The sequence below is a fragment of the Kitasatospora sp. SUK 42 genome (assembly GCF_015776785.2).
Taxonomy (GTDB): Bacteria; Actinomycetota; Actinomycetes; order Streptomycetales; family Streptomycetaceae; genus Kitasatospora.
On the sequence record NZ_LFMD02000007.1, the window covers coordinates 169,430 to 281,548 of the forward strand.

88 protein-coding genes and 1 pseudogene (1 of these 89 running past the window's edge) are annotated in these 112,119 nt (G+C 72.4%); 44 read left to right on the forward strand and 45 right to left on the reverse strand.

The window, feature by feature from the left end:
- The 3 genes from RZ50_RS22495 to RZ50_RS22505 all read right to left on the reverse strand — a co-directional run.
- Positions 1-4,519: the 5' end (the start) of a non-ribosomal peptide synthetase/type I polyketide synthase gene (locus RZ50_RS22495; RefSeq protein WP_196952084.1), read on the reverse strand. 4,724 nt of this gene lie to the left of the window's left edge; 4,519 of the gene's 9,243 nt are visible here — the first part of the coding sequence; it begins with the start codon at positions 4,517-4,519; the stop codon falls past the left edge of the window.
- A gap of 64 nt (positions 4,520-4,583) precedes the next feature.
- Positions 4,584-5,438: a sterol desaturase family protein gene (locus tag RZ50_RS22500; protein WP_254803113.1), complete on the reverse strand. Its 855-nt coding sequence runs from the start codon at positions 5,436-5,438 to the stop codon at positions 4,584-4,586.
- 316 nt (positions 5,439-5,754) lie between these two features.
- Positions 5,755-7,182, reverse strand: coding sequence for a helix-turn-helix transcriptional regulator (locus tag RZ50_RS22505; protein ID WP_217680747.1), 1,428 nt, complete (start codon positions 7,180-7,182; stop codon positions 5,755-5,757).
- A 330-nt stretch (positions 7,183-7,512) separates the two neighbouring features.
- On the opposite strand from RZ50_RS22505, the gene RZ50_RS22510 reads away from it, so the two are divergent.
- The 4 genes from RZ50_RS22510 to RZ50_RS22525 all read left to right on the forward strand — a co-directional run bounded on the left by RZ50_RS22510 (position 7,513) and on the right by RZ50_RS22525 (position 13,868).
- Entirely contained in the window at positions 7,513-10,716 is a 3,204-nt protein-coding gene (locus tag RZ50_RS22510) for a M28 family peptidase (RefSeq protein WP_217680748.1), read from the forward strand.
- A gap of 197 nt (positions 10,717-10,913) precedes the next feature.
- A complete protein-coding gene (locus RZ50_RS22515; RefSeq protein ID WP_217680749.1) occupies positions 10,914-11,867 on the forward strand; it encodes an ankyrin repeat domain-containing protein in 954 nt (317 codons plus the stop codon).
- Positions 11,868-11,949: 82 nt separating this feature from the next.
- Positions 11,950-13,188, forward strand: coding sequence for a cytochrome P450 (locus RZ50_RS22520; RefSeq protein ID WP_254803116.1), 1,239 nt, complete (start codon positions 11,950-11,952; stop codon positions 13,186-13,188).
- A gap of 170 nt (positions 13,189-13,358) precedes the next feature.
- A complete protein-coding gene (locus tag RZ50_RS22525) occupies positions 13,359-13,868 on the forward strand; it encodes a hypothetical protein (RefSeq protein ID WP_217680750.1) in 510 nt (169 codons plus the stop codon).
- Between the two features lie 76 nt (positions 13,869-13,944).
- Here the strand turns inward: RZ50_RS22525 and RZ50_RS22530 are convergent, their stop codons facing one another.
- Positions 13,945-14,427: a MerR family transcriptional regulator gene (locus RZ50_RS22530; RefSeq protein ID WP_217680751.1), complete on the reverse strand. Its 483-nt coding sequence runs from the start codon at positions 14,425-14,427 to the stop codon at positions 13,945-13,947.
- Between the two features lie 133 nt (positions 14,428-14,560).
- On the opposite strand from RZ50_RS22530, the gene RZ50_RS22535 reads away from it, so the two are divergent.
- The gene (locus RZ50_RS22535) at positions 14,561-15,790 is read left to right on the forward strand and encodes an MFS transporter (protein ID WP_217680753.1); all 1,230 of its coding nucleotides are present in this window, start codon (positions 14,561-14,563) and stop codon (positions 15,788-15,790) included.
- Between the two features lie 34 nt (positions 15,791-15,824).
- Complete coding sequence (locus tag RZ50_RS22540) at positions 15,825-16,316, forward strand: carboxymuconolactone decarboxylase family protein (protein WP_308272063.1); 492 nt, start codon at positions 15,825-15,827, stop codon at positions 16,314-16,316.
- 49 nt (positions 16,317-16,365) lie between these two features.
- On the opposite strand, the gene RZ50_RS22545 is transcribed toward RZ50_RS22540, so the two are convergent.
- The 6 genes from RZ50_RS22545 to RZ50_RS22570 form a co-directional block, all read right to left on the reverse strand.
- Positions 16,366-17,217: an NAD(P)H-binding protein gene (locus tag RZ50_RS22545; protein ID WP_217680755.1), complete on the reverse strand. Its 852-nt coding sequence runs from the start codon at positions 17,215-17,217 to the stop codon at positions 16,366-16,368.
- A gap of 114 nt (positions 17,218-17,331) precedes the next feature.
- Positions 17,332-17,589 (reverse strand): hypothetical protein, encoded by a 258-nt coding sequence (locus RZ50_RS22550; protein ID WP_217680756.1) that lies wholly within the window; start codon positions 17,587-17,589, stop codon positions 17,332-17,334.
- 272 nt (positions 17,590-17,861) lie between these two features.
- Positions 17,862-18,446 (reverse strand): hypothetical protein, encoded by a 585-nt coding sequence (locus RZ50_RS22555; RefSeq protein ID WP_217680757.1) that lies wholly within the window; start codon positions 18,444-18,446, stop codon positions 17,862-17,864.
- A gap of 119 nt (positions 18,447-18,565) precedes the next feature.
- Positions 18,566-18,739 carry a hypothetical protein gene (locus RZ50_RS22560; protein ID WP_217680758.1) on the reverse strand — a complete coding sequence of 58 codons (174 nt, stop codon included), beginning with the start codon at positions 18,737-18,739 and terminating at the stop codon, positions 18,566-18,568.
- A complete protein-coding gene (locus RZ50_RS22565; RefSeq protein WP_217680759.1) occupies positions 18,736-18,987 on the reverse strand; it encodes a hypothetical protein in 252 nt (83 codons plus the stop codon). Before RZ50_RS22565 ends, RZ50_RS22560 begins: the two co-directional genes overlap by 4 nt.
- Positions 18,984-19,346, reverse strand: coding sequence for an ATP-binding protein (locus RZ50_RS22570; protein WP_217680761.1), 363 nt, complete (start codon positions 19,344-19,346; stop codon positions 18,984-18,986). The genes RZ50_RS22565 and RZ50_RS22570 overlap by 4 nt, the downstream gene beginning before the upstream one ends.
- 295 nt (positions 19,347-19,641) lie before the next feature.
- Between RZ50_RS22570 and RZ50_RS22575 the strand changes: the two genes are divergently transcribed.
- From RZ50_RS22575 to RZ50_RS22590, 4 genes are all read left to right on the forward strand, one after another.
- Positions 19,642-20,505 carry a helix-turn-helix transcriptional regulator gene (locus RZ50_RS22575; RefSeq protein WP_217680763.1) on the forward strand — a complete coding sequence of 288 codons (864 nt, stop codon included), beginning with the start codon at positions 19,642-19,644 and terminating at the stop codon, positions 20,503-20,505.
- Positions 20,498-20,701: a DUF397 domain-containing protein gene (locus tag RZ50_RS22580; RefSeq protein WP_217680764.1), complete on the forward strand. Its 204-nt coding sequence runs from the start codon at positions 20,498-20,500 to the stop codon at positions 20,699-20,701. Before RZ50_RS22575 ends, RZ50_RS22580 begins: the two co-directional genes overlap by 8 nt.
- Positions 20,702-20,757: 56 nt before the next feature.
- Positions 20,758-20,961, forward strand: a complete 204-nt coding sequence (locus tag RZ50_RS22585) for a DUF397 domain-containing protein (RefSeq protein ID WP_217680765.1) — start codon at positions 20,758-20,760, stop codon at positions 20,959-20,961.
- Between the two features lie 204 nt (positions 20,962-21,165).
- Positions 21,166-21,570, forward strand: a complete 405-nt coding sequence (locus RZ50_RS22590; protein ID WP_217680766.1) for a toxin-antitoxin system YwqK family antitoxin — start codon at positions 21,166-21,168, stop codon at positions 21,568-21,570.
- 139 nt (positions 21,571-21,709) lie between these two features.
- Here RZ50_RS22590 and RZ50_RS22595 read toward each other — a convergent pair whose 3' ends face one another.
- From RZ50_RS22595 to RZ50_RS22605, 3 genes are all read right to left on the reverse strand, one after another.
- Positions 21,710-22,060, reverse strand: a complete 351-nt coding sequence (locus RZ50_RS22595) for a calmodulin (protein ID WP_217680767.1) — start codon at positions 22,058-22,060, stop codon at positions 21,710-21,712.
- A 189-nt stretch (positions 22,061-22,249) separates the two neighbouring features.
- Positions 22,250-22,567, reverse strand: coding sequence for a hypothetical protein (locus tag RZ50_RS22600; protein WP_217680768.1), 318 nt, complete (start codon positions 22,565-22,567; stop codon positions 22,250-22,252).
- Between the two features lie 255 nt (positions 22,568-22,822).
- Positions 22,823-23,761, reverse strand: coding sequence for a hypothetical protein (locus RZ50_RS22605; protein WP_217680769.1), 939 nt, complete (start codon positions 23,759-23,761; stop codon positions 22,823-22,825).
- Positions 23,762-24,218: 457 nt separating this feature from the next.
- On the opposite strand from RZ50_RS22605, the gene RZ50_RS29415 reads away from it, so the two are divergent.
- On the forward strand, positions 24,219-24,497 hold the full coding sequence (locus RZ50_RS29415) for an alpha/beta fold hydrolase (protein WP_254803018.1): 279 nt from the start codon (positions 24,219-24,221) through the stop codon (positions 24,495-24,497).
- 105 nt (positions 24,498-24,602) lie between these two features.
- On the opposite strand, the gene RZ50_RS22615 is transcribed toward RZ50_RS29415, so the two are convergent.
- A complete protein-coding gene (locus RZ50_RS22615; protein WP_217680771.1) occupies positions 24,603-25,079 on the reverse strand; it encodes an RICIN domain-containing protein in 477 nt (158 codons plus the stop codon).
- Between the two features lie 436 nt (positions 25,080-25,515).
- A complete protein-coding gene (locus RZ50_RS22620; protein ID WP_217680773.1) occupies positions 25,516-26,331 on the reverse strand; it encodes a pyridoxal-phosphate dependent enzyme in 816 nt (271 codons plus the stop codon).
- Positions 26,332-26,544: 213 nt separating this feature from the next.
- Here RZ50_RS22620 and RZ50_RS22625 point away from each other — a divergent pair, with 213 nt between their 5' ends.
- The 3 genes from RZ50_RS22625 to RZ50_RS22635 all read left to right on the forward strand — a co-directional run bounded on the left by RZ50_RS22625 (position 26,545) and on the right by RZ50_RS22635 (position 29,154).
- A complete protein-coding gene (locus RZ50_RS22625; RefSeq protein WP_217680774.1) occupies positions 26,545-27,234 on the forward strand; it encodes an SDR family NAD(P)-dependent oxidoreductase in 690 nt (229 codons plus the stop codon).
- A gap of 310 nt (positions 27,235-27,544) precedes the next feature.
- Positions 27,545-28,555: a hypothetical protein gene (locus RZ50_RS22630; RefSeq protein WP_217680775.1), complete on the forward strand. Its 1,011-nt coding sequence runs from the start codon at positions 27,545-27,547 to the stop codon at positions 28,553-28,555.
- Positions 28,556-28,626: 71 nt separating this feature from the next.
- Positions 28,627-29,154, forward strand: a complete 528-nt coding sequence (locus tag RZ50_RS22635) for a GNAT family N-acetyltransferase (RefSeq protein ID WP_217680776.1) — start codon at positions 28,627-28,629, stop codon at positions 29,152-29,154.
- A 258-nt stretch (positions 29,155-29,412) separates the two neighbouring features.
- On the opposite strand, the gene RZ50_RS22640 is transcribed toward RZ50_RS22635, so the two are convergent.
- Together RZ50_RS22640 and RZ50_RS22645 are read right to left on the reverse strand one after the other, a co-directional pair.
- Entirely contained in the window at positions 29,413-30,996 is a 1,584-nt protein-coding gene (locus RZ50_RS22640) for a trypsin-like serine protease (protein ID WP_217680777.1), read from the reverse strand.
- A gap of 716 nt (positions 30,997-31,712) precedes the next feature.
- Complete coding sequence (locus tag RZ50_RS22645) at positions 31,713-32,180, reverse strand: hypothetical protein (RefSeq protein WP_254803020.1); 468 nt, start codon at positions 32,178-32,180, stop codon at positions 31,713-31,715.
- Positions 32,181-32,702: 522 nt separating this feature from the next.
- Here RZ50_RS22645 and RZ50_RS22650 point away from each other — a divergent pair.
- Together RZ50_RS22650 and RZ50_RS22655 are read left to right on the forward strand one after the other, a co-directional pair.
- On the forward strand, positions 32,703-36,305 hold the full coding sequence (locus tag RZ50_RS22650) for an ALF repeat-containing protein (RefSeq protein WP_217680778.1): 3,603 nt from the start codon (positions 32,703-32,705) through the stop codon (positions 36,303-36,305).
- Positions 36,306-36,307: 2 nt separating this feature from the next.
- On the forward strand, positions 36,308-36,679 hold the full coding sequence (locus RZ50_RS22655; protein WP_217680779.1) for a hypothetical protein: 372 nt from the start codon (positions 36,308-36,310) through the stop codon (positions 36,677-36,679).
- A 423-nt stretch (positions 36,680-37,102) separates the two neighbouring features.
- Here the strand turns inward: RZ50_RS22655 and RZ50_RS22660 are convergent, their stop codons facing one another.
- On the reverse strand, positions 37,103-38,416 hold the full coding sequence (locus tag RZ50_RS22660; RefSeq protein WP_217680780.1) for a helix-turn-helix transcriptional regulator: 1,314 nt from the start codon (positions 38,414-38,416) through the stop codon (positions 37,103-37,105).
- Positions 38,417-38,619: 203 nt separating this feature from the next.
- Here RZ50_RS22660 and tgmC point away from each other — a divergent pair, with 203 nt between their 5' ends.
- Together tgmC and RZ50_RS22670 are read left to right on the forward strand one after the other, a co-directional pair.
- Positions 38,620-39,762: an ATP-grasp peptide maturase system methyltransferase gene (gene tgmC, locus RZ50_RS22665; protein WP_217680782.1), complete on the forward strand. Its 1,143-nt coding sequence runs from the start codon at positions 38,620-38,622 to the stop codon at positions 39,760-39,762.
- Positions 39,763-40,048: 286 nt separating this feature from the next.
- Entirely contained in the window at positions 40,049-40,453 is a 405-nt protein-coding gene (locus tag RZ50_RS22670; protein ID WP_217680784.1) for a hypothetical protein, read from the forward strand.
- 243 nt (positions 40,454-40,696) lie between these two features.
- On the opposite strand, the gene RZ50_RS22675 is transcribed toward RZ50_RS22670, so the two are convergent.
- From RZ50_RS22675 to RZ50_RS22690, 4 genes are all read right to left on the reverse strand, one after another.
- The gene (locus RZ50_RS22675; protein WP_217680786.1) at positions 40,697-41,392 is read right to left on the reverse strand and encodes a hypothetical protein; all 696 of its coding nucleotides are present in this window, start codon (positions 41,390-41,392) and stop codon (positions 40,697-40,699) included.
- The gene (locus RZ50_RS22680) at positions 41,389-45,570 is read right to left on the reverse strand and encodes an NEW3 domain-containing protein (protein ID WP_217680787.1); all 4,182 of its coding nucleotides are present in this window, start codon (positions 45,568-45,570) and stop codon (positions 41,389-41,391) included. The genes RZ50_RS22675 and RZ50_RS22680 overlap by 4 nt, the downstream gene beginning before the upstream one ends.
- A 32-nt stretch (positions 45,571-45,602) precedes the next feature.
- Positions 45,603-48,038 (reverse strand): discoidin domain-containing protein, encoded by a 2,436-nt coding sequence (locus RZ50_RS22685; protein ID WP_217680788.1) that lies wholly within the window; start codon positions 48,036-48,038, stop codon positions 45,603-45,605.
- A gap of 260 nt (positions 48,039-48,298) precedes the next feature.
- Complete coding sequence (locus RZ50_RS22690) at positions 48,299-49,321, reverse strand: LacI family DNA-binding transcriptional regulator (protein WP_308272070.1); 1,023 nt, start codon at positions 49,319-49,321, stop codon at positions 48,299-48,301.
- Positions 49,322-49,504: 183 nt separating this feature from the next.
- On the opposite strand from RZ50_RS22690, the gene RZ50_RS22695 reads away from it, so the two are divergent.
- The 7 genes from RZ50_RS22695 to manA all read left to right on the forward strand — a co-directional run bounded on the left by RZ50_RS22695 (position 49,505) and on the right by manA (position 59,311).
- Positions 49,505-50,794, forward strand: a complete 1,290-nt coding sequence (locus tag RZ50_RS22695) for an ABC transporter substrate-binding protein (RefSeq protein ID WP_217680790.1) — start codon at positions 49,505-49,507, stop codon at positions 50,792-50,794.
- A gap of 139 nt (positions 50,795-50,933) precedes the next feature.
- Positions 50,934-51,806 carry a carbohydrate ABC transporter permease gene (locus RZ50_RS22700; RefSeq protein WP_217680791.1) on the forward strand — a complete coding sequence of 291 codons (873 nt, stop codon included), beginning with the start codon at positions 50,934-50,936 and terminating at the stop codon, positions 51,804-51,806.
- 4 nt (positions 51,807-51,810) lie between these two features.
- A complete protein-coding gene (locus RZ50_RS22705; protein ID WP_217680792.1) occupies positions 51,811-52,695 on the forward strand; it encodes a carbohydrate ABC transporter permease in 885 nt (294 codons plus the stop codon).
- Positions 52,696-52,754: 59 nt separating this feature from the next.
- Positions 52,755-54,011 (forward strand): glycosyl hydrolase, encoded by a 1,257-nt coding sequence (locus tag RZ50_RS22710; protein ID WP_217680793.1) that lies wholly within the window; start codon positions 52,755-52,757, stop codon positions 54,009-54,011.
- A gap of 31 nt (positions 54,012-54,042) precedes the next feature.
- Positions 54,043-57,084, forward strand: a complete 3,042-nt coding sequence (locus RZ50_RS22715) for a glycoside hydrolase family 38 C-terminal domain-containing protein (protein WP_217680794.1) — start codon at positions 54,043-54,045, stop codon at positions 57,082-57,084.
- Between the two features lie 88 nt (positions 57,085-57,172).
- The gene (locus RZ50_RS22720) at positions 57,173-58,105 is read left to right on the forward strand and encodes an ROK family protein (protein WP_217680795.1); all 933 of its coding nucleotides are present in this window, start codon (positions 57,173-57,175) and stop codon (positions 58,103-58,105) included.
- A gap of 24 nt (positions 58,106-58,129) precedes the next feature.
- Positions 58,130-59,311, forward strand: a complete 1,182-nt coding sequence (gene manA / locus RZ50_RS22725; RefSeq protein WP_196947155.1) for a mannose-6-phosphate isomerase, class I — start codon at positions 58,130-58,132, stop codon at positions 59,309-59,311.
- A 54-nt stretch (positions 59,312-59,365) separates the two neighbouring features.
- Here the strand turns inward: manA and RZ50_RS22730 are convergent, their stop codons facing one another.
- From RZ50_RS22730 to RZ50_RS22765, 8 genes and pseudogenes are all read right to left on the reverse strand, one after another.
- Positions 59,366-59,761 (reverse strand): DUF2267 domain-containing protein, encoded by a 396-nt coding sequence (locus tag RZ50_RS22730; protein WP_196947156.1) that lies wholly within the window; start codon positions 59,759-59,761, stop codon positions 59,366-59,368.
- 179 nt (positions 59,762-59,940) lie between these two features.
- Positions 59,941-60,492, reverse strand: a complete 552-nt coding sequence (locus RZ50_RS22735) for a thioesterase family protein (RefSeq protein ID WP_196947157.1) — start codon at positions 60,490-60,492, stop codon at positions 59,941-59,943.
- On the reverse strand, positions 60,489-60,764 hold the full coding sequence (locus RZ50_RS22740; protein ID WP_196947158.1) for a hypothetical protein: 276 nt from the start codon (positions 60,762-60,764) through the stop codon (positions 60,489-60,491). The genes RZ50_RS22735 and RZ50_RS22740 overlap by 4 nt, the downstream gene beginning before the upstream one ends.
- A gap of 299 nt (positions 60,765-61,063) precedes the next feature.
- A complete protein-coding gene (locus RZ50_RS22745; protein WP_196947159.1) occupies positions 61,064-62,026 on the reverse strand; it encodes a DUF6528 family protein in 963 nt (320 codons plus the stop codon).
- Positions 62,027-62,150: 124 nt separating this feature from the next.
- Positions 62,151-63,542 carry an FAD-binding oxidoreductase gene (locus tag RZ50_RS22750; RefSeq protein WP_196947160.1) on the reverse strand — a complete coding sequence of 464 codons (1,392 nt, stop codon included), beginning with the start codon at positions 63,540-63,542 and terminating at the stop codon, positions 62,151-62,153.
- A gap of 118 nt (positions 63,543-63,660) precedes the next feature.
- Positions 63,661-64,152, reverse strand: a complete 492-nt coding sequence (locus tag RZ50_RS22755) for a flavoprotein (protein WP_196947161.1) — start codon at positions 64,150-64,152, stop codon at positions 63,661-63,663.
- 124 nt (positions 64,153-64,276) lie between these two features.
- Positions 64,277-64,543: pseudogene (locus RZ50_RS30355) on the reverse strand (EamA family transporter); the annotation flags it as partial.
- Positions 64,540-65,025, reverse strand: a complete 486-nt coding sequence (locus RZ50_RS22765; RefSeq protein ID WP_196947162.1) for a cysteine/serine endopeptidase inhibitor — start codon at positions 65,023-65,025, stop codon at positions 64,540-64,542. The pseudogene RZ50_RS30355 and the gene RZ50_RS22765, both read right to left, overlap by 4 nt.
- A gap of 274 nt (positions 65,026-65,299) precedes the next feature.
- Between RZ50_RS22765 and RZ50_RS22770 the strand changes: the two genes are divergently transcribed.
- From RZ50_RS22770 to RZ50_RS22815, 10 genes are all read left to right on the forward strand, one after another.
- A complete protein-coding gene (locus tag RZ50_RS22770) occupies positions 65,300-65,491 on the forward strand; it encodes a hypothetical protein (RefSeq protein ID WP_196947163.1) in 192 nt (63 codons plus the stop codon).
- Positions 65,492-66,099: 608 nt separating this feature from the next.
- Positions 66,100-67,083: a TauD/TfdA family dioxygenase gene (locus RZ50_RS22775; RefSeq protein WP_196947164.1), complete on the forward strand. Its 984-nt coding sequence runs from the start codon at positions 66,100-66,102 to the stop codon at positions 67,081-67,083.
- Between the two features lie 23 nt (positions 67,084-67,106).
- Positions 67,107-68,318, forward strand: a complete 1,212-nt coding sequence (locus tag RZ50_RS22780; protein ID WP_196947165.1) for an ROK family transcriptional regulator — start codon at positions 67,107-67,109, stop codon at positions 68,316-68,318.
- A gap of 24 nt (positions 68,319-68,342) precedes the next feature.
- Positions 68,343-69,932 carry an ABC transporter substrate-binding protein gene (locus tag RZ50_RS22785; protein ID WP_196947166.1) on the forward strand — a complete coding sequence of 530 codons (1,590 nt, stop codon included), beginning with the start codon at positions 68,343-68,345 and terminating at the stop codon, positions 69,930-69,932.
- Positions 69,933-69,956: 24 nt separating this feature from the next.
- Complete coding sequence (locus tag RZ50_RS22790) at positions 69,957-70,901, forward strand: ABC transporter permease (protein ID WP_196947167.1); 945 nt, start codon at positions 69,957-69,959, stop codon at positions 70,899-70,901.
- Positions 70,902-70,905: 4 nt separating this feature from the next.
- Positions 70,906-71,754, forward strand: coding sequence for an ABC transporter permease (locus RZ50_RS22795; protein ID WP_196947168.1), 849 nt, complete (start codon positions 70,906-70,908; stop codon positions 71,752-71,754).
- Positions 71,751-73,376: an ABC transporter ATP-binding protein gene (locus RZ50_RS22800; protein WP_196947169.1), complete on the forward strand. Its 1,626-nt coding sequence runs from the start codon at positions 71,751-71,753 to the stop codon at positions 73,374-73,376. The genes RZ50_RS22795 and RZ50_RS22800 overlap by 4 nt, the downstream gene beginning before the upstream one ends.
- Positions 73,373-75,712, forward strand: coding sequence for an arylsulfatase (locus RZ50_RS22805; RefSeq protein WP_196947170.1), 2,340 nt, complete (start codon positions 73,373-73,375; stop codon positions 75,710-75,712). Before RZ50_RS22800 ends, RZ50_RS22805 begins: the two co-directional genes overlap by 4 nt.
- A 127-nt stretch (positions 75,713-75,839) precedes the next feature.
- Positions 75,840-76,493 (forward strand): 4'-phosphopantetheinyl transferase superfamily protein, encoded by a 654-nt coding sequence (locus RZ50_RS22810; RefSeq protein ID WP_196947171.1) that lies wholly within the window; start codon positions 75,840-75,842, stop codon positions 76,491-76,493.
- 31 nt (positions 76,494-76,524) lie between these two features.
- A complete protein-coding gene (locus RZ50_RS22815; protein ID WP_196947172.1) occupies positions 76,525-76,908 on the forward strand; it encodes a barstar family protein in 384 nt (127 codons plus the stop codon).
- A gap of 115 nt (positions 76,909-77,023) precedes the next feature.
- Here the strand turns inward: RZ50_RS22815 and RZ50_RS22820 are convergent, their stop codons facing one another.
- Positions 77,024-77,992, reverse strand: a complete 969-nt coding sequence (locus tag RZ50_RS22820) for a polysaccharide deacetylase family protein (RefSeq protein WP_308272079.1) — start codon at positions 77,990-77,992, stop codon at positions 77,024-77,026.
- 223 nt (positions 77,993-78,215) lie between these two features.
- Here RZ50_RS22820 and RZ50_RS22825 point away from each other — a divergent pair, with 223 nt between their 5' ends.
- Together RZ50_RS22825 and RZ50_RS22830 are read left to right on the forward strand one after the other, a co-directional pair.
- Positions 78,216-79,865 (forward strand): CehA/McbA family metallohydrolase, encoded by a 1,650-nt coding sequence (locus RZ50_RS22825; RefSeq protein ID WP_217680796.1) that lies wholly within the window; start codon positions 78,216-78,218, stop codon positions 79,863-79,865.
- Between the two features lie 199 nt (positions 79,866-80,064).
- Positions 80,065-80,559, forward strand: a complete 495-nt coding sequence (locus RZ50_RS22830) for an ATP-binding protein (RefSeq protein WP_196947175.1) — start codon at positions 80,065-80,067, stop codon at positions 80,557-80,559.
- Positions 80,560-80,589: 30 nt separating this feature from the next.
- Here RZ50_RS22830 and RZ50_RS22835 read toward each other — a convergent pair whose 3' ends face one another.
- Both RZ50_RS22835 and RZ50_RS22840 read right to left on the reverse strand, forming a co-directional pair.
- Positions 80,590-81,048 (reverse strand): DinB family protein, encoded by a 459-nt coding sequence (locus RZ50_RS22835; protein WP_196947182.1) that lies wholly within the window; start codon positions 81,046-81,048, stop codon positions 80,590-80,592.
- 76 nt (positions 81,049-81,124) lie between these two features.
- The gene (locus tag RZ50_RS22840) at positions 81,125-82,033 is read right to left on the reverse strand and encodes a hypothetical protein (protein ID WP_196947176.1); all 909 of its coding nucleotides are present in this window, start codon (positions 82,031-82,033) and stop codon (positions 81,125-81,127) included.
- A 208-nt stretch (positions 82,034-82,241) separates the two neighbouring features.
- Here RZ50_RS22840 and RZ50_RS22845 point away from each other — a divergent pair, with 208 nt between their 5' ends.
- The gene (locus tag RZ50_RS22845; RefSeq protein ID WP_196947177.1) at positions 82,242-83,054 is read left to right on the forward strand and encodes a class I SAM-dependent methyltransferase; all 813 of its coding nucleotides are present in this window, start codon (positions 82,242-82,244) and stop codon (positions 83,052-83,054) included.
- Between the two features lie 35 nt (positions 83,055-83,089).
- On the opposite strand, the gene RZ50_RS22850 is transcribed toward RZ50_RS22845, so the two are convergent.
- From RZ50_RS22850 to RZ50_RS22860, 3 genes are read right to left on the reverse strand one after another with little or no spacing between them, the layout of a single operon-like run.
- Positions 83,090-83,842 carry an endonuclease/exonuclease/phosphatase family protein gene (locus RZ50_RS22850; RefSeq protein WP_217680797.1) on the reverse strand — a complete coding sequence of 251 codons (753 nt, stop codon included), beginning with the start codon at positions 83,840-83,842 and terminating at the stop codon, positions 83,090-83,092.
- Between the two features lie 58 nt (positions 83,843-83,900).
- Positions 83,901-85,652 (reverse strand): dihydroxy-acid dehydratase, encoded by a 1,752-nt coding sequence (locus tag RZ50_RS22855; protein WP_196947179.1) that lies wholly within the window; start codon positions 85,650-85,652, stop codon positions 83,901-83,903.
- Complete coding sequence (locus tag RZ50_RS22860; protein WP_196947180.1) at positions 85,649-86,569, reverse strand: hypothetical protein; 921 nt, start codon at positions 86,567-86,569, stop codon at positions 85,649-85,651. The genes RZ50_RS22855 and RZ50_RS22860 overlap by 4 nt, the downstream gene beginning before the upstream one ends.
- A 173-nt stretch (positions 86,570-86,742) precedes the next feature.
- Between RZ50_RS22860 and RZ50_RS22865 the strand changes: the two genes are divergently transcribed.
- Positions 86,743-87,717, forward strand: coding sequence for a zinc-binding dehydrogenase (locus RZ50_RS22865; RefSeq protein WP_217680798.1), 975 nt, complete (start codon positions 86,743-86,745; stop codon positions 87,715-87,717).
- 44 nt (positions 87,718-87,761) lie between these two features.
- On the opposite strand, the gene RZ50_RS22870 is transcribed toward RZ50_RS22865, so the two are convergent.
- Complete coding sequence (locus RZ50_RS22870) at positions 87,762-88,532, reverse strand: inositol monophosphatase family protein (RefSeq protein ID WP_308272083.1); 771 nt, start codon at positions 88,530-88,532, stop codon at positions 87,762-87,764.
- 62 nt (positions 88,533-88,594) lie between these two features.
- Here RZ50_RS22870 and RZ50_RS22875 point away from each other — a divergent pair, with 62 nt between their 5' ends.
- Positions 88,595-89,395: an IclR family transcriptional regulator gene (locus RZ50_RS22875; protein ID WP_196947540.1), complete on the forward strand. Its 801-nt coding sequence runs from the start codon at positions 88,595-88,597 to the stop codon at positions 89,393-89,395.
- A 50-nt stretch (positions 89,396-89,445) separates the two neighbouring features.
- On the opposite strand, the gene RZ50_RS22880 is transcribed toward RZ50_RS22875, so the two are convergent.
- The 6 genes from RZ50_RS22880 to RZ50_RS22905 all read right to left on the reverse strand — a co-directional run bounded on the left by RZ50_RS22880 (position 89,446) and on the right by RZ50_RS22905 (position 96,446).
- Positions 89,446-90,225 carry a carbohydrate ABC transporter permease gene (locus tag RZ50_RS22880; RefSeq protein WP_196947541.1) on the reverse strand — a complete coding sequence of 260 codons (780 nt, stop codon included), beginning with the start codon at positions 90,223-90,225 and terminating at the stop codon, positions 89,446-89,448.
- A gap of 9 nt (positions 90,226-90,234) precedes the next feature.
- The gene (locus tag RZ50_RS22885; protein ID WP_196947542.1) at positions 90,235-91,113 is read right to left on the reverse strand and encodes a carbohydrate ABC transporter permease; all 879 of its coding nucleotides are present in this window, start codon (positions 91,111-91,113) and stop codon (positions 90,235-90,237) included.
- Positions 91,110-92,435 carry an ABC transporter substrate-binding protein gene (locus RZ50_RS22890; protein WP_196947543.1) on the reverse strand — a complete coding sequence of 442 codons (1,326 nt, stop codon included), beginning with the start codon at positions 92,433-92,435 and terminating at the stop codon, positions 91,110-91,112. The genes RZ50_RS22885 and RZ50_RS22890 overlap by 4 nt, the downstream gene beginning before the upstream one ends.
- A 95-nt stretch (positions 92,436-92,530) precedes the next feature.
- Entirely contained in the window at positions 92,531-93,655 is a 1,125-nt protein-coding gene (locus RZ50_RS22895; protein ID WP_196947544.1) for an ABC transporter ATP-binding protein, read from the reverse strand.
- Positions 93,656-93,810: 155 nt separating this feature from the next.
- A complete protein-coding gene (locus tag RZ50_RS22900; protein WP_196947545.1) occupies positions 93,811-94,689 on the reverse strand; it encodes a hypothetical protein in 879 nt (292 codons plus the stop codon).
- Between the two features lie 317 nt (positions 94,690-95,006).
- Positions 95,007-96,446, reverse strand: a complete 1,440-nt coding sequence (locus RZ50_RS22905) for a DHA2 family efflux MFS transporter permease subunit (protein WP_196947546.1) — start codon at positions 96,444-96,446, stop codon at positions 95,007-95,009.
- A 139-nt stretch (positions 96,447-96,585) separates the two neighbouring features.
- On the opposite strand from RZ50_RS22905, the gene RZ50_RS22910 reads away from it, so the two are divergent.
- The 4 genes from RZ50_RS22910 to RZ50_RS22930 all read left to right on the forward strand — a co-directional run bounded on the left by RZ50_RS22910 (position 96,586) and on the right by RZ50_RS22930 (position 102,144).
- Positions 96,586-97,236 carry a winged helix-turn-helix transcriptional regulator gene (locus RZ50_RS22910; RefSeq protein WP_308272086.1) on the forward strand — a complete coding sequence of 217 codons (651 nt, stop codon included), beginning with the start codon at positions 96,586-96,588 and terminating at the stop codon, positions 97,234-97,236.
- 188 nt (positions 97,237-97,424) lie between these two features.
- The gene (locus RZ50_RS22915; RefSeq protein ID WP_196947547.1) at positions 97,425-98,492 is read left to right on the forward strand and encodes a substrate-binding domain-containing protein; all 1,068 of its coding nucleotides are present in this window, start codon (positions 97,425-97,427) and stop codon (positions 98,490-98,492) included.
- A 252-nt stretch (positions 98,493-98,744) separates the two neighbouring features.
- Positions 98,745-100,100: an ABC transporter substrate-binding protein gene (locus RZ50_RS22920; protein ID WP_196947548.1), complete on the forward strand. Its 1,356-nt coding sequence runs from the start codon at positions 98,745-98,747 to the stop codon at positions 100,098-100,100.
- 19 nt (positions 100,101-100,119) lie between these two features.
- Positions 100,120-102,144 (forward strand): beta-galactosidase, encoded by a 2,025-nt coding sequence (locus RZ50_RS22930; RefSeq protein WP_308272394.1) that lies wholly within the window; start codon positions 100,120-100,122, stop codon positions 102,142-102,144.
- A 70-nt stretch (positions 102,145-102,214) separates the two neighbouring features.
- On the opposite strand, the gene RZ50_RS22935 is transcribed toward RZ50_RS22930, so the two are convergent.
- Positions 102,215-108,736 carry a type I polyketide synthase gene (locus RZ50_RS22935; protein WP_374199992.1) on the reverse strand — a complete coding sequence of 2,174 codons (6,522 nt, stop codon included), beginning with the start codon at positions 108,734-108,736 and terminating at the stop codon, positions 102,215-102,217.
- On the reverse strand, positions 108,733-112,119 hold a 3,387-nt coding region (locus RZ50_RS22940), incomplete at its 5' end, for a type I polyketide synthase (protein ID WP_217680802.1). The genes RZ50_RS22935 and RZ50_RS22940, both read right to left, overlap by 4 nt.

The following is a 112,119-nucleotide window of genomic DNA, read 5'->3' on the forward strand; positions in this document are numbered from 1 at the left end:
GGATCGGCGGGAGCTGGCGCTGCCGGTAGCCGGCGAGCCAGCGGGCGAGGGCGGCCTCGTCGGTGACGTCCACCGGGGCGAGCAGCGGCTCGGCGCCGAGCGCCTCCAGTTCCCGCAGGAACGCGATCCGCTCCCCGACGGGGCTCGCGGGGTCGACGGCGCGCCATTCGGCGCGCTCGGGCAGGGCGGTGCGGCCGACCAGGATCAGCCGCCGGGCGCCGCGCCGCACCAGGGTGCGGCAGAGCAGCCGGCCGAGGGCGCCGAAGGCCCCGGTGACGAGGTAGCTGCCGTCGGGGCGCAGGACCGGCGGCAGCGGCCGGGTGAGGCCCTCGGCCCGGCGCAGCCGGCTGGTGAGCCGTCGGCCGCCGCGCAGGGCCAGTTCCTGCTCGTCCCCGGCGGCGAGTTCGGCGAGCAGTGCCTCGGCCTGGTCGTGCGGCGCGAGGGCGGGGTCGAGGTCGATCAGGCTGCCGCGGTGGGCGACGAGTTCCTGCTGCCACAGCACCCGGCCGATGCCCCAGGCGGGGGCGCCGAGCGGTTCGACCCGGTCGCCGGGGCCGGCGGCCTGGGTACCCCGGGTGACGATGTGCAGCCGGCCGTCCGGGCGGGCGGCGGGCAGGGCCTGGGCGAGGGTGATCAGCGAGTAGGCGCCGAGGGTGGCGAGGCGGTCGAGCCGCCCTGGTTCGACGGTGTCGAGGGCGGGCAGGTCGAGGTTCCACAGGTGGGCGACGGTGGTGCAGCCGGGGTCGAGGTCGGCGAACAGCCGCCGCAGGTCCTCGGCGGAGTCGGGCCGTACGGTCGCCCGCCCGTCGGTGAAGGAGTACTCCGTGCCGGGCCGGACGAGGTGGCTGCGGGCGCCGCGCTCGGCGGCCAGCGCGGCCAGCCGCTCGGCCAGGCCGCCGGCGTCGGCGAACAGCAGCAGGTCGCCGGTGGGCTGGTCGAGGGGGGCCGTTGGGGCGTCCGTCCAGGCGAGTTCGGTGAGCCAGCCGTCGATGGTGGCCAGGCCCACCGAGGCGGAGGCCTGGGCGACGTCGGCGACCCGGAAGCCGGTGATCCGGCCGAGCGGGGTGCCGTCCTCGGCGTAGAGGGCGAGGTCGCCGACGAGTTCCTCGCCGCTGTCGCGGGTGACGGTGGCGTGCGCCCAGAGCGGCCGGTCGCCGATCTCGTCGAGCCGGACCTCCTCGATGGAGACCGGCAGCCGGACGCTGCCGCCCTCGGGCGTGTGCAGCCGGGTGGCCAGCAGGGTCTGGAAGCAGGCGTCGAGCAGGACCGGGTGGAGGTGGTGGTCGGCGGCGTCGGGGCCGAGCCGCTCGGTGGGCCGGATCCAGGCCAGTGCCTCGCCGGGCCCCGCCCACACCTCGGCGATGGCCTGGAAGGCGGGCCCGTAGTCGTAGCCGCGTTCGGACAGTCTCCGGTAGCAGTCGGGGCCGTCGAGGTGCCGCCCCCGGGCCCGGAGCGCGTCGAGGTCGGGGGCGGGCCGGTGTGCGCGCCGCTGGCCGGTGCGGACCCGGCCGCTCGCGTGCACGGCGGGCTCGCCGCCCGGCGGGGTGGAGGCGATGGTGAAGCGGGCGTCCTCGGGCGCGTAGCCGAGCTGGACGGGGACGGGCTCGGTGTCGGAGAGGAACAGCGCCCGGTTCAGCTCGACCTCGGCCAGCACCACCTCGGTGCCGCCGGTCAGCGCGCGCACGGCCTGGGCCGCCATCTCCAGGTACCCGGCGGCCGGGAAGACGACCTGGCCCTCGATCCGGTGGTCGTCCAGGTACGGCAGCCGCTCGGGGTCGAGCGCGGTGGTCCAGGAGGGCTGGGCGGCGGCGGTACGGCGGCCGAGCAGCGGGTGGTCGACCCTCCCGAGCCGGACCTGCTCGACCGGCTCGGGCTCCACCCAGTAGCGGTCGCGCCGCCACGGGTAGGTCGGCAGCGGCACCGGGCGCCCGGCCGGGTGCAGCACGTCCCAGCTCAACTCGACGCCGAGGGTGTGCAGTTCGGCGAGGGTGCGGGTGAGGCGCTCGGGTTCGTCCTGTTGGCGGCGGATCGACGCCAGGACGTGCGCCTGCTCGGCGCACTCGCGGATCGCGTGCCCGAGCACCGGGTGCGGGCCGAGCTCCAGGAAGAGCCGGTGCCCGTCCTCGGCCATCCGCTCGACGGCGGCCCGGAAGCGCACCGGCCGGCGGACGTTGCGCCACCAGTACTCGCCGTCCAGCTCCGGCCCCTGGGCGAGGCCCTCCTGGGCGGTCAGGTAGAGCGGCAGCTGCGCGTCGCGCGGTTTGATCCCGGCGAGCGAGGCGATCAGCTCGTCCTTGATCGGGTCCATCCGCACGCTGTGGTACGGGACTTCGACGTCCAGGAAGCGGGCGAACACGCCCTGCTGCTGGAGTTCCCCGGCGAGTTCGCGCAGCGCCCCGGTGTCCCCGGCGAGGGTCACCGCGGAGGGGCTGTTGACGGCGGCGAGCGAGAGCCGGGTGCGGTACGGGCGGATCCGGCGCTCCGCCTCCGCCTCCGGCAGGCCGACGGCGAGCATCGCGCCGGTGCCGGCGAGGCGCTGTTGCAGTCCGCTGCGGGCGAGTACCACCCGGACGGCGTCGGCCAGGTCGTAGACCCCGGCCTCGTGGAAGGCGGCGACCTCGCCGGTGCTGTGGCCGACCACCGCGTCGGGGCGCAGTCCGTGGCTGCGCCAGAGTGCCGAGAGGCCCACCTGGAGGGCGAAGTTGGCGGGCTGGGCGAGCCAGGTCTCGGCCATCCGGGAGTCGGCCTCGTCGTGGCCGAGTTCGTCCAGCAGTGACCAGCCGGCCTGCTCGCGGATCTCCCGGTCGACGGCCCGTACGGCCTCGCGGTAGACCGGCTCGCTCTCGTACAGGCCGCGGCCCATCCCCCACCACTGCGGGCCCATGCCGGTGAACACCCAGGCCAGGCGCCGTTGTTGGCGCTCCCGGGCATGGCCCTGGACCACCTGCGGGTGGGCCTCGCCGCGTTCGTGCGCGGCGAGCGCCTCGCCGAGGTCCCGCTCTCCGGAGTAGACCACCGCGAGCCGCTCGGGCAGGTGCTGGCGGCGGTGGGCGAGGGTGTGGCCGAGGTCGGCGAGCGCCGTGCCCGCGGCGAGTTCGCGCCGGATGGCGGCGGCCAGTTCGGGCAGTCCGGCGGCGTCCCTGGCGCTCAGCGGCAGGATGCTGCGGGTCGGCCGGGGCGCCGGTGCGGCGGGGGCGGGGGCGGGCGGTTCCTCCAGCAGGACGTGGGCGTTGGTGCCGCCGAAGCCGAAGGAGTTGACGCCCGCGCGGGCCGGGCCCTGGTGCTCGGGCCAGTCGACGGGGGTGGTTGGGATGACGAAGGGCAGCGCGTCCAGGTCGATGGCCGGGTTGGGCCGTTCCAGGTTGAGGTGCGGCGGGATGCGGCGGTGCTTGAGGGCCAGCACGGTCTTGATCAGTCCGGCGACCCCGGCGGCGGCCTCGGTGTGCCCGATGTTGGTCTTGACCGAGCCGACGTAGCAGCGGTCCCCGGAGCGGCGGCCGACGCCCAGCACCCGGCCGAGCGCGGCGGCCTCGATCGGGTCGCCGACCGGGGTGGAGGTGCCGTGCGCCTCGACGTACTGGAGGCTGCCGGGCGCCACTCCGGCCTCGGCGCAGACCCGTTCGATCAGGGTGACCTGGGCGTCCGCGCTGGGGACGGTGATGCCGTTGGTGCGGCCGTCCTGGTTGACGCCGCTGCCGAGGATGACGGCGTGCACCGGGTCGCCGTCGCGCAGCGCGTCGGAGAGCCGCTTGAGGACGACCACGCCGACGCCCTCGGCGCGGACGTAGCCGTCGGCGGAGGCGTCGAAGGCGCGCGAGCGGCCGTCGGCGGAGAGGAAGCCGCCCTTGGTCTCGGCGATCGTGTACTGCGGCGCCATGTGCAGCAGGGCGCCGCCGGCCAGGGCGAGTTCGGTCTCGCCGCGGAGCAGGCTCTGGCAGGCGAGGTGGACGGCGACCAGCGAGGAGCTGCACGCGGTGTCGATCGAGACGCTGGGGCCGCGGAAGTCGAAGCAGTGCGAGATCCGGTTCGACACCATCGTCATCATGGTGCCGGTGGCGGTGTGCGCGGCGATGGTGCCGAAGTCGAGGTCGGCGAACTGGAGGATCTTCCAGTCCAGGGTGAAGGCGCCCATGTAGACGCCGACGTCCCGGCCGGCCAGTTCGCCGGGGCGCAGCCCGCCGTCCTCCAGCGCCTCCCAGCTGACCTCCAGGAGCTTGCGCTGCTGCGGGTCCATGTGCTCGGCCTCGCGCGGGCTGATGCCGAAGAAGTCCGGGTCGAAGGTGTCGAAGCCGTCGATGTAGCCGCCCCGGCCGCCGATCAGCCTCCCCGGCTTGGCCCGGTCCCGGCTGCCCAGGGTGCCGGTGTCGTACCGGTCGGCGGGCGTGTCGGTGAGACAGTCCCGGCCCTCGATCAGGTTGCGCCAGTAGGTCCGGTGGTCGTTTGCGTGTCCCGGCAGGCGGCAGCCGATGCCGGTGATCGCGATCCGTTCGCAGGGCACGGCGAAGGGCGAGGTGCTCATGGTCCAATCCGAGGTTGGTTGCGGGGCGGCGCGCAGCGGGTGGGGGACGGCTCCGTGGCCGGGGTCAGGCGGACTGCTCGGTGGGCTTCATCCGGCGCCAGGGGTGCAGCAGGCTGGCGCCGAACTCGCCCGTGGTCGGGAACGCGGCCGGGTCGGTCAGGCCGACGACGGCGGGCACCCGCCCCGGCCGCCAGGTGAAGCTCCCGAACACGTGGTCCCACAGCGACAGGTCGGAGGCGTAGTGGCCGGCTTCGGCGAGGTCGGTGCTGTGGTGGAGGCGGTGGAGCTCGGGGCCGGCCAGGACGTGGCCGAGCCAGCCGAGCTGGACGTCGATGTTGGCGTGAACGAAATACCCCTGCGCGAGAATGAATATTCCGACCACGAACACTGAATCCGCCGAGAATCCGATCAGCGCGAGCAGGAGCTGGACCACGGACTGCGCGAAGAAGACGTCCAGGAAATGATTCACACCGTTGTTGGCGACGTTCACCTTGTCGGGAACGTGGTGGACGCCGTGCAGCCGCCAGAGCCACCTGTTGTGGTGGGACCAGCGGTGCACCAGGTAGTCGCCGAGCGAGCCGACCAGCAGGGCGAGCGGGATCTCCAGCGCGAACGGCAGTACCGGGTGGGCCGTCCCGATCAGCTCCACCAGCATCGTCACCAGGCCCTGCGCCAGGGCGCCGCCCATCACGCTGAGCAGGAAGTACGCGCTGTACCAGCCGAGTTCACGCCTGCTCGGGTGCCAGTCGGTCCGGTACGGGATGACTCGCTCCAGCACCGCGAGGTAGCCGAGGATGGCGACCAGCGCGAGCGGCGAGACCCGCTCCGGCGCCCAGTGGAAGTGAAGTGCCGCGACGGCCGTGCAGAGCACCCCCAGGAGCAGAAGCGGATGGGCCAGCCGGCGTGCGATGGCGGACAGGACGCGCCCCCTCTGTTCTTCGCGGACTAACGACTGGAAACGCCAGAGACTCTAGCCGGAGCCGCAAGCCGGTGCAGTCATTCGACGTGTTAACGCCATAAATGACCCGAAGGGCGGAAGATCTGTCCACGAAGTTGACGCCAAACCGGCGTGAAGGGGGCGCATTCCTGTAAAGGGGATCCGCCTGCGGGCGCGCGCCGGGATCGTCCGGGGGTACGGGCGCCCTCGCGCCCCGGCCTCAGGACCCGGCCTCGGGGGACGATTCCAGGCCTCGGCCCCGGTCACCGACGCCGGCGACCGGCTCCAGGGCCCGACTTCACGACCTGGTCAGCTCCGCCAGCCGGCGGGCGGCCTGCGGCTCGTGCGGCGCGAGGCGCTCGCGCAGGCCGCGCAGTTCGTGGCCCACCAGCGCGGGCAGGCCGGCCGCCGGGGCGCACTCCAGCGCGGGCGCGAGCAGTTCCACGGCCGTGCGCGGGTCGTGCGCGCAGGCGTGGCAGTCGGCCGCCCGGACGATGAAGAGCAGTCGGCTCGACGGCAGTCGGGTCGGACCGAGCAGGTCGAGCGCGGTCTCGGTGGCGGCCAGCGCGCGCCGGGCCAGCCGGGGATCGTCCACGGCGGCGGAGAGGTCGCGCAGGGAGGCGGCCGCGGCGGACTCGACCCGCATCCGCATCGAGGCGATGGACAGCCACGGCACGTCCGCCTCGTCCCGGTCGTCCATGTGGTCCAGGTGCGTCCGGGCCAGGCCGATCTGCCGGAGGGTGCCCCGGACGTCCCCGGTCAGGGCGAGGGCCCGGGCCCGGCTGATCCGGCCCATCGCACCGGCCCAGTGCCTCCCGGGGGCGACCCGGTCGATCTCCCGGGCGTAGCCGAGGGCGACGACCGGGTCGCCGTCCAGCCGGGCCAGGATGCTCAGGTCACTGAGCGTGCCCACCAGGGTGGCCTGGTCCCCGGCGAGTTCGGCCCAGGTGAGCGCGCGGTCGAAGCAGGCCATCGCGGTGGCGTTGCGGCCGTCCTGCATCCGCAGGGCCCCGGCGGCGTGGGCGTGTTCGGCGGCCAGCCGGGCGAGCGGGCGGCGCTGGTCGGCGGGGGCGGCGGCGAGCCGGGCGAGCACCGCGTGCAGGGTGCGCTCGGCGGCGGCGGCCAGGCCGGGGCGGCCGCCGAGCTCGGCGGCGCGCAGGTGGGCGGCCAGCAGTCCGGTGAGGGCGTGCGCGGTGGCGTCGTCCAGCGGGGCGGCAGTGGCCGGGTCGGCCGCGCAGAACTCGGCGTGCAGGGCGGCGAGTTCCTCGGGCGGCGGGACGGCGCAGCCCTCGGCGCCGTGCAGCGGGCAGAGCAGCCCGTAGTCCGGCAGCCGCGGCGGGGCGGGCGCGGCGAGGGCGGGCACGGCGGGGCCGACGGGCACCTCGCCGGGCAGCGGCGGGCGCAGCAGCCCGGGGGCGAAGGGGTCGGGCTTCGACCGTTCGGCGGTCTCGGCGCGCAGGCAGGCGGCGATCAGATCCCCGCCCGCTCCGAGCAGTTCGTCGACCCGCTCGGCGATCCTGGGGGTGACCCGGCGGGCACCGTGCTCGATCTTGCTGACGGCGGTGTGGTCGTAGCCGATCCCCGCGCCGAGTTGGGCCTGGGTGAGCCCGGCCCGGCGCCGCCAGTGCCGCAGCCGGGCGCCGAAGTCCCGCCAGGCGTCCGGGTCCTGGGGGTTCGGCGGTGGTGCCGGGAGCCGTACCGCCGAAGCCGAACGGGTCCGGTGCACGGCTGCCTCCCCTGGAGACCGGCCCCGGCACGGGGCCCTGCGACGAGTCCGACGAGGAGGACGGTACTCGATGGCTCCCGTCCCCGTACATGACGTGGTCTCAACCACTGGGGCAAAAGCCCAGCTTGACGCGAAACGGGACGGCCGGCTTGACGGAATTTGCCAACCCTATGCAGAGCCCGCACCAGCCATTGACCAGAGCATGACGTCGTGTGAGGGTTCGGGCACCCGAGCGCGGACGGCCCGCACGGCCGTCCCCCAGACGCGGCCTGCGGAGCGCCACCAGCCATGCCGTCCGCGGTCGAGGACCCCCACACGCGAGGAGCCTCGATGCAACGCAGAGTTTCCCCAGGGCGGCTGCTGACCACCGCAGCCACCCTGACCGTACTGGCCGGCATGATCGCCGCCACCGCCGGTCCGGCCACCGCCGCGCCCGCGCCCTCTCCCGCGCCGCCGACCGCGCTGGCCGCCGCCGTCAACGCCGCCGACGCGGCCGCGTCCGCCGGCCTCGACGCGCTGGCCAAGGGACCGGGCGAGACCTACGAGCGCCGGACCGTCACCCCCTGGCTCGGCGGCCTGTACTCCGTCTCCTACGAGCGCAGCTACCGCGGCCTACCGGTCGTCGGCGGCGACGCGGTGGTGCTCGCGGACGGGCAGGGCAAGGTCCGCGGCCTCCAGTCCGCCGCCACCGGGCCGGTCGGCGGCTCGATAACCCCGCAGGTCAGCGCGGCGCACGCGGAGAAGACCGCGCGCACCAAGCTGGCCGCGGTGGACTCCGTCGCCGAGCGCCGACTGGTCGTCAAGGTCAAGGACGGCGCCGGCCGGCTCGCCTGGGAGACCGTCCTCAAGGGCCGCACCGAGTCCGCGCCGAGCACCCTGCACGTCTTCGTGGACGCCGCCAGCGGCGAGGTGATCGACAGCTACGACGACGTCCGGGCGGGCACCGTCAACAGCAAGTGGAACGGCCCCGGTCCGCTGACCATCAGCACCACCAACTCCGGCGGCTCGTACTCGCTGCGCGACCCGAACCGGCCCGGCCTGAGCTGTTCCGACTACAGCACCGGCCAGGTGTTCAGCAAGTCCTCCGACTCCTGGGGCAACGGCAACCCCTCCAGCAAGGAGACCGGTTGCGGCGACGCCATGTGGGCGGCCCAGAAGGAATGGGACATGCTCCGCGACTGGCTCGGCCGCAACGGGCACGACGGCAACGGCGGCAGCTGGCCGATCAAGGTCGGCCTGAACGACGTCAACGCCTACTGGGACGGCAGCTCCGTCTCCATCGGCCACAGCCAGTCCGGCGAGTGGATCGGCGCGCAGGACGTCGTCGGCCACGAGTTCGGCCACGGCATCGACCAGTACACCCCTGGCGGCGCCAACAACGAGAACGGCCTCGGCGAGGGCACCGGCGACATCTTCGGCGCGCTCACCAAGGAGTACAACAACGAGCCCGCGCCCTACGACTACCCGGACTACCAGGTCGGCCGCATGATCAACCTGGTCGGCCAGGGCCCGATCCGCAACCTGTACCAGCCCTCGCTGGTCAACAACGACCCGAACTGCTACTCGTCCTCCATCCCCAGCACCGAGGTCCACGCGGCCGCCGGCCCGCTGAACCACTGGTTCTACCTGCTGTCCAACGGCTCCAACCCGGGCGGCGGCAAGCCGTCCAGCCCGACCTGCAACAGCTCCTCGGTCACCGGCGTCGGCGTCAAGCAGGCCGGCCAGATCTGGTACGGCGGCATGCTGCTCAAGACCAGCGGCATGACGTACAAGCGGTACCGCACCACCACCCTGACCGCGGCCAAGAACCTCGACCCGACCTGCACCTTCTACAACCGCACCAAGGCCGCCTGGGACGCCGTCAGCGTGCCCGCGCAGAGCGGTGACCCGACCTGCACCCCGTCGGGCAACAACGACTTCTCGCTCTCGCTCGGCCCGGCCTCCGGCTCGGTCCAGCCCGGTTCCTCGACCACCGCGACGGTCTCCACCGCCGTGACCTCGGGCACCGCGCAGACCGTCAACCTGACCGCCACGGGCGCCCCGACCGGGGTCACCGCGACGGTCAGCCCCTCCTCCGTGCAGACGGGTTCGTCCGCGACGCTGACCCTGTCAGCCTCCTCCGGCGCCCCGGCCGGCACCTACGTGATCACCGTCACCGGCACCGCCGGCGCGGCCACCCACACCGCCCAGTACACCCTGACGGTCGGCGGCGGCACCCCCGGCGGGCCCGCCCCTGACATCGACGTGGCGAAGATCCAGGCCGACCTGGCCCAGCTGAACACCATCGCCAATCAGAACGGCGGCAACCGCCTGGCCGGCAGCGGCGGGCACAGCCAGTCCGTGGCGTACATCAAGGCCAAGCTCCAGGCGGCCGGCTTCACCGTCGCCGAGCAGACCTGCACCTCCTGCACCTACCAGTCCAACAACCTGATCGCCGACTGGCCCGGCGGCCCGTCCGACCAGGTCACCATGCTCGGCGCCCACCTGGACAGCGTCTCGGCCGGCCCCGGCATCAACGACAACGGCTCCGGCTCGGCCACCCTGCTGGAGAACGCCCTCGCGCTCGCCCAGCAGAACCCGACCATGAGCCGGCACGTCCGCTTCGCCTGGTGGACCGGCGAGGAGCAGGGCCTCCAGGGCTCGCAGTACTACGTCGGCCAGCTGGGCTCCACCCAGCGCTCGGCGATCAAGGCCTACTACAACTTCGACATGATCGGCTCGCCCAACGCCGGTTACTTCATCAACAACCTCACCTCCGCGGCCTCCGCGCCGATGAAGGCCTACTGGGACTCGCTCAACCTCCAGCCGGAGGAGAACGTCGAGGGCCAGGGCCGCTCGGACGACTACTCCTTCCAGCAGGCCGGCATCCCGACCTCCGGCTACGCGGCCGGCGCCAGCGCCGTCAAGACCTCGGCCCAGGCGGCCAAGTGGGGCGGCACGGCGGGACGTTCGTACGACTCCTGCTACCACCAGTCCTGCGACACCACCTCCAACGTCGACGCCACCGTGCTCAAGCGCAACGCCAACGGCGTGGCCTACACCATCTGGAAGACCTCGGTCGGCGGCACCACCCCCGCCAACGACTTCTCCCTCTCGGTGAACCCGGCCACCGCCACCGTGAACCCCGGTGACAGCGCCACCGCGACCGTCGCCACCGCCACCACCTCCGGCTCGGCCCAGACGGTCAACCTGACCGCCACCGGCGCCCCCGCCGGGGTGACGGTCTCCTTCAGCCCGTCCTCGGTGCAGTCCGGCGGCTCGGCGACGGTCACCATCGCCACCTCCGCCTCCACCGCGGCCGGCACCTACAGCATCACCATCACCGGCGCGGGTTCGGCCACCCACACCACCAACTTCTCGCTGGTCGTGGGCAGCGGCCCGACCAACCCCGGCGGCACCTGGACGCCCGGCACCACGTACCAGGCCGGCGACATCGTGACCTACAACGGCGTCAGCTACCGCTGCCTCCAGGGCCACACCGCCCAGGTCGGCTGGGAGCCGCCGATCGTCCCGGCGCTGTGGCAGCCGGTGTGATCCTCCGGAATCCCCGGGGTCGTGACTGACCCCACCTGAACCGCTGCGCCGCGGTCCGTCGAGGGGGACGGACCGCGGCGCAGCCGTGCGCGGGGGCACCCGCGTCGTGCCCCGTTGTCAGAGCCGTGTGCTTTCGTGTGCGGACGAGTGGGTGTGGACCGGCGCCCGCTCCGGTGACGGCGGGACGGAGGGGCACGATGACGGGCTGGACGGGTGTGACCTGGGACAGTTGGCGGGACGCCGACGAGATCCGCGCGCGGCTCGACGCGGGAGCCGACCCGGAGGACTGGGGGTTCGGTCAGCGGCCCCTGCACCGGGCCACGAAGTACGGTTCCCCCGAGGTCGTGGCCGAACTGGCGCGCCGGGTGACGGACGTGGACGCGCTGGAGGACGGGACGACGGCGCTGTGGGAGGCCGTCGTGTCGGACCGGCCTGGCAACGCCCGCGCCCTGGTGGCCGCCGGAGCCGACCCCTGGCGGCCCCAGCTCGGCGGCTGGTCGCCGGGCCGCCTCGCGCTCGCCGGGCCGGTCCCCGACCTGTTCCCCGTCCCCGACGGAGAACCCGGGCTGACGGCCGCCGAGCAGGCTGCCGCCCGCCAGGCCCGACAACTCGTGGCGGACCTGGGGGACTTCCACTACGACAACACCGGCCTCGCCTGCATTGCCGGTATCGACGCCGCCGAGGCGATCCGCCGTCTGGACGGCACGCCGGTGGACGGGGAGTTCATGGCGGACTTCCTCGACGACCCGTACGAACACGACCTCGACGACCGCCTGCTCCTGGTCGGCGTCACCACCGTGCCCGGCGGCTGCGTCGTCACCCAGCCCTGGGGCTACACCCCGTCCACTCCTGGGGTGATGACCCGGCTGACGGCCGGCACCGTCGGCTACGGCATCTACGCCAACCCCAAGAGCGGCAACCAGGGCCGCATCGTCCGCGACGGCACCGAGGAGGGCTCGGGCCTCCACCCCGGCGGCGGGCCCCTCCCCGGCCACACCCACGAGGAGGTCTTCACCCACTACCTCTACCATCGCCGGGCCATCGCCTACGCCTGCGCCTTCGCGGGCCTCCGCCCCGTCGACGCCCGAGCCGTCACCGGGCCCGCCGACTTCTGGATACGCGTGCCCGACCTCGACTACTGGAAGCGCTGACCCCACCCGACTGACGTAGAGTCAGTCGTCGGGCCGGCCCCCGGCCCTGCCCTGCCTTCGTCGGCCGAGTCGAGGAGACCCCCTGGTGACCACGGACGCCGCCCCCGTACCGGAACTGGCCCCCGAGGCCGTCGAGCAGTGGCGGGCCGAGGAGGCGCGGCTGGTCGACCTGCTCGCCCGGGCGCAGAGCGACATCGGCGGGATCGCCGCGCTCCGGCTCGGCCCGACGCCGACGGTGCTGGTCACCGACCCGGCCGCGGTGCAGCACGTGCTCGGCCGCCACCCGGACCGGTACGTCAAGCGCTCGCACCGGGCCCGGATACTGGTCGGCGACGGGGTGCTCTCCGCCTCCGGCGAGGCCTGGAAGCGCCAACGGCGGCTGCTCCAGTCGCAGTTCACCGGCACCGGGATGCGCCGCTACGAGCAGCGGATCGCGGCGGCGGCGCAGCAGACGGCCGAACGCTGGGCCGGGTACCTGCGCAGCGGGGAGGAGTTCGACGTCGCCGAGGAGATGCGGCGCTTCGCCCTGGACACGGTGTGGCGGGCGCTCACCGGGCTGCCGCTGGACGACCGTACGGACCGCGAACTGCGGTCCGTGGAGCAGGTGGTGGCCGTCATGTCGACCCTGCCCACCGACGCGGCCGACGCCCGGGACGCCGTCGCCGAGGACCTCGCCCGGATCGACGCCGTGGCGCACGCGGCGATCTCGGCGGCCCGTACGGCGGACACCCCCGAGCCGGGCCTGCTCCGGGTGCTTCTGGACGCGGGCGAGCAACACCCCGAGTACACCGACCGGTTGATCCGCGACGAGCTGGTCACCCTGCTGGTCGCCGGGCACGAGACCACGGCCACCACGCTCACCTGGCTCTTCCTGCTCCTCGACCGCCATCCGGAGGCCCGGACGGCCGACCCGCTGACGCTGGTGAACGAGACGCTGCGGCTCTACCCGTCCGTCTGGCTGCTCCCCCGGTACGCCGCCGAGGACGACGTGGTCGCCGGGCACCACGTCCCGGCCGGGACGGACGTGCTGGTCTGCCCGTACCTCACCCATCGCGACCCGGCCCTGTGGCCCGACCCGGAGCGCTTCGACCCCGCCCGGTTCGCCCCCGGCGCCACCCGCCCCGGCCAGGTCGGCGCCTACCTCCCGTTCGGCCTCGGCGCGCGCGCCTGCCTGGGCACCCAGTTCGCCCTGCGGGAGACCACGGCGCTGCTGGAACTGCTGCTCCCGATGGGGCGGTTGGATTTCCGCTCCCGGCCGACGGGCGCGGCGTACGGCATCACCGTCCGTCCGGACGGCCCGACGCCCGCGGTGCTGCGCTGAGCCTCCCCGGGCGGGCGGCCGCCCCGGGTGACGCATGGCCCGTCCCGGTCACCGTCCGGAGCCGTTAGGGGGACACCGCTCCGTTCACCGTGCGGTACGGGCCCTGTGCGGGCATCCGTCTCCCCCGTCGGCCCCTCCGTCCGAGTGGAGGGCGGTTTCGAGGAGACACCATGGATGACGAGCAGGTCGTGCCCGCCCAGGACGCCGCGCTCATCGCGCTGCGGGAGTACGCGACACCCGACACCGCCCCGGCGGTGCACCGGCTGCTGTCCGAGATCGACCAGTCCGACCAACCCCTGACGCTGCCGCTGTCCTTCTACGGGGTGAAGGTGCTCGGCGACGTCATCACCGGGGAGGCGAACGTCAGCCTCCTCCTCGGCAGCGAGGCCGTCGGCTCCTTCTGGGTCCTGTTCTTCGTCCCCGAGGACGACACCGGCACCCTCCTCCCGCCGCCCTACGGCGAGCGGACCGACGGCACGGCGATCCTCTTCCCGGGAGCCACCAGCGTCTTCTCCCCCGCCGCACCGACCGCCGACCACCGCGGCGGCTACAGCATCCAGCCGCCGAAGGTCCTCACCTACCCGGACGGCATGCTCGTCGCCGGCCACTGCGGCCTCGTCGGCGGCGGCACGCTGATGGGCAGTCTCGGCTTCCAGGTGACCCTGGGCCTGCAACCGTAGGAGCGGCCGGCCCCGGACAGTGCCTAGGACGGCCCCACCGGTCTCGGCACCCCCACGACGTCCGGTGCGCCGCTTCTCATGCGGTGGCGCGCACCGTCAGGGCCTCGCGGCCCGGATCGGGTTGGGGTGGCAGGAACCCGTCGACGAGGTCCTCGCCGCTCAGGGCGGCGTCGACCCGGGCGCGGATGTGGGCGCTGGTGGTCGGGCAGTCGAGCGGGCGGTCGCGGCCGCAGTTCAGCATGTGGGTGAGGACGGCGGCGGCGTGCTGGAGGCGGCGGGCACGGGCCAGCATCTCCTCCCGCTGGGCGAGCAGCAGCGCCTGGCGCTCGTCCGCCTGCTCGCTGGCCAGCACGGCGGTGGTCCCGGAGATCGGGATCATTCCGTCCACGTGCCAGAGCTGGACCAGGGCGAGGCGCTCCAGCGCCTCCCGGTCGTAGTAGCGGACCCGGCCCCGACGGGTGGTCGGGGTGACCAGGCCGCACTCCTCGTAGTAGCGCAGGGCGGGCACCGAGAGGCCGAAGGCGGCCGCGACCTCGGTGATCGAGTGGAGCTCTGCCATCGGTGCCCTCTCCTCCGGGTCGCGGGCTTGCGCTCGAACGGGATTGCGCTCAAGCGCGCTTGCGCTCAAGCGCGCTTGAGCGAGAACGCTTAGGCAAGCCTAACTTCCCCTTGGAGCGAAGGGTCCACCGCCCATGCCACCGACCGCCACCACGGTCAGCACCGATGCACCAACCACCCCTGCCGCGGCCCGCACCGCGCGCGCCTCGGGAGCGCTGCTCGTCCTCGGCTTCGTCCTGCTCAGCCTCAACACCCGGGTCGCCTTCGGGCAGATCGGCCCGCTCGCCCCGGTCGCCGGCTGGGGCCCTGGCACCGTCACCGTGCTCGCCCTGATACCCCCGCTCTGCATGGGCCTGTTCGCACCGCTCGGCGCGCTCGCCCGGCGCCGCATCGGCGAGGAGCGCGGCCTGTTCTGGGCGAGCGTGCTGCTGGTGCTCGGAGCGGTGCTGCGCACGGCCGGGCTGCCCGGACTGTACGCGGGCACCGCGCTCGTCGGCGCCGCGGTGGCGGTGGTCAACGTGCTGATCCCGGTCTTCGTCCGGGCCCGGTTCGCGCCCCGGCGGATCGGCACCATGATGGGCGTCTACGCACTCTCCATGGGCGCCGGGTCGGCGGTCGTCGCCGCGCTGGTCGCGCCGGTCGCGGGTGCCTGGTCCTGGCAGGCCGCGATCGCCCTGGCCGTCGTCCCGGCGGTGCTCGCGGCGGCGGGCATGGCCCCGCAACTGCGGGTCGAGCGGAGGGCCGACGTCGCCCCGGGTCCGTCCCCACGCCGACCGGTCGGCCGGACCGCGCTCGCCTGGAGCCTGACCGCCTACTTCGGCATCCAGACCCTGGTCTTCTACGCCACCCTCGCCTGGCTGCCCACCATCCTGGTCGACGCGGGCCTCAGCCGGACCACCGCCGGCACCGACCAGGCCGTGATGATCCTCGGCCTCGCCGTCGGCGGCTTCCTCGCCCCCACCCTCGCCGCCGCCCGCCGCGACCAGCGCCCGCACATCCTCGGCGTGGTGGCGATCTGCGTGCTCGGCCTGCTCGGCGTCCTGCTCGCCCCCGCCTCCGGGGCACCCGTCTGGGCCGGTGTCCTCGGCATCGGCATGGGCGGCGGCCAGGCCCTGGCCGGTGTGCTCTTCACCCGCCGGGGCACCGACCAGGACCACGTGGCCGCCCTGTCCACCATGGCCCAGACCGGCGGCTACCTGATCTCCGCCACCGGCCCGGCCCTGTTCGCCGCCCTCCACACCGGCACCGGTTCCTGGACGGCACCGCTGCTCACCATGGTCGGCCTGCTGCTCGCCGGGTCCGTTCTCAGTCTTCGCGCCGGACACGATGTCACACTCCCGCGCCGCGATCCGTCGGGGAAGTGAAAGCACCACTCGATCCCCGAGAGGAACCACCACCGTGGAAACCCGTACCCAGCTGCGCCCCCGCCTCGCGACGGACCCGACCGAGCTCGTCCCCGAACTCACCGACGTCTCCGCCGCGTTGTTCCGGGCCACCGGCAACCACTCGATCCCCCGCACCACCATCAGCCTGGTCCAGCTGCGGGCGGGGCAGATCGTCGGCAGCACCTACCTGGCCGTCCTGCACACCGGATTCCTGCGCAAGGCCGGCGAGTCCGAGGAGCGCATCACCTCCGTCGCCACCTGGCAGGACTCCCCCTGGTTCACGGCCCCCGAACGCGCCGCCCTCGCCCTGGTCGAGGCCGTCCTCCAGCCCAACCCCGACGGCGAGCGGGTGTCCGACTCTCTCTACGCCGAGGCCACCGAGCACTACGACGACAAGGCGCTCACCACCCTCATGATCGCCATCGGCCAGGTCAACTTCTTCATCCCCGTCGCCCTCATCGCCAAGCCCGTCCCCGGCCGCGCCTTCAACGCCCCCTGGGCCTGAGCACCTCCCTCCGGGCCCGCCGGGCATCGCGCCCGGCGGGCCCGGCGGTTCAGTCCAGGAAGGCGCTCGCGTTGCGTGCGCACCACTCCTCGAAGCTCCGGGGCTTGCGCCCGAGCAGCCGCTCGACGGTGTCGGTGCGCAGCCCGACGGTGTCGGCGCGCACATGGGCGAACGCCTCGGCGATGACGTCGGCGACGGCCTGCGGCAGCCCGTCGGGGAAGCGCAGCCGGATCGCCTCGTCCGGTGTGTCGACCGCGCGGACGGCGATGTCGCGGCCGATCACCCGGGACAGGATCCGGACCTGCTCGACGATGGTGAACGCCTCCTCCCCGGTGAGGACGTACTCCTGGCCCTGGTGCCCGTCCTCGGTGAGGGCGAGCGCCGCGACGGCCGCCACGTCGGCCGGGTCGACCGGCGCGTGCCGCCCCGGGCCGACCGGGTCCAGGACGTACCCCTCCTCCCGGATAGTGGCCGCCCATTCGAGGGCCTCGGTCATGAAGCCGCCGGACCGCAGGACGGTGGCCGGTATCCCGGAGTCGCGGACGAGCTGTTCGCGCTCGTGGTGGTGGCGGCCCATCGCGGGCATGTCGTCGCCGGAGACGAAGCTGGACGACAGCAGCACGACGCGCCCCACCCCGGCCGCCCCGGCGGCGGCGACCGCATGGGCGGTGTGGGTGCTGTCGATGCCCGGTGTGAGCACGAACAGCGCCTCCACCCCGTCGAAGGCGTGCGTCAGCGTCGCGGGCTCGTCCAGGTCGCCGACGACGCGCTCGGCGCTCCAGGGCAGGTCGACGGCGCGGTCGGGGTCGCGTACGAGGGCACGGAACTCCGCGCCCCTCTCGTGCAGTTCCTGGGCGAGTTCACGTCCGATGGTTCCGGTGGCGCCAGTGATCAGGATCATCAATTCCCCCAACACCGTTGGCTGTTCGGCGATTATCCCAGCCGGGGAAGCCGGGCGACAGGCGGCCCCGCCGAATGTCGACACCCGTCGCGGCCACCTGTACGCCCCACCTGATCAGGGTGCCGAGTAGCCCAGGAGCGTCACGATGTTGCTTCCCGGGATGCCCGCGACGCACTGGTACTGGTCGAACTCGCCGGCGTTGAGACCGGCTTTGGCCGCCGCGATACATGCGGACATGGCGTTCGGCCCGTAGAAGGTCTGGCGGTAGGTCGGGGGGTTGAACACGGCCTGAGCGGCCGTGGCGGGAACCATGACGAGACCGGCGGCGATCAGGGTGAGGGCTGCGATACGGCGACGCATCGATGCGGTCATCACTTCGGCCTTCCTGTGACATGGAGCGTGGGTGGTTGATGGAGCCACTCGGAGCGGGGCCGGGCATGGCGGCTTTGCCGATGGGCCGAGCCGTGCGGGGCGCCTCGCTGTCAGGCGTTCCGGGAAGCCGAACGCCCTGGCCGGGCTTGCTGATGTGAATGGTCCTTCGATCGCATTCATCTCAGCTAGCCCGGCTGGCGCACAGCATCTTCCCCGGCGACGAGCCACGTCAAGTAGCGTGCAACACACCGAGTTTGATCCGACTCCAGCAGTCAGAAGGAGTCCGCGATCGCAGGTGCCCCGGCGTTCCGGGTGAGGAAGTGCAGCAGGTTGACGAAGCCGCGCGCGTCGTCGATCGCCTTGTGCGTGTGCTCCACCCCGCCCAGCCAGTGCGGAGGCAGCTTGGTCGCCGAAAGGTCCGCAGCCGGCCGCCCGGTCAGGGCCACCGTGTACGAGCGCAGGCACAGCGCCGGCCCGTGAAAGAGGGGATCCTCCTCGTACGGGCCCTGGTGCAGTCCGTACGGGGTGAACCGACGCAGGTAGTAGTCGATCCATATGCCGTCGAGCGAGAGCGGCGCGGCAGCGAACGCCCGCTGCCCGGGCAGCGAACGGATCCACTCCACGTACCGGCTCATCACGTCGGCGATCGGTTCCGGGTTGGCCGTCGCGGCCTCCCACGTGCCCGGCTCGGAATCGAACCATTCCTTGGTGCGCGGGTTCGGTGCCGACCCGGGAAGGGGTTCGAGGACGGCCTCGAACTCGCCGAACGTCCGCCCGTCCATCGTCGCGGCAACGGATGCGAACGACCTCATCGAATTCGGGCCCGCCCACGGACCATCGACCTCGATGTCGGTCACCACGTATGTCCAGTCGCTCAGTTCAGTCATGCGGGCGACGGTACCGCACGGCCGGTTGAGCCGGATTGCCGTGCCGCCGAGCCGAGTTGGGAGACCCGGCTCGGCCACGCTCGGCGCGGTCAGGCGGGTGTGCGTCGTGTCTGGTCGCGGTTCCGGTCCTCGGCGTCGCGGTGCCGGCCGGTCCCGGGCGTCCGAAGGACCGTGATGACGCCCAGGGCGACGGTGGCGAACGCGAGCGCCAGGAGGACGGCGAAGGCGACGCCGACCAGGAAGGTGAGGGAACCGGGCCTCATCCGCGCGCGCCCCCTTCGAGGTCGATGAGGAGCTGGAGGAGATTGAGGAGAGTGCTGACGGGCGCTTTGCCGAAGTCGACGAGGGTGTGGCCGTCGAGGGTGGTTTCACCGGGGGCGGCGGAGCCCCAGAGGAGCCCGTACGGGAGGGCGCGTCGGTGCAACTCGCCGAGGAGGGCCGTGATCTGGGCCTCGGTGTAGTCGCGCACCCCGGGGTCGGTCGGGACGAACGGCGCGTGGCGGAGGTTCACGCGAGGGCGTCCAGCTCGAACCAGATGCTCTTGCCGAGCTTCTGGGGGTCGACGCCCCAGCGGTGGGTGAGGCCGGCGACGAGCTGGAGCCCCCGGCCGGTCTCGCCGAAGTCGGCGGGCGTGCGCTGCTCGGGGAGGGCGTCGCTCTCGTCGGCGACGGTGACGCGCAGGGTGATGCCGAGGAGGGAGAAGTGGACCACGGGCGAGGCGGTCCTGCCGTGCCGCCAGGCGTTGACGAGGAGCTCGGCGAGGGCGAGCTCGGCGTCGAAGATGACCTCGGGGTCCCACCCGACGCGGGTGAGGACGTCCCGGAGGGCCTGCCGGGAGAGGGCGAGCGAGGGCGTGTTACGGGTGCACACGGGAACCTCCGTGAGGCGGTGGTGTGAGGGGGAGGCGAGCCGACGGGTACGTCGCCGTGAGCCAGGCCGAGGGGTGGCTGCTCTTCGGTGCCCGGGCAGCAGGCGCCTAGTGCCCTTGGAGACAGGCGTTACTGACGATCCATCGAATCGAAGTGAGATTGACCATAACTCAGACCCATGAGAAATTTTCCATGGATCCGCGATATTCCCTCTAACGTGGCATCGCAGGCCCCGGAATGGACCGTCGCCCGATCAGCGCGGCAGACTGAGACCACCCGTGTCGCGGAAGGATCCAATGGCTCGCACCAACCCAACACTCCGCCAGCGCCGCCTGGGCGCAGAGCTTCGAAGGATGCGGGAGCAGGCCGGCTTCGGCGGCAGCCAGCTCGGCCGCGCCGTCGGGATGAACCCGGCCCAGGTGACACAGATGGAGGCCGGGAAGATCGGCATCAGCGTGGAGCGGCTTCATACGATCGCCGCGACGTGCATGTGCGTCAATGAGCCTCTGATCGCCGCGCTCGCCGACATCATCACGAACCGAGGGAAGAGCAGTTGGTGGGAGGAGTACCGGGATGCCCTGGCAACGGACTTCCTTGAGGTTGCAGAACTGGAGAGCGGCGCGGAGCGGCTGACCACGTACTCAACGTCCTTGGTTCCTGGCCTGCTCCAGACCGGCGCCTACGCCAACGCCCTGTTCGCCCAGACCTACCCTCCGCTGCCCCATCATGAGATCGATCTCAGGACAGCCTTCCGCATGCAGCGGCAGCGAGTAGTCCGCTCTGGAGCTACGCCCTACACGGCGTTCGTCCATCAAGCAGCCCTGCATATGCAGTTCGGCGGACCGAGGGTGCTCACCGAACAGCTCAAGGCACTCGACATAGACTCAGAGCACCAGAACATCTCTGTGCGAGTGGTGCCATTCAGCGCAGGAGTCGTCCCGAGTCCCAGCGAGAACTTCACCTACGCGGAAGGGCCCATCACAGAGCTGGACAGCGCAGAGATGGACACCGGCCACGGAATCCGCCTATTCGATGCTCCGGCCCACCTCGCGAGGTTCCGTGCGCTGATCGCGCAGATGGACTCCACGGCTCTGTCCGAGGAGGCTTCACGAGAGATGATCCGATCTGTCAAGAAAGAGATGGAACGAGAGCATGACTAGCTCCACATGGCAGAAGTCCAGCCACTCCGGCGCGACGGACAACTGCGTCGAAGTCCGAACTGCCAACGGACTGGTCGAGCTGCGCGAATCCGACGACAGCGAGGTCATAGTCCGCTCCACCCCCGCCATGTTCGCCGCATTCCTCCGCAGCGCTAAAGCCGGCGAGTTCGACCACCACACTCACCCCACGAACTAAAACCACCGGCCCCTCGCTCCACCGAGCGAGGGGCTGCTACCAACTGGAAAGCAACCGTGGCTAGTTCCGCCTGGCAGAAGTCCACCCAATCCGCAGCGAATGACAACTGCGTCGAGGTCCGCACCGCCAGCGGGCTGGTCGAGCTACGCGAATCCGACGACAGCGGGGCCGTCATCCACACCACCCCCGCCATGTTCGCCGCCTTCCTCCGGGGCGCCAAGGCCGGCGAGTTCGACCACCACACCCACCCCACCAACTAAAACCACCGGCCCCTCGCTCCACCGAGCGAGGGGCCGCTACAGCACGAAGCCGAGAGCCCCGGACCGCCAGGACGACCCTCGCGATTTGGCAGAATCGGATCGGTCGGGATATCACAAGTAACTGTCAACAACCGGAACTTGCAGCCCGGCAGCCGACCGAATACACCCGTCGGATCGGACGGGGAGGACAGCTAGGAGATCTCCATGGAGCGAGTGCCGGCGGACCGCGTCGACTACGAAGACGACGGTCTCCACTACCTGGACGGCACGCCCTTCACCGGAGTCGCGTTCACGGAGAAGGACGGCTCCCTCAGGTCCGAGGCGACCTACCAGGAGGGCCTGCGGTGGGGGCCGACGAAGGAGTGGTACCCGTCGGGGCAGCCCATGGTGGACTCGACGTTCATGCGGGGGGAACTGCACGGCCGGGCTCGGGAGTGGCACAGGAACGGGCAGCTCGCGGAGGACGGCGAGTACGAGTACGGCATCACGCTGTGGGCGAAGCAGTGGGACGAGAACGGTGTCCTCGAAGACGACCACACGCTGACGGAATCCGACTCGGACCATCAGACGCTGCTGCACTTCCGGGCGCTCTACGGCGGAGCGTCGTAACCGTCACGGAACCGCCACCCACCTGTCCGACGAGATGACCACCCCATACCCGCTCGCGGATACCACCGGCCCCTCGCTCCACCGAGCGAGGGGCCGGCGCAACTGGCTCACGTGGGCCGGTGCGGTGTTACGGGTGCGCTCAGCTGTCGAGCTCGCGGGTGATCTTCGAGCGGGCGGGCGCCCAGATGTTGCCCGGCAGGAAGCCCTCCTGGCCGACGTCGTCCAGCTGCATCGCGACGTAGTGCGCCGAGGCGTCGCAGTCGTCGTCCGCCTCGTGGAAGAACGTGATGCTGCCGGGATCCAGGTGGAAGTTCCACTCCGGGTTGTGGTCCGCTTTCTCCGCGACGACCCGGCCCTGGACGTGCACCTTGGAGTCCTCGATCCCCGTCAGGATGTCCCGGGCCTGCCGGATCTTCTCCTCATCGTCGAGCTGGAAGATGAACTCGTCATCGTTCGGGGCTGCTTCGAGGCCGAAACGGGCGGTCGCCATGGTGCGCTCCTGTGCGAGTCCTGGTCACGGGATTCCGTCGGATCCGGACAGTAGTGCAGCATCCGTTCCGAGATCACGGACCAGCCCGAAACACCACCCGAGCGGGGGAACCGGCCAGTTCGACGGCGCCCGCCTCGCGGAACGAGCCCCCTCCTTGGTGGAGGGGGCTCGTTGGTTCTGTTCTTCAGGTCAGGAATTCGTCTCACAGATCGCGTAGGCCTGGATCGTCCCGTTGTGGGCCTTGGCCACCCAGGACTTCTGGTCGGCCTCGGAGGGGGTGTTGGTGTCCACCGTGTCCGCGGGGCTGCCGCCATAGGTGTAGACGGGCTGCCAGTGGTACCCGCCGCCGATCAGGTGGGTGCCGCTCGGACAGGTGGCCCTCGACGGCTGGCCCGGCTGGCTCACGGGCCCGGCAACCACCTGCGTGGTCGTCGCAGCAGCGGTCGTGGCGGTGGCCAGCCCGAACGACGTGGCGGCGAGCAGAGCGCCGGCCACAGCGACTCCCACTCGCAGGCTCTTTCGAATACGCATGGTTCTCCCAACTCGAAGCGCCCAGGATCGAGCGTTGCGCATCGGAAGCTATGGCAGCAGGGACCGGTTCGGGTGCGGAACAGGTCCGTGATCACCCGAAGGAGGGCATGGATTGGGGAGGTTGATCGGATTCGGCCCCTCGCTCCGCCGAGCGAGGGGCCGATGGGCTGCCGGAGCTGGTCCGGCGAGCTGTGCGCTGCGGTGTGCGCACGATCGTGGGGTCGGGACGCTCTAGCCGTGCGTCACGCACTTGTTGGCGCTGTTGGACCACAGGCCCTGGAGGTCGAACGTGCCGGTGCTCAGGGTGACGTAGGCGTCGAGGTTGACGCACTCGTCGCCGATCTCACCGCCGCCGCCGTTCCAGCCGATGCTGGGCCAGAAGTCGGTGACGGTCTCGGCGTACTCGTGGGTCTCCGTGGACTCGATACCGGAGAGCAGCCGCCCGTCGGTGAACGTGGTGCAGGCACCGGCCCCGTTGTCCGGGATGTACGGCAGGTTGGTGTAGGCCAGGGTGCCGTACGCGCTGCTGGTCTTGTCGTGCCAGGCGCAGAAGCCGGAGTTGGGGAACCCGTCCGGGTGGGTGCCCGTGGGCGAGACGACCACGTACTGGGCGTTGAGGTTGGGCGCCTGGGCGGTGTTGCCGAAGTGGGCGGCGGCCTTGCCCGCCTCGGCGGCGATCTGGGCGGCGGTCGCGTTGGCGGGCTCGGCGGCGGAGTTGTCGAACCAGACGCCGGCCAGCGGGGAGGACGCCGGGTGCTGGACGTGGATGCCCTGGGTGCCGCAGGTGGCGGTGCCCTTGGCCACGCCCTCGCAGTACTGGGAGAGGATGGTGCCCCAGGTGTCCTGGCCGCCGTACAGGCCCTTGAACATCTTCTGCATGTCGGTGGCCACCCCGGCAGGGTCGGAGGACCACTGCGAACCCCAGAAGACCAGGTAGACCTTCGGTGTCGGGGACACCACGCCCTGGGTGGCGGCGGAGCCCACCTTCAGCGTGTTGTTCGTGCCGGCCGCCCGCTGTCCTGCGGCGGTGGGGTGGAGCGGCTTGGCCCCGAAGTGGGCGGTTGCCGGGGCGGGTTGCGCCTCGGCTCCGGTCGCCAGCGAGGTGGTGCCGAAAGCGGCCAGGGCCAGCGCGGTCAGGGTGGTGGCGGCGGCCTTCAACGGCTTGCGCATGCGTCTGCTCCCGAGTGTGAGGGTGTGGGAGGGGCGTACGGGCGTTGCTTGGAGCCCCGACACCACACCAGCCCGCCGGTCGGTTCGTCCAGATGCGCGAACACGGGGTCAGGAAGTCTTTGCCATGCCCATACCAGGCCCTTGTACGGTGCGCGGCGACACCGCCGGGGACCGTCGACCGCGCGGGAGCATGGGTGAATGAGTGTCAGCTTCAGTGCCCTGAACCGCGTGACGACGCCCGATCTCGACATCGCGTACGAGCAGGCGGGCGAGCGCACCCCGGAGGCGGGCGTGCCGGTGATCCTGCTGCACTGATTCCCGTACGACGTCCGGGCGTTCGACGAGGTCGCGGCCCGGCTGGCGGCGCGCGGCAGGTTCGTACTGGCGCCCTACCTGAGGGGCCGGCAAGGCCTTCGCCGCGTCGGCGGCCGGCCTGCACAACCCGGACTTCGTCGACGTGGCGGTCCACTCCTACCGGCACCGGTACGGCCTGATGCCGGGCGATCCGCGTCACCAGCCGCTGGAGGACCTGCTCGCCGGCCGGCCGCCGATCACGGTGCCTTCGGTCGTGCTCGTCAGCGAGGACAACGGCGTGATCCCACCCGCCGACCAGCGGAGCACCGACCGCTTCACCGGCCCGTGCGAGCTCAGGCCCCTGCCCGGGGTGGGCCACAACGTCCCGCAGGAGGCGCCGGACGCCTTCGCCGAGGCGGTCCTGAGCCTGCCGCCCCGCTGAAGCGCGACACCCGGCGCGGCCGCTGAGTGCCTACTTCCCAACCTCGGCCACCGAACGGGCCCGGCGAGTGCGCCGGGCCCGTTCACCGTGGGAAGGCTGGTTCCTTTACAGCAGGTGCCACCGCTGGTCGAGGTTGTCGGTCTTGGGCTCCAGGGTGACCACCAGGCCGGCGCCGTGCGCCTCCAGGACCTCGTTCGGGAGGTCCACGCTCTCGATGAGGAGGGCGTGGATCTGCCTGCTTTCCCTCAGATCCCAGGTCTGGCCTTCGGCTCCGGGGCGGCACGCGTCCACCCGCACGGGCTGCCCGTCACCCTCGGCGGTGAGACACGGCGCACCGGGCAGGTTGCTGGAGCGGATCGTGAAGGTACGGGAGGGCGTCTCGCTGAACACCCACTCGTGCGCGTCCCCGACGATCACCGTGCCGTCGGGCGCCGGGCTGAGGTAGCCGTCGTACAGCACCGGCCTCACCTTGTCGGTGAACTCCGTGGGCTGGGCTGAGGCCGTGGGCGCGGTGGCCGTGATGGCGCCGGTGAGGAAGCAGGCCGTGGCGACGGCCAGCGCGATCTTGCCAGTCTTCGGCATGTCGCCTTCCCTTTCGCTGAATTGGTCACAGGTAGTTCCTGAGACGCCCACGAATCATCTTGGGGCCGCCAGTGTCACCGAGCCAGGGGAAGTCGGGACGTCCTACCTTTACGAGTGAAAAGCCACGCCACGGGGTTTGTTTCATGCCCGGCCGAACGAGTGACGTAAGGCGCGGTCCGCTTGCCACAACCAGCCATCATCCCAAGGGTGTTGAGCTCCGGGCGCCAGCCGAGCGGCGACCGCTCCCCCGGCCCCCGCGTTGGTCCGGGGTGCCGGGGGCCGTCCTCCCCGAGACCCGGCGAACCCGCTCCGGGATGCCGGCGAACAGGGGCCGTTCGACAATCGGCCGGAGCAGGAAGTCGGACCCGCCGACTTCCTGCTCCTCCAACTCCTCCGGTCGGCGGCGGGCCGATGCACCGCGCGTCCTCTTCGCCCATCAGCGCGCGGCCGGTTGGCCGACCAGGTCGGACGGGTCGGTGTTGGCGCCGCAGAGCACGACGCAGACCTTCTCCCCGGGAGCGGGGCGGTACCTTCCCGGGAGACCGCTCAGGGCCGCCAACGCAGTTGCGGCGCCGTGTTCGACGACGATGCGGCGGTCGTCCCACAGGGCCTGGCGGGCGCGGACGATCTCGGCGTCCGGCACCAGCACGGAGTGGGCGCCGTCCTGCTGGGCAGCGTGCAGGGCGGAGGCGGAGGCGCGGCGGGCGCCGACCGAGACCACCACGGTGTCCAGGCCCGGGATCCGGCTGCGGATCTCCTCCAGCAGTGTGCGGGCCCCGGCCGCGATCAGCGGATGATCGTAGGCGTGCGCGGCGAGCGCCCCGGTGGCGGCCGTGAACTCCTCGCAGGCGGCCAGGGCTTCGGCGTACTCCGAACCGACCAGCCGCACCTCGGCGCCGTAGCCGCGGAGCCTGGCCACCTTCACCGCCGGGGCGGTGGTGGGCAGGAAGACCGTTGCGCGCACACCCTGTTGGCGGGCCGCCCAAGCGCACGCCAGTCCGGCGTTGCCTCCGGAGGCGATGGTGACCCCCGCGTCGGGGAGAGCGCCGGTCTCCCGATGGGCCTGGAGGAAGTTCTGGGCGCCACGGGCCTTGAACGACCCGGTGTGCTGCATGAATTCGAGCGCCAGCCACAGCTCACCGGGCTGCTCGGGCCACTCGGGCCACTCGCCCGAGGTCAGGGCAACGGGTCGGATGCGTCCGGCGATCCGGTCGGTGGCGGCTTTGACGTCCCCGTAGGCGAGTTGGTGCACTTCATTGCTCCTGCCTGCCGATAGAGCGATCAGGTGATGAGCCTGCCCATGATGGCCAGGCTCAGGAAGGGGGCGGGCTCCCTCGCTCCCGGCCACACCTCCTCCCCGGCGAGCCGCCTTGCTCGGCAGGCCGGTTGGCAGTCGATCATTGGCAGTATCAACCCTGCCGAAAAGCACTGGTGGATCACATCACCCCGGAGAGAGGCTGCGCCCATGACGACAACTCTGATCACCGGAGCCAACAAGGGCCTCGGGTACGAGACCGCCCGCCGCCTGATCGCCGCGGGCCACACCGTCTACGTCGGAGCGCGCAACGTCGAGCGCGGCACGGCGGCCGCAGCCGAGCTCGGCGCCCGCTTCGTACAGCTCGACGTCACCGACGACGCGTCGGTCGCCGCCGCCGTGGCCACCGTCGAGGCCGACGGCGGCCTGGACGTCCTGGTCAACAACGCCGGGATCGAGGTGCGTTCGCCGGAGGGCGGGATCATCGGCGCCGGGGACCTGACCGCCGACGTGATGCGCGAGGTGTTCGAGACCAACGTCTTCGGCCTCGTCCGGGTGACCCACGCCTTCCTGCCGCTGCTGGAGCGCTCCGCCGCGCCGGTCGTGGTCAACGTCAGCAGCGGCCTCGCCTCCCTCGCCCTGGCCGGCAAGGCGTACCCGGGAGCCGCCTACCCGGCCTCCAAGACCACCGTCAACATGCTGACCGTCCAGTTCGCCAGGGCGTTCCCGCAGATGCGGATCAACGCCGTCGAACCCGGCTACACCGCCACCGACCTGAACCGCCACGAGGGCACCCAGACCGTCGAACAGGGCGCTGAGATCATCGTACGGATGGCCCAGTTGGGCCCGGACGGCCCCACCGGCGGCTACGTCGGCGCGCAGGGCCCCCTGCCCTGGTAGGCGCACCCACTTCCATCCTTCGGCTGGTGGGGGCCAAGGCCCACCAGACCGCGGTCATCCGGCGGGCCTACGCTCGTGATCCGGCCTCCCCTGCGCGGGGGAGCCGGATGATCCGTGGGACGGAGGCGGTCGGGACTGGCGACGGAGAGTCTCGAAGCATCGTCAGTCCGGATGCATGGGGGTCACCGTGGTTGTTCCTGCGAACTCGGAGGCAGGCGGCGTTCCCAAGCCGTCGGCCGCGAACCCGAGGCGAACGTCGTGGTGGCGGCGATGGCCCCTGTGGGCCCCGATGGCCGCCGCATCATGGGGCGTGTTGTACGCCGCTTTCGAGGTCACGTGGGCGGCGGCGGGCATCACCGTGCCGTGGAAGGAGCACTCCTCGTACGCGCCGGCGGTCCAGCTCCTCCTGGCAGCCCTCGCCGTCCTGGCCGGCGGGGCCTGCCTGGCCAGCACCCGAACGCTTGCCAGGCCTGGCCGGGCCGTGGTGGCGACGGTGTTGGTCGTGACGATCCCGGTGTTCGTCGTCGGGACGAACGGCCTGCCGATCTACTTCGTGACGCTGGTGACGCTCTCGGGCTTCGAGAGCACCACCGGTCTGACTCAGGTGCTGTTGAACACGGTCGGCGCCGCGCTCCTGCTCCTCGTCGGACTGTCGTACCGCCGACGGCTGCGCGGCGACTGCCCGCGATGCGGGCGCCCGCACGCCGGCACCAGCGACGGCCCACTCGCTCACCCCGCCGTCTCCCCCGCTCCGAAGCGGACCCGCACGGCGGTGTACCTGCTCATGTGCGGGCTTCTGCCGTGGGCAGGAGTAAAGACCATCTGGACGCTGGGCGGCGACGCACTCGGCGTCTCGGCCGACGCTTGGCAGAGGACGACGAGCCTCGGCGCGTCGGGGCCCGCGAAGGCGGCCGCGGCGGCGGGGATCGACGTGACCGTACTGGCCGCGATGGTCGGGGTGTTCCTGCTGCTGGGTCTGCTGTACACGTGGGGCCAGGTCTTCCCCCGCTGGACGCTGGTCCTGTCCGGACGACGGGTCCCGCGCCTGCTGCCGTTGATCCCGGCCTTGCTGACCGGCATCCCCCTGACGATGTACGGGGCCGTCCTCGTCATCATGGCCCCGCTCATCGCCACCGGCGTGCTGCCCCCGATCGAGCCGTCCGCGCCGTTCACCACCAGCTCGGGGATCACCTGGATGGTCGAATTCGGCGGCCTGGCGTTCGCCGGTCTGGGCATCGGCCTCGTCGTGGCCGCCCGCTCCTACGCCGCCCGCACCCACCCCGTCTGTACCGGTGCCACGGCAACGGCGCGGCCCGAGTAGTCGCCACCTACGACGTTGAGATCGAAGAAATCGCGCGAGGCACTCGGCGTGCTTCGTCGAGGATGGTCGCCATGACCCACGTGATCGAATCCCCTCGTGCCGACGACGCCGCCTCCCTGGGCCCGCTGCAGTTGAAGGTCTGGCTACAGACGTATCCCTGCGCGGACGCGGGGATCGACGAGACCTGGATCCGTGAGCACCGCGGCGCCTCCGCCACCGCGGAGGGAATCGCCCAGTGGCGAGAGTTCATCGAGGCGACGAAGACGCAGCCGGACCAGCTGTTCTGCCGCGTCGTCCGCTCCGGGACGGAGATCGTCGGCTTCCTCTGCGGCCGCCGGGACGAGGTGGTCACCCTCGGGCCGATGTACTTGCTGGACGAAGCCCAAGGCCGAGGCGTCGGAGGCCGATTGATGGATGAGTTCCTCACCTGGGCGGGATGCGCGCCTATGCGCCTGTGGGTCACCGACTACAACGAGCGCGCGATCCGCTTCTATCAACGCTACGGATTCAAGGCCACGGGCGAGCGAGAGCTCTGGCGGGGGAAACTGCCGAACATGCGCATGGTCCGCCATGCGACATCGAGCGGCAACCCCGACTGAACCGGCACGGGACCAGATCTCCCGGGGCCGGACAAGACTTTCGTCGAGAAGACCACACTGCCCCGGTGGCCCTTCGCTCCAGGGAGCGAAGGGCCACCGCTCTCTCATCAGCCGGTCACCCCCTGGCCGAGGAGTCGCCGACAGGCCCGCCACCGTGTGGGAGCCCGCCTCCTCGTGGGCGAGGTGCGGGGCGGAATACGGATGCGGCCCGCCCTGCGCGGCGCAGGGCGGGCCGCAGGGCCGGCCGAGGTGAGGCCGTCAGCCGGTGGTCGCACCGGCGATGCTCTGGATGGAGCTGCTGGCGATGCGGTAGAAGGTGGTCCAGTTGCCGTCGGCCTTCTTGTCGGCGGTCCAGATCTCGTCCATGCTTCCGATCACGAACAGGCGTGTGGTGTCGCCGATCGTCGTCGCCGCGACCTGCTTGATGCCGCCGGTGTTCGGGACGGCTCCGAAGGTGGACCAGGGGCCGTTGTCGGTGCTTTCGGTGGTCCAGACCTTCCGGTCCTCGCCGACGGCGAACAGGCGCACGGTGTTCCCGGCGGCGGTGACGGCGATGTGCTGGATGCCACTGCTGGGCACGGCCACGAACGGGGTCCAGGTACCAGCGGTGTAGTCGCCGGTGGTGGTCCAGATCTGGCTGTCGCCACCGATCACGAAGAGGCGCACGGTGTTGCCGACGGTGGTCGCCGCGACCTGCTTGATGGCGCTGGTGGGCAGCGGATCGAACTTGGTCCAGCCGCCGGCGGCGTAGTCGCCGGCCGCGGTGTAGACCCGATCGTCGCCGCCGACCGCGAACAGGCGCACGGTGTTGCCCATCGCGACGGCGGTCACCTGCTTGATGCCGCTGTTGTTCGGGACCACGTCGTAGGGGCTCCAGGTGCCGGTCGCGTAGTCGCCGGTGGTGGTCCAGATCCGCTTGTCGCCGCCGACCACGAACAGGCGCACCTTGTCGCCCATCGTGACGGCGCTGACCTGCTGGATGTCGTTCTTGCCCGGCACCGGGTTGAAGGTACCCCACGCGTTCTCCGTGTAGGCGCCGTCGTTCCCCCAGATCTGGTGGTCGTCGCCGACCGCGAAGAGTCGGCTCGTCAGACGCGACGTCTTCACCTGCTGCATCCAGCCGGCGAGGTCGTCGACGCGGCTGTTGAAGGCGCCGGTCCGGGTCTCGGTGGCCGGAGTGCCCAGGCAACCGCCCTGCCAGGAACGGGACGCCACGGCGACCAGCTCGGCCTTGCCGTTGGTCTCGCGGATCACCGGGGCGCCGGTGTCGCCCTTGCAGATCGCCGCGCCGCCGGTACCGGTGGTGCCGATGCCCGTCGGGCTCACCGTGTCGAGCGAGAACGCGCCGGTGTGGAGCTTGCCCGGCACCCACTCGTCCTTCGTCCGTCCGAACCCAGGCACCCGCAGCGTCTGCCCGGAGGTCGGGGCGGCGGTCGCCAGCGGCAGCGGGGCTATACCGTCGACGCCCGCGGTGAGACGGACCATCACCAGATCGCGGTCGGCGCGCGGCACCAACTCCGCCACCTGAACCGACTTGGCACCGATCGTGACAGTGGACTTCCACTTCGGCGCACCGGCCGCCAGCGCCTGCGGCTGCGCCGGGTCGTCGGAGAAGCAGGACGCGGCGGTGAGCACCCAACGGCGGTCCACCAGCGCGCCGGTGCAGGCGCGCAGGCTGTCACCGATGACGATCCGCGCGGTGTAGGCGTAGGTGTTGTCGGCGGCCGGATCACCGACCACGGCCTGAGCCGAAGGGATCGAAAGGGTGGCCAGCACGCCGGAAGCCGCAGCTGCCACCAGTACACCCGTCCGCCGGGAGCGGTTCTGGGCCTTGCGAGACATGGGAATTCCTCTGAGAAGTATGGATTGGTGACGCCCCGCCGGGCCTGGCCCCGTACGGTGGCCGAGAACAGTGGGACGTCGGTGAGGGCTGGAATCAGCCGATAGTGGCGGTGATGGCCTTGACGTTGGTGGCGCCGCCGGGGACCTCGCCCCACGGGTCCACGTTCCGTCGGCCTTGTTGTCGCATGTGTAGAAGTTGCCGTCGAGCCGGACACGAGGACATGCATGGCGTCGCCGTTGGCAACGCTGTCCACGACGGTCAGTGCACCGCTGGTGAAAAACAACCAACTACCAAGCCAGCGGCCCACCTTTCAGTCGAAGATGAACCGCTCGCTGCCTGAGCCGCCGACCTGCATGTGAAGGCCGGACTTGACCTCCTTCGTGCGATAGCGCAGGTCCTTCCCCCAGTCACCGAGGTCGTCAACACGGGAGCTGCATGCGCCAGCTCGGGCTCCGGAGGCGAGGGCGCCCAGGCAGTCACCCTGCTAGGAACACGGAGCTGCGGCCACCGGCTCGGCTTGCCGTTGACCTCCCGGAGGGCCGGGGCGCCAGTGCCACCTTTGCAGATCACCGCACTATCGCGGCCAAAGACAGCATGCCCGCCTATCGAGGGCGGGAAAGCGTGTTGAAGGGCAGAACGAACGTTCCTCGACCAAAGCGTCTGGAATCCAGAATGCTGCGACCTGAGCGCCACCGACGGAGCCTGCGGCGGATGATTACTTGGACGCGCGCAGTTCGAGGAGCGCGTGGTCACGGCCCTGGGGGTCCGCCGAATCGCCGACGGGGGTCCAAAGGTTCTTCTTCAACGGGAACGACTTGCTCGTCCCGTCCACAGTCATTTCCGCCGTCACGTCATAACTGTTCCCGCGGATCGAGTAGACCCGCGGAATTTCCATGCTAATGAACCCGCCAGAGCCGACGACACTGAAGCAGAAAGTGTTGTCCCGGCCGCGCTGCCAAACCTCGAGCTGATCGGTCCCGGCCTTGCACTCAGCCAAAGTGATGTGGCCGTCACCACGCTTCAGAACAATTCCTGAATCGTGCAGAATCTGATCAGCTGCCGGGTAGGAGAAATCCTCAACGGCAGGAGGCGGACTCTCGATGTCGGCACTGCTGGAAGCAAATACCCCAGCGGACGACGCCACTGCCAAGGCGCCAACAACTGCGACTGCAGCGGTGAGCATGCGATGCCCGTTCCTCATGATCCATCCCCATGGTGTCCGTTGTCGGAACTCGAACCGAATTCCCGACAATTATCCATTAATCCCGAGCGAACAATTCATTTGTCGATTGATCCCCCGGATCAGCACAGCCGACCCTCGACGCCCCAGCTGACGCGGCTTCGGCGACGGGAGGGCAGGCACCGCACATTAATACCACCCGAGCGAGGCTGGGGATACACGCCCAGCCCACCCATCTGGGCGCTTAACTATACTTTATGCACACAAACCGGACAAGGTTCTCCTTTTCTACTTCTTTGCCTGTTCATGGTGATGGCTTCATCGCCGAAACAGGCCGATCCGGATGCCAAGATCCACCCCTGAAGGCGGTGTTCGTGTGCGACGATCTGTCGCGCGCGATGCGCAGACACTTCGACCGTTGACAAACGAGTTGGAACTATGAAAATTTTCCGATCGGGACCTGGATCACCACGACCAGCGCTCCGCCACGCAGCTGCGGGTGCGGTCTCTGCATTGGCTCTGGCTGTGACCATCGCCAGCGCACCCCCAGTAGTGGCCGCAGAACCAGCTGGAGACGCTGGCGCGACATCTGCTGCCGGGCGTGCGAAGGTCCTGGAGGCCTGGCACACGTCGGGCCCAGCCGCAAAGGCAGCCGCTGAAGCTGCACTTGTCGGCGCGGAGGAGGACATCAACCGCTTCCTCCAGGCCGGCCTTCAGGCTGCCCAGGCCGAGGATGACCGTCTGTCGGTCCTCCGAATGATGAACGGCAGCGACAAGGGTGTCCGGCAAGCGGCCTCCGCAGCTCTCGACAAGGGACCTGAGGAGATACGAAAGTTCCTGGAATCAGGCTGGCGGCAGCCAAGTGAAGAAGACCAGAGAGTAGCCGTCCTCCGCGCGATCAATTCCGGCGACCGGGCTGTCCAGGAAGCCGGACAGAAAGCTCTGGATGCCAGGACTCAGGAGGCTCTCGCCGCATTCCTCTCAAGCGGTCTGCAGAAGGCCCAGGAGGAAGATGAGCGGGTACAGGTCCTCCGCCTCATCAGTACCGGGGGTCCACAGGTACAAAAGGCGGCCCAGACTGCGATGGATGGCGGCTCGAAGGCCGTCAAGGAGTTCCTGGCGAACGGTCAGAGCCGCGCTATGGCGCAGGACCTCGAAGCAATGACCGTCGATCAGCTGGTGAACGCCGCCAAGCAGGCCGGTGTTCAGGCGAGGGCCGATACCGAGAAGGCAAAGGAGGCATCGGAACGAGCTAAGGACACCGCGCTTGCGGCCAAGCAGGCCGCTGAACGGGCTTCCGCCGAGGCTGCCCAGGCCAGTGGCTCGGCAGAACTCGCCTCGGGAGCCGCAGGCAGGGCCGCCGAGGCGGCTGAACGGGCCGCAGAAGCAGCTGGAACGGCAATCTCCGCAGCCAACTCGGCCGCCTCGGCGGCGCGGGTCGCCTCCAGGTCCGCGTCGGCTGCGGCCGCGGCAGCGGCTGCGGCCGGCCAGGCAGCCGCACGTGCCTACGAGGCGTCGAGCGCCGCCAAGAAGGACTCGGCGGAAGCCAAGAGGGCTCGGGAAGCGGCGACTGCTGCCCGTGACGCCTCGGCCAACGTCAATATCTCGATCCTCTCACTCACGGCGGCCCTGGCTTCTCTCGGCGACGCAATCCTGGCCACGCGGGCGGCCGCCAGCGCCGCCGCACACACCTCGGAGGCTGCGGCAGCTGCCTCCGAAGCGGCTTCGATGCGGGGGGTCTCGGAAGCGCAGTCCCGCCGCGCCAAGGAAGCGGCGATCAAGGCGCGTCAGGCCGCGGCCAACGCCTCGGCTGCGGCGAAGAGCGCGGAGACGTTCGCGAGCCAGGCTTCGACGGCGGCGCAGCAGGCCCGGGAGGCCGCCACGGCTTCCGCAGCTCATGCCGATGCGGCAGCCAAGGCCGCCGATGACGCAGCCGCCCACGCCGGTGAGAGCGGTGGCTGGGCCGATCAGGCGACCGCTAACGCCAACTCCGCAATCGCCGCGGCCAACAAGGCCTTCGAAGCCGCGCAGAAGGCCGGAACCGTCGAGTCCACCGCGAGGGAGACCGAGCAGGCCGAACTCGAGGCTGACCGCGACGACGCGATCAGGGCCGCTGAGAAGCTGAAGCAGCAGGACGACGCGCAGAAGCTCATTCTCGCCACGGACCGCGCCGAGGCGGTGAGGCAGGACCAGGAGACCAAGCAGCTCCTGGCCGACGCGACCGCTCCAGGTGTCGACCCGGCCAAGCAGTTGGTCAGCGGCCGGAAGGCAGCCGTGCACCTGCTCACAGTCGGCGGTATCTGGACTGCGCGCGCCGCGGAGACCGCCCTTTCAGGTTCTGAGGCGGACGTGCGGCAGTGGCTGGCCACCAACAGGGTGGTCGCAGCCGAGCAGGACGACCGGGCCAAGGTCGTGTATCTGGCCGAGACCAGTACGCCAGCAGTGAAGGCTGCAGCGGCAACGGTACTGAACGACACACCGCAGGCCCAGGCCGCATTCCTTGAGACCGGACAGCACCAACTGCAGATGGAGGACTACCGCTCCCAGGTGCTGCGGATCATGAACGAAGGCGGGAAGGCGGTCAAGGAGGCCGGCAGCGCGGCCATCGATGCCAAGACGGCCGTCGCACTGCGCGACTTCCTCGCAACCGGGCAGTTCCGTGCGCGTGAGGAGGACGACCGAAGTGATGTCCTCCGCCTCGTCTCGACCGGCGGCCCGAGGCTCCAGGCCGCCAGTCAAGTGGCACTGACCGCACCCGCGTCCACACTGCGCGACTTCGTCGCCTTCGCCCAATACCACGTGGCGAAGGAGGACTACGACAACGCGATCCATGTCGCCGAGGTCCGCCGGATGGTCGCGGAGGGCAAGAGCGCCGCAGCACTCGCCCAGCAGCAGGCCGCCGAAGCGGCCCAGGCAGCCGCAAACGCGAGGGGGGCCTCCGAGGAAGCCTCCTCCTACGCCGCCTCAGCGCGAACGTCCGCAACTCAGGCACGTACATCGGCGGACCAGGCCAGCGCCTCCGCGAAGGACGCCGAGCAGTCGGCGCAGAAGGCCGCCGAGTCTGCACAGCAGGCCCGAACGGCCTCGAATTCTGCCAACTCGTCGGCTCAGACGGCCTCAGCGGCCGAACGCCGGGCCGCGTCATCAGCTGCGCTTGCGCGCGTGTACGCCGAGCGCGCTCGTGCCTCGGCTGAGTCCGCGCGTCTTGCTGCCATTGAAGCGGGCAAGGACGCCGCGGAGGCGACACGCGTGGCGACCGAGGCATACCTCGGTGCGATTGAGCGCCTTAAGAAGGAAGAGGAAGCTCGACGAAAGTCTGAGGCGAATCCTCCGCCGAACGGGGGAGGTGGGACCGAGGTACCGCCAGCGGAAGAGCCCGGCGGGATCGAGGACCTTCGGTCCTACGAGAACGGTGCGCTTCTGGTCGTCTTCGACGGAACATGCTACCTCAATGGTGTAAGCCTGCCGACAAACAAGGACCGTGACTACTGCAACAGGGTTGCAGCCGGTCTCGATAAATGGGCCGGCGAGGTCAACCTCTCCATGCCGCAGCCGGGAATCAAGGATCTGCCGGCGAGCATTCTGGCCGGTTACTGCGAATATAAGAATCCCAGCCTCTTCGGCACCGACTACCCGAACCGCAACGTATGCGGGCCGGAACTGCGCAAGCAGCTAGACAAGACCATTCCGATCATCCCTTTGCTCGAATCAGGCATGGGCTCCGGGATGAAGAACATCCTCAAGCCGCTCACCCGGCGGATACCCATCCTGCGCGAGGCCCCGCCGTTGGCCGCAGTCGCCAACAACCGTGCTGCATTCGAGGCTTACAAGGACATCCTTCGCGCGGAGATGGCCAAGCCCTACGTGGAAGATCCGAAACTGGCGGAGATGGTGAATAAGCTCTACCGGGAGAATGCTACGATCGGCAGTGGGAGTACTGCGGCTGCCGTCCGGTGGGAGATGGTAAATGGCCGGGCTGTCGGCAGTCGCTGGCACTCCCAGAAGGCCAAGGACGCCATCTCCTTCTTCGAGAAATGGCTGACCAACAACCCGGCGGCCCGTGCGGGTGACAGGGCCGCAGCGGAAAACCTGATTCGCGATATGCGAAATGCACTGGAAGGGCGTTGATCGTGAGCCGACCCGATTGGGTTGAAAGACTCTTCAGCGTTGACCCGATCCTCGGTGAAGACGATGCCGACCTGGGAATCACCTTGCTGCTGGCGAGAATCGGAACCAACTTTTCCAGCAACATCCATTCTATTCCCAGGGAAAGTCAGCGCGAGATTCTGGGGATCGCCGAAGAAGTTCTGGAATCCGGCGATGAGGAGGAGAAGGCCGCAATCGCCACAGGTTTCCTCGAAGAGATCCTCAAGGCCTGGGATGAAGGGTTCGACCTCAAGTCTCTCTGGGAATTCGTTGGCCCCAGGTCTCGGTCTTTCTGCCTGGACTGGAACGAGTTTTCTGGAGTGGCCTCGCCGGAATGGATGCACCAGGGTCAATAAGGCCTGAGCCGCGATTTCGATCCGTCGCTGTGGAACACTTCGGAAGCTTCGATTCCTCCACCGAGGACGCCGGACTTTCGCCGCCGTGGTTAGCGATATCGGCTGGTGAATAAGTAGGGCAATTGGAGTGACCGGGGGAGCCCCGTCAGGAGACCTGGCGGGGCTCCGTCGTCTCCTCATGAGGATGAGTCGTCGCCCTCTGGATCAGTGCGCAGGGAGCCAGGAGCCCGATGTGGACGGCTTCAGCGCACTCATGTCGCTCCCGGTGGCCCTTCGCCCCGTGGAACGAAAAGCCACCGGTCTCTCACCAGCTGGCTACCTCCCGGCCGAGGATCCGCTGGCAGGCGGCCTACCACCGTGGGTGAATCGGTGCGGCCCGTTCCCCGGCTTCGCTGAGGAAGTTGTGCGCGCTGGTGCCCGCGGTCAAGCGGATTTGAGTCGCTCCAGGAACTCCGGGACGCCGTCGACTTGGCGGTAAGGCTCGAAGGCCGGCGCGAGGTCGCGGACGAGGGTGGCGCAGCGTGGGGCTCCGATGCGGGTGGCCAGGTCGAGCGACTCCTGGGTGACGGCGAGGGCTTGCTCGATGTCGTTGGATTGCAGGTAGCCCTTGGCCTGGTAGGTCAGGAAGATCCCGCGTGTCTTGTCCCGCGCCCGGGGCAGCAGGGCCATGCCCTCGGTGATCCGGGCGTGGGCCTCGCCGGTGCGGCCGAGGTCGAGCAGGCACTGGCCGGAGTCGACGGCGAGGTCGGCCGGGCCCATCCACGCGCACCAGCCCGGTGCGGGGTCGGTGGGCTCCAGGTTGAGGGCGGCCTCGGCCTCCGACAGGTCGCGGTAGCAGGCCGATCGGTCGCCGAGGGCGGCGTGTGCTCGGGCGCGGCGCAGGAACAGCAGGGACCTGGCGGTCGGGTGTTGCGTTCCGGACAGGGCGTATCCGAGCTGGTCGACGGAGACCTTCGGCTCGCCGAGCCAGTTCGACTGGTAGGCGAAGTCGGAGAGCACCCCGGCGCCGTGGTCGCGGTCGCCCGCGGCGTGGGCGGACTGCAGGGCGGCTCCCCAGAGCTTGCCGGCCGCCCAGTGCCGGCCGTGGTCGAAGCGGTACCAGCCGCAGGTGGTCGCCAGGGAGGCCGCCAACAGGTGCAGGCGTCGGCCGATGGTCTCGCCGAAGCGGCCGTCGGCGATGAGGTCGGTCACCGTTGCGAGATGGGCGTCCATCAGGCGGATGGCGTGCTGGCGCTGTTCGGTGGGCAGCGCCGTCAGCTGCCTGCTGGTTTCTTCCAGCCAGTCCACGAGTCCCGAATCCACCTGATTGCCGTCCAGCGCGGAGGTGAGGCGTTCGGGCTCGATCACGGCCCACTGAGCGGCGAGCCCCGCGAGGGAGACGGCACTGTACGTCATGAAGCTGCGACGGTCCATAAGGGCTCTCTGTGCGTCGTGGAGTGCTTGGAGGAAGTACGCGGACCCCAGCGGCAGCGGCTCGTCGCGTCCGGGCAGCCAGTACGGCCAGCCGTACGCCTCCATCTCCGGAACCGTGACGCCGAAGACCTCGGCGAGCAGGAGCTGCGAGTCGGGGTTCGGCGTCTTGCGCCCGTTCTCCCACCGGCTCACGGCCGCTTTGTCGGCGCCGGAGCGCAGCCCGTGGCCGCGCGCGGCCCTGTCGAGGCGGGCGGCGAGTTCGCCCTGGGACCAGCCGCGCAGTTCGCGCGCATGGGCGAGGGGATGCCGGATCGGGTCGTCCACGGGCCAATCCCATCATCGACGGTGACCGAGAGCCTACCGTCAGCGAGGGCGGGACAACCCCGGGACGACCGGCAATGCCTGTTCGGTGAGCGCGAATTGGGCTGTACTCGCAGTACTCCGAAGAACTTTCCACACGAGCCGGCGGAGACCACCGCTGCCGTCGCCCGCGCCATCGCCGACCAGTTGGAGAAAGGCCCCGACACGTGAGCACAGCGACTCAGCTCCGCGCTTCCCTGGTGGACAGGCTTACCGAGGACGGTACCCTCACGGATCCCGGGTGGCACAGTGCCGCCAGGGCGGTGCCGCACGAGCTGTTCACGCCGTCCTACTTCCTGCCGGTGGCGGGCAATGTCCCCAACAGCTACCGGCCCGTCCGGGAGGGCGAGCCCGGGTGGCTGGAGGGGGTCTACTCCGACGAAACGCTGATCACTCAACTCGACGGCCGTACCAGGCCCGACGACGTGACCGAGGGGACTGTGGCCGGCTCCCCGTCGTCGTCCTCCACCCTGCCGTCGCTGGTGTTGCGCATGTGGCACCAGCTCGGCGCCGAGGCCGGGCACCGGGTGCTGGAGATCGGCACCGGAACCGGCTACTCGACCGCCCTCGGAGCGCACCGCCTCGGGGGCACAAATCTCACCAGCGTCGAGTACGACCCGGTGGTGGGCACGGCTGCTGCGGCGGCACTGAAGGCAGCCGGTTTCGCGCCCCGGCTGATCATCGGCGACGGGCTGCGCGGCGACCCGGACGGCGGACCGTATGACCGGCTGATCGCCACCTGCTCGGTCCGGCACGTCCCACTCCCCTGGCTGCACCAGGTGAAGCCGGGCGGCAGGATCCTGGCCACCCTGTCCGGGTGGAGCTACGCCCACGCCCTCGTGCTGCTCGACGTGACCGGCCCCGGAGAGGCCACCGGCCGGTTCCTGCCCGGCTACACCAGCTTCATGATCGCCCGGCCCCACGACCGACCGCCCCGCCCGGCACTGGCCCTGCTGCCCGGGGAGGAGCGCCCTAGCCTGATCGACCCCGCGAAGCTCGAAGACTGGACCGGCGGTTGGGTCGCGCAGCTCGCGGCGCCCTCGGCCGAACGGCTGGGGGCGGGAGCGGAGCAGATCCTCTGGGACGTGTCCACCGGCTCGCAGGCCCGGACGGCACCCAGCCCCGATGGCGGATGGACCGTCGTGCAGCGCGGCCCCGTCCGCTTGTGGGACCGCGTCGAGCAGGCGATCCAGCACTGGCAGGCCGCCGGCGAACCCCACCAGGAGGAATTCGGCATCACGGTCTCGGCCACCGGCCAGCGAGTGTGGCTCGGCACCGAGGACGGCCCCGGCTGGAACCTACCGATCTGACGCGCATACGGGACCGCGTCACGCCACCGACCGCAGCGAGCAGACGTCATGCGCCGTGCCCCACCCGCGTGTGGGGCACGGCGCCTCGTGGGATTCCAGGAATTCGAACCACAGGACTTCGAAGCTGCCCAGCGTGTCGACGGCTGCCCCTATTCCTGGTCCGCGACGCCCAGTTCGCTCCAGTGTCGGCTTTCCCGATAAGCTCCGGCAACTCGGTGAGCGAATCGATCCGGAAGGTTGCCCGATCGGCCTAGATCGCGGACCCAGGATGCGAAGGCCGGAGGGTGTGACGATGGAAATGCCGCGGATACGCCTCGGCAGCGATGCAGCGTGGCTGGAGTTGGCGCAGGGTGGCGAGAACAGTTGGCGGGTTACCGCCGATTGGTGCTCCTGGCTGTCAGCCGACTACACCGCCTACCTCACCAGGGAGGAGGCCGCGGACTTCGCCGCACGGGTGCTCTCCCACTTGCGTGCCCCGTCGGGCGCTCGATTCTCGGCGTCGGTCACGCCCGGTCGCAACAACCCGCTGGTACTGAGCGCCGAACCCGTCGGGGACGGGTTCGCCTTCTTCGTGCGTCTGACTCCCCACGGTGACGATGACGTGTGTCACCTGCAGATGGAGATCAATCCCATCGACGCCGCCGAACTCCGCGACCTGTTCGATGCGTTGCACGCATCATTGGCGCTCTGACCGCACGGATTGCCAGGTCAGACTGATCTCGTTGAACCGGTGGATCACGTCCCTCTGTAACTACTGGCCCTCCTGATCGGTCGGCCTCCGGACCTTGACCGGCTGCGCCACCGCGCCTCCCCGCATCCAACCGGTTCAGATACCGCCACCGCCAACCAGACGAATCTATGCGATCACAGCACTCGCGAAGCCGTTTGTCCGCCGCGCTCGGGAGCGAGCGCGGCGGACAAACTGGTGATCTTCTCAGTGGCGATGGTGGTTGTCGGGTTGGGTGGGGTCGCCGGGGTGTTCCAGTCCCTCTACGAGGGTGAGGCGTTGGGCGCGTTCTTGGTCGAGCCAGCGGGTGAAGGCTGCTCGGCGGGCGGCTTCGCGGAGGGTGGGGGTGGGGTCTCCGTTCTGGGGGATGGTGAGGGTGGCGAGGAGGGTGGCCTTCCAGGTGCCCACGGTGACCCACTCGCCGGGTGGGGCTTCGCGGAGGGCTTCGGCGAGGGCCGTGGGGAGGGTGTCGGGGTCGGCCTCAAGGCTGCCGTCGGGGAGGGCGAGGTGCCAGCGGGTGGCCGGTGGGCGGGTGGTCAGGGTGCGGTAGTGGGCGATGTCGGCCGGGGAGGGCTCGATGTCGGCGGTCACGGCGTCGTAGACGGCACGGACGGCTGCGTTGCCCTCGTAGGCGGCCGCGGTGATGGAGCCGAGTTCGACGGCGGCTTGTTGGTCGAGGTGGGCGGGGCCGGGCGGGAAAACGGGCAGGTTGCGTTCGGCAGCGACGGCCTCGCAGAGTGCTTCGGTGAGGAGCACCTGGGCGACCCAGCGGGTGAGCTGGCGGTCCTCCGAACTGCCCGGTTGGGGCAGGGCGGTGGAGCGCGGGCCGCTCCGGAGGGCGGCGAGGCGCGCGTCGAGGGCGATACGTGAGAGGGGACGTCCGTCGAGCAGGCCGAGGGTCATGCCTCCACCACCAGGGCGACGGTCGGGGCGTACTGGCAGCGGCCGAACCACATGACCTTGGCGAGGGCCCAGTACGAACCCGGGTCGGTGGACTCGGGGGCGGTGATGTCGAAGTTCACGGTCACAGCCGAGTCGGCGGGGACGGTGAAGCCTCGGACGGGGTCGGCGATGGCCTCCCAGGTACCCCACGGGGAGACCAGCTGCAACTCGCCCCGGATCTCGCCTCGGGTGCGGTTGGTGAGGGCGAGGGAGAGGGTCACCTGACTGCCGGGGGTGAGGCGGAGCGTCTCAACGGATACGTCGACGGAGAGGCCGGTGTCGCGGCCGGTGGTGGCCTTGGTGCCCTGGGCGATTGTCCAGTCCTCGGGGGTGTCGCCGGGGACGGGCAGCAGGTCGGGGAGGTCGCCGACGGCGATGGTGACCACGTCCTCGATCTGCTGGCCGTCGTGCGTCAGACGGACAGCGGCGAAGTGGAGGCCGGGTGCAACGTCCGTCGGCGGGGTGAGGGTGACGGGGAAGCGCAGGTGGCCGTCGGGTGCGAGCCGGTACGGGCGGCTGCCGAGGCTGGTCGACCAGCCCTCGGGCGGCAGGACGACGGCCGTGCCCTCGACGGCGGCGTCGCGGAGCTGCGAGGAGAGGGCGACGGAGAGGGATACCGGCTCCCCCACCGTCCGCAGCAGCCCGGGCGAGGCGCCGACGGACACGGGCAGGTAGCCGAGCGGGGCCGGGCCGCGGTTGTGCAGCCAGTAGCGGGCGTGGACGGGCTGGGCCGGTTCGGCGATCGGGCCGAGGTCCACTTCAGCGGTCGGAGCAGTGACGGCCGGGGCCGCGAGCAGGGTGGCGATCTGTGAGCCGGCGAGGTCGAGCTGCTCGATCGAGACACCCAGCGGGCGCTCCAGCAGGTCGGCGGGCCGGAGATCGCTCAGCGCGAGGGCGCCGCCGAGCTGGACGGTACGCCCGAGGCCGGTGGACTCGACCAGCCGGACGGTGAGGTCGCTCCCACCGGATGAGGCCGAGCCGTGGGCGATCGGGTTGCCGGCCGGCTTGAGGGCGCCGAGCAGGACCTCGCGCTGGGGCTCGACCCGCAGCCAGGAGAGGGTGGACGGGAGCGGGCCGTCCTGGGCAGAAGCGATCCGTGCGTACAGCGGGTGGTTGAACTCCTGGCCCTGGGCGGGCAGCGTCTGGTCCCGCCAGTCGCCGTTGCCGCCGACCAGCGCGTAGGTGAACTCGTGCGTCCAGTGCTGGAGTTGGAACGAGGCGCCGTCCGGCAGGGTGCGCCGGGGCGGGTCGATCCAGACGCCCGAGGGCCAGCCGGTGCAGGAGCGCATCAGGGACAGGTGCAGCGCGCCGGTGGCGTCCACGGCGAAGCCGGGCAGGCCGTAGCTGAGCAACGCCACGGTGTGGTCGGCGAGTTGGTCCGCGACCGGCGACGGGCAGACGGCGGTGAGACGGGCGTCGGCGAGGTCGTCGACCAGCGCGGAGGCCTCGGACACGACCACGGCGGGGATCGCCCGAAGGTCGCGCAGGTCCGCGTCGGGCCGCCAGACCTCGGCGAGCGGGGTGAGGGCCGGCACCCACACCGCGCCGTGCGCCTTGAGCGCGGTCGCGTACTCCTCCCCCGCGCGCTCGATCAACTCCCGCGCCGCCTCGTTGACTTCCGGACCACCGACGACGATCCGGAAGTCGGGCAGGTTGGAGTCGACGTCCAGCCAGCCGTACCGCGCCCAGTCGGCGCCCGAGGTGGTGGCGGTGACGCCGACCCGGGCGAGCGCGACGACCAGCGGCCGGGCGTCGGCGGCGTCGTCCAGCGTCGGCACGACGACCTCGGCCACGCCCAGGGCGCGGGAGCCGACCACCGTGCCCGCCGGGTCGGTCAGCTCGACCCGTGCGGTGGCGCCGAGGCCGAACCAGGTGTTGGCCGGGTTGTCCAACGTCCAGGGCGCCTCCGCCGAGTCGACGTCCGGCATGGCGAAGCCGCGTCCGACGACCGCTCCCGCGACCTCGCTGACCGGCAGACCGCCGGGGACGTCGACCGGGAAGCGCAGCCGCAGCAGCCGGTCGGCGCCGGAGTAGTCGACGACCTTGGTCCGGCAGTCGACCCGGTCCAGGCCGCGCCAGAGCGTGACGGTCTGCTGGTAGCGGACCCCGTCGACCGCGCCGTCGATCACCAGCCGTTCGCCGAGCGGCCCGGTCTCGCGCCGGACCGTCCCGAAGCCCTCCCCGGAGCCGACCACGGGGCCGCTCGGCACCAGGTGCCACGGGCCCTCGCCGAAGTCGGGGTGCTGCGGGTACTCCTCGTACACGCGCAGTTCGTTGCCGATCCGGCCGTCCTGGATCAACTCCCGTTCGTGCAGCAGGTCGTACACCGAGGAGAGCCCGCCGCCGCGCGCCGGGTCGGCCGTCACCCGGTACCGGTCGCCCTCGATCGCGAAGCCCTCGGCCGCCGTCCAGGGGTCCTCGGCGGTGCCCTCGACCAGCCGCCAGGTGCTCCAGCCGAGCGCGGGAACGTCCGTGGCCAGGAAGCGCAGCGTCCCCCGGTCGACGGTGCACGAGACCGGGGTGCCGGAGGAGTCCAGGACCCGCACCGACCGCGCACCGGGGGGCAGTTCGACCGACACCAGGTCCGTCCGGTCGAAGGACAGCGTGTTGGTCACCACGATCGCCGAGCCCTCGCCCGCCGTCGAGATCCTCGCCGTCAGCGCGTCCAGGGCCGTGTCCCGGACGGCGGAGGCCAGGTCGTACGCCTCCCGCCAGCCGCCGAGCAGGTCCAGGTACACCTGGTCGGACTCGGAGCCGGTGATCGCGTCGTGGTGTGCGCCGTAGGCGAGTTGGCGCCACACCTTGTCGAGTGCGGCGGCCGGGTAGCGGCCCAGGCCGTGCACGGAGGCGAGGGTGGCGAGCTTCTCGGCGTCCACGGCCGCGACCTCGCCCGCCCGCCCAGCCTGCTTGGTGTCGATGTACGAGACGTCCTTGCCGGTGTACACCGGGTTCATGTCGCGGGTCTGCGGGCTGGGCCGGCGGCCGGTGGCGGCGAGTTCGGCGCGGACGGCGTCGAGGAAGTCGCGCGGGGTGGCGCAGACGAAGCGCGGCCACAGGTACTTGGCGGCCCAGGAGCGGTGGATCTCGGTGACCCACTTGTTCGGCGGGGTGTAGTCCGTCCCGACCGGCAGCAGCAGGTTCTTTGTTGCCCCGACCGGCTTGAGCTTGCGGTACAGCTCGTACACGGCCTGCTCGGCGGTGGCGAGGTCCGGGGAGGAGTCCATCCACCAGCCGGCCGAGTAGTGGTGCGGCATGTAGTGGGTGAGCACGCCCTCGCCGCCGGGGGCGATCCACTCGAACTCGCTCGGGAACTGCATCACCCGGGCGTCGTCCTTGGCCTCGCGGAAGTTCTTCTGGATCGGGCCCCACTGGTGGAACGGGCCGCGCGCCCAGGCGCTGCCGGTGAGGCCGGCCGCGGCGAGGTGGCCGGGGAACTGCGGGTCGTGGCCGAACACGTCGAGCTGCCAGGCGGTTTGCGGGTCGCCGCCGAGGATGTCGCGCTGGTAGCCGATGCCGTAGACGAGGTTGCGGATGGTCGTCTCGGCGCCGGTGAGGTTGGTGTTGGGCTCGTTGTAGGTGCCGCCGACGAGTTCGACCTGGCCGCGCTCCATCAGCAGCCGCAGGGTTTCGCGGCGCTCCGGGTGTTGGTCGAAGTACGGCTTCAGGTAGTCGACTTCGGCGAGGACGAACTTGTACACCGGGTCGCGCAGGGCGAGGTCCATGTGGGCGTCGACGAGGGCGAAGCCGTTGCGCTCCCACAGGGGCCGGGTGGTGGCGTCGGCGGAGAGCAGCTCCCAGGGGGAGGTGTAGGCGGCCTGGGTGTTCCACCAGACCGGGTCGTAGTGGAAGTGGGAGACCAGGAACATCGTCCAGCCGGGCTCCGCGACCTCCACCAGTGCCTCGACCGAGCAGGCGTCCGCGCTGACGGTGACGGGCAGGTGGTCGCCGGGGCGGGCGCCGGTGATCTCCAGCGGGACTTCGACCAGCCCCGTGCCGGTCGCCTCGCCGTGAACGCCCGCTCCGGTGACGGTGATCCGGGCGGGCGGGCCCTCGACCGTCACCCGCAGCAGCTGGCGCGGGGCGTCCTCGGGTCCGGTGAACAGGTCGGTGCTCTCGACGGCGGTGATGGTGACCGACACGGGGTGGTTCCTTTCCGAAGTGGGGTGCGGGACTACGCGCCCCAGGCCTCGAACTCGTAGATGCGGGCGGCCGGATCGGTGTTCTGGGTGGGCTTGGTGATGACCAGCCGGACGTAGCGGGCGGTGGTGTTCACCGGGTGGGTGGTGGTGCCCGCGGTGTTGCCGGTCACGTCGGCGACCGTCGTCCAGGGGTCGGTGGGGTTGGAGCGGACCTGGACGGAGAAGTCGCGGGTGTTGTACGCGGCGCTCTCGCCGCCCGCCTGGGCGTGCTTGACCACGAACTTGGACAGTCGCTTCGCCGAACCGAGGTCCACCTCAAGCCACTTGGCCGAGGTCAGGGTGCACCACTTGTCGCTCGTCCCGCCGCTGACGCTGCCGTTGACGGCCTTGGACGGGCCCTCGTCGGCGTTGCACTGGCCGGAGGCGGTGGCCGGGCGGTTGAGCGCCAGGTTGGTCGAGGTCGACGGGCTTCCGTTCCAACTCACCGTGGTGGAAGCGGAAGTGGAGCGTCCATAGGTGGTGGACACCGCCTCGACGTCCAGCGTGGTGCTGGTCTCGGCGCCGGCCCGGTCGAGCCGTCCGACGAAGTAGGCGTCGTTGGGCGTGGCGCCCAGGAAGGTCCGGCTGCCGTCCGCGTTGCGCCGGTACACCTCGTAGTGGTGGACGTTGCCGCCGGGCGCGGCCGTCCAGGACAGCCGCAGGGACTGGCTGGAGCCGGGCGTCACGTCGCTGGCACCCAGGACGGTCAGCCCGCCCGGTGCGGCCGGGGTCTCCGTCGTGCCGTCGTAAAGGGCGACCTGGCCGACCCGCAGGTCGTACGCGGGGTCGCTGCCGGCCACCTGGAGGCCGATCTGGGCGATGGTGCGGCCGGCGTACGGCGAGAGGTCGAGCGTGTGGCGCTCCCAGCCGGTGCCGGAGTCGGCGCCGACGTCCAGGGTGGTGAAGCTGCCCGGAGCGTCGGTGAAGGAGACGGCGGCCTTGAGCTTGGTGGGCCCGGCGGCCGGGGTCTTGGTGACCAGGTCGAGCTTGGTCGTCGCCGTGACCGGCAGGCTGGTCTCGTACAGCCGCACGGTGTTGGTGGCGTCCAGGGTGCCGGTCAGCCGCAGCGAGGAGCCGCCCTGGTAGGAGTCGGTGAAGTCGACGGACGGGCTGAGCCTGCTTCCGGCCGAGTCGACCACCCAGCGGTAGGTCGGCGGGACGTCCTGGAGCGAGAGGTTGTTCCAGCCGCCGGTGGCGACCCGGGTGCCGGCCGCGTTGTAGAAGTCGCCCTGGCCGGTGTTGAAGTTGGTGACGAAGGGCTTGGCGGTGATCGGCGAGGACTCGGCGACGTACCCGGCCAGGCCGGGCCAGCCGGACGAGAGGTCGATCCGCGAGGGGTCGCCGTTGGCGCCGACCCAGTAGCGGGAGTCCTTGGCGTAGAAGTCGGCGCGGTCGGTGGCGGACTTCCACGTCCACTCGGGCCGGTAGAGGCCGAGCGAGGTGGTGTGCGGCTTGCCGGGCGGGAAGAGGGTGTTCCAGCCGACGGAGGTGTTGTAGCCGTTGGCCTCGGTGTCGATGCCGGAGTACAGCTCGTACTCGCTGCGGCCGAGTTGCCGGGCGAGCGTCCGGGAGGAGTTCAGGCCGCCGGCCGTCCAGTCGAAGTTGAGGAACATCGAGTCCGAGGTGCGCTTCGAACCGTCCTGGAGGAAGGGCGAGTTGGCCGAGGTGAGGGCGTTCTGCCAGTTGACCGCGCCGGAGGCGGTCATGGCGTCGTACCACATGAAGTCGGTGCCGCTCTGCGCCTTGGTGTACTGCATCAGGTTGCGCAGCTCGGTCGCGAGGGCCTGGTCGCCTCCGCCGGTCTCCTGGTTGATGAACCAGCCGTCGAAGCCGTAGTACTGGGCGGCCTGGGCGAGCTTGTCGGCGACGGGGTAGCGGTTGCCGGACTTCTGGACGAAGTCGCGCACCCACTGGAGCTGGCCGCCGTACGCGGCGGGCGGGAAGAAGACGGTGCCGTAGACCTTGACGCCGTTGCGGTGGGCGGCGTCGATGACGGTCGGGTTGGGCGCGAGGATCAGGCCCTCGCCGGCCGAGCCGCCCCAGAACACCAGCTTGTCGACGTACTGCCAGTAGCCGAAGGCGTAGTAGTTCGGGTCGGCGGAGCCCTGGGAGGGGTTGTTGGAGGTGGGCCCGAAGGAGACCAGCGAGGCTATCCTCCCCTCGCCGGTGCGGGCGTTGGGGTTGGCCGCGAGGGCGGGGTCGGCGGTGCGCGGCTGGAGCGGGACGCGGGAACGGTTGAACCGGGCGTCCGGGTCGGTGGCCGGGTCCCAGTTCAGGATGGTGTTGGGGTACCAGTACGAGGCGTAGGGCTGGGTGCCCGAAGCCGCGGCGGCCACGGCCGGGGAAGGTGCGGCGTGGGCCGGGGTTACGGCGCCCAGCGCGGCCGTCGCGAGGGCGGCGCTGAGCAGCAGGGGGAGGCGTCGTGACATGCGATGGCTCCGATCGAGCGGAGGAGGGTGGGGCGGGCCCGCCGTCGTGGGCGGGGCCCGGGTGCATGCGGGCGTGCCGGTGCTGAACCGAGCGGACCGGGGTGCTCGCCGCCGCGCGGCGGCGGGTCGGCGAGGCCGGGTGGGGGCGGCGAAGCGCGCCGAACGGGAGCCGCTCGGCGCTGCGAGGCTAAACCGGTTCAGAAGCACTGTCAACGATCCGCGCAGCAATCACCCACCCGGGCGAACCGCGGCAACGAAACTCAACCAGCCGGGGGCGGTGAGGTGGACTCCCGTACGGTCAGCCGGGGCGTGGGCATCTGCAGGTCGCGCCCCGGCCCGGCCTCGTCCAGCGCCTCCAGCAGGCTGTGCGCGACCTGCTCGCCGAGCGCGAAGGTGTCCCGGCTCAGCGCGGTCAGCGGCGGGTGCACGATCCGGGCGAGCACCGAGTCGTCGAAGGAGACGATGGACAGCTCGCCCGGCACCGCGACGCCCATCTCCCCCGCCACCCCGAGCCCGGCGACGGCCATCACGTCGCTGTCGTAGACGATCGCGGTGGGCCTCCTGGGCCGGGAGAGCAGCGTACGGGTGGCCGCCGCGCCCTCGGCGTCGCTGAAGTCGGTGGGCACCGACACCGCCTCCTCCAGCCCGAGCCGGCGCGAGGCGTCGCGCAGCGCCCGGATCCGCCGCTGGGTGTGCTGGAAGTGCGGCAGCCCGGCCAGGTGGGCGATCCGGCGGTGCCCGATGGCGGCCAGGTAGTCGACGATGGAGAGCATCGCCTCCCGGTCGTCGGCCCAGATCCGCAGCTGGTTGCCGCCCTTGCCGGGCCCGCCCAGCACGACCGCGGGCAGCCCGAGTTCGTCCAGGACGGGCAGTCGCGGGTCCCTGACCTGGAGGTCCACCAGGATGAAGCCGTCCACCCGGTGCTCGGAGGCCCAGCGCCGGTAGACCTCGATCTCGGCGGCGGTGTCCTCGACCACCATCAGGTGCAGCGCGACGGAGCTGGCCGAGAGCACCGCCTGGAGGCCGGAGAGCAGTTGGCTGAAGAACGGCTCGACGCCGATGGTGCGGGCCGGGCGGGCGATCACCAGGCCGACGGCGTCGGCCCGCGCCCCGCCGAGGGCGCGCGCGGCGCTGTGCGGGCGCCAGTTCATCTCCTCGGCGACCCGCAGGATCCGGGCCCTGGTCGCCTCGCTGACACCCGGGCGGCCGTTGAGCGCGAAGGACACCGCGCCCTTGGAGACACCGGCCTGGCGGGCGATGTCGGCGATCGTCGGTCTGCCCACAGGATCCGACTCCTCTCTTGACATCCAAGTTTAGGCGGGAGCATAGTCCCTGCCATAGCTAGACCGGTTTAGTAAGCCAGGTTCTAAAACCCGGCACAACCCAAGAACACGCAAACCCCCGAACGCGCGAACCCCCCGAGCTCGGCACGATCCCCCACCCACCCTCAGGTCCGGGAGACCCTCATGCGAAGAATCTGGGCGGCACTGACGACGACGGCCATCACCGCCGCGGCCCTGACCGGCTGCGGACTCGGATCCGGCGAGAGCAGGAACAGCGACAGCGTGGCGAGCGCGGCCGCCACCGGCGAGGTCAAGGGCAAGGTCTCGCTCCAGACCTGGTCGCTGAAGCCGAAGTTCACCGACTACATGCAGGGCGTGATCGACGGCTTCAAGAAGAAGTACCCCGGCGTCGAGGTCGAGTGGCTCGACCAGCCCGGCGAGGGCTACTCCGACAAGGTGCTCAGCCAGGCCGCCGCCGGCACCCTGCCCGACGTGGTCAACCTCCCGCCGGACTTCGCCTACCCGCTCGCCCGCAAGGACGTCCTGCTGGACGTCGCCAAGGCCGACCCCAAGCTCTCCGACGAGTACGTGGCCGGCGGCGTGGAGGCCTACCGCTACAACGGCTACCAGGGCACCTTCGGCTACCCCTGGTACCTCAACACCGATGTGAACTACTGGAGCTCGGACCTCCTCACGAAGAACGGGCTGGACCCGAAGAAGCCCCCGGCCTCCCTGGACGAGCTGATCGCCCAGGCCCGGACGATGAAGGAGAAGTCCGGCGGCCAGGCCTACCTGATGAGCCGCAAGCCGGGCCTGGGCGACCTCTACAACATCGGCGTGAAGATCATGGCCGACGACGGCAAGTCCTTCACCTTCAACACCCCCGAGGCCGCCGCGCTGCTCGACAAGTACCGCGACGCCTTCAAGGACGGCCTGATGCCGAACGGAGTGCTGACCGACACCTACGCCGGCAACTCCAAGCTCTTCAGCTCCGGCACGGCGGCCTGGACCACCGGCGGCGGCAACTTCATCACCAGCCTCGCCACCGACAACCCGACCCTCGCCCCGAAGGTCGTCGCCTCCCCCGCGATGGACACCCCGCCGCTGTACGTCCAGGGCCTGTCCATCCCGAAGAACACCAAGAACCCGGCCGCCGCGGTCGCCCTGGCCCGGTGGGTCACCAGCCCCGAGAACCAGGCCGCCTTCGCCCACCTGACCAGCGTCTTCCCGTCCACCAAGGCCTCCGCGGACGACCCGTTCTTCAGCAAGAGCGACGGCACCAACGCGGGCGACGCCAAGGTGATCGCCTTCACCTCGCTCGCCAAGGCCAAGCTGATCCAGCCGGTCGAGGTGGACGACGCCATGGGCACGATCGTCAAGCAGCAGTTCGCGCTGGCCATCAGCGGCCAGACCAGCTCCAAGCAGGCGCTGGACACGGCCGTCGAGCAGTGCAACAAGCTGCTCAAGGGCTGACCCCCGCCCGCGACCTCGCCACCGCACCCGCGGAGTGCCGGCGGCGTACCGGCGAAGTACCGGTGAAGCGGCGGGTCTCCCCCGCCCGCCGCTCCCGGGAATGAACCGCACCACCCCCAGGCCCCAGGAAGGCAACCGCATGACCCACCGGCGTTGGTTCACACCCTGGCTGCTCGCCGGGCCCGCGATACTCTGGCTGGCCGTCTTCAACCTCTGGCCGGCCGTCAACACGGTGATCCTGTCCTTCACCAACGCCAAGCCCCTGGGCGGCGGGCAGTTCACCGGCCTGGAGAACTACGGCCGCCTGCTCGACGACGACCAGCTCGCCGACGCCCTGCTCAACAGCATCGTCTTCATGCTGGTCTGCCTCCCCCTGCTGACCGTCCTGCCGCTGCTGCTCGCCCTGCTCGTCCAGCGCAGGATCCCGGGCATCACCTTCTTCCGCACCGCGTTCTACACCCCGGTGATCGCCTCCGCCGTCGTGGTGGCGCTGATCTGGGGCTGGGTACTGGACGACCGGGGCCTGGTCAACGGCCTGCTCCAGCAGAGCGGCCTGACCGACTCCCCGGTCTCCTTCCTCACCGACCGCTGGCTGCTGCTGTTCAGCGCGATCGCCCTGACCGTCTGGAAGGGCCTCGGCTACTACATGGTCATCTACCTGTCCGCGCTCGCCAACGTCCCGCACGAGCTGCACGAGGCGGCGGCCGTGGACGGCGCCGGGCCGGTACGCCGGTTCTGGCACATCACCCTGCCCGGGGTGCGCCCGACCATGGTGCTGATCTCCGCCCTCATCTCGGTCAGCTCGCTGCGCGTCTTCTCCGAGCTGTACGTGCTCTCCAACGGCCAGGGCGGCCCCGGCGGCCGCGACATGTCCGTGGTGATGCTGATCCAGATGTACAGCCGCGGCTTCAATGGCCATCTGGGCTACGCCTCGGCGCTCAGCCTGCTGCTGTTCGTCATCACCCTCGGACCGATGCTGTTCCTGATGCGGCTGAACCGGAAGGCGGCCTGACCCCGTGACCACCGTCCGCGAACCCGCGACCACCCGCCCCGCCAACGCCGCGAGGGGCTTCAACACCCCCTCCCCCACCCAGACCGCCGGCCGCTACCTGCTCCTGGTGCTGGTGCTCCTCCTGGTCATCGGCCCGTTCCTGTGGCAGCTGTCCACCTCCCTCAAGGGGGCCACCGAGGACGTCTACACCCGCACCCCGAACTTCCTGCCCGACCAGCCCACGCTCGGCAACTACGGCACCGTCGCCGACACCATCCCGGTGTGGACCTACGCCCTCAACTCGCTGATCGTGGCCGCCGTCTGCATCACCGGCAACGTGGTCGGCTGCACCCTGGCCGGCTACGCCCTCGCCCGGCTGCGCTTCCGCGGCGCCAAGCTCGTCCTCGGCCTGTTCCTCGCCACCCTGGTCCTGCCCGGCGAGGTCACCATCGTCTCGCAGTACGTGCTGGTGCGCGGCCTCGGCCTGGCCGACAGCCTGGCCGGCGTCGCCCTGCCCGGGGCGATCGCCATGCTCAACGTGCTGCTGATGCGCACCGCCTTCGCCGCCGTGCCGGTCGAACTCGACCAGGCCGCGCTGGTCGACGGCGCCAACGTCTGGCAGCGGCTGTGGCACATCGGCCTGCCGAACGTGCGCGGCATGCTCAGCGTGATCGTCATCTTCACCTTCATCGGCGCCTGGGACGACTTCCTGTGGCCGCTGATCGTGCTCACCGACCCGCAGAAGTACACCCTCACCGTCGGGCTCCAGTACCTCAACGGCACCTTCTCCGCCAACCCCCGGCTGATCGCGGCCGGCACCATGATCGCCTTCCTGCCGATCGTCGTGGTGTTCGGCATCTGCCAGCGCTTCTTCTTCAAGGGCGTCGAGGAGGGAGCCGTCAAGGGCTGAGCCCTTTCCGACGGGCGGTCCACCGCCCGTACGCCCCACACCAGTTGAGGAAGCTCCCCGTGACCACCACCCCCCGCTTCGGCGTCAACTACACCCCCAGCGCCGGCTGGTTCCACCACTGGCTCGACTTCGACCTCGACGCCGTACGCGCCGACTTCGACTCCATCGCCGCCCTCGGCCTGGACCACGTCCGGGTCTTCCCGCTCTGGCCGCTGTTCCAGCCCAACCGCACCCTGATCCGCCCGCGCGCCGTCGAGCAGCTCACCGCCCTGGTGGACGCGGCCGGCGAGCGCGGGCTGGACGTCGCGGTGGACGGGTTGCAGGGCCACCTGTCGAGCTTCGACTTCCTGCCGTCCTGGACCCAGACCTGGCACCGGCGGAACATCTTCACCGACCCCGAGGTCCTCGACGGCCAGGCCGCCTACCTGCGCACCCTGGCCGGGGCGCTGCGCGAGCGGCCGAACTTCCTCGGGATGACGCTCGGCAACGAGATCAACCAGTTCTCCGGCGCCCCGCACCCCGACCCGGACCGGATCACCCCCGCCGAGGCGGAGGCCTGGCTGCGCAGGATGCTCGCCGCCTGCGAGCAGGGCGCGCCGGGCCGGCTGCACCTGCACGCCTCCTACGACGCCGCCTGGTACCTGGACGAACACCCGTTCACGCCCTGGCACTCGGCCCGGATCGGCGCCGCCACCGCCGTGCACTCCTGGGTGTTCAACGGCACCGCCCAGCGCTACGGGGCCCACTCCACCGCCACCGCCCAGCACGCCGCCTACCTGGTCGAGCTGTCCAAGGCCTGGGCGGACGACCCGGCCCGACCGGTCTGGTTGCAGGAGGTGGGCGCGCCCGCCCCGCACATCACCGCCGAGGACGCGGCCCGGTTCACCGGCGCCACCGTGGAGGCCGCGCTGGACTGCCCGGACCTGTGGGGCGTCACCTGGTGGTGCTCGCACGACGTGGACCGCTCCCTCGCCGACTTCCCCGAACTGGAGTACAGCCTCGGCCTGTTGACCACCGACCGGAAGGTCAAGCCGGCCGGCGCCCGGCTCGCCGAGGCCGCCGCCGAGGCCCGCCGATCCTGGCGGCCGCCGAAGCCGCGCACCACCGCCGTGGTGGTGGCCACCGGCGACGAGACGACCTCACCGCACCGCTCGGTCTGCGGGCCCGGCGGCCCGGTGTACGAGGCCTTCATGCGCCTCGCCGAGGACGGCGCCCGCCCCACCACCGTGCTCGCCGAGCGCGCGGACGACCAGGCGCACCTGGCCGCGCGCGGCATCACCGAGGTGGTCCGCCCCGACGACGTACGTTCCCTCTGACCGTTCCCCGCACGCAACGGAGCCTGCCGACATGCACGATGACCGCACCCTCGTCGAGTCCCGCCTCAAGCGCGTCCTGGAGGAGCGCATCCTCCCGGCGGTCTACCCCGAGTCCGTCCCGCTGGAGGTCGGCATCTGGACCGCCCCCGGCGAGCCCGTCCCGGTCGCCGAGGGCCTGGCCACGCCGCGCGTGCCGATCTCGGTCGGCGACGCCTGGGGCGCGCCCTGGAGCACCAGCTGGCTGACCGTGACCGGCACCGTGCCGAAGGAGTGGGCCGGGCGCACGGTCGAGGCGCTGATCGACCTCGGCTTCGACGCCAACATGCCCGGCTTCCAGTGCGAGGGCCTGGTCTACCGCCCGGACGGCAGCCCGGTGAAGGGCCTCAACCCGCGCAACCAGTGGGTGCGGATCGCCGCCCCGGCGGCCGGCGGCGAGCAGGTGGAGCTGCACGTCGAGGCGGCCGCCAACCCGGTCATCCTGGACTACCACCCCTTCCTGCCCACCGAGCTGGGCGACAAGGAGACGGCCGGCGACCGGCCGCAGTACAAGCTGGCCCGGATGGACCTCGCCGTCTTCGACGAGACCGTCTGGCAGCTGTCGCTGGACCTGGAGGTGCTCGGCGAGCTGATGGCCGAGCTGCCGGTGGACGGCCCCCGCCGCTGGGAGGTCCTGCGCGCGGTCGAGCGCTCGCTCGACGCGATCGACCTCCAGGACGTCAACGGGACGGCCGCGGCGGCCCGTTCGGAGCTGGCCGGGGTACTGGCCGCGCCCGCCGTGCCGTCCGCGCACCGGATCAGCGCGATCGGCCACGCGCACATCGACTCCGCCTGGCTCTGGCCGCTGCGCGAGACCGTCCGCAAGGTGGCCCGCACCACCGCCAACATGACCGCGCTGCTGGAGGACGAGCCGGACTTCCTCTACACCATGTCCCAGGCGCAGCAGTACGCCTGGATCAAGGAGCACCGCCCCGAGGTGTACGCCCGGGTGCGCAAGGCGGTGGCCGAGGGGCGGTTCGTCCCGGCCGGCGGCATGTGGGTCGAGTCGGACACCAACATGCCGAGCTCGGAGGCGATGGCCCGGCAGTTCGTGCACGGCAAGCGGTTCTTCCTGGAGGAGTTCGGGGTCGAGAACCACGAGGCCTGGCTGCCGGACACCTTCGGCTTCACCGGCGGCCTGCCGCAGATCATCCGCAACGCCGGCTCCAAGTGGCTGCTGACGCAGAAGATCTCGTGGAGCCAGGTCAACCGGTTCCCGCACCACACCTTCCTCTGGGAGGGCATCGACGGCACCCGGATCTTCACCCACTTCCCGCCCGTGGACACCTACAACTGCTCGATGAAGGGCAGCGAGATCGCCCACGCGGCACGGAACTTCAAGGACAAGGGGGTCGCCCGGCACTCGCTCGCCCCGACCGGCTGGGGCGACGGCGGCGGCGGCACGACGCGCGAGATGGTCGCCAAGGCGGCCCGGATGAGGGACCTGGAGGGCTCGGCCACCGTCCGCTGGGAGAAGCCCGCCGAGTTCTTCGCCAAGGCCGAGGCCGAGTACCCGAACCCGCCGGTCTGGGTCGGCGAGCTCTACCTGGAGCTGCACCGGGCGACCCTCACCAGCCAGGCGAAGACCAAGCAGGGCAACCGGCGCAGCGAGAACCTGCTGCGTGAGGCCGAACTCTGGTGTGCCACCGCCGCGTTGCGCACCGGCGCCGCGTACCCGTACGAGCAGCTGGACCGGATCTGGAAGACCGTGCTGCTGCACCAGTTCCACGACATCCTGCCCGGCTCCTCGATCGCCTGGGTGCACCGCGAGGCCGAGGCGACGTACGCGGCGCTGGCGGAGGAGCTGGAGGGGCTGATCGGCGCGGCCCAGCGGGCGCTGGCCGGGGAGGCCGGGGGCGGGCGCGAGCTGGTGTTCAACTCGGCGCCGCACGCGCGCTCGGCCGTCCCGGCGGGCGGGGCCTCGGTGGCCGTCCTGAGCGGTGTCGGCTGCGAGGCCGTCGAGCGGCCGGAGGGCGGCTTCACGCTGCGCAACGGCCTGCTGGAGGTCGTGGTGGACGCCGAGGGCCTGGTCGCCTCGCTGGTCGAGCTCGCGAGCGGCCGGGAGACCGTCGCCCCCGGCGGCCGCGCCAACCTGCTCCAGCTGCACCCCGACTTCCCCAACATGTGGGACGCCTGGGACGTCGACCAGTTCTACCGCAACACCGTCACCGACCTGACCGGTGTCGACTCGCTGACCGCCGCCAGCACCCCGGACGCGGCCTCGGTGCGGATCGCCCGTTCCTTCGGCTCCTCCACCGTGGTGCAGACGCTGACCCTGCGGGTGGGCGAGCGGCGGCTCGACATCGACACCGAGGTCGACTGGCACGAGACCGAGAAGTTCCTCAAGGCCGCGTTCCCGCTGGACATCCACACCGAGCGCTACGCCGCCGAGACCCAGTTCGGCCACCTCTACCGGCCCACCCACACCAACACCAGCTGGGACGCCGCCAAGTTCGAGGCCTGCAACCACCGCTTCGTCCACCTCGACGAGCCCGGCTGGGGCGTCGCCCTGGTCACGGCCTCCACCTACGGCCACGACGTCACCCGCACGGTGCGCGACGGCGACGGCGGCACCACCACCACGGTCCGCTTCTCGCTGCTGCGTGCCCCGCGCTTCCCCGACCCGAAGACGGACCAGGGCCTGCACCGCTTCCGGCACGCCCTGGTCCCGGGCGCGGCGATCGCCGACGCCGTCCGCGAGGGCTACCGGATCGGCCTGCCCGAGCGGCGCGTCACCGGCAGCGCGGAGGCGGTCGCGCCGCTGGTCGAGGTGGACGACGAGGCGCTGGTGGTCAGCGCGGTCAAGCTGGCCGACGACCGCAGCGGCGACCTGATCGTCCGGGTCTACGAGGCGGGCGGCGGCCGTGCCCGGGGCCGGCTGACCACGTCGTTCCCGCTGGCCGGCGCCGTCCCCTGCGACCTGCTGGAACGGCCCTGGGACGGCACCCGCGGCGAGGTCGCCGTGGAGGACGGCGCGGTGCGGCTGGCGCTGCGGCCGTTCGAGCTGGTGACCCTGCGGCTCAGCGCGGCCCGCTGACCCGCTCAGCCGTCAGTCCCCGTACGCTGTGCGGCGCCCCGGCCTCCCGCGGCCGGGGCGCCGCCCCTCCCACCCTCTGGAGTCCACCGTGTCCGCAACCGCCCTGTTCGCCGCCCTCGACATCGGCGGCACCAAGATCGCCGGGGCGCTGGTCGACGGCGACGGACGGATGCTGCACCGGCTCCAACTGCCGACCCCGGCCCGGGAGCCGGGCGCGGCCGTGCTGGCGGTCGTGCACCGGGTGCTGGACCGTCTCGCCGGGACGGCCGACTGGGCCGCCGTGACGGCCGTCGGGATCGGCAGCGCCGGCCCGGTCGACCTCGCCGGCGGCACCGTCAGCCCGGTCAACATCCCCGGCTGGCGCGGCTTCCCGCTGGTCGCCGAGATCGCCGCGCACCCGTCGGTGGCCGCCCGCGCGCTGCCCGTCCGCCTCGCCGGGGACGGCGTGGCGATGGCCGCCGCCGAGCACTGGCAGGGCGCGGCCCGGGGCGCCGACAACGCGCTCTGCCTGGTCGTGTCCACCGGTGTCGGCGCCGGGCTGGTGCTCGACGGCGCCGTCCGGCCGGGCCCCAGCGGCAACGCCGGGCACCTCGGCCACATCACCGTCGACCTGGACGGCGAGCCCTGCCCGTGCGGCTCGCGCGGCTGCCTGGAGGGCCTGGCCAGCGGCCCCGCGATCGCCCGGCGGGCGCTCGCCGAGGGGTGGCGGCCGCCCGGCGAGGACCGCACCGCCCGCGCCGTCGCCGCCTCGGCCGCGGCGGGCGACCCGGTCGCGCTGGCCTCCTTCGACCGCGCCGCCCAGGCGCTGGCCGCCGGGATCGCCGCCACGGCCGCCCTGGTCGACCTCGGCCGGGTGGTGGTCGGCGGCGGCGTCGCCACCGCCGGGGAGGTGCTGTTCGCGCCGCTCGCCCGCCACCTGGACCGCTACGCCGCCCTCTCGTACCTCCGCGGCCTGGACGTGCGCCGCGCCGAACTCGGCACCGACGCCGGGCTGATCGGCGCGGCCGCGCTCTGCCGCTGACCTCCTCGTTCGGAGACCACCCGCATGCCGCCCTACGCCCTGCTCCACAACCCGGTCCGCCACTACGCCTGGGGCTCCCCCACCGCCATCCCCGCGCTCACCGGCACCGAGCCCGACGGCACCCCGCAGGCCGAACTGTGGATGGGCGCCCACCCCTCGGCGCCGTCCCTCGTGAACGGCCGGCCGCTCGACGAGCTGATCGCCGGCGATCCCGAGGGCCTGCTCGGGCCGGACACCGTACGGCGGTTCGGCCCGGCGCTGCCGTTCCTGTTCAAGGTGCTGGCCGCCGACCGGGCGCTCTCCCTCCAGGTCCACCCGACCCGCGCCCAGGCGGCGGCCGGGTACGCGAGCGAGCAGGCCCGGGGAATCCCGTTGGACGCCCCGGAGCGGGTGTTCAAGGACCGCGAGCACAAGCCCGAACTGCTGTGCGCACTCGGCGACTTCGAGGCGCTCTGCGGTTTCCGCCCGCCCGCCGGGACCGCCCGGCTGCTGGACGCCCTCGGCGTGCTCGCCCCCTGGGCGCGGGCGCTGCGCTCCCGGCCCGCCGCCGAGGTGCTGCCCGAGCTGCTGCGGCGCGCCCTGGAGGACGACGCATCCCAACTCGCCACCGTCACCGAGTCCCTGCGGCGCGCCGCGGCCGGCGGCGGACCGTACGCCCAGGTCTGCGCCGGCTACGCCCGGGCCGCCGAGGAGTACCCCGGCGACCCCGGCCTGCTGGCCGCGCTGCTGCTCAACCACGTGCGGCTCACCGCCGGGCAGGCGCTGTACCTGGACGCCGGGGTGCCGCACGCCTACCTCCGGGGCGTGGCCGTGGAGTTGATGGCCAACTCGGACAACGTGCTGCGCTGCGGGCTGACCGCCAAGCACGTCGACGTGGACGGCCTGCTGGCGGTCACGTCCTTCCGCGCCGCCGAGCCGGATGTGCTCGGCGCGCGCCCGATCGACCGCGTAGAGGCCGAATTCCCCTCCCCCGCCGAGGAGTTCCGGCTCTCCCGGCTGCGCCCGGGCGACACCCCGAGCCGGGTCGAACTGCCCACCCCGCAGATCCTGCTCTGCGTCGCGGGCCGGGCCCGGCTGCGCGCACCCGGCCACCCGGACCTCGACCTGCCCTCGGGCACCTCCGCCTACCTGCGCCCGGGCGCCGGGCCGGTCGAGTTGACCGGCCCGGGCGCGGAGCTGTTCCGGGCCACCACCGGCGGGCGGTGACCGGCACGGACGGGCGGCGACGGGCTCAGCCGGCTCAGGCGGGCGGTTGCCGGCTCAGGCGGGCAGGGGGTGGCCGAAGAGCAGGTCGTAGCCGTCCGGGAGCTGCTCGACCACCCGGTCGATCAGCTCCGCCGGGACGAGGTCGGCCACGGAGCTGAACACCGCCCCGATGTCCCACTGCGCGGTCGCCGGCGTCGCCCCGTCGATCCAGCCGACCACGGCCGTCACGAAGCGCTCGGCGGTCAGCGGCTCGGCGGCCGGCTCCGCGTCCCGCAGCAGCGTCGCGTACATCCCGGGCAGCGAGTCGGCGAGTTCGAACCGCTCGGCGCCCACCAGGTGCTCGCCGAGCAGGGCGAGCACCACCCGGGCGGCGTGGTCCGCCTCCGCCTCGCCCCGGTACTCCCCGCGTTCCATGACACGGGCGAGGAAGTCCTCCCAGGAGATGGTCATCGAGTCCTCCTTCCGGTCGGCGGGATCGGCCGGACCGTCGGCGGGCGATGCTCACTGGAGGCCGCTCCGTGGGGCTGGTCCCATCGCGGTCGGTGACCGCCGGGGGACGTACCGGTTCCCGTGCTGCTCAGCGTACTGCGACCGGGCCGGGGCGAAGCCCGCCGATCGGCCGGGATCCGTCAGCTCGCCGCGGCCTGACACCGTCTGCGCGGACGGCGCGGCGCGCCCAGGACGGCGGCGGGGCGGACCGGCGTCCGCGGCGCCGGAGCGGGCGGCTGCGCGGCAACACTCACGGCCTCGCTGCGCGTCGGGTCCGACATAAACTCCGAGAGAAAGCGCCGCTCGTCCTGGCTGAGATAGCGCGAACGGCCGGATTCCCGGTCCCGGGCGACCACCACGGTCCGCGCCCGCATAAAGGTGAGGTGATCCCGGCAGACATTCACCTCGACGTGTGCCGAACTGCGCCCGATCCGCTCCACGGTCAGTCGTACCGACAATGGTTCGGGCCGGTGGTACAGCTGTTCCAGGAAATCGATCTCGTGTCGCGCGATAATGAATCCGGACGGGAAGAGCGCCTCCCGGACGGCCGTCGCGTGGTGGCAGAACAGGTCGTAAATCCCCTCCTGGACGTAGCCGACCAGCCGGGCGTTGTTGATGTGCCCGTTCTCGTCGACGTCGCTCCAGCGGGTGGGGCAGGACAGCACATGCGCGCCCGTGTACAGCGCGCTCACTGCTGCGTCAGCCCGGCACCGGCCCCGGCGGGGAGCAGCGCGCGCCGCAACCTGGCGTAGTAGCCGGAGTGTTCGGCCGCGATCCGGGCAACCGTCCAGCCCTCCTCGGCGGCCTCCGCGGCGGCCTCGACGACGAGGCTGTCGAGCACCGCGTCGACGGACCGGCACAGTTCGGCGACCGCCGCCAGCCGCTCGGTCATGCCCATCGGGCCGGCCACGCTCCGGGCGGGGAAGGCGGCCAGTGATTCCACTGCGAGCTGCAGATCGTCCACTGCGTCCGACCGGCTTTCCTCAGGGGAATTCCGCATTTTGTTCTCCAGGACCAAATCGAGCCGTTACGGCCCGGTAGCTAGCGTTCGAATACACCGATCGGTGTCGACCCCCCGACGCCTCGACGCTATCCCAGTCGGCACGGGTCCGCAGATGGATTCCGGACCATGACGGGAAACTGACTTCCATCGGAGTAGTTTGCGGGGGTACACAATATGCCCCATCAGCCGAACGCCGTCCGTAGAACGGGTGGAATCCGCGACCCGCCCGGCGGGATCGGCCACTGTTCGGCCCAAGTCTGCTACCGGCCTCCCCACCACCTCGCCTTGTACAGGTGCGTACCGCGCAGCGTCCGTACGCCCTCCGGACGGTGCAGCCGGATCACCGAGGTGCACCAGTCGCACGGGGCGGTGTGATCGGGGGTCACGGTGAGCAGCCGACCGGTGCCGGGTTCGTCGCCGACGCTCTTCACGTCCCGCTCGGCGGCGGGGTCGGCCAGGTGGACGGGGGTGAACCGGTCGGCGGCCGGGTCGTAGCGCCAGAGGCCGTTCAGCGTGCTCACCCAGAACCGGCCGGGCTCGGCCAGGACGGGTTCGAGGTCGTGGCCGCCCGGGTCGGGCAGCGGGGTGCTCCGGACGGCGGTCAGGGTGGGCGCCGCCGGGGTGCCGCCGACCCTCAGGGCGGTCAGCGTCCCGTCGCCGAGCGCCCAGAGCAGGCCGCTGCGCCCGTCCCAGTGCACCCCGTGAGCTCCGGGGAGCGGGAAGGCGGCATGGGCGGTGGCGCGCGGGCCCTGCGAGGCGGCGTACAGCCGCACCCACCCGCCGGTGCTCGCGGCGACCGCGACGTTGCCGTCCGGGAGCAGCTCGATGCTGTGAGGGTTGACGGCGGTGCCGAGGTCCGCCGCCCAGCGGGTGCGGCCGGTGGTGGTCTCCACCACGGCGGCGAGCCCGCCGGAGGCGGTGGTCAGCAGGTAGCGGCGGCCGTGCCGGGTGCGGCTCTTCGCCTCGTCCGGGTTGGTCCAGCTGCGCTCGGGGGCGAGGTCGGCGAGATCGGGGGCCCGGTCGGCGCTCCAGGACCACGCCACCGGCAGCCGGTCGGGGCCCTGGCGGGCCATCAGCTCCTCGGCGGTCGGCAGCACCAGCACCCGGCGGGAGGCCTGGTCGGTGGCGACCACCTGCCAGCCCGGCGACGTGGCGGACGCGCGGCCGGCGGGCGCGCAGAGCAGCAGGGTCAGGCACAGGGCCGGCAGGGTTCTCCTCAGCACGGCTCCACGGTGGTCGCCGCGCGGCGGCCGCGCACGGCGGCGCGCCCCGGCGTTCGACCGCGCCCTGAGGCGCCCCAACCGCGCGCGCCCTGAGGCGCCCCAACCGCGCGCGCCCTGAGGCGTCCTAACCGCGCCCCGAGACCAGGTCCGCGGCCTTCGCGATCGGCGAGGTGGTGGCCCGGCCGGCCGCCTCCTGCCGGTCGGCGGCGTGGTAGGCGGCGTACATCGCGTGCACCCCGAGCCAGCGCAGCGGCTCCGGCTCCCAGCGGCGCACGGTGTGGCCCACCCAGGGCAGCGCGGTCAGTTCGGTGTCGCGGCCGAGCACCAGGTCGCACAGGGTGCGGCCGGCCAGGTTGGCCGTGGTCACCCCGCTGCCGACGTACCCGCCCGCCCAGCCGAGCCCGCTCGCCCGGTCCAGCTCGACGGTGGCGCACCAGTCCCGGGGGACGCCGAGCACACCGGCCCAGGCGTGGTCGATCCGGGCGTGCGCGGCGGCCGGGAAGAAGCGGTTGAGGATCTCCCGGAGCTGGCGGACCGTCTCCACCTGGGTGCTGCCGTCCGAGTCCGTGCGGGAGCCGAACCGGTAGGGCACGCCCCGGCCGCCGAGCGCGATCCGGTCGTCGGCGGTGCGCTGGGCGTACATGTAGGCGTGCGCGAAGTCGCCGAGCACCTCGCGGCCCTGCCAGCCGGCGCCCGCCCAGAAGTCGGCGGGGAGCGGTTCGGTGGCGATCATCGCGGAGTTCATCGGCAACCAGGTCCGCTTCTCGCCGCGCAGCCCGGCGGTGAACCCCTCGGTGGCGCGCAGCACCCGGTCGGCGGTGACGGTGCCGTACGGGGTGAGGGCGCTCGGCCTCCGCCGCGGGGTGCCGGGCAGGATCGCGGTGACGGGCGTCGACTCGTGGATCTCGACACCGAGTCGGCGGACGGTGCGGGCCAGCCCTCGGACGAGCTTCGCGGGCTGGATCCGGGCGCCGTACGCGGTCCAGACACCGCCGAGGGTACCGGCGACGTCGATCCGCTCGGCGGCCTCCTGGCCGCTCAGCGTTTCGATGCGGCCTTCGCCGTAGGCCCGCTCGGCCTCGACGTGCTCCTTCAGCCGCTCCAACTGCGGCCTGCTCCGGGCGACTTCGAGGACGCCGCCGCGGACGATGTCGGCCTCGATCCCCTCCCGGGCGGCCGTGTCGACGACCTCCCCCACCGCCTCGTCCATCACCCGCTGCATCGCCACCGCGCCCTGGCGGCCGTACCGCCTGGCGAACGCCGAGCGGCCCGCGAAGCCGTTGTACAGCCAGCCGCCGTTGCGCCCGGAGGCGCCGTAGCCGCAGAAGCGGCGTTCGAGGAGGGCGATGCGCAGGGACGGGTCGGCCTTCTTCAGGTGGTACGCCGTCCAGAGCCCGGTGTACCCGCCGCCGACGATGCAGACGTCGACGTCCCGGTCGCCCGGGAGCGCGGGCCCCGGCTCCGGCACCCCGTCCGCCGCGTACCAGAACGACACCTCGCCGTTGACCGCGCCCACCGGAACCTCCCGCACCCTTGCTGACCTGCCCGGACGCTACCCGGGCCGATCACGGCGGGCCACCCCTCACACTGCCAGGATCGCCACTGTCGATCAGTCACCCTGTCAGTCGTCGAGGTCAGTCGTCGAGCAGGTCGAGCGCCCGCGTCCAGCTGTACGACCCGGGGACGAAGTCGGCGACACGCACCCCCATCCGTCGCAGCCTCGCCAGGCTCTCCTCGTACGCGGGGTGCGCCGCCTGCGCGGTGCTGAGGCACGGCTGCACGGCCACCGGGATCCCCCAGCCGTACGACTCGCAGAGGATCCCGAGCGCGAGGGTGTCCGAGATCCCGGCGGCCCACTTGTTGATCGTGTTGAACGTCGCCGGGGCGACGACGATCGCGTCCGGATCCGGCAACGGCCGCGGATCCCCCGGCTTCCGCCAGGCCGAACGGATCACATGCCCCGTCCGCGCCACGATCGCGTCGACGTCGATGAACCCCAGGGCGTTGGGCGTCGCCACCACGCCCACGTCCCAGCCCCGGCCCTGCGCGGCGGAGATCAACTCCCCCACCCCGTCCGCGACTCCCGCCGCACACACCACGACGTAGAGCATCCGCTGCTCGGCCATTGCCCGCACTCCGTTCCTTGAGAGGTCGGCGAATCTCAGGGATCATCCGCAGCCCGGAGGCCTCACACGCTAAGCCCTGCCTGACGGCCGCCGGGCCCGGGGGGCCCCGGACGGAGGCGATGGCCACGCCGGTGAGCACCACCAGTCCGCCGGTGATCTGCGGGGCGTCGAGGGTGGCGCCGGTCGCGAGGCTGAGGGCGACCGTGAAGAGGGTGATGAGGTTCATGAAGGCGCCCGCGCGGGCGGCGCCGACGACCAGGACGCCGCGGTTCCAGAACAGGTAGGAGAGCACCGACGGGAACAGCGCGATGAAGAGCGTCGCGGAGACCGCCGGGAAGCGCTGAGCCCGCCCCCGCGCGACGGCGGGGGCGGGCCTCAGAGGCGGCCTCAGCCGATGGTGGAGCCGGTGATCGGCGCGGACAGCTCAACGGTCTTGCCGTTCAGGCCGGTCTTGACGAACTGCCAGGTGAGGCCGTTGATGACGCCCTTGTCCAGCGTGGCCAGCTTGGCGAAGGCGGGCTGACTGAGGTCGATGTGGGTGGAGTCGCACGAGGGACACTGGTCCTTCACCGGGACGGTGATGGTCTTGCCCTGGTACGTCACCTTGACCGAAATGCCCTGGCACACCGGGTCGTTGTTCGGGTTGGCGGTCGTCCACCAGGTGTGCGAGACGGCGACCAGCATCTGCGTGGCGGCGTTGATCTGGGTGCCGCAGGCGCCGTAGCCGGCGTCGGTGTAGTAGGTGGCCTTGCCGGTCATCGGCTTGTTGAGCGGTATCGCGGCGCTGGCGGAGCCCGCTGTGAGGGCGATGAGGGCGGCGGCCGCGAGCGGGGCGCCCGCGAGGATCCTGAGGTTCTTGCCGATGGCACGCATGGTTCGTTCCCTCCGGTTCGACGAAGCCCGGGCGATCATGGGCATGACATGCCGAACTCGCCGCATCCACTGTGCGGTTCAGCGATCCGGCGCCCCACCCGGTGAAGGGAACGTATGCGCTCTTCCTTGGCATGGTCCAGACCTCCTCGGTGTTGTCATGAACACAAGTCAGGGATCTTTACCAATGCGACCGAAGGGGCGAAGATGCGTGACCGCCCGGCCCCCACGAGGGTTGACGGATCGTCACCGTTGATCAGTCCCGGAGGCCCGTCACATGCGCACCGCACTCGCCGCCCTGCTCCTCGGCGCCGTCCTGACCCCGGCCGTCACGGCCCCCGCCGACGCCGCCACACCCCCCGAGGTCAACCAGGGCTACAGCATCCCGGTCGGCGGAGTGACCGACCTCGGCGCGCTGCCCGTGCTCGGCGGCCTCGGGCTGGACCTCGCCCGGCTGCTCGGGCAGTAGCCCCCTCGGGCGACCGGACGTCACGGGTGGTCCGCGTCCGGGCAGGCCTCGGCCCCGGTGCGGGCACCGCCCGCACCGGCCCGGATTACTTCCGCTCCGCAAGTTAGTAACCCCCGCACGCCCGGGACAAGGCCGAACGCCCGGCCGAAGCACTCCCGCCATCCCGCCGTCATCCGCCGCAACGGGCCGCAAGCCACCGCAAGCGGCCGAAACGAAGCGGCAACACCCGCTCCCACCAGGGGAGATGACGATTGACAGCGGGCCGGGCGGTTCAGCACGATGGGCCCAGAGCCCACGAGCAGCGAGCCGGAAGGAGGGCCGATGCACACCGCCGTCCGCCCCGTTCCCCGCCGCCGCCCGCGCCGCTGTTGTCGCGGCGCTCTCGCCCTCTGAGTCCTTCCCGACGATCGCTCCCGGCGATCGCTCCCGTCCGTCCGGTAGCCCCGGACCGGTCCTCCCGCACGCCCCGCCGCCGCGCCGTGCGTTCCCGCCTGCCCGGCCGCCCGGCTGCCCGTCCGCCTCGTCGCCCGTCCGCCTCGTCGCCTGGCCGCCCGGCGACGCACCGCCTTCGCGTCACTCACCGTCATCGACCCCGAAAGGGCCCCGCCATGACCACCGCGTCCACCGCCCCCGCCGCCCCGACCGCCCTCCGCCTCACCCCCGCCGCCGGCCGGATCGGCGCGATCGTGCACGACATACGCCTCGGCGGCGACCTCCCCGCCGAGACCGTCGCCGCCCTGGAGGCCGCGCTGTACGCCCACAAGGTGCTGTTCTTCCGCGGCCAGCAGCACCTGGACGACGCCGGGCAGGAGGCCTTCGCCCGGCTCCTGGGCCACCCCGTCGGCCACCCGACCGTCCCCAGCGCGGACGGCCGCTACATCTTCGAACTGGACGCCACCAAGGGCGTGCGCGCCAACAACTGGCACACCGACGTCACCTTCGTCCCGTCCTACCCCAAGGCCTCGATCCTGCGCGCCCTGGAGCTCCCCTCGGCCGGCGGCAGCACCGTCTGGGCCAACACCGCGGCCGCCTACCAGGACCTGCCGGCCCCGCTGAAGACCCTCGCCGAGAGCCTGCGCGCCGTCCACACCAACGACTACGACTACGCCGCCCGCCTCGCCCTGCGCCCCGAGCTGGCCGACAACGCCGAGATCGCCCGGCTCTACCGGGAGGTCTTCGTCTCCACCGCGTTCAAGACCGAGCACCCGGTGGTCCGGGTCCACCCCGTGACCGGCGAGAGGATCCTCCTGCTGGGCGCCTTCGCACAGCGGATCCAGGGATTGTCCGGCGATGACAGCAAGGCGCTGATCGACCTCTTCCAGCGCTACGTCGAGCGCCTGGAGAACACCGTGCGCTGGGACTGGCAGGTCGGCGACGTGGCGATCTGGGACAACCGCGCCACCCAGCACTACGCGGTCGCCGACTACGGCGACGAGCCGCGCCTGGTCCGCCGGATCACCCTGGACGGCGACCTGCCGGTCGGCGTGGACGGCGCCCCGAGCCGGCTCCTGGAGCCGGCCGAGCCGCCGCGGGTGCCCGGCCTGGTGCCCGCCGAGGAGCTCGAAGCGGCCCAGCTCGAAGCCGCCAACTGACCAGCCCCATAGGGAGTTCGGCCATGCGCACCGGAGACGACCGCCGGGACGCCAACGCCTCCGCCGTCCTGCGCACGGTGCTCGACCACGGGCCGATCGCCCGCAGCCGGGTCGCCGCACTCACCGGGCTCAGCGCCTCCGCGGTGTCCCGGCAGACGGTGGACCTGGTGCGGCTCGGACTCCTGAGCGAGCGGCCCGAGCTGACGGGCGGCGGCCCCGGAGCGGTCGGCCGCCCGCAGCTCCCGCTCGACGTGGACACCGGCCGGCTCGCCGTCGCCGGGCTGCACATCGGCCTCCCGGGCAGCACCTTCGCCCTGCTCGACCTGCGCGGCCGGGTGCTGCACCGCCGGGAGGTCTCCCACCGCGGCCGGACCGGGTTCGCCGTCCTGAAGCCGCTGCTGGAGCGCCTGCCCCGGCTGCTGGCGGCCGTCGGCGCCGGCCGTACGGTGGTCGGGCTGGGCGCGGTGACCGGCGGTTCGGTCGACCCGGACAAGGGGGTCGCGATCCGTCACGACCCGCTGGAATGGCGGGACGTGCCGCTGCGCGAACTGCTGGAGGACGCGACAGGGCTGCCCGTCCAGGTGGACAACCACGCACGGGCGCTCACCCGGGCCGAGATCCTGTTCGGCCACCCGGCGGCGCGCCGCAGCATGGTGCAGCTGTTCGTCGGCCACGTGGTGGACGCGGCGCTGGCGGTCGCGGGCACCGTCCACCTGGGCCCGCCCTCGGCCACCGGCGACCTCGGCCACCTCCCGGTCACCGGCACCGTCACCGACCCGGAGGCGGTCAGCGAGGAACGCTGCCACTGCGGCCGGCTCGGCTGCCTCTCGGTGGCCGCCTCGGACACCACGCTGTTCGAGGCGGCCGCCGCCGAGGGCGTCACCGCTTCGGCCGACCGGTTCCAGCTGATCGCCGCCGTCCGCCGGGGCGACCCACGGGCGGAGCGGCTGGTGCGCAACCGCGCCCGGATCGTCGGCCGCGCCCTCGCGCTGCTCGCCGACGTGGTCAACCCCGACCTGCTGGTGCTCACCGAGACCTTCGCCCTGCTCGACCGCCGCCACCTCGACGTCGTCCGCGCCGAGTTCGCGCTCCGCTCGCACCTGCGGCGGGACGCCGACCTGCTGATCGCCCAGCGGCGCGGTGCCGACGTCCTGGCGGTGGCCGCCGGCGCCCCGGTGCTCGGAGAGCTGTACGCCCGACCCTTCCGTGCCCTGACGTCAACCCATCATCCGTAACGACCCACGCCCAGAAGGACCGCCATGACCGCGCTGCCACGTCCCCCCGCCCCGAGCCGCCGTAACCTGCTGCGCGCGGGCCTCGCCGGTGCCGGCCTGATGACGCTCGCGGCCTGCCGGTCCGCCGTGGAGCACTCCAGGAGCGCCGCCGCCGATGTCGACGGGGCCGGCTCGCCGCGCAAGGGCGGCGTGCTGTCCGTCGCGGCCGCCATCGACATCACCCCGAGCCTGCTCTTCGCCCAGAGCGCCAACGTCCTGGTCCAGCGCCTCGTGTTCAACACCCTGACCAGGTACGACGACCGGCTCCAGCCGCAGCCCGAGCTCGCCACCTCCTGGCAGGTCGCCCCGGACGGCCTGAGCGTCACGCTCAAGCTGCGCGAGGACGTGCTGTTCCACAGCGGCCGCCGCTTCACCGCCGACGACGTCGTGTTCGCCGTCAGGAACCTGCAGAACCCGGCCCGCTCGGCACAGTTGCGCTCCACCGCCGCCACCGTCACCGACTTCCGCAAGAACGGCGACTTCGAGCTGACCCTGGTGCTCGCCCACCCGGTCAGCAACCTCTTCGACCTGTTCGAGTTCATGATCATCCCGGACGCGGCCACCATCGAGGAGGCCGTCGCCGGCACCCGGCTGATCGGCACCGGCCCGTTCACCCTCACCGAACGCAAACCCGGCTCCTCACTCTCCTTCGCCCGCAACGAGCGGTACTGGAACCCGGGGCGCCCGTACCTCGACGGCGTGGAGATCCGGGTCATCCCGCAGGCCGAGTCGCTGCTGTCCTCGCTCAGGACCGGCCAGACGCACCTGTCGTACAACGTCCGGGGCAAGGACGCCGCGCTCCTCCGCGACGACCCGAAGTTCCACGTCAAGCAGTACGACACCGGCTCCGGCGCCTACTACATCGGCGTCGACGTCACCGCCGAGCACGTCAGCGACAAGCGCGTGCGCCAGGCCATCGCCTGGGCGATCGACCGCGACCGCCTCGTCCAGCAGGCCCTCGGCGGCTACGGCAGCGTCTCCTCGGTGCCCTGGCCCAAGTCCTCCCCCGCCTACACCGAAGTCGGCGCGACCCACTACCGGCACGACCCGGAGCGGGCCCGGGCCCTGCTCAGGGAGGCGGGCGCGGAGAACATCACCCTCCCGTTCGCCCACGCCACCGAGCCCGGCCCCACCGCGATCGCGCAGATCCTCCAGTACGACCTCAAGCAGGTCGGCATCGAGACGGTGCTCCAGCCCGCCGACTCGCCGACCATGCAGAAGCAGCTCATCTCGCAGACCATGCCCGCCCTCTGGTCGCTCAGCCACGGCTTCGCCCAGCTGCACCCCGCCACCCTCGCGGTGAGCGCCTACCCCTTCAACGAGGCCAAGAACAGCTCGCACTTCTCCTCCCCCGCCTACACCGACATCGTGCAGCGGGCCTGGAACCGCAGTGACAGCGACAGCCCCGAGACCAAGGCCCTCTACCAGCAGATCACCGACCTGCTGCTCGACGAGGAGTTCGTGATCGACCTCGCCATCGCCGGGCTCGTCGAGGTCACGGGCAGCCGGGCCAGGGGCGTCACGCTCAACAAGTTCGGCTACCTCAACCTCGACGACGCCTACCTGACGGCCTGAGCGGGAAGGCCCGGAACCCCACGCATGCGCACCTTCCTCCTCAAACGCCTCCCGAGCGCCCTGCTCGTCCTCCTCCTCGCCTCCTTCGCGGTCTTCCTCATCCTCCGGCTGATCCCCGGCGACCCGGCCACCTCGCTCGCCGGGCCGGACGCCTCGCCCGAGACCGTCGCGGCCATCCGCAGCCAACTCGGCCTCGACCAGCCGCTGTTCAGCCAGTACGCGGGCTGGCTCGGCCGACTGCTCAGCGGCGACATCGGGCCCAGCTACGCGATCGGCGGGCAGGTCGCCGACCTGATCGGCGACGGCCTCGGCGCGACCACCCAACTCACCCTCGGCGCCCTGCTGCTGGTGGTGCTGATCGCACTGCCGCTGGCCGTGGTCGGCGCGACCACCCGCAGCCGTCCGGTCGCCGCCGTCGTCCAGGCCGTCACCACCGGAGTGCTCGCCGTCCCGCCCTTCGTCACCGGCGTCCTCCTCGTCCTGGTCTTCGCCGTCTCGCTCGGCCTGCTCCCGGCCGGCGGGCACGAATCCCTGCTCCGGGAACCGGACCTGGCCGTGCAGTACCTGGCCATGCCCGCCGTCTGCCTGGCCCTGCCCAGCGCCGCCGTGCTCGCCCGCTACCTCAAGGACGGCATCGAGCGCGCCCTCGCCGAGGACTACGTCCGCACCGCGACCGCGCTCGGCGTCTCCCGGCGGCGGATCGTCTGGCGGCACGCCCTGCCCAATGCCCTGCCCTCGGCGATCACCGTGCTCGGGCTCCAGGTCGGCCAACTCATCGCCGGGGCCGTCCTGGTGGAGCGGATCTTCGCCTGGCCCGGCCTCGGCCAACTGATCGAGCAGGGCGTCATCCGCCGCGACTACCCCGTCGTGCAGGACCTGCTGCTGCTCGTGGTGGCGGTGTACGTCACCGTCCAACTGCTCACCGACCTGGCCTACACCTGGCTCGACCCCCGGATCCGCTGGGAGTGACCCGATGACCACCGCCACCCTGACGCTCAAGTCCCCGCGCGTGCGCGGACGTCACCTCTCCGGGCTGCTGACCTGGCGCGGCCTGACCGGCCTCGCCCTGGTCGGCGCGGTCGCCCTCGCCGGGCTGCTCGCGCCGCTGCTCACCGACACCGACCCCAACGCCCAGGGCCCGCTCGCGCTGGCCGGCCCGAGCGCCGATCACCCCTTCGGCACCGACGACCTCGGCCGGGACCTGTACAGCCGGGTGCTGCACGGCATCGGCACCGACCTCACCCTGATCCTCACCGCCGTGCCGATCGGCGCCCTGCTCGGCTGCTCGGCCGCGCTGCTCGCCGCCACCTCCCGGTGGGCCGACCTCGCCGTGCAACGCGCCTTCGACCTGCTGCTCGCCTTCCCCGGGCTGATCCTCGGCCTCGCCGTCACCGCCGTGCTCGGCCCCGGCCGCTGGCCGGTGGTGATCGTCATCGCGCTCGCCGAAATCCCCGGCTTCGGACGGCAGTTGCGTGCCGGAATCCTGGTCCAGCGGGAGCGCGAGTACGCCCTCGCGGCCCGCGTCGGCGGATCCTCCCCCGCCCGGGTGCTCCTGCGGCACGTCCTGCCCAACGCCGTCGACCCGCTGGTGGTGCAGACCGCCGTCGCGCTCTCGCTCGGCGTGTTCATCGAGGGCGCGATGAGCTTCCTCGGACTCGGCGTACGGCCCCCGGAGCCCACCCTGGGCAGCATCCTCAGCCAGTCCGTCGCCTACCTCACCACCGACCCGGCCTTCGCGGCCGCCCCGCTGGCCGCCACCACCGCACTCGTCCTCGGCTTCACCCTGATCGCCGAGGCCCTGAACCGGGGGATCCGCCGATGACCACCGTTCTCCATGTCACCGACCTCACCGTCGACTTCGGCTCCGCCACCGCCGTCGACGGGGTCGGCTTCGAGCTGGCGGCGGGCGACACCCTGGGCATCGTCGGCGAGTCCGGCTCCGGCAAGTCCACCACCGCGCTGGCCCTGCTGCGGATGCTGCCGCCCGGCGGACGGATCAGCGCCGGGTCCGTCCGCCTCGCCGGGCAGGACCTCGCCACCCTCCCCGAGGAGGCCCTGCGCGCCCTGCGCGGACGGCGGATCGCGATGGTCTTCCAGGACCCGATGTCCTCGCTCAACCCCGTGCTCACCATCGGCCGACAGCTGGACGAGGCGCTGCGCGCCCACGGCACCGGCCTCCGCAAGGCCCAACGGCACGCACGTGCCGCCGAGTTGCTCGACCTGGTCGGCATCCCGGACGCGGCCGGGCGGCTGCGCGACCACCCGCACCAGTTCTCCGGCGGCCAGCGCCAGCGCATCATGATCGCCCTCGCACTGGCCCACGACGCCGAGGTGCTGGTCGCGGACGAGCCGACCACCGCCCTCGACCCGACCGTCCAACAGCAGATCCTGCGCCTGCTCACCCGGATCAACCGGGAGACCGGCACCGCGCTGGTGGTGATCAGCCACGACCTCGGGGTGATCACCCAGACCTGCCGCCGGCTGCTGGTCATGCGCGACGGCCGGGTGGTCGAGCGGGGCGCCACCGCCGAGGTCCTCTCCAACCCGCAACACCCCTACACCCGCGAGCTGCTGGCCGCCGTACCACGCCTGGACGAACCCTCCCGGGCGGCCGCCAACAGCACACCGGGCGAACAGCCGCTGCTCACCGTCCGCGGCCTGGGCAAGACCTACGGCACGCGGCGCCGCTCCGTCACCGCGCTGCACGGAGTCGACCTCGACCTGCACCCGGGCGAGACGCTCGGCCTGGTCGGCGAGTCCGGCTCCGGCAAGTCCACCCTGGCCCGGGCCCTGGTCGGGGCGCACGCCCCCTCGGCGGGGAGCATCCGCTTCCGCGGCCAGGAGCTGGGCCGCCGGCCGCGCCGGGAGGTCCAACTGGTCTTCCAGGATCCGTACTCCTCGCTCAACCCCCGGATGACCGCCGGGCAGATCATCGCCGAACCGCTGATCGCCCACGGCCTCGGCGACCGGGAGCGGCGCGCCGCCCGGGTCGCCGAGCTGCTGGGGCAGGTCGGCCTGGACCCGGCCACGGCCGGGCGCCACCCGCGCGCCTTCTCCGGCGGCCAGCGCCAACGCCTCGGCATCGCCCGGGCGTTGGCACCCGAGCCGAGCGTGCTGATCTGCGACGAACCGGTCTCCGCGCTGGACGTCTCGGTGCAGGCCCAGGTGATCGATCTGCTCGCCCGGCTACAGCGCGAACTCGGCCTGGCCATCCTGTTCATCGCCCACGACCTGGCCGTGGTCCGGCAGGTCAGCCACCGGATCGCCGTGATGCACGGCGGCCGGATCGTCGAGACCGGCCCGGCCGACCGCGTCGTCACCGCGCCCGAACACCCGTACACCGCCGAACTCCTGGCCGCCGTACCGCGGCTGGAGCCGGCCCTCGCCGGGCCCGCCGACAGCGCCCGAGCCACAGCCCTCGCCAGCAACCGGAGCACCGCATGACCGCCGAACCCGCAGCGAACCCGCACCGCCGCGACCCGTACGCCGGCTTCCCCGGCACCGTCGGCCGCACCTTCCGCGATTCCGCCCCCGCCTGGCCGCAGCCCGTCCGCCCGCGCGAGGGCGCGCCGAACATCGTCGTCGTCCTGATCGACGACATGGGCTACAGCGACATCGGCCCGTTCGGCGCGGAGATCCCGACCCCGACCCTGGATCGCCTGGCCGCCACCGGCGTCAAGCTCGCCAACTACCACACCATGCCGCTCTGCTCCCCCGCCCGGGCGGCCCTGCTCACCGGCCTCAACCCGCACCGGGTCGGCTACTCCTTCGTCGCCAACGCCGACCCGGGCTTCCCCGGCTACGGGATGGAGGTCGCCGGGGACATCCCCACCCTCGCCGAGCTCCTGCACGACGCCGGGTACGCCACCTACGCCGTCGGCAAGTGGCACCTCACCCGCGACTCCGCCTCCAACGCCGCCGACGACCGCGCCAACTGGCCGCTGCAGAAGGGCTTCGACCAGTACTACGGCGTCCTGGAGGGCCTGACCAGCCTCTTCCACCCGCACCAACTCGTCCGCGACAACAGCCCGTTGGACATCGACGAGTTCCCCGACGGCTACTACTACACCGACGACATCACCGACCAGGCCATCAAGATGGTCAAGTCGCTGCGCGCCCACGACGACGACAAGCCGTTCTTCCTCTACCTCGCCCACAACGCCGTGCACGGCCCGCTCCAGGCCAAGCCCGAGGACCTCGCCCGCCACCGGGGCCGCTACGACGGCGGCTGGGACGACCTGCGCCGCACCCGCTTCGCCCGCCAGCTCGCCGCCGGCCACTTCCCGCCCGGCACCGAACTGCCCGAGCGCAACTCCGAGGCCGGGTACGAGGTCGGCCCGTGGGACGAACTCACCGACGTACAGAAGAAGTTGTACGCCCGCTACATGGAGGTGTACGCGGCGATGGTCGACAACGTCGACCACAACCTCGGCCGACTCACCGACACCCTGGCCGCACTCGGGGAACTCGACAACACCATCATCGTGTTCACCAGCGACAACGGCGGCACCGGCGAGGGCGGCGCCGAGGGCACCCGCAGCTACTTCAGCCGCTTCGTCCACCATCCGAACCTGCCCGACGACTGGAACCCGGACGTCCAGCGCGAGATCGACCTCATCGGAGGCCCGCAGAGCCTGGTCCACTACCCGCGCGGCTGGGGCATGGCCTCCAACACCCCCTTCCGCCTCTACAAGGGCCAGACCTACGCGGGCGGCGTACGCGTGCCCTTCGTGCTCTCCTGGCCGGCCGGCCTGCCACGCGCCGAGGGCGACGACGGCGTCCGCCCGCAGTACCAGTACGTCACCGACATCCTCCCCACCCTGCTCGAACTCGCCGGTGTCGAACGGCCCTCGGATCGACGCGAGCTGCCCGTCCAGGAGCTCGACGGCGTCAGCTTCGCCTCCGTCCTGCGCGACGGCGCCGCGCCCAGCACCCACCTCGCGCAGTACTGCGAGATGACCGGCAACCGCAGCTACTACCGCGACGGCTGGAAGCTGGTCACCCTGCACCGCCCCGGCACCCCGTACGACGACAGCGAGTGGGCGCTGTACGACCTGCGCACCGACCCCACCGAGATCCACGACGTCGCCGCCGAGAACCCGGGCCTGGTCAAGGAGTTGTCCGCCGAGTGGGAGGCCGCCGCCTGGCGCAACGGGGTCTTCCCGCTCGCCGACGGCAGCGGCGCCCTCGCCCTGCGCGGCCCCGGGGCCGAACGGCTGCGTCGCCCGGTCACCCTGCTGCCCGGCACCCCCGAGCTGGAGCGCTACCGCTCCTCCCGGCTGATCTCCTTCCGCTCCTTCACGATCGAGGTCGCCCTCGACCGGCACGGGAACGACGACCGGGGCGTCCTCGTCTCGCACGGCGACCAGGGCGGCGGCTACAGCCTCTACGTCGAGGACGGCCGACTGCGCCTCGCCTACAACCAGTACGGCGAACTGCTGGAGGCCGACGGCGGCCGGCTCCCGGCGGGCGCACGGCTGGTCACCCTGGAGGCGACGGCGGTGGCCGACCTCAAGTGGGAGTTCCGGCTACTGGTCGACGGCGTCGAGGGCGGCCGGCTCGGCCCCGTCCACCAGCTGATCGGCATGGCGCCGTTCCAGGGCATCAGCGTCGGCATCGACCGCAAGTCCCCGGTCTCCTGGCCGGTGTACGAACGCCACCGCTCCTTCCGCTACACCGGCGCGCTGCACTCCGTCACCTACCGGCCCGGCGAGCCCGCGCCGTACGACCCGGAGACGGTCGCCCGGGCGCTGCGCGAGGCGGCGGCGGCCTTCGAGTAGCGCGCGGGGCCCCGGCTCCGATCCCGGTCCCGGTTCCGGTTCCGGGAGATCACGGACCGGGGCCGCCCACCCGGGTTAGGCTCGACCGGCGCGGCGCCCGCCCGCGCGGCCGACCGAGGGGGAACGCGTGATCGGGGACCTGCTGCCGGACGTCGTGGTGACCGAGGTCGCGTACGACGACCCGCCCGAGGCCCGGTTGGAGCCCGCCGAGGCGGCGGTCGTCGCCGGGGCCGTCGACAAGCGCCGCCGCGAGTTCACCACCGTCCGCCACTGCGCCCGCACCGCTCTCGCCCGCCTCGGGGTCCCCTACCGCCCGCTCGTCCCGGGCCTGCGCGGCGCGCCGAGCTGGCCGGACGGCGTGGTCGGCAGCCTCACCCACTGCGACGGCTTCCGGGCCGCCGCCGTCGCCCGGGCCGGCGACCTCGCCTCCGTCGGCATCGACGCCGAGCCCGCGCTGCCGCTGCCGGAGGGCGTCCTGGAGGTGGTCGCGCTGCCCGTCGAGCGGCAGCGGCTGGCCGCGCTGGCCGCCGCGCACCCGGGCACTCCGTGGGACCGCATCCTGTTCAGCGCCAAGGAGTCGGTGTACAAGGCCTGGTTCCCGCTCACCGGGCTGTGGCTGGACTTCGAGGAGGCCGAACTCGACCTCTCGCCCGACGGCACCTTCGCCGCCCGGCTGCTGGTCCCCGGACCGGAGGTGGGCGGCCGCCGGCTCAAGGGCTTCGACGGCCGCTGGGCGGTCCGCGACGGCCTGCTCGCCACCGCGATCGCCGTCTCCCCCTGACCGGACACCGCTGCGGCATATCCTCGGACCCGTGACGGTGACTTATGTGATCGACGGCAACGAGATCGACACCCTGGAGGACTTCTGGGACGTGGTCGGGCGGACGATCGGCGTCGACGGCTACTTCGGCCGCAACCTCGACGCCTTCGCCGACTGCCTGAGCGGCGGCTACGCGACGGCCGAGGACGACGACTACGTCATCGAGTGGCGCCACCACGAGGTCTCCCGGCGCAGGCTCGGGTACCCGGAGACCGTCCGGCAGCTGGAGCTGCGGCTCGCCCGCGCCCACCCCACCGGCCGCGCGCAGGTCGCCACCGAGCTGGCCGCCGCCCGGGCGGGCAGGGGGCCGACGGTCTTCGACTGGCTGGTCCGCATCATCGAGGAGCAGCGCCCGGGGGGCCTCCGGCTGGCGTAGCGCGCCGAGCGGCTCGCACGGCGGCGGCGTCGGCGTCGTACGGCGTCGGCTTCACATGGCGTCCGCGTCACATGGCGTCCGCGTCACATGGCAGCGGCGTCACATGGCGTCGGCTTCACAAGACGTCCGAGAGCCGGACGAACCGCCGCCCCGCCGCCAACAGCCCCGGCACCGCCGCCACGACCCCGGGGGCGGTGCCGCCGCCCGGGTGGTTCATGTGGCAGATGACGATCGAACCCGGCGGCGCCGACGCCACCTCCTCCCGCACCTCGGCGGCGCTCATCGTCGCCCCGCCGTCCCCGTTGACGGTGAAGCCCGCGACGCGTTCGCCCAGGTCGGCGACCACCCTGGTGGCGATGTCGTCGTAGTGCGCGGTGCCGGAGCGGAAGAACCGGGGCGGACGCCCGAGCAGCCCGGTCAGCTTGTGGGCGTTGCCCACGACCTCGTCGTACACCTCGCCGACGCTGCCGGTGCCGGCGATGCCGTACGCGGAGCGCCCGGCGACGGAGAGCGGGCGGTGCACGGTGCCGTGGTTTCCTATCTCGAACAGCGGCTCGGCGGCGAGCTCGTCGAAGACGTCCGGGTTGGCGTCGATCCAGCGGGCGTTCAGGAAGAGCGTGGCCGGGACGTCGTGCGCGCGCAGGAAGTCGATCAGGTCGGCGTCGTAGCCGTTGCCGCCGGGGCCGCCGCAGGCGTCGAAGGTCAGTGCCGTGGCCCGCTCGCCCGCGGGCAGTCTGGTCGTCACCCCGGCGATCTCCATCCCCCATGCGCTCGGTGCCAGCCCCCTGTACCGGGCCACCACCTCGGCCCGGGTCGGCTCGGGGGGCGCCGTCGGGGTCTCGGCGGAGGGGGCGGCCGAGGGGGTGCCGGAGGGCTCCGTCGACGATATGCCGAACGGGCTGGCGGTGTCGGTGGCCGCAGGGCTGTCCGACGGCCCGGCGGGCGGGGATGCGGACGGGGATATGGAGGCGGATATCGGCGACGAGGTCACTCCGCTCCGCTCCGGGACCCGCCGGGACCCGCACCCCACCAGCGCGCCGCCCCCGGCCACCGCCACCAACAGCGCCCGACGACTCAGTGCCACGCCCGCCTCCCGGTCCATCGCCTCGCCATATCGGCGCATTAGTCGTATTAACGGACTACAGGACTATGAACCGACCGATTGTCACCCGCCGCAACTCGCCCGCAGCCCGTACCGGACCCCCTTTCACCGACCCGCCCCACCCTCGTGGGGCCCCTCTCACCCCCGGTTCACCTCCCGGGGTACGCACGCGATCGGACCCGCCCGCCCGAGCCCGGAGGCCCCGATGCCCGCCGACCCCGCACAGCCCCCGACACCCTCGCCATCCCCTGAGCCGGCCCACCCCGGTCAGCCCTCCCAGCCCACTGATCCCGCCCACCCCGGCCGCCGCGACCTGCTCCGCACCGGCCTGGCCACCGGTGCCGCCACCGCCCTCGGCCTCGCCGCCACCACCGGCTCGGCGGCCGCCGCCCCGGGCCCGAACCCCGGGAAGCCGGCGCCCGCCGACCGGACCCTCACCCTCACCGGCCACCTCCCCACCGGCGCCCCCGACTTCGTCCACCTCCCCTTCGAAGTCCCCGACGGCGTCCGCGAGATCGCCGTCTCCTACGGCTACGACAAGCCTCAGGTCCCGGCCGGCACCCCCGGCAACTCCTGCGACATCGGCATCTTCGACGCCCGCGGCACCGACCTCGGCGGCCCCGGCTTCCGCGGCTGGTCCGGCGGCTTCCGCACCGAGTTCAGCCTCGCCCGCGACACCGCGACCCCCGGCTACCTCCCCGGCCCGATCGACCCGGGCACCTGGCACATCGTCCTCGGCCCGTACCAGGTCGCCCCGCAGGGCCTGGACTACCGGGTCCAGGTCACCCTCCGGTTCGGCGCACCCGGGCCCGAGTTCACCCCGCACTACCCGCCGGAGCGCGCCCGAGGCCGCGGCCGGGCCTGGTACCGCGGCGACTGCCACCTGCACACCGTCCACTCCGACGGGCGGCGCCTGCCCGAGGAGGTCGCGGCCGGAGCCCGCGAGGCCGGGCTGGACTTCATCGTCTCCACCGACCACAACACCAGTTCCTCGCACGCCGTCTGGGGCCCGCTGGCCGGCCCCGACCTGCTGATCATCCCCGGCGAGGAGATCACCACCCGCAACGGCCACTGGCTGGCCCTCGGCCTGGAGCCCGGCCAGTTCGTCGACTGGCGCTACCGCTCCCGCGACGAGGAGTACCCGCGCTTCGCCCGCCAGGTCCACCGCTCCGGCGGCCTGGTGGTGCCCGCCCACCCGTACTGCCCGTACGTCGCCTGCCAGTGGAAGTTCGGCTACGAGCAGGCCGACGCCGTCGAGGTGTGGAACGGGCCGTGGACGTACGACGACGAGTCGGCCGTGGACACCTGGGACTCCCGGCTCGCCGTCGCCCTGCGGGACGGCCGCTCCTGGCTGCCCGCCATGGGCAACAGCGACGCGCACAGCGTCCCGCAGGTGATCGGCTCCCCGCACAACGTGGTCCTCGCCGAGGACCTCACCCGGGACGCGGTCCTCGACGGGCTGCGCGCCGGGCGCAGCTGGCTCGCCGAGTCCTCCGCCGTCCGGCTCGACCTCACCGCCACCGGCCACGGCCGCCGGGCGGGCATCGGCGAGGAGCTGACCGTCCCGGCCGACGCCCCGGTGGACGTCCGGCTCACCGTCTCCGGCGTGCCCGGCGGCACCGTCCGGCTGATCACCGACGAGGGGCAGCTGCACCAGGAGTCGCTGCCCGCCGACGGCTCCGGCACCGTGGTCTGGCGCACCACCGCCTCGCTCGCCGCCTACGTCCGGGCCGAGGTGCGCCACCCCAGGGCGGACGGCACACCGGGCAAGGGCAACTCGATGGGTCCGGACCTGCCCTGGGGCCCGATGGCGGCGCTCACCAACCCGATCGTGCTGCGCGCCGAGGAGCGCTGACGGGCCGCGGCGACCCGCCCACGGACCGGGAGGGGGACGACTCGGACCACTCGTTTGGACTAGGTTGATCCCCGAAACGCATCAGTCGTAGGGACGAGGCGGTCGGCTGTCCGGTTCCGGGCCGACCGGCTCCTTCGCACTCCCACCGCCTCGCCCCGGCTACCCGTCCGTCCCCGGCCCCGCGAAGGGATCAGCAGCTGTGAACCGTACGACCGTAGGTGGGCCGGAGCTCGGGGGCGGCCGGGGCGCCGGGGGCGTCCTCGTCCTCGTCGACCCGACCGGGGCCGGAGACAGCCCGGTCGCGGGGCTGCTCGCACAGGAGCTGCACCCGAGCGTCCACCTGCGGACGGACGACTTCCTGCGGGTCATCCGCAACGGCCACCTGCCGCCCCACCTCCCCGAGGCCGGGCGCCAGAACGCCACCGCCCTCGCGGCCACCGCCCAGGCCGCCTTCGCCTACGCCACCGGCGGCTACCAGGTCATCGTCGAGTGCCCCGACACGCCGTCCACCCTCGACACCTTCCGCCGCGAGAGCCGCACCACCGGCGCCTCCCTCCACTACGTCGTCCTGACCACCACCCCGCCCTCCCCCGCCGACCCGCACAGCCTCGACACCACCAGCCTCACGCCCGAAACCACCGCCAAGTCCGTCCTCACCGCCCTCGCCGCCCACACCCACCTCCTCGGCTGGTAGGGCGGCGGGGCTGGGGCTCAGAGGGCCGCGCTACGCGCCGACGGTGCCGTCGATGGCTTCGCGGAGGAAGTCGGCGTGGCCGTTGTGGCGGGCGTACTCGTGGATGAGGTGGAGCATCACCAGGCGGAGGGAGACATCGGCGTTCCAGCGGGGCTGGTGGCCGGTGATGTCGAGGGTGGGGGCCGCGAGTTCGATGCGGCGGGAGTGCTCGACCTCGGCCTGCCAGACGGCGAAGGCCTCGGCTCGGGTGGCATCGGTGGCGTCGTAGGCGGCCTGGTAGTCGCCGGCCTCGGACCAGACCAGCGGGAGGTCCTCGCCGTTGATGACCCGGCGGAACCAGGTGCGCTCCACCTCGGCCAGGTGCCGGACCAGCCCGAGCAGGGTCAGGGTGGACGGCGGGCTGGCGCGACGGCGCAGCTGTTCGTCGGTGAGGCCCTCGCACTTCATGGCGAGGGTCGCCCGGTGGAAGTCCAGGAAGCCGCGCAGCATTTCGCGTTCGTCGCCGGTCAGCGACGGTACGGGGCGATTGTCGGTGTTCACGGGGCGTCACTCCTCGCGGTGGGCGTCAGGGGTTGGAGGGGCCGGGGGTGCGGGTGTCGGGGATGAGCTCCATCATGTCGGCGAGGCGGCCGGTCTCGCCCTGCGGCGGCGCCGCCAGTGCCGGGCCGCCGCCGAGGTTCGCGTAGCGGACGACGATCGCCTGGTCCGGTCCCTCCTTCTCGCCGTACGCACGGTAGCGGACGAGTTCCTGCCGGTCGTTCAGCCAGAGGTCGACGGTGAGGCTGCCGCTGCGCTGCAGGGCGTTCCGGAAGCCGGTGGTCCGATGGCCCGGCTCGTCCCCCTGGTCGAGGCCGGGGATCGTGGCCAGGACGGTCTTCGCCTCCTCGACCACGCGGTAGCGGGTGAGCCGTTCGCCGTCGACGGTCTCGACGGCGCCCGGGGAGGCGCCCGCCGTCCGCGCGGCGTCAAGCTGGGCGACGGGGTTCATCACCCGGGAGAGGAGGAGCATGACGGCGTTGCTCGGGGACGCCCGCCAGGGGACGTCGCCCACCTTGTACCACCGCGGCCCGGGCGGGGCGGTCGCGGCCGTCGGCTCGGTGAGCCCCACGTAGGCCTCGGCCCCGACCACCCTGGTGCGCAGCCGGGTGTCCGGCGTGTCGGCGGTGTACTCGATCGCCGCGTCCGCTCCGCTCCAGGCGAGCCCGCCGGCGCCAGGGGCGAGGCCGTGCCCGGTCGGTGCGGCCAGGGTGAACGTGCCGTTCCCGGCCTTCCGCATCACCTCGGCCGCGGCCTTCAGCGCCTCCTCCGGGCCCTGCACCTCGGAGCTCCGCGTCTGCGCCGGCCCGCCCGCAGCAGTCCCGCCCGCAGGCGGCCCGTCAGCGGCCGTTCCGCCGCCGGTCGTTCCGCCGCCGCCCTGGCAGCCGACCAGCACCGCCGCCGCGATCGCCACGGCCACCACCCGCCCCGTTCGCATGCCGCCCGCACCCTCTCGACCTTGATCACCGTTGGATTCCCGGCGGACTGTAGCGAACGCGCCGCGCGGCCCGGTAGCGCTTTTCCCGGGCCGCGCCGGCCACCGATCGCCGGCCGTCACGTAACGTGTTCGCACCAGCACAGGTTTGGGTACGTACCCCGGCGCGCCCGAACGCCGGACGCCAATCGAGCAGGAGACCCCGCGGCCCATGGACCACAACCACATCCCTCCGACCGTGCGCCGGACTTACGGCACCGACGATCTGGCCAAGGCTGCCAGCTTCGCGGGCGGATTCATCAATTTCGGTGACTGGCAGGGCATCGACCTGACCGCCCCGACCCCCGAGGACCGGGTGCACAGCCAGGAGCAGCTCTACCGGCGGGTGTTGCGGGCCTTCCCGGAGCCGCGGGTGCAGTTGCGGCTGGCGGAGGTCGGCTGCGGGCGCGGGCTGGGTGCGGCGCTGGCGCTGCGGGAGTTCCGCTTCGCGGCGGTGACGGGCGTGGACATCCACCCCGACCAGATCGAGCGCGCCCGCGCCGTCAACGCCAGAGCCCTGGCCACCTACCCGGACCGGCTCGCGTTCACCCTCGGCTCGGCCGCCCAACTCCCCTTCTCCGACGGCTATCTGGACGGTGTCTTCTCCGTCGAGGCGGCCCAGCACTTCCGCGAGCTCACCGGCTTCGCCCGCGAGTGCGCCCGTGTCCTGCGGCCGGGCGGGCGGCTGGTCGTCACCACCTTCTTCTCCGCCCCAGGCCCCGAGGTCGCCGAGCGCCTCAAGATCCTGCTCGCCAGCTTCGCCGACGGACTCGACGTCGCCCACCCCCTCGGCGACTTCACCGCCGACCTCACCCGCTCGGGGTTCACCGACGTCACCGCCGAGTCCATCGGCACCGACGTCTGGCCGGGCCTGGACCGCTACCTCACCGACGCCGTCCCCGCCGCCCACTGGAGCCGCAACTTCCTCCCCGCCTGGCGCTCCGGCCTCCTCGACTACCACCTGGTCACCGCGACCCGCACCTGACCCGCACCCGGGCCGGGTCGCGCCGCCCCGCCGGTTCAGCCGAGGTCGAACTCCGCGACGACGGGCAGGTGGTCGGAGGCCCGGTGCGCGAGCTCGTCGTCGACCACGGTGAACTCGCGGCAGCGTGCGGCGAGTTCGGGCGTGGCGAGGAGGTAGTCCAGGCGGGCGGAGGCGCCGGGGGCCTCCTCGGCGGTCGCGATGCGGCTGGGGTAGGTCGGCCGCGGGGCGCCGGATTCGAGGTCCGTCCAGCCCCGGGCTGCCAGCAGGTCGGCCGGTCCGGTGTCCACCCGGCCGTCCGCGGTGGTGGTGCGCAGCCTGAGCGTCCTGGCCAGGGCCTCGTGCGTGCCGGGGAGTTCGGCCCTGGAGAGGCTGTTGAGATCGCCCATCACCACCGAGTGCGGCGTGAACGACGCGGCGCCGGCGACGGTCTCCGCCTCCGCCAGCCGGAGGACCGGCGAGAACGGGTGGAGGTGGGTCATGACGAAGGCGACCTCCCCGATGCCCGTGCGCAGCACCACCTCCGCCCTGCCGTTGAACATCCCGGCCGACTGGGTGTCGACCCGGACGGCCTCCAGTTCGGGCCGGTGCAGCAGCGCCACGTGGTTGCCGCTGGGGGCCCGGTTGAGGACGCCGGTCAGACCGAGTTCCCCGGCGAAGCGCTCGAACGTCCCGTCCGTGTCGAAGCCCGCACACTCGCACAGGCCGAGGACGTCGGGGCGCTGCTCGCGGATCACCGAGAGCAGCGCCCCGGTGCGCCCCTCTCCTCCGTCGAGGATGTTGTACGCCATCACGCGCATGGTGGGTTCCCTGGGAGTGTCGGGCGGTCCGGGAGGACCGGCGGCCGTCTCACGAGCGCCCGATCACGGGCGGCACCATCCCCAGGTGCCCCTCGGTGGGCGCCCGGAGGAAGTCGAGGTCGCAGCCCTGCGGGGCCTGGGTGACGTGCCGCCGGTACAGGGCGGGCCAGCCGCGCAGGTGCGGGGAGGGCGGCGGTGACCAGGCGGCGCGGCGGCGGGCCAGCTCCTCCTCCGGGACGTCCAGGTCGAGCCGCCCGGCCGGTACGTCCACCACCACGGTGTCGCCGGTGCGGACGAGGGCCAGCGGCCCGCCGACGGCGGCCTCGGGGGCGGCGTGCAGGAGGACGGTGCCGAAGCTGGTGCCGCTCATCCGCCCGTCGGTGACCCGCACCATGTCCGTCACCCCCCGCGCGGCCAGCTTGGCGGGGATCGGCACCATGCCCCACTCGGGCATGCCGGGCACCCCGACCGGTCCGCAGCCGGTGAGCACCAGCACCGTCTCGGCGGTGACGTCGAGGTCCGGGTCGTCGATCCGCGCCCGCATCTCCTGGTACGAGGTGAAGACCAGCGCCGGACCGCGGTGGACGAGCAGCGACGGTCCGGCCGCCGAGACCTTGATCACCGCGCCGTCCGGGGCCAGTGAGCCCCGGACGACGGCGAAGGCGCCGCCGCGGCGCAGCGGGTCGGTGAGCGGCCGCAGTACGCCGGAGGGCCCGGGCGCACCGGCGGCCGCCGCGCCGAGGGCGGTACCGGCCACGGTCGGCGCGTTCCGGTCGAGCAGGGGGCCGAGTTCGCGGACCAGGGCCGGTACGCCGCCGGCCGCGTGCAGGTCCTGGACGAGGCCGGCGCCGGAGGGCTCGACGTCGGCGAGCACCGGCACGTCCGGACGGACGAAGTCCTCCGGCGCGATGTCCAGGGCCAGCCGCCCTGCGATCGCCGCCAGGTGGATGATCGCGTTGGTCGAGCCGCCGATCGCGTTCAGCATCGCGATGCCGTTGCGGAACGCCGTCGGGGTGAGGATCTGCGAGGGGGTCACGCCCTCGCGGACGAGTTCGACGGCCCGCCGCCCGGCCTGCTCGGCCAGGGCCTCGGCGGCGGGGTCGCCGGCCGGGACGGTCGCCGAGCCGGGCAGTGCCATGCCGAGCGCCTCGGTGAGGATCGCCATGGTGGAGGCGGTGCCCATGGTGTTGCAGGCGCCGAGGCCGCAGGAGAGGCATCGTTCGACCTCCGCCCAGCCGGTGTCGTCGAGCCGGCCGGCGCGGTGGTCCTCCCAGAGCCGCCACAGGTCGGTGCCGGTGCCGAGCCGGCGGCCGCGGTACACGGCCGCCGGGCGGGCGCCGCCGGTGACCATGACGGCCGGCAGGTCGGCGCTGGCGGCGCCCATCAGGGCGCCGGGGACGGTCTTGTCGCAGTTGGCGAGCAGGACGACGCCGTCGAGCGGGTTGGCCCGCAGGGTCTCCTCGACCTCCATGGCGAGGAGGTTGCGGTAGAGCATCGCGGTGGGCTTCATCAGGTCCTCGCCCAGCGACATGACGGGGAAGCGCATCGCGATGCCGCCCGCGGCGGTGATGCCCCGGCGGACGGCGTCGACCAGGCCGGCCAGTGGCAGGTTGCACGGGTTGAGGTCGCTCGCGGAGTCCGCGATGCCGATCACCGGGCGGTGGTCGTCGGGGTCCATCGCGACGCCGATCGAGCGCATCGCGACGCGGTGCAGGACGGCCACCTCGTCGCCGCCCGCGAACCATTCCCGGCTTCTCCGCGCGTACGGTTCCCGGCTCCGCCGGTCGTCGTGGTCGCTCACGGCTCGGGCACCCCCAGGCCCTCGGCGCCGGGGCCGGACTGGACGAGGGGGACGCCCGAGCGGTCGATCCACTCCCGCGCGACGGCCGCCCGGTGGACCTTGGCCGCCGCGATCGCGGCGGCGTCGGACGCCAGGTGCTCGCCGGCCGGGTAGAGGTTGCGGGCGTTGCGCAGCCCGAACTTGACGTACATCGGCGCCCCCACCGGCGCCAGTTCGGCCACCTCGTGCCCGCGCACCACCCCGGCGAGCCAGTCGGGGGACTCGACGTAGAGGTCGATCGGCAGCGTGGTCGCCGCGCGCAGTTCGGCCAGCTGTCCGAGGGTGATGTCGCAGGGCACGTTGACGGTGTGCGCGCCGAGCCGGGCGAGCTGGCGCATGGCCACGGGGTTGGAGGGCGCGATCAGCACGGAGGCCTTCCAGACCACCGACGCCGGGATCTCCCCGGCCGCCTGGAGCCCGCTCAGCACCTCCAGCAGTCCGAGGTCGGAGACCAGGAAGCCCCGGATGCCCTGCTCGACGGCGCGCAGCACGTCCTCGACGGCGTGGCGGAGCTGGCGGGTGCCGCGCAGCTGGCCCGCGAGCGCGGCGCCGTCGGCCGAGCGGGAGTGGTTGCCGGTGTCGTAGCCCTCGCGCGGGCCGACGAACAGGGAGACCTCCAGGCCCCGGTCGGCGCCGATCCGCGCCATCTCGGCCAGTTCGGCCCGGGTGAGGAGCATCGCGCCGCTGCCCTGCGAGACGCGGTTGACGGTCACGCCGAGTGCGTCGCCCGCGGCGAGGGTGGCCCGCAGGACGTCCGGGCCCTCGACGCTGGGGATCTCCACCCGGTAGTGGGCGCCGTCGGGGAAGCGGAGTTCGCTGGGCGGCGGGACGGGCTCGGCGCTCAGTCCGAGTCCGGCGACGATGTCGGTGCCCCTCATGCGCTTCCTTTCGCGTCAGGATTCAGGGTGATGTTCTGTGTCACAGAACCTGGTTTCACCACACGATCGAGAGCCAAGCACCACGGCTCACCGATCGTCAAGACCGTTATGCTGAATGGCAGACCACTGTTCTGCATGACAGAACACGGAGCCATGATTCGAGGAGACCGACCGTGCGAGCCCTCCGCGTCGACCGCCCCCACTCCGTCGCCCTCACCGAGGAGCCCGCCCCCGGGCCGGGCTCCGACGAGCTGCTGGTCCGCCCCCGCGCGGTCGGCCTCTGCGGCACCGACCTGGAGCTGATCGACGGCGCCGTCGACCCCGCCTACGTCCGCTACCCGCTGGTGCTCGGCCACGAGTGGTCCGGCGTGCTGGCGGACGGGACCGCGGTGGTCGGCGAGGGCATCGTCCCCTGCCGCGCGTGCGCCGCCTGCGAGCGCGGCGCGACCAACCTGTGCGCGACGTACGACGAGCTCGGCTTCACCCGCCCCGGCGCCGCGGCCGACGAACTGGCCGTCCCCGCCCGGCTGGTGCACCGGCTCGCGCCCGGGGTGGACCTCGCCGAGGCGGCGCTGGTCGAGCCGATGGCCGTGGTGCTGCGCGGCCTGCGCCGGGCCGCGCCCGAGCCGGGGCTGCGCGCCCTGGTCGTCGGCGACGGCACGATCGGCCTGCTGGCCGCCCATCTGCTGCGGCTCTGGTCGCCCGCCGAGATCCGCGTGCTCGGCCGGCGCCCGGAGCAGGCGGGCCTCGTGGCGGCCGCCGGCGCGGACCGGTTCGTACTCGACGCCGAGGAGGCGGGCGGCGGCTACGACCTCGTGGTCGAGGCGGCGGGCGCCCCGGAGGCGGTGCGGACGGCGCTCGGCGCGGCCGGGCGCGGCGGGCGGGTCCTGCTGCTCGGCCTGGCCGGCACGGGCCGCACGGCCGCACTGCCGATCGACGACACGGTCAACGGCGACCTCACCGTCCTCGGCAGCTTCGCCTACACCTCGGAGGTCTGGCGGGAGGCCGTGCACCTGCTGAACACCGGCGAGGTGGCGCCGGGCTTCGTGATCACCCACCGCTTCCCGCTCGCCGAGGCGCGGCGGGCGCTGGCCGTCCTGCGCGGCTGCAACGGCCCCCGGGGGAAGGTGCTGCTGACCCTGCCGTAGCTCCGGGTGACGGCCCGCCGGACGGCGCACCCGGCTCACCCGGCTCACCCGACCGCCCGGCGCAGCGCGGCGGCGATGCCCGGAGCGGCGGCCAGGACCAGCTCCCCGTCCGGCGGGCCGCCGCCCGGCCCCTCCACGACGGCGCCCGCCTCCCGGGCGATCAGCGCACCCGCCGCGTGGTCCCAGGGCCCGAGGCCGCGCTCGTAGTAGCCGTCCAGCCGCCCCGCCGCGACCGCGCACAGGTCGGCGCAGGCCGAGCCACTCATCCTGACGTCCCGTACGTCCGGGGCGAGTTCGGCGAGCACGGCGAGCTGCCGGGCGCGGGCCGCGCGGTCGTACGCCAGGCCGGTGGAAACCAGCGCCCGGCCCAACCGGGTCTCGCCGCTCGCCCGCAGGGGCCGTCCGTCCAGGGTCGCGCCCCTCCCCCGGGCGGCGGCGAACACCTCGCCCGCCGGGAGCGTCACCACCGCTCCGGCCTCGGCCGTCCACGCCCCCGGCCACCCGCTCACCACCGCCACGCTCACCGCGCACGGAGCGGAGCGGTACAGGTGGTTGACCGTCCCGTCGATCGGGTCGACGATCCAGGTCAGCCCGCTGCTCCCGGGCCGGTGCCCGCTCTCCTCGCCGAGGAAGCCGTCGAGCGGCCGCGCGGCGAGCAGCGCGTCGCGGATCAGTGCCTCGGCCTCGCGGTCGGTGGCGGTCACCACGTCCAGCTCCGAGGACTTGGTCGCGACCACGAAGGCCTCGCCCGCGCGGCCGCGGACGTACGCGGCGCCCTCGCGCGCGACCTCGGTCGCCAGCGTCAGCAGGTCCACGGACCCTCCTAGAATGTTCGGCAGGGAAGAATCAGGTTCCACAGGACAGGACGGGGACGGCGATGACGGACACCACGGAGAGCGGCGAGAAGCGGACCTACGCGGTGGGCAGTGTGGTCCGGGCACTGCGCCTGGTGGACCTGGTCGCCGAGGGCCCGGCCGAGGGCGTCACGCTGACCGAGCTCACCCGCGGACTCGGCACCTCCAAGTCCACCGCCTACTCGCTGGCCCGCACCCTGGTCGACGCCGGCTACCTGCGCGACGTGCAGCCCGGCCCCCGCTACCGGCTCGGCATGGCCCTGGTGCGGCTCGGCGACCGGGCGTCCGCCGCGCACCCGCTGGCGGACGTGGTCAAGCCGGTGCTGCACGAGCTCAGCCGGCAGACCGGGATGACCGCGCGCGCCGCGATCAACGACGACGGCTACCCGATGTTCATCGCCCGGGTCGACGCGCCGGGCACCATCCGCTTCCACACCCCGCTCGGCGTGCGCGAACTGCCGCACACCTCCGCCGCCGGCAAGGTGATCCTCTCCCTGCTGCCGGCCGGGGTGACCGAGCGCGTCGCCGAGGAGACCGGGCTGCCTCCGCGCACCCGCAAGACCATCACCTCGGCGGCCGAGCTGCGCGCCGAACTCGACCTCACCCGGGGGCGCGGCTACGGCGTGGACGACGAGGAGGACTCCGACGGCGTCCTCTGCGTCGCCGCGCCCGTCTTCGACCACACCGGTACGGTCTTCGGCGCGCTGTCCGTCACCGGGCTCAAGGGGGACCAGTCGGTGCGGCAGATCACCGAGCTGGGCGGGGTGCTGACCGAGGCCGCCGACCGGATCACCCGGGCGCTCGGCGGCCACCGGGCCCTCTGAGCACCGGCTGCGGCCCCGCGGCCCCGGGCCCCGCACGGGCCCCGGGCCCACTACTTGATCCCCGAGCGCAGGAAGCTGTTGATGAACTGCCGCTGCCCGATCAGGAAGAGGGCGAGCAGCGGCGCCGTGACGATCACCGTCCCGGCCGCCATCCTGGGCACGTCGATGCCCGTCTCCGGGGCCAGGAAGCGGACGAGGCCGACCGTCACCGGGCGGGTCTCGTCCGACACGGCGACGATCAGCGGCCAGAGGAAGTTGTTCCACTGCGTCGAGACCGAGACCAGCGCGTACGCGACGATGCTCGGCCTGGCCGCCGGCACGAACACCTTCCACAGGATGCCGAGCCGCGACACCCCCTCGATCTGGGCCGCCTCCACCAGTTCGTCCGGCACCCCGAGGAACGCCTGCCGCAGGAAGAACACGCAGAACGCGCTGGCCACGTAGGGGAGTCCGACCCCCGGGAGGGTGTCGAGCAGCCCGAAGCCGGCGATCGTCCGGTAGTTCTCCGACATCAGGACCTCGGGGAAGATCATGAGTTGGACCAGGACGAAGGCGAACAGCGGCCCCCGCAGCGGGAATTCGAACCGTGCGAACGCGTAGGCGGCGAGCACGCCCACCACCAGCTGGGCGGCGGTGATCCCGGTGACCAGCAGCGCGGTGTTCAGGTAGTAGCGGCCGAACGGCGCGGCCTGCCAGGCCGAGGAGAGGTCGGCGGTGCCCGACTCGAAGGCACGGACGAAGACGTAGAGCAGCGGGGCCGTCCAGAGCAGGCCGGCCAGCCACGCGAGCGCCGTCTCGACCCGGTCGGGCCAGCTGACGATGCGGTCCACGGGGGGCTCCTAGCGGTAGTGGATCCGGCGGTCCAGCAGACGGATCTGCAGGACGGCCAGGGCGACCAGGACGCCGATCACCAGCAGCGAGATCGCGGCGCCGTACTGCGGCCAGTGCTGGGCGAAGGTCACCCGGTAGATGTAGTAGAGGAGCAGGTTGCTGGCGTTGTCGGGCCCGCCCTGGGTCATCACGAAGACGAAGTCGACCATCTTGATGCTGTCGGCGAGCGCCACGATGGCGGCGAACAGCGTGGTCGGCATCAGCAGCGGGAAGGTCACCCGGCGGAAGTGGGTGAACCGTCCGGTGCCCTCCAGCAGGGAGGCCTCGTCCAGTTCGGGGTCGATGGCCTGGAGGCCGGCCAGGTAGAAGATCATGAAGAAGCCGGCCTCCTTCCAGACCATCATCGCCATCAGGGAGGGCAGGACGAGAGCGGTGTCGCCGAGCCAGTCCGGCCCCGTCACCCCGAACCAGCCGAGCACCTCGTTGATCACGCCGATGTTGGGCTGGTAGAAGTACAGCCAGATCACGGCGACCGCGACCACCGGCAGGATCGCCGGGGCGAACACGCCGGCCCGCAGCAGCGCCTTGCCCTTCAGGGCGCGTTGCAGCAGGACGGCGAGCAGCATCGCGAGGGCCAGCGAGACCGGGACGGTCAGCACCGAGAACAGCAGGTTGTTCACCAGTGCCTTGCGGAAGACCTCGTCCTCGGCCAGGAGGCGGTAGTTGTCCAGGGTGGGCCCCTCGTCCCGGCGGTCGTACAGGCTGCTGACGACCGTCGAGACGAGCGGCTTCACCGTGAACAGGACGAGGAAGGCGAACGCGGGCACCAGCAGCGCGTACGCGAACACCTGGTCCGGGAGCCTGCGCGGCGAGGTGCGGGGCTTCACCGGTGGGTCTTCAGAACGGCGTCGATGTCGGACTGGGCCTTGTCCAGCGCCTTCCGCGGGTCGGCGCCCTTGAGCAGCACGGACTGCAGCGCGGGGGCGAGCGTCTGGTAGACGACCCGGTCGCGGTCGGGCGTGGCCATCTCGGGGATGGCGTCGGCGACGGCGTCGTGCGGGGCCTTCGCCTGCGGGTGCTTGGCAAGGTGGGCCCGCATCGCCTCGGTGTTCCAGGCGGCCTCGGAGGTCGCGATGTAGCCGGACTTGATCGAGACGTCCGCGGCCCGCTCCGGGGTGGTGAGGAACTTCGCCAGGGTGACGGCGGCCTCCTTCTGCTTCTTGGAGACGCCCGCGTCGAAGAGCATCAGGCTGCCGCCGCCGGTGGGCGCGCCCTTTCCGGCGCCGGCCGGGAGCGCGGAGACGCCCCAGTCGAAGCCCGCCTTCTCCTGGATCGAGCCGATCCGGCCGGAGGTCGTCCAGAGGATGCCGGTGGTGCCGGCCAGGAAGTCGTCGGTGGAGGTGCCCCAGGCGACCTCGGTGGTCGGGGCGATCTTCTGGGTGCCGAGCGAGGCCCAGAACTCCAGCGCCTTGACGTTCTGCTCGGAGTTGACGGTGACCTTGGTGCCGGCCCGGTCGCTGATCGCGCCGTCGCCACCGGCCTGCTGGACGAGCGCCTGGTAGAGCCAGTACGCCGTCCCGGTCGAGGTCGGAATGAACAGGCCCCACTTGGCGCCGGCGCCGCTCTGCACGGCCTTGGCGTCGGCGACCAGCTCGTCCCAGCCGGCCGGCGGCTTCTCGGGGTCGAGGCCGGCCTTCTTGAAGTAGTCCTTGTTCCAGTACTGGACGATGGTCGAGCGGGCGAAGGGGATACCCCAGACCTGGCCGTCCGCGCCGACGGAGTTGGACATGAACTGCGGGTAGAAGGAGTCCTTCCACTTCCTGTCGGCGTCGCTGGTCAGGAACGGGTTCCAGGCCGTCACGGCCTTGCGCTCGACCAGGTCGTGCATGAAGGACTGGTCCATGATCGCCAGGGCGGGCGCCTTCCTGGCGTCGATCGCGGTGTTGACGGCCGCCAGCGTCTGGTCGTAGTCGCCGGAGTAGACGCCCTTGACCTTGATCTCGGGGTGCTCCTTGGCGAAGTCCTTGAGGTAGCCGTCGATCAGCGTGCTGAGGGTGCCGACCTGGTCGGGGTAGTAGAAGTCGATGCTGACGACGCCGTCCTTCGCGCCGTCACCGCCCGAGCCGCCCGAGGCCGAGGAGCAGCCGGCGATCGCGGTCAGCGCGAGCGTCGTTGCGGCGAGCGCTCTGGTGCGGGGAGAGAGGGCCACGGGGATCTCCTGGTGGTCTGTGCGTTGGTGCTTCGGTGCGTTGGTGCTTCGGCGCTTCGGTGCGTTGGTGCGTTGGTGCTTCTGCGCGCGGGGGTTCAGCCCGTGGCGCCGACGAGGCGGCGGGCGTCGAGGCGCGCGCCCGTCCGGCGGTCGAAGAGGTGGCAGGCGGTGTGCCGGGCGCCGAGGCGGTCGCCGCCGGGGCGGTGCTCGTCCGCGCGGACCCTGACCTGCACGGTCCGGGTGCCGACCCGGAAGGCGATCAGCCGGTCCGCGCCGAGCAGTTCGTCCCGGATCCGGACGGCCGGCAGGGTCAGCTCGCCCGGGCCGGGCACCAGGTCCTCGGGGCGCACGCCCAGGACGAGCTCCTCGGGCAGCTCGTCCGGCAGGCCCTTGAGCAGGCCGGCCGCCTCGATCCGGACACGGTCCCCGTCGCCCTCGGCGCCGTCGAGGACCAGCCAGGTGCCGTCCCGGCGGACGTCGAGCAGGTTCATCGGCGGGGAGCCGATGAAGGAGGCGACCCGGACGGAGGCCGGGCGGGCGTACAGCTCCTCGGGGGCGGCGATCTGGTCGATGCCGCCCTCGCGCATGACGATCACCCGGTCGGCCATCGTCATCGCCTCGACCTGGTCGTGCGTCACGTACAGGACGGTCAGCCCGAGCCGCTGCTGGAGCTCGCGCAGTTCGGTGCGCATGTCGGCGCGCAGCCGGGCGTCCAGGTTGGACAGCGGCTCGTCCATGAGGACGAGTTCGGCCCCGCTGACCAGGGCCCGCCCGAGGGCGACCCGCTGGCGCTGGCCGCCGGAGAGCTGGGCGGGCCGGCGGTCCAGCTGCTCCGTCAGGCGCAGCTGGCGGGCCGCCTCGGCCAGTCGCGCGTTCCGCTCGGCCCTGGGCACCCGGCGGGACCTGAGGCCGAAGAGGATGTTCTCGGCGACGGACAGGTGCGGGAAGAGCGCGTAGTTCTGGAAGACCATCGCCAGCCCGCGTTCCGCGGCGGGCACCCGGGTGACGGAGCGTCCGCCGATCCTCAGGTCGCCGCCGTCGGCGCGTTCCAGGCCGGCCACGATCCGCAGGGTGGTGGACTTGCCGCAGCCGCTCGGGCCGAGCAGGGCGGCGAACTCGCCGCTCGGCACGGTGAAGTCGATCCCGGTCAGTGCCTGGTGCCGGACTCCCCTGGCTCCCTGGTAGGTCTTCGAGATCTGCTCCAGTACCACCTCGGGCATTCCCGCCCACCCCTCACGTTCTGCGGTGTTCTGCATGTCCGAACACCGATCTGCTTTCCTGAACATGTTGGCGCGCCACCCGGTCGTCGCGGCGGCGCGCCGACGACCTGCCGATGAAGTCCGGGTGGCCGCTCGGAGCGGCCGACCCGGACGGCTCAGCCGGTCTTCGTGTAGTGCTGGAGGTAGAGGAATATCGACTTCCAGCCCGAACCGACGTGCACGATGTGCAGCTGACCGCCGGAGGGGCCGAGGTCCCAGGCCGCGATGCCCTGCACCTCGTCGCCCGGCTCCACGTCCTGGTGGAACTCGTAGGCGACCTGGCCGGTGTTCGCGTCGATCGAGTAGACGGACTTGCCGCTGTCGTCGACCGAGGCGTAGAGCCTGCCCTGCCACATGGCCGCGCCCTGGATCCGGCTCAGCGGCTGGGACAGGGTGATGGTCCGCTGCACCGGGAGGGTGCTGCCGGCCGGCAGGTTGAGCAGGTCGGCCAGGCTGTAGGCGAGCAGGGTGTTGGTGCCGTTGGCGGCGCTCTGGTTCCACGGCGCGGTGTAGACCAGGCCGGCGGCCCCGTCCACGGCCACCCACGGCACGCCGCCGGGCATCCTGTCGAGCGGCAGCTGGACGTAGCGGCCGGTGTAGCTGAGGTCGCTCGCGTTGTAGAGCGCCAGCAGCGGGTGCTGGTAGTTGTTCTTGCCGTCCTCGATCGGCGCGATCACGTAGCCGCCGTAGTACTCGACGTCGCCGATGTGGTCGCTCTTGTACGGGGAGCTGAGCGACGACGGGATCGGGAACGCCGAGGAGGCGACCTCGCTGTCGTTGGAGATCGTCGCCTTCACCATGCCGCCGGGCCCGGCGTAGTAGAAGTACGTGCCGTCGGTCGCCACGCCCTGGCCGCGCTCCAGGGCGTTGAACCCGGTCCACCGGTAGTACTGCGCGGTCCGCGTCCACGTCGCGGCCTGCGCGGGGGTGGCCGCCGCGACGGCCACGGCCGCCACGGCGGCGACGCTGATGCTGATCCTGCCCAACTTCTTCACAGCCACTCACCTCTGCCTGTTCGGGGTGCTGGTGCTCGATGTCGTCCGATGCGGTGCTCTTCGACGATGCACGCCTGTTCGATGTTCGGCATGACAGAACCGAGTTCTCTATCGCCAAAAGGATTACAACAGGGCCGTTCCGGCAGGGTCAACGGGCGGTAGGTGAACGTCAGATGTCACCGGGCACCGGGCCCTCCGGGGACGATCGAGCCCGCCCGGGACTCCCCGGGGAATCCCGCACACGGCGAGGCCCCGGGTGCCGGGGCTCCTCGGCGAGGAGTCCCCGGCACCCGGGGCCGTGCGGAGCCGACGTGCGGTCAGACGGTCTCGGGATCCTTCAGGGCCGCGGTCGCGTCCGGGTCCGCGGCCGGGCGCCGCCTGCCGGGGGCGAACAGCGCGGCGGCCATGCCGACCGCGGAGGCGACAGCGCCCAGCGCCAGGGCGGCCCGGAAGCCGTCGATGGCGGAGCCCGAGTCGTCGTAGCCGCCGTTGGCGGCGAAGACCACGCCGAGGAAGGCCACCCCGAACACCCCGCCGACCTCGCGCACGGCACTGTTGGAACCGGAGGCGATGCCCATGTCCTCCGGGGCGACCGAGCCGAACACCATGGTGATGGTGGTGGGCAGACACATCGCGATGCCGACTCCGCCGAGGATCAGCGGCACGACCAGGGCGCCGTAGCCGGTGTCCGGACCGGTCACACCGGCGATCCAGGCCAGGCCGACCGCCTGGAGCAGCAGGCCGCCGACCATGAACGGCCGGTTGCCGTACTTGTCGGCGAAGCCACCGGCCAGCGGGGCGACGACCATCGGCATGGCGGTCCAGGCGAGCAGCCGCAGGCCGGTGCCGAGCGGCCCCTGCCCGAAGCCGACCTGGAACAGCTGGGAGAGGATGAACAGCGCGCCGATCAGCGCGAAGTGCTGGAAGAACGCCGAGATGTTGGCGACCGTGACTCCGCGGCTGCCGAACAGGCGCAGCGGCAGCAGCGGGTGGGCGGTGCGGCGCTCCCAGGCCACGAACAGGATCAGCAGCAGCACGCCGGCGGCCGGCGGGAGCAGGACCTCGGCGCTGTTCCAGCCGGTGTCGGGGGCGCGGACGGCGGCCCAGACCAGACCGAACAGGCCGGACGAGGCGAGCAGCAGGCCGACCACGTCGATCCTGGGCGCGGTGCCGTAGCTCTCGCGGAGCAGCACGGCGGACAGCACGGTGGCGGCGGCGCCGAACGGCACGTTCAGCCAGAAGATCCAGTGCCAGTCGAGGCCTTCGGTGATGAAGCCGCCGGCCACCGGGCCGGCGGCGACGGCGAGGCCGGAGACGCTTCCCCAGATGCCCATCGCCCAGCCGCGCCGCTCCGGCGGGTAGGCGTCACCGAGCAGGGTGAGGCTGACCGGGATGGCGATGCCGGCCGCGACGCCCTGGAGCACCCGGCCGAGGATCAGCACCTCGACGTTGCCGGCGACGGCGGCGAGCGCCGAGGCGAGGGTGAACAGGGCGAGCCCGAAGACGTAGACCTTCATCCGGCCGAACCGGTCACCGAGGGCCGCGCCGGTGAGCATCAGGCAGGCGAACGCCAGGTTGTAGGCGTTGATCGTCCACTCAAGGTCGGCGAGGCTCGCGCCGAGTTCGGTGCGCATGGTGGGCAGTGCGGTGACCACCACCATGACGTCCAGTGAGGTCAGGAAGGCGCAGACCGCTACCAGTGCGAGCGCCCAACCCGGGCGCACCGGGCGGTTGGTGGAGTCTGTCCTGGTTGTCACGACGTAACCTCCGCGGGTTCGGGACCGGCGCCCTGGTGACAGTGCGCCCGGCTGTCGACTTCGGGAACAGTAGCAGGCACTCCTAATTTCTAAGTAGCGATGCTTCAGAAGAGAAGAAACCCGGGGATATGCTGGGGTCGTGGCAGGCAAACGCAGTTACGACGACGGATGCGGGGTCGCACACGCCCTGGAGATGGTCGGCGAGCGCTGGGCGCTGCTGATCGTCCGGGACCTGCTGCTCGGCCCGAAGCGCTTCACCGACCTTCAGGCCGGACTACCCGGAGCCGGGCCGAACGTGCTCACCCAGCGGCTGCGCGACCTGGAGCAGGCCGGGGTGGTGCGGCGCCGCACGCTGCCCCCGCCGGCCGGCTCCCGGGTGTACGAGCTCACCGAGTGGGGCGCCCAGCTGGAACCCGTCGTGGTGGCCCTCGGACTGTGGGGGTCGCGCTCCCCGGTGCTGCCCCGGGAGGGCGAGATGCGCGCCGACTCGCTGATGATCTCGATGCGCTGCGCCTTCGACCCCGCCGCCGAACCGGCCTGGTCGGCCAGCTACGAGATCCGGCTGGACCCGGACCGGTTCACCGCCCGGGTGGTCGACGGCCGACTGGTCACGCTCACCCGGGGCCAGCCCGCCGAGCCCGCCGACGTGGTGCTGGAGACCGCCCCGGCCACCCTGGACGCCCTGCTCAGCGGCCGCACGTCCGCCGACACCGCGCTCGCCGAGGGCTCGCTGCGACTCACCGGCGACACCGAGGCGGCCCGCCGGCTGCTGCGCGCGGCGCGCTCCTGACGGTACGCCGGACAGTCCCTGGCAGCCGGGCACCTCGGGCTGTTCGGTGGCGGCCTCCCTGCCTCCGCCGCAGGGTTGGCGGTCCCCCGCGACGGTTGATCGGCATTTGATCGATGGATAAGGTCCGATCGATCATCCGGGATGTCGACGATCCGGGATGTCGACCGGAACAGCGGAGGGGGGCGTCGATGGCGATCTCGGGCGAGGAGCGTCGAGAGCTGATCCTCAAGGCCGTCGGGGAGTCCGGCGGGACGGTGCGGCTGGCCGATCTCGCCCGGCGGCTGGCCATTCCGACCGTGACCGTGCGGCGCGACGTGGCCGCGCTGGCCGAGGCGGGGCTGGTCGGGCGCTCGCACGGGTTCGTGTCCTGCCGGCGCTCGCCCGAGGAGTCGGCGGGCGAGCCGGCGCGGCCCCGGGTGGTGGGGCTGCTGGTGCCGTCCGCCGGCTCGTACTTCGACGCGGTGATCGAGGGGGCGCGCTCGGCCGCCGACGCCCGGGGCGTACGGCTGGTCCTCGGGATCGCCCCGTACCAGACCCGCGACGACCGCGCGCAGGCGGAGCGGCTGCTGGAGTCGGGCGCCGACGGGCTGCTGCTGACGCCGAACCTGCTGCCGGGGCGGCCCGCCGAGGAGCACGCCTGGCTGGACTCGCTGCCGGTGCCCGCCGTGCTGGTCGAGCGCGGCGCACCCGAGGACGGGAGCCCCGGGAGCGGGCTTGACACCGTCAACTCCGACCACCGGCACGGCGTCTTCCTGGCGCTGCGCCACCTCGCCGCCCTCGGCCACCGGAAGGTGCTGCTCGCGGCCCGGAGCGACTCCTGGACGGCGCGCGAGGTACGGGCGGGCTACGGGCGCGCGGCGCGGCTGCTCGGCCTGGACGCCCTGCCCGTCCTCGACACCCTCGACGCCACGGGCCGCCCGGACGACCCCGAACTGCTCGCCGGGCGGATCGCCGAGGCGGCGGCCGACGGCGTCCGCGCGGTGCTGGTCCACAACGACCAGGACGCGATCCAGCTCCCGCCGCTGCTGCGCCCGCGCGGCCTCACCGTACCCGGGGACCTCGCCCTGATCGCGTACGACGACGTCTTCGCCGCCCTGGCGGACCCGCCGCTGACCGCCGTGGCCCCGCCCACCCGGGCCGTCGGCGAGACGGCCGTCGACCTGCTGCTGCGCCGGCTCACGGCCGGGCACTGCCTGCCGACGCACCGGATCACCCTGCTGCCCGCCCTGTGCGTGCGCACCTCCTGCGGCGGCTGACCGCCTCGGGGAAGCTCAGGAGCGACGGTCCGTCAGCTCGCCCTCCGTCGTTCGGGGCTCGGGGCCCGGCGCGGGGGAATCCGGAAGGCCGTCGATCGTTCGTCAAGGTTCGGCGATCGAATCCGATCATCCGATAGCGATCTCTTGACGCCGATCGAACCGCTACCCAAGATGGCCTCCGCTTGCCCTCCCGCTCGCGGCCACCGGCGGCTCCCCGCGCCCCGGCCGCGCCTCAGCCTCCCGGAGTCGTGCATGGTCCCCACCTCGTCCTCCCGGCCGTCCGCGTTACGCCGCCCGCTCGCCCGCCGCAGGGCGCTCGCCGCGGCCGCCGGTCTCCTGTGCACCACCCTGCTCGCCGCCTGCGGCGGCAGCAGCGGCGGATCCGGCGGGGACGCCCGGTCCGGGCAGCCCGTCACCCTGACCTTCTGGGGCTGGGCCAAGGGCACCAAGGACGTCGTCGCCGCCTTCAACGCCTCCCACCCGGACATCAAGGTGGACTACCAGGAGATACCCTCCGGCGTGGCCGGTGGCTACGCCAAGATCTCCAACGCCGTGAAGGCCGGCAACGCCCCCGACGTCTTCAACGTCGAGTACCCCCAACTGCCGGACTTCGTCAGCCAGGGCGCCGTCCAGGACATCACCTCGCTCGTCCCCGACGGCCTCAGGGCGAAGTACCTGCCGCAGGCCGCCGAGCTGACCACCCTCGGCGGCCGCGAGTGGGCACTGCCGCTGGACGCGGCACCGCAGGCCTTCTACTACCGCAAGGACCTCTTCGCCCAGGCCGGCATCACCCCGCCGAAGACGTGGCCGGAGTTCCGCGCCGCCGCCGAGAAGCTCAAGCAGGCGAACCCGGACACCCGGATCGCCACCTTCTTCCCCGACGACCCCTCAACCTTCGAGGCGATGGCCTGGCAGGCCGGCGCCCACTGGTTCACCGGCGTCGACGACACCTGGAACGTCGACCTCGACGGCACCGGCACCAAGCAGGCCGCCGACTACTGGCAGCAGCTGATCGCCGACGACCTGGTCCGCGTCCAGCCGTCCTTCTCCCAGCAGTGGACCGCCTCGTTGCAGAAGGGCGAGACCGCCGGCTACCTCGGCGCCTCCTGGGGCGGCGGCGTGCTGGAGGGCACCGTGCCGGACGAGTCCGGGAAGTGGGCCGTCGCCCCGGTGCCCAGCTGGGACGGCAGCCCGGCCAGCGGCATGCTCGGCGGCACCACCTTCGCCGTCTCCAAGGGCAGTGGGAAGGCCCGCGCCGCCGTCGAGTTCGCCACCTGGGCCACCACCACGCCCGAGGGCATCCGGGCCCGGATCGCCTCCGGCACCTCCTCCGCCTACCCGGCCGCGCCCGAGCTCGTCCCCGTCGCCCAGCAGGCGTTCAAGGCCGACTTCTACGGCGGCCAGGACGTGTACGCGCTCTACCTCGACGCCGCCAGGTCCATCCGGCCGAACTGGCAGTGGGGGCCCGCCATGGGCGCCACCAACACCTCGCTCAAGGACGCGTTCGGCAGGCTCCCCCAGGGCGGCGGCATCCCGGCGGCGCTCGACGGCGCCCAGCAGGCCACCCTCGCCGAGCTGAAGAACCGCGGTCTCAAGGTCAAGGGGTGACCATCCGCCGCGGCGGTGGATCGGACGGTGTGGCGCCCGCGCCGTCGGCGGCCGACTCGCCTGCGGCGCGGGAACCGACCACCCGTACGCCCCTGCCCGTACCCTCGGCGAGGTGGCCCGTGCCCACGAGGAACAGCTCGCCCCGGTCGAGGACGGCGGCGCACAGCCCGTCCTGGTGAGAAGCCGTGCGTTCGGCACCCTGCTCGTCCGCCACCGATGGCGCCCCTCCCACCGAAAGCTGGTAGCCCCCCGCATGATCACCTACGACCACTCCGGGTTCCTCCGCAACGGCGAGCCGCACCGCATCGTCTCCGGGGCGGTGCACTACTTCCGCATCCACCCCGGGCTGTGGGAGGACCGGCTGCGGCGGGTGCGGGCGCTGGGGGTCAACACGGTGGACACCTACGTGCCGTGGAACTTCCACGAACTCCCGGACGGCGAGGTGGACTTCACCGGCTGGCGGGACGTGGGCCGGTTCGTGCGACTGGCCGGGGACCTGGGGCTGGACGTGATCCTGCGCCCGGGCCCGTACATCTGCGCCGAATGGGAGTTCGGCGGGCTGCCGGCCCGGCTGCTGGCGGTGGACGGGCTGCGGCTGCGGTGCGCGGACCCGGCGTACCTGGCCGAGGTGGACGGCTGGTTCGACGCCCTGGCGCCCGAGCTGCTGCCGCTGCTGGCCGGCCGGGGCGGCCCGGTGGTGGCGGTGCAGGTGGAGAACGAGTACGGCAGCTACGGCGACGACGCCGCCTACCTGCGCCACCTGCGCGACGGCCTGGTGCGGCGAGGTGTGGACTGCCCGCTGTTCACGGCCGACGGTGCCCAGGACACCATGCAGCAGGGCGGCTCGATCCCCGGGCACCTCTCCACCGCCACCTTCGGTTCCCGAGCACCCGAGCGCTTCGCGGTCCTGCGCCGCCACCAGGGCGAAGGCCCGCTCGCGGCCATGGAGTTCTGGATCGGCTGGTTCGACCAGTGGGGCCGCCCGCACCACGTCCGGGACGCCAGGGAGACCGCCGCCTCGCTCGACGAACTGCTCGCCACCGGCGCCTCCGTCAACCTCTACATGGCGCACGGCGGCACCAACTTCGGCTTCTGGGCCGGGGCCAACCACTCCGGCGCCCACCCCTACGACAGCGGGTACGAACCCACCGTCACCAGCTACGACTACGACGCCCCGATCGGCGAGGCCGGCGAACTGACCGAGAAGTTCCACGCCCTGCGCGAGGTGATCGGCCGCTACGTGCCCCTGCCCGGCGACGAACTCCCCGCCGAGCCCGCGCGGTTGGCGCCGCAACGACTGGAGCGCGCCGAGGGTCGGGCGGCCCTGCTCTCCAACCTCGACGCACTGTCACAGCCCGTGCGGCGGGCGGCGCCGCTGCCCATGGAGCGGCTGGGGCAGGACCGCGGCCTGATCCACTACCACACCCACGTACCCGGACCGCGCCCCGAACTCCCGCTGTGCATCGACGGGTTGGCCGACCGCGCGCACGTGTTCGCCGACGGCCGCCCGCTGGGCACCCTCGACCGCAACTCCCCCGGCGCCACCCTGCCGCTGGCCACCGGGGAGGGCGGGGTGCGGCTGGACATCCTGGTCGAGGCCCTCGGCCGGGTGAACTACGGCCCCCGGATGGACGACCGCAAGGGCATCACCCGCGGCGTCGCGCACGGCCATCAGCTGCTCTTCGACTGGCGGATCCGCCCGCTGCCGCTCGCCGACCTGTCCGCCCTGCGCTTCGACGGCGACGCCACACCCGTCGACGGGGAACCGGTCTTCCACCGCTTCACCGCCCGACTGGACGCCCCCGCCGACGGGTTCGTGGCCCTGCCCGACTGGGGCCGCGGCCTGCTCTGGCTCAACGGCTTCCTCCTCGGCCGCTACACCGCCGCCGGCCCCCAGCGCACCCTCTACGCCCCCGCCCCGCTGTGGCGGGCGGGCGCCAACGAGCTCGTCGTCCTCGAACTCGACCACCACGGCGAGTCCTTGGACCTGTGCGACCGGCCCGACCTCGGCCCGACCGCCCAGGCCCCGAGCAGCGACTACTGACCCCCGGCCCCGACACGCCCGTGGGCCCGGCCGGTTTCGGAAACCGGCCGGGCCCACGGCCTTCCTGCGGTCAGTGCTCGGCGGGGGCCTCCGGGAAGTACCCGGCCTCGACGAAGAAGTCGACGTAGGTGGCGAAGAGCCGCTTCGTCAGGGGCGGGCAGTCCACCCCGGTGCCGGCCAGTGCCGCCTCGGTGCCGGCGGTGTCGATCGGCGGGTAGAAGGCGGCGGTGTCGGAGGTCATCATCTCGAAGGCGTCCAGCAGCGGGATCATCGCGTTGTCCCGGTCGGACGTGACCCGCTCCAGCCATTCCTCCCGGGGCAGTTCGGCCAGCGGGTAGCCGGACGACCGCAGGTGGTCGACGAGTTCGCCGAGGCTCACCTCGCTCTGGTTGTACAGGTGGAAGGTCCGCCCGGCGCTCCCCTCCTGCCCGGCGAGCGTGACGATCGCCGAGCTGACGTAGTCGACCGGCAGCAGGTGGAAGCTGCCCGTGGTGTCCGCGGGCACCGCACCGGCCTGGAGCAGCCCCTTGAGGCTCAGCCAGACGAAGTCACGCGACTGGCAGGCACCGTTGACCTGGTCGCCGGAGATCACGTCCACCCGGTAGACCGAGACCGGCAGGCCCCGCTCCCGGGCCAGCTCGATGGTCTGCTCGGCCACCCACTTGCTGCGCAGGTAACCGCTGGGCAGCGCCGCCGCCGGGCCGGTCGGGTCGTCGGTGCGCAGCGGCACCCCCTCGACGACCGAGCCGGCGAAGACGCCGACGGTCGACACGTAGTGCACGGGGACGGTGCGGTGCCGGGCCGCCAGCCGCAGCACCTCCTCGGTGCCGCCCACGTTGGCCGCCTTGAGCGAGCCGTACGGGCGCAGCCAGTGGACGGTGGCACCCGCGTGGTAGACCACGTCGACGTCGCGGGCGAGCCCGTCGAACTGCTCCTCCGTCAGCCCGAGCCTCGGCTGCGCGAGGTCGCCGACCAGGACCTCGACGCGCTCCGGGTCGACCTCATCCCAGACCTGGTACCACTCCAGGTTGGCCCGCAGCCGGGCCGCCGCCTCCTCGCGGTCCGCGCCGCGCACCAGGCAGTGGACCCTCGCCTTGGTGTCCCGCAGGAGGTCGCGCAGCAGGAACGCCCCGAGGAAGCCGCTCGCCCCGGTGAGCAGGACCTCCTGCGGGTCGTCGACCGTCCGGATCACCTCGCCGGCCGGGCGGATGTCGTCGGCGAGCCGGACCTCGGCCGCGTAGTCCACCTCCTGCCGGGCGGTGGCGCCGTCCTCGGAGAGCGTGGCCAGCAGTTCGGTGCGGAGGTAGGCGGCGAGGGTGTGCGGAGTGGGGTGGTCGAAGACCAGGGTGGCGGGCAGCCGGATCCCGGTCAGGGCGGACAGCCGGTTGCGCAGCTCGACGGAGGTCAGCGAGTCGAAGCCGAGCCCGGCAAAGGGCTGCTCGGTGTCGAGGCCGCCCGGATCGGCGTGGCCGAGCACGGCGGCCATCTCGGCCAGCAGCAGCTCCAGCACGTGGCGGTGCTGCTCCTCCTCGCCGAGCCCGGCCAGCTGCTCGGCGGGCGGCACGGTGGTGACGGCGGAGTTGCGTGCCGCGCCCCGGACGGGCGTTCCGGCCAGCCCGCTGAACAGGGGTGCGACCTGGCCGGGTTGGGTGCGCAGGGCGGCGATGTCCAGCGGCGTGGCCACCAGGGCGGGCCGGTCCAGCCCGATCGCGAGGTCGAGCAGGGCCGGGCCGTCGGCCTCGGTGACCGGGCGGAAGCCGCTGCGGGCGATCCGGGCGAGGTCGGTCTCGTCCAGGTGGCCGCCCATGCCGCCGGCCTGGTCCCACAGGCCCCAGGCGACGGCGGTGGCCGGCAGCCCGAGCGCGGACCGCTCCTGCGCCAGGCCGTCCAGGAAGGCGTTGGCGGCCGCGTAGCTGGACTGCCCGGGGCCGCCGATCACCCCGGCGACGGAGGAGAACAGGACGAAGGCGTCGAGATCCTGATGCTTCGTCAGCTCGTGCAGGTGCCACGCAGCGTCGGCCTTGGGCCGCAGCACGGCGTCCAGCCGCTCGGGCGTCTGGGCGGCCACCAGGCCGTCGTCCGACACACCCGCCAGGTGCACGACGGCGGTGAGCGGGTGCTCGGCGGGGACGGCCGCCAGCAGCGCGGCCAGCGCCTCGCGGTCCGCGACGTCGCAGGCCGCGATCGTCACCCGCGCGCCCAGGGCGGCGAGTTCGGCTTCCAGTTCGGCGGCTCCGGCCGCCTGCGGGCCACGACGGCTGGTGAGCAGCAGGTGCCCGACGCCGTGCTCGGCCACCAGGTGCCGGGCGAACAGCGCGCCCAGCGCACCCGTGCCACCCGTGATCAGCACGGTGCCCTCGGGGGACCAGCGGCCGGTCGGCTCGCCGCCCTCGCCGGCCGCCGGGGTGCGGGCCAGCCTCGGCACGAACGCCCGGCCCCGGCGGAGCGCGAGCTGCGGCTCGCCGGAGGTGACAACCGGGGTGAGCGCGGCGCCGGGGAGCGCGAGGTCGTCGACGTCGACCAGGACGATCCGCCCCGGCGCCTCCGACTGGGCCGACCGCAGCAGGCCCCAGACGGCCGCGGACCGCAGGTCCGTCCCGTCCTTGGGCGAGGTGCTCACACCGCCCCGGGTGACCAGCACCAGCCTGGTGTCGGCGAGGCGGTCGTCGGCGAGCCACTGCTGCGCCAGGGCCAGCGCCCGGTGCGTGGCCTCGTGCACCTCCTCGACCGTACCGGCGGGGCCTGCCTCGTCCTGCCGGACCAGCACGGCGTCCAGGCGGCGGCCCGACGCGACCGCGCGGGCGACGTCGGCCACCGTGTGGAACGCCGGGCCGTCCGCCGCCGACCCATCCGCCGCCGGGCCGCCCAACTCGGCCCAGTCGAGCGGGCTGTCGGGCTCCGGGAGGAGGATCGGCCGCCAGCCGACGTGGAAGAGCGAGTCCTGGCGGCGCGCGGCCGAGTCGGCCACCTGGGAGGCGGCGACCGGGCGGAGGGCGAGCCGGCTGATCGCGGCGACCGGGCGGCCGCTCGCGTCGGCCAGGTGCACGGACAGGGTGTCGGCGGTGTCCTGCGCGTCGTCCCGCGTGCCGTCCTGGGCCACGTGGACGCGCAGCGCGGTGGCGCCGGACGCGTACGGCCGGACCCCTGCCCACTCGTCGGCCACCCGGACCGTCCCGGGGGCGTCGGCGAGGCGGGCGACCTGCACGGCCGCCTCCAGCAGCGCCGGGTGGAGGGTGAAGGACTCCGCGTCCGCCTCCTCCCGCTCGGCCAGGCGGACTTCGGCGTAGAGGTCGGAGTCCAGCCTCCAGGCCGCCGTCAGGCCCTGGAACGCGGGGCCGTACTCCGGGCCGCCAACCGCCGAGTCGGTGTACGACCGCGCGAGGTCCAGCGGGGTGGCGCCGGCGGGCGGCCACTCACCGGGCTCGGGCAGCGCCTCGGGCGAGCGGAAGCTCAGCTGCCCGTCGGCGTGCAGCGTCCAGGAGGCGTCCGCGCCTTCGGGGCGGGCGTGGACGGTCAGGGCGCGGTAGCCGCCGTCGTCGGGCGGGCCGACCTTCACCTGCACCTGGACACCGCCGCGCTCGGGCACGACCAGCGGCTCGCGGAGGAGCAGTTCCTCGACGGCCGTGCAGCCCAGTTCGTCACCGGCACGGACGGCCAGCTCGACGAACGCCGAGGCCGGCACCACGACCGCGCCGTGCACGGTGTGGTCGGCCAGCCACGGATGCGTCCGCAGCGACCAGCGGCCGGTGAACAACGCCTCGTCCGCACCGGCCAGTTCGACCGCCGCGCCCAGCAGCGGGTGGTCGGCCGGGGTCAGTCCGAGGTCCGTGCTGTCGGCGGGCACGGCCAGCGCTTCGAGCCAGTAGCGCTCGTGTTGGAAGGCGTAGGTCGGCAGGTCGGTGCGCCGGGCGCCGGAACCGGCGAAGAACGCCGGCCAGTCGACCGCGACACCGTGCGCGTGCAACCGGCCCAGCGCCTCGACCAGGCTGTGCGCCTCCGGCCGGTCACGGCGCACCGCTGCCACCAGGGTGTGGTCACCGGTCTCCAGGGCGCCCTGGGCGAGCGCGGTCAGCACCCCGTCCGGGCCCAGCTCCAGGAAGGCCGTGACACCCTCCCCGGCCAAGGTCCGTACGGCGTCGGCGAAGCGGACGGCGCCGCGTACCTGCTCGGCCCAGTAGCGGCCCGAGCGCAGTTCCTCGCCCGAGGCGAGCCGGCCGGTCACCGTGGACACCACCGGAATGGTCGGCTCGCCGTACTCAAGCCCGTCCGCGAGAGCGCGGAACTCGGCCAGCATGCCGTCCATCAGCGGCGAGTGGAACGCGTGGCTGACCGTGAGCCGGGTGGTCTTGTGACCGTCGGCCTCCAACTTCGCAGCGACCGCCAGGACTTCGTCCTCGACGCCCGAGATCACCACCGAGCGCGGGCCGTTCACCGCCGCGATGCCCACCACGGACTCGCGCCCGGCCAGCAGCGGCAGCACCGCCTCCTCGGGCGCCCGAACCGACACCATCGCCCCGCCCGACGGCAAGGCCTGCATCAACCGCGCCCTCGCGGCCACCAGCCGCGCCGCGTCCGCGAGCGACAACACACCCGCCACATGCGCGGCCGCCAGCTCACCGATCGAATGCCCGACCAGCACGTCCGGCCGCACACCCCAGGACTCGAACAACCGGAACAGCGCCACCTCGACGGCGAACAGCGCGGGCTGGGTGAAGCCCGTGTCGTCCAGCCCGTCGCCAGAGGCGATCACCCCGGCCAACGGCCGCTCCAGCAGCGGGTCCAGCTCCGCGCACACCTCGTCGAAGGCCGCCCGGAACACCGGGAACGCCTCGGACAACTCCCGACCCATGCCGACTCGTTGCGCACCCTGCCCGGTGAACAGGAACGCCGTACGACCCCCGGCGCTCACACGAACCGGGACCACCGAACCCAGCTGCGCCAGCAGCGCCTCCCGATCGCCACCGACCACCGCCGCCCGGTACTCCAGCCCCGAACGGCCCGTCGCGAGTGAGAACGCCACGTCGGCGACGGGCAGGTCCGCCCGCTCCCCCACGAAGGCCGCCAGCCGCTCCACCTGCGCCGTCAGCGCCTCCGGCGTACGCGCCGACACCACCCACGGCACCACCGGCAGCGCGGCCACCGGCTCAGCGGGGGCCTCCTCCACCACCGGCGCCTGCTCAAGGATCACGTGCGCGTTCGTCCCGCTGACGCCGAACGACGAGACGCCCGCCCGGCGCGGCGCGCCCGTCTCCGGCCACGACCGGGCCTCCGTCAGCAACTGGACGTCACCCGACGCCCAGTCCACGAACGGGGTGGGCTCGTCCACGTGCAGCGTCTTCGGCATGATGCCGTGCCGTATCGACTGGACCATCTTGATCACGCCGCCCACACCGGCGGCGGCGACGGAGTGGCCGATGTTGGACTTGAAGGAGCCCAGCCAGAGCGGTCGGCCCTCCGGTCGGCCCTGGCCGTAGGTGGCCAGCAGGGCCTGCGCCTCGATCGGGTCGCCCAGCCGGGTGCCCGTCCCGTGCGCCTCCACGAGGTCCACCTCGCCGGCGGTCAGCCGGGCACTGGCCAGCGCCTGCCGGATCACCCGCTCCTGAGAGGGCCCGTTCGGCGCCGTCAGACCGTTCGACGCGCCGTCCTGGTTCACCGCCGAACCCCGGACGACCGCGAGCACCTGGTGCCCGTTGCGCCGCGCGTCCGACAGCCGCTCCACCAGCAGCAGCCCGACACCCTCCGACCAGCCGGTGCCGTCCGCCGCCGCGGCGAAGGACTTGCAGCGGCCGTTGGCGGCCAGTCCGCGCTGCCGGGCGAAGTCGACGAACCCGCCGGGGGCACCGTTCACCGTCGAGCCGCCGGCCAGCGCCAGGGTCGACTCGCCCTCGCGCAGCGACTGGATGGCGAGGTGCAGCGCCACCAGCGAGGAGGAGCAGGCGGTGTCGACCGTGACGGCCGGGCCCTCGAAGCCGAAGAAGTAGGAGATCCGGCCGGACGCCACACTGGTGAGCCGGCCGGTGGTGAGGTAGCCCTCCAGCTCCTCGGGGCCGTCCAGGGGCAGGTACGTCTGGCCGCCGACCCCGGCGAAGACGCCGGTCCTGCTGCCCTTCAGCCCGGCCGGGTCGATCCCCGCCCGTTCGAACAGCTCCCAGGCGGTCTCCAGCAGGACCCGCTGCTGCGGGTCCATCGAGAGCGCCTCACGCGGCGAGATCCCGAAGAAGCCCGGGTCGAACAGCGCGGCACCGTCGAGGAAGCCGCCCTCGCGGGTGTACGAGGTGCCCGACTTCTCCGGGTCCGGGTCGTACAGCCGCTCGACGTCCCAGCCGCGGTCGGCCGGGAACTCGGTGATGCCGTCCCGGCCGTCCAGGACCAGCTGCCACAGGTCCTCGGGCGAGCGCACCCCGCCCGGGTAGCGGCAGGCCATCCCGACGATCGCGATCGGCTCGTCCGCCGCCGACTCCAGCTCGGTGATCTTCTGCCGGGCCTTCTGCAGATCGGCCGTGACCCACTTCAGGTACTCGACCAGCTTCTCTTCGTTGGACATGGAAAGCTCCTCTCCCCCTTCTGCGAGGAAGTCGTCGAAACCTGTCAGTCGGCCGAGCGGCCGAGCTCGTTGTCGATGAAGGCGAAGATCTCCCCGACCGACGCCGACTCGATCCTGTCCGCCAGGTCGGGGCCGTCGGAGGTGCCGGCGGTCTCGTTCAGCCGCGACAGCAGCGTCTGCAGCCGGACGGTGATGGCGGCACGGTCCTGGTCGTCGGCCAGGCCGGCGGCGAGCGCCGCCTCCAGCCGCTCCAGTTCGCCGACGGCCGACGGCGCGCCGCTCTCGGCGGCCGCCCGGGCGAGCAGACGATCGGCGAGCGACTGCGGCGTCGGGTGGTCGAAGACCACCGTGGCGGGCAGTCGCAGCCCGGTCGCGACACCGATCCGGTTACGCAGGTCGACGGCGGTCAGCGAGTCGAAGCCCAGCTCCTGGAACGGCTTCTCCAGGTCGACGGTGGCCGGATCCGGGTGGCCGAGCACGCCCGCCACCTCGGCCCTGACCAGCTCGACCACCAGCTTGCGCTGCTCCGCCTCGGGCAGTCCGGCCAGGCGCCCGGTCAGCGACTCGGCCGCGACGGCGTGCGCCCGGGCGGTCCGGCGGGCCGGGGTCCGCCGCGGGCCGGACGGCCGGACGGCCTCGGCCGGGGCGGGCTCGCCGGACCGCGCGGCGGTGAACTCCTCCTCGCCCACCTCCTGGAAGACCAGGGCGTCCACGGTGGCCACCAGATCGCCGGCGGCGTCGGTGAGGCGGAGCGCGGCGCGGCGCTCGTCCAGCATGGCCAGGTGGACCCGGGCCGTCACCGCTCCCGCCGCGTGCAGCCGCACCCCGCGCCACTCGGCGGGCACCGGGATGACACCGGGCTCCGACGGGTAGACGGGGAGGTTCGGGATCACCTCGCCGAGCAGGACCGGGTGCAGCCCGTAGCGGGCGGCCTCCGGCGCCAGCTCCTCGGGCAGGCCCACCTCGAAGGAGTCGCCGCCGTCCGCCGAGGTCCAGCTCTCCGGCTCGGCGGCCTCCTCGGTGCCGAGCTGTCCGTCGGCGTGCAGGGTCCAGGGCGCGTCCGCGCCCTCGGGGCGGGCGTGGACGGTCAGGGCGCGGTAGCCGCCGTCGTCGGCCGGGCCGACCTTCACCTGCACCTGGACACCGCCGCGCTCGGGCACGATCAGCGGCGCATGGACGAACAGCTCCTCAACGGTGGTGCAGCCGAGTTCGTCACCTGCTCGGACGGCCAGCTCGACGAACGCCGAGGCCGGCACCACGACCGCGCCGTGCACGGTGTGGTCGGCCAGCCACGGATGCGTCCGCAGCGACCAGCGGCCGGTGAACAACGCCTCGTCCGCACCGGCCAGTTCGACCGCCGCGCCCAGCAGCGGGTGGTCGGCCGGGGTCAGTCCGAGGTCCGTGCTGTCGGTGGGCGCGGACGTGCCTTCGAGCCAGTAGCGCTCGTGCTGGAAGGCGTAGGTCGGCAGGTCGGTGCGACGGGCGCCGGAACCGGCGAAGAACGCCGGCCAGTCGACCGGAACACCGTGCGCGTGCAGCCGGCCCAGGGCCTCGACCAGGCTGTGCGCCTCCGGCCGGTCACGGCGGACGGCGGCGAGCAGGGCGTGCTCGCCCGTGGAGTCGAGGGTGTCCTGGGCGAGCGCGGTGAGCACCCCGTCCGGGCCCAGCTCCAGGAAGGCCGTGACACCCTCCCCGGCCAAAGTCCGTACGGCGTCGGCGAAGCGGACCGCCTCGCGGATGTGCTGCGCCCAGTAGTCCGGCGAGCACAGCTGCTCGGTGGTGGCCAGTTCACCGGTGACGTCCGACACCACCGGAATCCTCGGAGCGTGGAAGGTGAGCCTGGCCGCCTCCGCACGGAACTCGTCCAACATCCCGTCCATCAGCGGCGAGTGGAAGGCGTGGCTCACCGTGAGGCGCGTCGCCTTGTGACCGGCCGCCTCCAACCTGGCCGCCACGGCCAGGACTTCGTCCTCGACGCCCGAGATCACCACCGAGCGCGGGCCGTTCACGGCCGCGATGCCGACCGTGGTCTCGCGCCCGGCCAGCAGCGGCAGCACCGCCTCCTCCGGCGCCCGCACGGCCACCATCGCCCCGCCGGACGGCAAGGCCTGCATCAACCGCGCCCTCGCGGCCACCAGCCTCGCCGCGTCAGGCAGCGAGAGCACACCCGCCACGTGCGCGGCCGCCAGTTCGCCGACCGAGTGTCCGGCCAGGACGTCGGGCCGCACGCCCCAGGACTCGACCAGCCGGAACAGCGCCACCTCGACGGCGAACAGCGCGGGCTGGGTGAAGCCCGTGTCGTCCAGCCCGTCGCCAGAGGCGATCACCCCGGCCAACGGCCGCTCCAGCAGCGGGTCCAGCTGCTCACACACCTCGTCGAAGGCCGCCCGGAACACCGGGAACGCCTCGGACAACTCCCGGCCCATACCGACTCGTTGCGCACCCTGCCCGGTGAACAGGAACGCCGTACGACCCCCGGCTCCGGTCACCCGGGCCGGCACCGCCGAGCCCAGCTGCGCCAGCAGCGCCTCCCGGTCGCCACCGGCCGCCGAGATCCGGTACTCCAGCGCCGAGCGGCCCGTCGCGAGTGAGAAGGCCACGTCGGCGACGGGCAGGTCCGCCCGCTCGGCCGTGAACGACGCCAGCCGCTCCACCTGCGCCGACAGCGCCTCCGGAGAGCGCGCCGACAGCACCCAGGGCACCACCGGCAGCGCGGCCACCGGCTCAGCGGGGGCCTCCTCCGCCACCGGCGCCTGCTCAAGGATCACGTGCGCGTTCGTCCCGCTGATGCCGAAGGAGGACACCCCCGCTCGGCGCGGGCGGTCCGTGGACTCCCAGGCCCGGTTCTCGGTGAGCAGTTCCACCGCACCGACCGACCAGTCGACGTGCGAGGTGGGCGAGTCGATGTGGAGCGACTTCGGCAGCACCTCGTGCCGCATCGCCTCGATCATCTTGATCACACTGCCGACACCCGCCGCCGCCTGGGTGTGGCCGAGGTTGGACTTCAGCGAACCGAGCCAGAGCGGCCGACCTTCCGGCCGGTCCTGACCGTACGTCGCCAGCAGGGCCTGGGCCTCGATCGGGTCGCCGAGTCGCGTCCCGGTCCCATGCGCCTCCACCACGTCCACCTCGGCGGCCGTCAGCCGGGCACTGGCCAGCGCCTGCCGGATGACGCGCTCCTGGGACGGGCCGTTCGGCGCGGTCAGACCGTTCGACGCGCCGTCCTGGTTCACCGCCGAACCCCGGATCACGGCCAGCACCTGGTGCCCGTTGCGCCACGCGTCGGACAGCCGCTCCACCAGAAGCAGCCCGACACCCTCCGACCAGCCGGTGCCGTCCGCGCCGTCGGCGAACGGCTTGCACCGGCCGTCGGCGGCCAGACCGCGCTGGCGGGAGAACTCCACGAAGGTCAGCGGGGTGGACATCACCGT

What these genes read in the sequence shown, in the direction of transcription:
- RZ50_RS22785 (WP_196947166.1), top strand. Translation starts at nt 68,343, where the DNA reads ATGACCGCGCTGCCACGTCCCCCCGCCCCGAGCCGCCGTAACCTGCTG.
- RZ50_RS22920 (WP_196947548.1), top strand. Translation starts at nt 98,745, where the DNA reads ATGGTCCCCACCTCGTCCTCCCGGCCGTCCGCGTTACGCCGCCCGCTC.
- RZ50_RS22510 (WP_217680748.1), top strand. Translation starts at nt 7,513, where the DNA reads ATGCAACGCAGAGTTTCCCCAGGGCGGCTGCTGACCACCGCAGCCACC.
- RZ50_RS22545 (WP_217680755.1), bottom strand. Translation starts at nt 17,217, where the DNA reads ATGATCCTGATCACTGGCGCCACCGGAACCATCGGACGTGAACTCGCC.
- RZ50_RS22795 (WP_196947168.1), top strand. Translation starts at nt 70,906, where the DNA reads ATGACCACCGCCACCCTGACGCTCAAGTCCCCGCGCGTGCGCGGACGT.
- RZ50_RS22635 (WP_217680776.1), top strand. Translation starts at nt 28,627, where the DNA reads ATGACCCACGTGATCGAATCCCCTCGTGCCGACGACGCCGCCTCCCTG.
- RZ50_RS22515 (WP_217680749.1), top strand. Translation starts at nt 10,914, where the DNA reads ATGACGGGCTGGACGGGTGTGACCTGGGACAGTTGGCGGGACGCCGAC.
- RZ50_RS22675 (WP_217680786.1), bottom strand. Translation starts at nt 41,392, where the DNA reads ATGACCCTCGGCCTGCTCGACGGACGTCCCCTCTCACGTATCGCCCTC.
- RZ50_RS22765 (WP_196947162.1), bottom strand. Translation starts at nt 65,025, where the DNA reads ATGCGTGCCATCGGCAAGAACCTCAGGATCCTCGCGGGCGCCCCGCTC.
- RZ50_RS22840 (WP_196947176.1), bottom strand. Translation starts at nt 82,033, where the DNA reads ATGCGAACGGGGCGGGTGGTGGCCGTGGCGATCGCGGCGGCGGTGCTG.
- RZ50_RS22730 (WP_196947156.1), bottom strand. Translation starts at nt 59,761, where the DNA reads ATGACCATCTCCTGGGAGGACTTCCTCGCCCGTGTCATGGAACGCGGG.
- RZ50_RS22685 (WP_217680788.1), bottom strand. Translation starts at nt 48,038, where the DNA reads ATGTCACGACGCCTCCCCCTGCTGCTCAGCGCCGCCCTCGCGACGGCC.
- RZ50_RS22780 (WP_196947165.1), top strand. Translation starts at nt 67,107, where the DNA reads ATGCGCACCGGAGACGACCGCCGGGACGCCAACGCCTCCGCCGTCCTG.
- RZ50_RS22775 (WP_196947164.1), top strand. Translation starts at nt 66,100, where the DNA reads ATGACCACCGCGTCCACCGCCCCCGCCGCCCCGACCGCCCTCCGCCTC.
- RZ50_RS22770 (WP_196947163.1), top strand. Translation starts at nt 65,300, where the DNA reads ATGCGCACCGCACTCGCCGCCCTGCTCCTCGGCGCCGTCCTGACCCCG.
- RZ50_RS22755 (WP_196947161.1), bottom strand. Translation starts at nt 64,152, where the DNA reads ATGGCCGAGCAGCGGATGCTCTACGTCGTGGTGTGTGCGGCGGGAGTC.
- RZ50_RS22575 (WP_217680763.1), top strand. Translation starts at nt 19,642, where the DNA reads ATGGCTCGCACCAACCCAACACTCCGCCAGCGCCGCCTGGGCGCAGAG.
- RZ50_RS22860 (WP_196947180.1), bottom strand. Translation starts at nt 86,569, where the DNA reads ATGAGGGGCACCGACATCGTCGCCGGACTCGGACTGAGCGCCGAGCCC.
- RZ50_RS22580 (WP_217680764.1), top strand. Translation starts at nt 20,498, where the DNA reads ATGACTAGCTCCACATGGCAGAAGTCCAGCCACTCCGGCGCGACGGAC.
- RZ50_RS22530 (WP_217680751.1), bottom strand. Translation starts at nt 14,427, where the DNA reads ATGGCAGAGCTCCACTCGATCACCGAGGTCGCGGCCGCCTTCGGCCTC.
- RZ50_RS22645 (WP_254803020.1), bottom strand. Translation starts at nt 32,180, where the DNA reads ATGCTCACCGCTGCAGTCGCAGTTGTTGGCGCCTTGGCAGTGGCGTCG.
- RZ50_RS22805 (WP_196947170.1), top strand. Translation starts at nt 73,373, where the DNA reads ATGACCGCCGAACCCGCAGCGAACCCGCACCGCCGCGACCCGTACGCC.
- manA (WP_196947155.1), top strand. Translation starts at nt 58,130, where the DNA reads ATGCCGCCCTACGCCCTGCTCCACAACCCGGTCCGCCACTACGCCTGG.
- RZ50_RS22625 (WP_217680774.1), top strand. Translation starts at nt 26,545, where the DNA reads ATGACGACAACTCTGATCACCGGAGCCAACAAGGGCCTCGGGTACGAG.
- RZ50_RS22895 (WP_196947544.1), bottom strand. Translation starts at nt 93,655, where the DNA reads ATGCCCGAGGTGGTACTGGAGCAGATCTCGAAGACCTACCAGGGAGCC.
- RZ50_RS22560 (WP_217680758.1), bottom strand. Translation starts at nt 18,739, where the DNA reads ATGAGGCCCGGTTCCCTCACCTTCCTGGTCGGCGTCGCCTTCGCCGTC.
- RZ50_RS22850 (WP_217680797.1), bottom strand. Translation starts at nt 83,842, where the DNA reads ATGGCGTACAACATCCTCGACGGAGGAGAGGGGCGCACCGGGGCGCTG.
- RZ50_RS22640 (WP_217680777.1), bottom strand. Translation starts at nt 30,996, where the DNA reads ATGTCTCGCAAGGCCCAGAACCGCTCCCGGCGGACGGGTGTACTGGTG.
- RZ50_RS22590 (WP_217680766.1), top strand. Translation starts at nt 21,166, where the DNA reads ATGGAGCGAGTGCCGGCGGACCGCGTCGACTACGAAGACGACGGTCTC.
- RZ50_RS22825 (WP_217680796.1), top strand. Translation starts at nt 78,216, where the DNA reads ATGCCCGCCGACCCCGCACAGCCCCCGACACCCTCGCCATCCCCTGAG.
- RZ50_RS22595 (WP_217680767.1), bottom strand. Translation starts at nt 22,060, where the DNA reads ATGGCGACCGCCCGTTTCGGCCTCGAAGCAGCCCCGAACGATGACGAG.
- RZ50_RS22800 (WP_196947169.1), top strand. Translation starts at nt 71,751, where the DNA reads ATGACCACCGTTCTCCATGTCACCGACCTCACCGTCGACTTCGGCTCC.
- RZ50_RS22845 (WP_196947177.1), top strand. Translation starts at nt 82,242, where the DNA reads ATGGACCACAACCACATCCCTCCGACCGTGCGCCGGACTTACGGCACC.
- RZ50_RS22915 (WP_196947547.1), top strand. Translation starts at nt 97,425, where the DNA reads ATGGCGATCTCGGGCGAGGAGCGTCGAGAGCTGATCCTCAAGGCCGTC.
- RZ50_RS22550 (WP_217680756.1), bottom strand. Translation starts at nt 17,589, where the DNA reads ATGACCGCATCGATGCGTCGCCGTATCGCAGCCCTCACCCTGATCGCC.
- RZ50_RS22535 (WP_217680753.1), top strand. Translation starts at nt 14,561, where the DNA reads ATGCCACCGACCGCCACCACGGTCAGCACCGATGCACCAACCACCCCT.
- RZ50_RS22605 (WP_217680769.1), bottom strand. Translation starts at nt 23,761, where the DNA reads ATGCGCAAGCCGTTGAAGGCCGCCGCCACCACCCTGACCGCGCTGGCC.
- RZ50_RS22700 (WP_217680791.1), top strand. Translation starts at nt 50,934, where the DNA reads ATGACCCACCGGCGTTGGTTCACACCCTGGCTGCTCGCCGGGCCCGCG.
- RZ50_RS22875 (WP_196947540.1), top strand. Translation starts at nt 88,595, where the DNA reads ATGACGGACACCACGGAGAGCGGCGAGAAGCGGACCTACGCGGTGGGC.
- RZ50_RS22525 (WP_217680750.1), top strand. Translation starts at nt 13,359, where the DNA reads ATGGATGACGAGCAGGTCGTGCCCGCCCAGGACGCCGCGCTCATCGCG.
- RZ50_RS22695 (WP_217680790.1), top strand. Translation starts at nt 49,505, where the DNA reads ATGCGAAGAATCTGGGCGGCACTGACGACGACGGCCATCACCGCCGCG.
- RZ50_RS22790 (WP_196947167.1), top strand. Translation starts at nt 69,957, where the DNA reads ATGCGCACCTTCCTCCTCAAACGCCTCCCGAGCGCCCTGCTCGTCCTC.
- RZ50_RS22615 (WP_217680771.1), bottom strand. Translation starts at nt 25,079, where the DNA reads ATGCCGAAGACTGGCAAGATCGCGCTGGCCGTCGCCACGGCCTGCTTC.
- RZ50_RS22835 (WP_196947182.1), bottom strand. Translation starts at nt 81,048, where the DNA reads ATGCTGCGCGGCTTCCTGGACTTCCACCGGGCGACCCTCGCCATGAAG.
- RZ50_RS22715 (WP_217680794.1), top strand. Translation starts at nt 54,043, where the DNA reads ATGCACGATGACCGCACCCTCGTCGAGTCCCGCCTCAAGCGCGTCCTG.